The following is a 115,343-nucleotide window of genomic DNA, read 5'->3' on the forward strand; positions in this document are numbered from 1 at the left end:
AAAAATTAACTTAGGGGGAAAATAATGAACTTAGAGCAGTTCGAACAGCATATTAAAAAACTCTTTGATGAAGAGTTATTAGAAGAACTTGATGACGATTACGGTTTTACTAATAAGTCGAATAATTCGATTTCAACAATTGGATATTCTACAAATTTATCTATCGAAACAATTGAAAAAGCTGCGTCGAACAATGTGGATTTGATGGTTACTCATCACGATGCCTGGGATTTTATTTATGGATTAAGAAAGGAATGCCTAAAGAAATTACAAGAGCATAATATTAGTCACTTCTGGATACACGGTCCTTTAGACTTTAGTGAATTTGGCACCTGTACTTCTCTTATGAATGTTGTTGGTATAGATAAGATTATTAAATACTCGGTTTATGATAATGGGGATGTTCCTGGTATAGGAGAATTTAGCGAGCCTATTGATTTTAACTTTCTTGTTCAAAAAATGAGAGATGAGTTAGAGGAGCCAGTTAGAGCTTGGAGGAATAATGTTAAGAAAGTAAAGAAGGTTGGAGTGTTAACAGGTGCAGGGCATTCTTCAAACCATCTAAAAATAGCAGTTGAAGAAGGTTGTGATACCTATATAACAGGAGAAGCAACCTTGTACACTATTCAATATGCTCAATTTGTAGGGATTAATCTTTTAGTTGGCAGTCACACTTTTACAGAGATATTCGGTGTAGAAAGTCTAGCAAATAAACTCCAGAATTTAGATAAAGACATTAAACTTGTTAAGTTAAAGGAAGAGCACTTTGAGTTCAATCATAAATGATTTTTATTTTTTTCCGACTTTGTGAAGTATTGTACTTAAACAAACGGGGGCAATAACAGAAGATCAGCTATTTGATCACGCTATTGCGTTTCTTTCTTCAATTATTGGGCAGGTTAATTGAACAGGGGGACCCTTGTTCTTAGGGTTCTTTTTTAGTTATGAATTATTTGTGACAAGTATTAATATTTACAGGTAATTTCCAATTTTTATAGAAAAGGTATATATTAGAACTCATCAGATGAGGTGTTAATATTAATCAACCAAGCTTCTCTCAAAAAAAGAATTCATATTTATTACTATTTGGATTGGGAATATCAACCTTAGGAGATTTTATTTATCTTGTTGCCATCAATGTTTTAGTATTAAAACTAACGGGCTCTGCTGCCGCAGTAGCTGGATTATGGATTATAGGACCTATCGCTTCGATGTTAACGAAATTTTGGTCTGGGAGTATTATTGACCGTTTGAATATTCGACGAATAATGATTGGTACAGACATCATTCGTGCAATCTTAGTAGCTGTCATTCCTTTCTTCGGCTCTATTTGGCTTATATATGTATGTCTATTCTTTCTATCTGTTTCAAAAGCTTTCTTTGAACCAGCAGCACTTACTTATATTACGAATGTTGTTCCAGAGAAAGGACGAAAACAGTTTAACTCTTTCAGGAGTTTGATTACTTCTAGTGCCTTTTTAATTGGACCTGCTATTTCTGGAGCACTCCTACTTTTCACCTCTGTTAATATGTCAATATGGATTAATGCTTTTTCTTTTATTGTATCGGCTATAATGGTGTATTTACTACCAAATGTGAATACTGAAGTGGATGTAGGAGTACGCAAGATTAGTTTGGAAATATTGAAAAGTGATTGGAAAGAAGTATTTAAATTTAGTCAAAGCAATCTTTTCATAGTAAAAGTGTACTTCTTAGCTCAATTTTTTATGATAGTTGCACTTGGAATGGATGCTCAAGAGGTCGTATTTACTCAAAAGGTATTAAATTTATCTGAGACAGAATATGGACTTCTTATAAGTTTAACAGGGGTGGGTTCTGTTTTTGGAGCAACTATTGTTTCGATGGTGGCTAAAAAGTTATCAATAAGAGTCCTAATATCTTCTGGTTATTTTATGGTTTCAGTGGGCTATCTGGTCTATGCTTTTTCATTTTCATTTTGGTCAGTAGCCATTGGCTTTATGGTTTTAGGCTTTTTCAACTCATTTTCAGGCACTGGATTTATGACTTTTTACCAAAATAATGTACCAGTCAAAATGATGGGAAGGATTTCAAGCATATATGGTATTTTTCAAAGCTTTCTTCAGGTAATCTTCATATTATTGATTGGTTTTACAGGTGATATCATTCCAGTTAGGTACAGTATAATTGCTGCGTCTACTTTAATGCTTGTCATAAGTATTTGGCAAATAAGGTTGGTTCTTATGCCAAGCAAATCTGAGTATTTTGCGGAAGAAACTCAACTCAAAAGCACCTCTTAATACATTCTTTCTTTAACAATTATATCTTCCATTAAAGGGGGCGCTAATTGAAGATCGGTTCCTTTCGGTCGGAGAAATATATTTTAATAACCTTGTATAAATAACCTTCTAATGGGGCACACTTAAACCAAAGTTTACTTGTTTGGCAGCCTCGTAGGAGTTGATGAAATATGAGAATGTCTGAAGCTTGGGAGAAATATCAGTTAGATAAGAAAATCGAAGGGTATTCCCCATTAACATTAAAAGCTTACTGTTTCCAATACAGTCTATTGTTAAGACACTTTGGTGACATCAACATAAAAGACATCACAACGGAAAATCTGAAAAGTTACCTAATTCATTCTGGAGAACACTTAAAGCCAACAAGCCTGGGACATCGGGTTAGATGCATCAGATCTCTATTTAAATGGATCCATGATGAAGGCCACCTACATTACAATCCTGCTTCAAAATTAAAGGAGCCAAAGATAGGAAAAAGAATTCCTAAGTTTCTAACTGATATAGAAATTGAACACCTTAGAGAAGCTTGTCAAAGTTCATTAGAAAATGCGTTGTTTGAATTCTTCTATTCTACAGGTTGTCGAATTGGAGAAGTTGTAAAACTAAACCAAGATGATATCAACTTCACAGCTAACTCCGTGATTGTTCATGGAAAAGGTGACAAAGAGAGGGAAGTGTATTTTAATACTCGCTGTTCTTTATGGCTGAAACGATACCTGGATGAACGAGACGATCTGGATGATTGTCTATTCATCACAGAAAGGAAGCCCCAAAACAGGATGAGCATTGATATGGTGAGGTACATTATAAAAAGGATATCAAAACGAGCAGAATAAAGAAGAGCATTCATCCTCACCAATTAAGACATAGTTATGCCACACATTTAATTAATAACGGTGCTCCACTGGAAGTAATCCAAAGTCTTTTAGGACATGAGAAAAGTGAGACGACAAAGATCTATGCTCAGCTTAGTGGAAAGCTGCGCCAAGACTTTTATTGTAAATACTTTTAACTGAAAAGAGCCTTACGCCAATTGGTGTGAGGCTTTTATTTTGGTCTTAGACTAGTTAACGCAGGAAAGTATTGAGTATATTGTCATAATTTGAAATAATTGGTTTTATAGATAATCACAAATCAAATCCATATAGAATTAAGAAATTCATAGTTAGGAAGTAGCATCTTATTAAAGTAAAGGAATGATGTTTCTTGGCAAACTTAGATATAAAAGCAAGATCACCCTGGTCAGAACTGAAGGATATTAAATCTTTGGAAATTAAACCGTTAGGATCTAAAACCTTAAGAAAAGACCTAACGATCCCTGGAAGTAAAAGCTTTACTAATCGGGCTTAAATTCTTGGTGCAGTGGCAAATGGAACGACCCAATTATCAGGCATTCTAAAAAGTGATGATTCGTATTGGTGCATCAAGGCGTTAAATGAATTAGGTGTGAAGACAGATATGGTAGACGAATCAATATCCATTGAAGGATGTGGAGGGAATTGGAGTGATAATCTCAGCCTGTATATTGGAGCAGCTGGTACAATCGGCCGGTTCCTTCCAGGAGTATTAGCAGCCGATCCATCTTCAGAAAGCAGTTGGAATTTAGAAGCCAGTGAAAGGATGAGTCAGCGTCCGATTAAGCCTCTAATTGAGGCAATCATTACCTTCATGTAAACCGGGAGCTTGTTATCCATTTTGGGTGATTGAATCCCGGCCATAAAGTCGGAAGACATCATGTGCTCTTTTAGACAGAACTGACAGAACGATTTCAAGCTGGAAATACGTCTGCGCATCGTTCGGGGTTTGTTATGCTCCTGAAGCGTCTGTTGCTGGATAAACCGGCGAACGAGGGAGGGATTCAAATCACTCAAAACGGTGGATCGCTTATGATCCTGCAGGAAGCTCAAAAAAAGGGTTAAATCGCTTTCATAGCTGGTTAGGGTATTTTTGGAATAATTTTTCTCAACGTCGAGATACAGCAAAAATTCATCCAAAGCGTGTTGAAATTCCATGGAAAAGACCTCCAAATGATTATTATTTGGACGTACCAACAAATTCTATCCCGAACCAAAGAATTATCAGAACATACCAGATACTTATCAGGATGATCCAGAAAATTATCAGGAATCATTATGGAGAAGTCACTCAGCAAAAACTTCTCAATATCATTTATTATGGGAAGTATCTCATTTACCGAAATTTTTATTTCGTCTCAATGTAAAGCGTATACTAGCCTTTTGAGACCTTTTCGGTCATTCTGAGTTAACTTCCTATAATAAATATTATGTAAACTATAAAAGGAAGCTAAGTTCTACTTCTATACTCATCATTATCAGGCATTAACATCCTTCAGCTTCACACAATCAAAGTAATACACGCTTATTAATATGTTGTCTCTAACAAGTTAATTTGGTTCTAATAAAAAATGGCATAATAAAAGCTCAAAGTACGAAACTCTGAGCTTTTAATCCAACCTATCATTTTACAACGTTATTTTTTTCAACTTGCATCGGTTGCTCCTGGAACTGAAGTCCTCTTTCAATACTATTTATATCACACAATGGAATAAAACTAGTTGTACCTGGAACAAGTAGATCATCAATCTCAACAACACTATATTTCAAGCCTCTGAATCTTCCAATGAAAATCCCTGCTCCAGTCTCTCCGAATAGAGTAATACCAATTGTATCTCCACAACGAAAATGGTCTCTAATCGTCCTCTCCAATCCAATGACACAACAGTTGCACGAATCCACTTGTTGATGGCCACTATGATCATCATGCTTGTACTCATTAGATTTATTGCAAGTACAGTCATTATATTTACTATTCATATTCTACCTCCTTTCTAATCAAAGAATAATCTAGTATATGAAATCATTGCTAGAATGGTTTAGACTATCATTTCAAGCCTATTCTAAAATGTGCTTTCGCCACACCCAAACACCTGCTATTGACTTCTTCTTTATGCTTATCATTTAGTTTAATAGAATATGTCGGTTCAACCGCAAGTTTATACTGGATTATGTCACTTCATTAGATACATTCAAAATGCAGGTCATCTTTTTGATTTTCCCTTTATCAATTGTCTACCTAACTTCTTTCAATAGACATCCACATCTTTTTTCTCACCTTGTTTACCCGCTTAAAACCAATTATTTCAGAATCTATTCATTTACTAATCACATATCTCCAAAAAGAAAAAAACGCCTCGTTATCAAAACGAGACGTTTTTTTTCTTTCTATTTCACTGCACCGAAAACTGGGTTACTTTCGTCAAATTGCTTTAATGTCAATAGTTGTGATACCGTTACAAATTCATATCCTTGATCTTCCAATGCCGAAAGCAGTTCCGGCAATGCTTTGCCAGTGGAGGGATGGATATCATGAAGAAGAACAATGGAATTCGGTACAACTTCATGCTCTACGGTGGTAATCACATCTTGTTCGCTCAAACTTTGCCAATCCAAGGAATCCACTGACCAAAGAATCAGCGGTTCGTTCGCTGCTTGTGCTACTGACTCCACTTTATCATTATAAGCACCGTATGGAGGCCTTATCAGCAAATTCTCCTGACCAGTCGCTTTAGTGATAATCTTCTCTGACTCCTTAATTTGATGTTCGATCTGTTCTTGTCCAAGTTGAGATAAGTCTCGATGATGTAATGTATGATTGGCGATTTCATGGCCATCTTCAGACACTTTTTTCGCAAGATCCGGATAAAAGTCTACTTGGCTACCCAGCATAAAAAAGGTGGCTTTGGCGTAGTGCTCTTTCAATGTCTTGAGTATATCAGGGGTCACCTTAGGGCTAGGTCCGTCATCAAAGGTAAGGGCCACATATTTGCCATTTGGATCTAAAGGTTTAATTTCTCCATTTTCCTTCGTACTATTTGAACTCTGATGCTCCGTCGGTTCTCCCTGTATGTTAACTGAAAGCTGCGATTGCACTTCCTTCATAGGGATTTTCACTTCTATCCCCCCGGCAGCACCTGCTGCAACCTCATATTCATCAAAATACATGCGAAAGTAATTCGTATCAATCGACCATTTCCAATCATTCGGATCTTCTAACGCCTTTTCCAGATACTCTTCAAATACGTAGGGTGAGAGATTTTTATCATTTTTCAACTGGTCTTTAATCTTTCTTCGTAATAGATCAAGATTCTCCTCACCATCTACCATGTCATGAATCGTGAGTAACTTTTGGGAAGATGTATCAATATTGAAGATTTTCTTTTTCTCTCTTCCGTTTGCTCCCCCAGCAAATTGATAGCTTGTAAATTCTACACTATACAGATGTTTTTCCATCTGATGGGTATCGACCGTGATTGTTATATTTGCCCTGTGATCTCTATTCAGGATGGACTTATTCTCATGCATCTGATTCATAAACTGTTCTTTCTCTGAAGAAATCCAGTCTTTAATGGTTTTGTTGATTTGTTTATCTTCTGTAATGAGATAACTAATGGAAGAGGTATAGAGGTCCGTTTCCTTCGTCTTTGTTTCAAGCTCCAGACCTGGATATTTACTCCAATCCTTCCTTAGCACCTTTTCTATTGGTTCCGCATCTTTCGGTTGAGTCATACCGATAATTGTCGCACAAATTAATATTGCCGTTATAATTCCAGTGACTAGCCATGTTATTTTTTTACTCATCACGATAGGTCCTTTCTAAAGATCAAATACTAGCTGTTAATGACCTATTATATCATAATGCATTCTGACAATTACCATAGTAAAAAAACTCATAAACATAATTAAAAATGTTTGAATAGTAATGAAAAGAATCAAAATTTCGTTCATCATAAAATTTCCATCTCTTTTAATAACTAAATGGCATTCTCATCCTCATATTCGTCTTTTTCACCTTATCTGATCTAAACGCATAGTAATTCTGACTTCTGCCCAAACACATTTTGGACAAAGTTGCATAGTATAAAGTAAGTCGGGGATCACCCTTGACAATTTAAAGAAGTTAGGGGGATTTATAATGTGGTTCCCATTTTTCAATCAGTGTGATCAAAACAGAAGAGATGATTTTCCTTGTTGCCGTTTTTGGGACAACTTAATGTTCATCCACTGTTCATGCGATGATGACTATGACGTTTGCGACAAACCAAGAAGAGAATTCGAAGAACAAGAAGTGAAATGTTTTAAAATAAAGGACAAACATGAATGTAAATGTCATAAAAAAGATCACCACCGCGATTGCGGATGTAAAAAGCATGAACACCATTGTGGATGCCATAAAAAGAATCATCACCATAAATGTAATTGTCCTAAATGCAAACGCAATTTCTAAGTAAAAAACCTATACCACTGATAGTTTTATCTGATAAAGAGGTTATATACTCTCTATGAGCACGGGGCTCCCCGTGCTCAATTTTTTTCGTATAATTAAATATATTTTTAAGTTAACACTTTTTAAAATCTTTGTTTTTCTCGATTTTACGGGCATTTTCGCACCAACTTGCTTAATTTCGCCAAAAAGAACAAGTGTTCGATTCGTGGTATCTGTTTTGAAAATCGACTAAATTCATTAAAAGTGAAAAACTTTACTATACATTGTCAACGCTTCGATCTGCTCCAAGTCCGGCTCGTATCCAATACCTGGCGCTTCAGGTACAACTATATATCCATCTTTCATTTCCACCTCAGGTTGAATGATATCCCGCTTCCAGTAATGAGAAGATGGTGCCGTATCGCCAGGCAGGGTGAAATTCCCCAATGACGTGATGGCAATGTTGTGAGCCCTTCCTATCCCAGCTTCAAGCATCCCCCCGCACCACATAGGTATATTGTGCTCCACACATAAATCATGGATTTTCTTTGATTCCGTGAGACCTCCGACACGCCCGATTTTCAAATTAATGATCTTACAGCTTCCGAGTTCAATTGCTTTTCTCGCATCCTCGAAACTGTGAATACTCTCATCTAAACAGATTGGTGTTTTAAGTTGAGACTGCAGCTTTGCATGATCAATGATATCATCATGATCCAAAGGTTGTTCAATCATCAATAAATCGAATTCATCCAGAGCTTTGAGGATTTCGATGTCATTTAGAGAATAAGCGCAGTTTGCATCGGCCATGAGTGGAATTTTAGGGAATTCCTGTCGAATCGATCTGATGATCCCGGTATCCCATCCTGGTTGAATTTTCACCTTGATCCGCTTATAGCCTTCTTTCAAATAATCTTCAATTTGTTTTAACATAAGTGTCTCGGATTGCTGAATGCCTACACTTACTCCTACTTCGATTCTGTCTTTGGTCCCCCCTAGTGCTTTTGCTAACGGGAGGTTGTTTTCCTTTGCATATAGGTCCCAAACCGCACCTTCAATGGCCGCTTTGGCATTATTATTGCCTCTGATTTTCTTAAATTTGCCGGTCACCTCATCAGGATGTTGGACCGCTTCCTCCTTAAGAAGAGGAATCAAGTGGTCGCTCATCATATGCCAGTTGGTTTCCACCGTTTCTTCGTTATAGATCGGCTGGGTGATGGCGACCGACTCCCCCCATCCCGATATCCCTGATGCTGATTTCACTTCAACGAGAATAATCGTTTTATCTGTTTCCGTCCCTACACTCGTCGTAAAAGGGTGCAGTAAATCCATCTTGATCTGTCTAAGAATGATTCGTTTGATTTGCATAATGATGATTACCTTTCTCCATGAGGTATTGGTATTGCCCGTGGTGTTTTTTATCTTTTACAAGGTCTGTCACGATCCAGCCATGATTTAAGTAATGAGAAAAGACGTCTCTTGTTTTTTTTCTCCAATCGAGAGCAAGTGAAAGGTCTGCCCTTTTGATTTCCTGGAAATGACCCGGAACCGAAACGGAAATGTGATGATGTCTGAGGGTTAAATCTACCTTTTCAACAAGCCAACCATGTTCACATTCTTTTAAATCAACAGCAGAATGAAGATTATTCCCTAACACATTATTACTCTTCGATTGACGTACCCACCATTCTACAAGAAATCGATCCGTAGCTATCCCTGCATTCAATTGATCGGACATTTCTCCATAAATATTGGGGATATACGTACGTACAACCGCTCCAAGTTTATGTAAGTTCAGGTTACCGTTCACGGTTTCCAACGGATCATACGTCCAGGTGATGACATCATACCCCATCTCGCCTGCCGTTTTTCTTTGTGCTCTTTTCAGTATTTCTCCAATCCCAAATTTCCTGAAATCGGGATGGATTCCTAAACTATGGGATACAAGATACACCTTCTTTCCATCAAAACCGGGAAAACTATATTGAAAGCCGATAAGCTTCTCCTGATAATAGGCTCCAAGAATGAATCCGCCGTTCTTCACCACAGCTACACTCTGATTAACCGGTACAGAATCTTCAAAACTCCACACAAGTGACTCCAATCTTCTGACAGCCTCTAAATCCTCTACAGAGTGCAGCGTCCGGATCTTCAATGATGTTTGTATGTCATGTTTCACGATCTTTCCTCCTCATTACCAGTTGTGTCGATCCGCTACTAATAACATCTCAATTAATATCTTTGTTCCATAAACCAGAGATTCTTGATTAAATTCCATGGAAGGATGATGCAATCCTGGTGAGAGTCCACATCCAAGCCCGATCATAGTCGAAGATAAACCAGGATTATTGATCGAATAAAAATGAAAGTCTTCTGCTCCAGGAGAAATACATTCTAATACCGCATTTTTTTCTCCAAGAACCGAACGAATTGCTTCACGAGCTAGCTCGATTGCCTGTGGGTCCTTTACAGCAGCTGGCAGATATTCTTCCACCTGATAGGTGATGTCGGTATCCGTCTCCTGTTGTATACCTGAAATCAGCTGTTCTGCTTTTTCCAATAATGCTGTCATGGTGTCATTCGATTCAGCTCTTAAATCGAAGGTGAAATGTGCCTTTTCCGGAATGGAGTTGGATGCTTCACCTCCGTGCAGCTCCGTGATCTTAATGGAATAATGATTGTTGACATTCAACCTGATCCGTTTGACCGCCTGAATCAATAAAGAGGCTGCCTCCAGGGGGTTATTCCCGTGTTCCGGCCTTGCTGCATGTGCAGGTATTCCTTTAATCGTTCCCTTTAGCGCTGCAGTAGAGCTGTGAACGATAACAGGAGCAGCCATTTCATAAGGGACCTCCATTTCAGGTCGAAGATGGATCCCCCCTAGAAACTTGACATCATCTAAAACATTCTCTTCTATCATTTTCAGTGCCCCCGCTGCCTTTTCTTCAGCGGGTTGAAAGATAAAGCGAACCGTATGATTCAGTGTTTTTTCCGCCAATGCAAGAGCTGTATACAAAACCATTGTACTATGGGCATCATGACCACAAGAATGATTTGGTTTAACCACTCCATCCACTTCTTGAAGCAATGCATCCATATCGGCACGAAGAGCAATTACCTCTGACTGCTCACCCTTTAATTCTGCAATAAATCCGTAATGCCCTTCGTATGTTTTAACAGAAAAACCAGCCTCTGAAAGTTTAGTTATTAAATAGCTGGATGTCTTTTCTTCCATCCAGCTCGGTTCAGCCAGCTGATGCAGCTCCTGATAGGTTTTTAGAATCTCATCATGATGTTCATCTACAAATTTCATTGTGTTTCTTCCTCCTATCAAAAAATCATATGTGCAATCACTACGACAATAGGTAGAGTAATGCATGTCCGGATTAGAAAGATCAAAATCAAATCTACGATACTGACAGGCAGCTTCGAACCGAGAAGCAATCCTCCCATTTCAGACATATAGATTAATTGTGTAACAGATACACATGCAATGACAAAACGGGTAAGTTCACTTTCAATTCCACTACCGATGACAGCCGGAAGAAACATATCGGCGAACCCGACGACCATGGTCTGGGCAGCTTCACTTGCTTCAGGAACCTGCATGACAGTAAGGATAGGTTCGAAAGGTTTCCCAAGATAGGTGAAAAAAGGTGTATACTCTGCAATGACCAATGCTACTGTCCCTATCGCCATAACGATCGGTAAGACACCAAGCCACATATCCATTACGTTCTGAACTCCTTCTTTCACGACAGAAACAGGTCCATTATTCTTTTTAGCCTTCGTTACAGCTTGATGAAAGCCCCATTTAACAACGGAGAAATCGGATGGAATCCCTGTTTCGTTCTTTAACTTAGTTCTTTCATAACCCGTATTCGGTTTTCTTGATAATGGTGGTATACGTGGCATGATCAGTGCCGCTACAAGCCCGGCAAAGATAATCGTTGCGTAATAGTGAAGGAAATATTGCTCTAAGTTCAAGTAAGAAATGACCACAATCGTAAACGTAATGGAAACAACCGAAAAAGTAGTGGCTATCACCGCCGCTTCACGCTTGGTGTAGTACCCTTCTTCATATTGCTTGGTCGTCAGAAGAACACCTATCGTGCCGTCTCCCACCCATGATGCCAGGCAGTCGAGTGAAGAACGGCCAGGTAATGTAAAAACTGGTCTCATCACTTTCAGCAATAAGGCACCAAAGAACTCTAATAATCCAAAATTAAGAAGGAGCGGTAGCAGTAAACCAGCCAGAAGAAAAGTAGAAAATAGAATAGGAATCAGATCATAGATTAAGAGCCCACCTGTATTTTCTGAGAAAACCATCCCAGGTCCTAATTGATAAATCGTCATCACAGCAAACAGCGTGCCAAGAACACGTGCAACAAGCCAAAAAGGACGAATGATTAAAAGAGTGCTCAAATAGCGACTATTTGTAATAAAAGCTGGTTTGATCGTTATCGCTATTAGTGACCCTATGACAGAGAGCGCCATAATCAGAACTGTCATTGCAGGGATAACTTCACCTAAATACCCATTAATTTGTCCCGCAAAATAAGCGACGGGAATCGTGATGCCATCTTCTGTTGTAATCGGTACAATAAATAATAGGATTCCAATCAATGATGGAATCAGGAATTTCCATATGTCACTGGTAGTAAATGCTTTCGCTTCTATTTTTTCATTCGTTTGTGATACCCCATTCATACACTCTCCACCCCTCTGTTTTATTCAATAAATAACCCCTGATTTGTATATAATTGCTCTAGCTTCCTTTGCCGAATACTTATGTTGTCTTGATCTCGATGTTGAAGACCTATTAAAATGATTTCAACTAAACTAACGACAGATGCAATTGAATGATGTCCTGAATTCATCCCTTCTTCGGTTGTGAGTGTAAGGTCAGAAATCTGTCCGATGGGTGATAATTGTCTATTGGTGATCGCAATGACATAAGAACCTCGTTTTTTTGCCTCCTTCACAAGCTCAATGGATTCTGTGCGGAACCGGGGAAACGAAAACATAACCACAGTGGAACGTTGATCCAAATCACATATATCTTCAGGGGGAAATCCTGCTGGACTAGAGAGGAATACGTTTGCCCTGTATTGTTTCAACGTATAATGCATCCAATAAGCCGCTCCATAAGAACTCCCAAATCCACCAATATAAACTCGCTCTGATTGTATTAAACGATCAATGGTTTTCCAAATTTCTTTCACGTCTAATTGACTCATTAGCTGCTCCAGGACGGATTTTTCTTTCTCAATGACCTTACTGAATACACTCTCCTCATCACCATCTGTTGAGGATGAAGGAATTGATTCATTTCCATTAACCTTCTTCTTCTCTAACCAATCCCTTCGCACCACTTCCTGCATTTCAGAATATCCTTTAAAGCCTAGGGCATAGCCTAATCGGATCACAGTTGTTTCACTTACACCAACTTTCCTCCCCATCTGAAAAGCCGTGAGTATCGCTGCTTCACCTTGATGTTTAAGAATCAACTCAGCCACTTTTTTTTGTCCGGCAGATAAGGAAGAATAGTTTTCTTTAATGATTCGTGCAATTGATTTTTGAACCATGACTACTCCTTTCTGTACACTGAAGGAAATCCTTCGTTTTTTATAGTATAGTGCATTATATACTTCATATTCAATGAGAAATTTTATAATTCTGATATTTACAAGTGGAAAGAATACAGTCGAAGCGAACTGCTTTCTTTTAAAAAGATTTCACAACCTAAAAATCGCGCCCGATATAAAATATCAGACGCCATTTTATGGAAAACCCTTGAATGATCTCTTGTCTTTTAAACCTAGTTACTTAAGCATTCCCTGAATGACATATACATCGAGTCCGTTTGCATCTTTACCAACAGCACTACTGACTGAAGGCATGGAAAGGAACAATATAAGAGCCAGAACAAAAGTACCAAACCCCTTAATGATTTTATCCCCCAGGCAGCTTTTTTTCTTTGTAAGATCTTTTGGCTAAAAACTTTTTCATTTCAGTACACCATCCTTATGTTGAGAGTTATAGTTACAGATCTTGCTATCCCCAAAACATCTCGTCTCATGACGCGAATTGCGAACATTTTTTCAAAATATTTCTACCCGACGTGTATGTATTTTTGATAAAAATAATACTAGCATTTATGAAATGAAATTTAAGATAAATTCCCCATCACCAATTCTTAAAAAAGGATGTGAACAGAAAAAAAACAAAAAAACATTTGAAAAGTTCAAATGTTTTTTTGTCCGATACTTTCCACATAATATATTTTGATCATTCTTATCCTTGCAAACCGGATTGAAAGACAGTTGGACAATCAGTACGGGTAGGCTGATAAAAGCAATGACTTTTAAATCGGCCTGAATTTGCTTGATTATACCATTTACTTGGACAATTACCCGATGGCTTAAAAAACCACATGCTAAAACTTGCAGGATGTATACGTCGACCGTTTATTACTTTTCTGGCCATGTCGAGTTCGTTACTTCTTGCCCTTTGATAAAAGTATCCTTTTTGCGTGGCTTCGAATCCCCCAGGGCTTTGGTAAACCATTTGTTTAATGCTTCTGATATTCTTAAAATCCAAACAATCACCTAATACCCGATTTACACCTACATTCCCGACCATCATCATCCCTTGATTCCCTTCACCTTCAGCTTCTGCTCTCATTAACCTGGCAAGTAGTTTAACTTCCTCTTCATTATGCTTTATTAACGGCACTATATCACCCTCCCCCATATCCTCATATCAAATATATGGGCAGTCGGACTGTCCTATACTCGGTGCCCGATTGACATCATCAGAAAATGTAAAAAAGGTCCCGCTAAAGGACCTTCGCTTTATCGTGTATTTTCTTTCCGGACATGATTATCTCTAAGTAAAAACTTTTGAATCTTACCACTTGCATTCCGAGGAAGTTCTTCTACGAAAATATATTCACGGGGCCGCTTATAATCCGCCAACAAATCACCATTTTTCAAAAAGAGATCGAGATCTTGCGAAGACAATGAAGGATTTTTGGAAACCACAACGGCAATCACCTGTTCTCCCCATTTTTCATGAGGCTGGCCGAGGACGGCTACATCTACAACATCTTCATGGGCGTGCAGTGCATCTTCGACCTCACGGGGATACACATTTTCTCCACCCGATATCACCATATCATCCACCCGATCAGCAACGTATAGATACCCATCTTCATCCATATAACCCAGATCACTGGAATGGTACCAGCCTTTATATAATGCTCTTTCCGTCGCTTCCTTACGGTTGAAATATTCAAGCATGGTACAGGAACCGCGAACAATGATTTCCCCGACTTCACCAGGCTTGCATAGATTATCCGGTTCGGAAGGCCCGTTTTCATTCGGTTTGACTACCCGTATTTCATGGTTATAGGCGGCCCTTCCTGCCGAGCCTGTCTTGGTTAGCTGCTCATCTTGAAGAAGGAAGGTAACCGCTGGACCCATCTCAGTCTGACCATAGGCTTGTATCAAGTCAATCTTCATTTTCTCATGGAGTGTCCTCACAAGAACCGGGGCCATTGGGGCCGCCCCGTAAAGACCGATCCGTAAAGAAGAAGTATCAAAATCATCTACCCCGTGTTGCAGAAGCATGTTCCACATCGTTGGTGCAGCGAAAAAGGAACTGACCTTTTCCCGTTCAATCACTTCTAATACGGTTTGCGGTTGAAACTGATGAACGATAATATTCTTCGCACCTGCTTGAACACGAGGAAGGAAACAACAATGAAGCTCGGCACAATGAAACATAGGTGCTGTAACAAGTCCGATGTCATTTGGTGTCAAACCCATAACAGACGTACAAATCAAGCTTTGCTCAGCCATATCCCTATGCCTGTGCAGCACACCCTTTGGCCTCCCGGTAGTCCCGCTCGTGTACATAATCGCATATGGGTCCGTTTCTTCTACAGGGATGTTTATTAAGAAATTCGAACATGGATTCACAACATCTTTATACCTATAAGAAAAGGTAGGGGCATCTTCTCCAACATACCAAAAAAGGGTATGTGGAAAGTCTTGTGAAATCTGCTGAATCGGAAGGGTGAGGGCTTCTTCAAATATCAATACCTTTGGTTTGGCATCTTCTAAAATGTAGTGTATTTCTTGGGCCTTCAACCGAAAATTAATTGGGTTGATCACCGCACCGATCTTTCCACACGCAAAGTACAAAGTTGCTAACTCCAGTGTATTAAACAGATAAGTCGAAACCCGATCTCCCTTTTTCACACCTGCCTTTAGCAACGCATTGGCTGCACGATGAACTTCATCCTGCCACTGTGCAAAAGTTAACCGAGTACCTGTTTTCTCTTCTACAATCGCCTCCTTATTCCGAAATTTTTCTACCGTTTGATCAAAAATGGATCCTGTCGTTGCGTACATATTTCTCCCCCTTTAATTTAAGGTATATCCCAATATGGCTACATTCCTTAATCAATTATGTTCGAGACCGTTATCGATATACCCTTCTTTAAAATCTGATAATTCTGAAATGTATTCATAAAGAAAAACGTCACATTCTTAATAGTGAGAAGGTGACGTTTTTCTACTACGATATCTACAATGATTACGATGCTTTCTGCTCATTCAACACAACATTGAGCTTGCGTTTAGAAAACACGTTAAAAAACAGATTCAGTCCAATGGCGGTTATACTTCCAGCAACAATCCCGTTATCCGTCAAGATTCGGATGCTGGATGGCATTTGTGCAAATAATTCCGGAACAGCGGTTACACCTAATCCCATTCCTACTGAACAAGCAATGATCAATAGATTTTCCTGAGATGCAAAATTCACATGGCTAAGCATCTTAATCCCATACGCTACGACCATCCCGAACATGGCCACCATCGCCCCGCCCAATACTGAAGCAGGAATCACTGTCGTTAAAGCACCAATCTTAGGTACCAATCCAAGGATCACGAGAAAAGCTCCTGTTGCATAAATCACACTGTTGCGCTTCACGCCTGAAAGCTGGACCAAGCCTACGTTTTGGGAATATGCGGTATAGGGGAATGCGTTGAACAACCCACCAAAAACTATGGCTAATCCTTCAGCACGATATCCTTTCGATAAATCTTCTTCTGAAACCTTCTTATCGCTAATATCAGCCAGAGCAAAATAAACTCCTGTAGATTCTACTAAACTCACCATTGCTACTAGTATCATAGTTAGGATTGCCGTTATTTCAAACGTCGGCATTCCAAAGTAGAAAGGTTTTGCCATATGAAACCAGGAGGCATCCCCAACCGCACTAAAATCTACTTTGCCTAGTACAAATGCAACGGCTGTACCTGCCATCAATCCCAGTAAAATGGAAACAGAGCGGACAAAACCGGTAAAGAATTTATAAAGGATTAATATAAAGGACAACGTTCCAAAAGCAAGAGACAAATTTTCCAATGAACCGAAATCAGCACTCCCTTGTCCCCCTGCCATATTGTTCATGGCTACTGGTATCAAGGTAATCCCTATGATCGTTACTACAGAGCCAGTCACAACAGGAGGGAAGAAACGAACCAGTTTTCCAAAGTACTTACTGATTACAATAACGAATAAACCTGAAACCAGTATCGAACCGTAGATCGCCGAAATTCCATACTGCCCGCCAATCGCAATCATGGGCCCTACTGCCGTAAACGTACATCCGAGTACGACTGGAAGTCCTATCCCAAAGAAACGATTCTTCCATACTTGCAATAAGGTGGCGATCCCGCACATGAAGATATCAATGGATACCAGATAAGTGAGCTCTTCTCCCGTTAACCCTAATGCTCCTCCTACGATCAGTGGAACGATGACCGCTCCGGCATACATCGCGAGAACGTGCTGAATCCCGAGTGACGCCAGTTTAATAGGCTGATTTTTCATTATACCCGCGCCTCCTCTTGCTTAAATGTCACTTTGCCATTTTCGAGGGATTGGATTTCCGCTAATGATTCAACTCTGTATCCTGTTTCACGAACGAGCTTTCCTCCGTCTTGGAAGGACTTTTCTATGACGATCCCGATGCCGGCAACGTGGGCGCCTGCTTGCTTAACTAAATTGATTAATCCAAGGGCAGCTTGTCCATTTGCTAAAAAGTCGTCCACCAATAGGACACGGTCATTTTCTCCTATGTATTTACTGGAAATCGAGATTGTGTTCTCTTCCTGCTTCGTGTAGGAGTAAACCGTTGATGTAAGAACACCTTCTGAAAGGGTTAATGATTTACGCTTTCGTGCAAATACAAGTGGAACATTCAATTGAAGAGCAGCCATCACGCCAGGAGCAATCCCGGACGACTCAATGGTTAACACCTTCGTAATTCCCTGATCTTTAAAACGGCGTGCAAATTCTTTCCCGATCTCAATCATCAATTCAGGGTCCACTTGATGATTCAGGAATGAATCTACCTTTAATACAGTATCTGAAAGGACGACACCTTCATCTTCAATTTTGTTTTTTAATACATTCATAATCAAAACGCTCCTTTACTGTAATAGAACCTGGAAGTCTACAAAAAAACCCAAAGGCTATTGTCCTCTGGCTAGAGTGAGACAATGACCTTTGGGTTAGGCAAAGACCGTCCATGTTGTCGGACAATCCATTGCTCACTCATAGTCGAATCATTTACGGTAATCCGGTAGAAACTCGCGAGCCATATCCCCGCTATTATATGAGTGAAAACGAATATTGATTTGATATTGGATAGTATAACGGGAACTTGACAGTTTGTAAAGGTTCATTTCTTAACAATATGTACGTAATTTATAAAAATGTTCGTAAAAAGAGTGAACGGGCATAAAGTTTCATCCACTTTACACCCGTTCAGAAAGTTCCTGTAACAGCTTCCTTTTCTCACCATCAGTCAAGTCTGATGCCTTGATTTCTTTTCTCTTAGAGGCAATGAAAGCAAGCCTTTCTATATAGGAATCATCAAATGATTGGAAGAATTGATTGGTAAGCTTTTTAGCTAAGAATGGGCTTGCTCCGCCTGTTGAGGCGGCAATCGTCAAATTACCTTTCTGCCTAAAGGAGACCATCTGCATATTTCCGCCATCACCGTCATCCACCACGCATAAAAGTTGGTTTTCCTCAGAATGGATCTTAACCTGTTCATTCACCCATCGTTCATTCGTGGCTGCGATGACGATAAAAGCATCTCGTAAATCATCTGGTTCCACTTCTCTTTTAACCCATAAAATTCTATTGTCTTCATGTAATGCTTGAATTCCATCTACAGCATCAGGACTTATGACTGTTATCCTTGCTCCCTGTTCTAAAAATACAGAGAGTTTACGATACGCCACTTTCCCTCCGCCTACAATCGTTACTTGTTTTCCATTCACATCAATCATGATTGGCAGCATGTGACTCTCCTTTAACGAAGAGGGTTTCATTCACCCGATCCAGGAATGCTTCTTCCACAAGAGGGTCATACCCTAAATAATTCCCCAGAATGATATGCTCATTTTCGGTTCGGCTGATCTCCCTTTCAATTCCTTTCATAAGTAACCCGGTAAACAGCAAGTAGGGAATGAAAATGACGTTTCCATCTGTATTCTTTACAGATTCCAATGTGTCCGAAAAGCTTGGTGAGGCTGCTGTTAAGTAACAGGTCCTTACATCTGCTAACTTAGTCTTGGCTTGCACAAGTTCAGCAACGGCCCCTAAATCCTTTGTAACATCGGGGTCTGAACTTCCTCTCCCTATCAATACGGCGACGGTCGAAGAGTCAATTGAAGCAGCATCGCGTATTTTCTTTATAACACTTTCTGCCATTTTATCGTGAACCCCAATGGGCTTTCCATACGTTACCGTAATCCAGGGATAGGCTTCTTGACAGTTTTGAATTTCATCTGGAATGTCTTTTTTTGCATGAACCGCAGTCAAAAGGAGAAGGGGAACGACGGAAACGTGTGAAGCTCCTTTTTCCACACATGCTTTAAACCCTTCTTCAATGGAAGGTGATGCAAGTTCAAGAAAGCTTATTTCCTGGATTTCCGCTTCCACTTGATTCTGGCACCTTTTAATAAAATCTATGGCTTCTTCACGGGCTTTCCTAATACGACTTCCATGGCACACGTATAAGATTGCGTGTTTCATTTAAAGTGCCTCGCTCATGATCGATTTCTTTTCAAAGGTTTCTTCAAACCATTGAATCTTCTCACGGAAACGGACCACTTCCCCTACGATGATCATGCTTGGATTCTCAATTTTTTCTTCTTTCACTATATCGTTTATCGTTTCCAGCGTCCCTGTCACGGTTCTTTGCACTTCTGTTGTTCCCCAGTGGACAAGTGCCACAGGAGTATCCTTGCACTTCCCATATTGAATGAGCTTTTCTTTAATGTAAGGGAGATTCCCCACCCCCATATAAATTGCCAGGGTATCGATTCCTTTGGCCAGACTCTCCCATTTTTCATCTTCTTGTTGATTATTTTGTTTATGCCCGGTGACAAAGGCGACACTTGAACTGGATTCCCGGTGTGTAACGGGAATCCCTGCATAGGCAGCCGCTGCTATACCTGAAGTGATACCGGGGACGATTTCAAAGGAAATTCCTTTCTTGGCAAGTGCTTCTGCTTCTTCTCCTCCCCTTCCAAATACGAAGGGGTCACCTCCTTTTAATCTCACCACTACCTTTCCGCTGGCAGCATAACGCACGAGAAAATGATTGATTGTTTCTTGTTTCATCGTATGATAGTTTGGCAGTTTCCCGCAGTATATCAAATCGGCTCCTTTTTTCGCATAGGTGAGAAGCTCTTTATTCACCAGACGGTCATATAATATGACGTCTGCTTTTTGTATTGATTTCAATGCTTTTAATGTGATTAATTCAGGATCTCCAGGACCCGCTCCCACCAGGTAAACTTTCCCCATCCATTATTCCTCCTTAAGATTTGATGATTGTTTCCTGTTCATGCAGAACAAACCCCGCACCATTTCCCCGGATTCTACGTTTCTCGTAAAGAGAGATGTCTACCACATCAGGTTTTTTCAAAAAATACTTCTCCAGTTCTATTTCTACTAGATCAAAGGCCAACTCATCTGATTCAGCCGCAACTACGACAATCGTAACAAAGACTTGAGTAGTGACTTCAAATCGATACAAATTCATCCCCTGTGCCTCCTTAAGCTTCCTGAAGTAATTGATCTAACGATTCTTGAAGGGGAGCGGTACCAACCCGGTTAATATAGTCAAAAAAGGCTTCTCCCGGTTCTTTTGTTTGTTTAAAATGAAGGAGCAATTGCTTGACCACCCCTGTCAGATTGCCGGCCTCCACTTTCCCTTTTAACTTTTCATTCAGTTTTCCACCGTCCTGAAGAGTTCCTCCTACGTATATTTCAAATGCTTCGATCATCTTCTTATCTTTCGTTCTCATTTTAATTCCTTGAAGCCCGATATCTGCGATTTGTCGTTGACCGCATGAATTCGGGCATCCGACCATGTGGATTCTGACAGGGACATCCAATGAAAGTTCCTGATCCAATTGATTGGCGATCTGTCTCATCCGTTCCTTCGTTTCCACTAAAGCTAAATTACAATATTCGATTCCTGTGCATGATACGGAGTATCCGATGAAGGATAGGGGACTTGTTGAAATGCGATCAAAGATTTTCTCAGAAAGCAAAGCATCAACGTGTTCATCTGGTATATTGGGAATGATAAGATTTTGTGAGTTACAGTTTCTCAGTTCTCCATTACCGTATTTCTTAGAAATCTTCGCAAGCTCATATACTTCATCAGAATTTAAGCGCCCAACCGGTACATTCAGCCCCACATAATTGAGTCCCTCCTGTTTCTGTGGATGTACTCCGTAGAAATATCCCGCATTCCAACCTTCCACGGCATCCACTCCCGCAGGTAAAAGCTCAACATACTGTAATAGCGTTTCCTTGAATTTCTCTGGACCCCAATCGGCCATTAGAAATTTCAACCGGGCCATATGTCTTTTTTCCCGATAACCGAAGTCACGAAAAATCGTGGTGACGGCTATCGCAACTTCCTTCACTTGGTGAGGAAGGATAAATACATCCAACTCCTGGGCGAGGAATGGTCTTGCGGCCAATCCTCCACCAACCTTCAGATGGAAGCCGACTTCTTCTTTACCGTCAATCAGCTTTTTCGCTGGAACAAAGGAAACACAATTGATTTCGGCATTCGACGCATTCTTGATATTTGCGGAGATTGCCACTTTATATTTTCGAGGTAAATTTGAAAAATCTTCGTTGTGCTGGAAGAAATCATATACGTCTTTCACAATGCTCCTTGTATCGAAAAGTTCATCAGGGTCGATTCCTGCCAGGGGATTCCCGACGATATTACGTGTGATATCACCACATGCACCGGCAGAAGACAATCCGACCTTCTCCAGACGATTAAAGATGTCGGGAATCTGTTCAATCTTCAACCAGTGAAATTGGATCGCCTGGCGGGTGGTGATGTCATAAACGTCTCTTCCATACTCTTTACAAATGGCAGCAAGTTCCCGTGCCTGTTCATAGGTCAGGATGCCCGACGGGACGTTCACTCTCATCATGAAATAGCCGTCTTCCTTTGGTCTTTGTAAATACAAACCTGCCCATTTAAACTTATCCCACTCTTCTTTCGGAATCGAAGAGAATCCGTTTTCCGCATAGTATGGGATATCTTCAAAGATAGACAACCCGTCTTTTTCCAATTTCCATTGTTCCGTTTTATTCAATTTTTCATTTGACTCCCATGATTTTGAATATGCCATGCTTTTCTCCCCCTATATAAGCTGTTTTTGATTCAATACAGTTAGTAAGTACTCCACGCATTCTTCAATTGAATGTTTTTCTGTATCCAGTACCACTTCCGGTTTTTCAGGTGCTTCATAAGGAGCACTGATTCCTGTGAAATGAGTGATTTCCTCTTTACGTGCTTTTTTGTACAAGCCTTTTGGATCGCGCTTTTCACATTCTTCTAATGAACAATACACATATACTTCGATAAATTCATCCGTCTCCACTAAATTTCGTACGAGAGCACGGTCTTCCCTGTAGGGTGAAATAAAGGCTGTGAGCACAATTTGTCCGCTATCGATGAAAAGTTTGGACACCTCACCGATTCTCCGGATATTCTCCTTACGATCTTCTTCCTTGAATCCCAAATCATGATTTAATCCATGACGGACATTATCTCCGTCCAGAACATAGACTTGTTTTCCTTGTTGGAAAAGGGAGTGAGACAATGCATTGGCGACACTCGATTTCCCTGAAGCGGATAAACCCGTGAACCATAAAATAAAGCTTTGATGTCCATTTTTTTTTCGTCTCTCCTGTTTCGTTACTGCGGTTTCATGCCATACGATGTTTTCTGTTTTTTTATTCAACCCCTTACCCTCCTTAAGTCGTTTGTCCAGCTTCTTGTTTTAGACCCCTAATTAACACTTCGATCACTTCAGGGCGACTGAACGTTGAAGGGGGAACTTCCCCGTTGCGGAGCATCCCTCTCACTTTTGTCCCTGACAAAATAACGTGATCGTTCTTATCATGAGGACATGTTTTCGTAGTCGCCATCCCTTCGCACCTCTCACAGTAAAAACTATGCTCGAAGCGGAGAGGGGTAATCCCTATCTCACTTTCACTGAACTGATCAAATATTTTCTGCGCATCATAGGTACCATAATAATCGCCAACACCTGCATGATCTCTCCCGACGATAAAATGCGTGCATCCATAATTTTTTCGTACCAGTGCATGGAAGATGGCTTCCCTTGGACCCGCGTACCTCATGGCAGCAGGGAAGACTCCTAAAAACACACGATCTTTAGGGTAATAGTTCTGTAACAGAACTTCATAACTCTCCATTCTGATGCCCGCTGAGATATCATCCGCCTTTGTTTCGCCAACCAAGGGATTTAAGAAGAGTGCATCCACGGTCTCCAATGCCGTTTTCTGAATATACTCATGGGCCCTGTGAACAGGATTTCTCGTTTGAAATCCGACAATCGTTTTCCATCCCTTTTCCTTAAACAACTTTCTGGTTTCACTTGGGTCAAATGTATACTCGGTAAAAGGTTTGGAAAGACGTTTAATAAGACTGATTTTCCCACCTACGTACACATCTCCCCGTTGGAATAATTTCTTGACTCCTGGATGATCCGCGTCGGTCGTTCCGTATACGAGAAGGGCTTCTTTCTGTTTATCCGGCTCATAAATATCCTCGACTTCAATGAGTCCATAGGTTTCTCCCTTATAAACAAGACGACTCTTTAAGCCTTTCTTTACGTCTCCTGCTTTTTCTTTTGCAATGGGGAGGGTAATCGGGATGCTCCACACGCTGCCATTTTGCAAACGTAATGTTTCCACAACATGCTGATAATCGACTTCGGTCAAGAATCCATTTATAGGGCTGTAAGCACCTATACCAATGAGTTCCAAATCACTTAACGCGGTTTCGTCTAATGGAATTTCATGGAGGATATCCTCATAGGGTTCCTCTGGTAAATATGATTGAACTAGCGTTCCTCCGTGGGGCTGTAAACTCATCATTTATCCTCCTTAACATATAGTTTTAATCGGAATTAAGATTAAATTCCGCCTCCGTCTTCGTGAACGGATCGTCTTTCTTCATTGATCACCCGCATAAGGGATAATGCTCCCACAGTTGCGATAATGACGCTTATTGGAACCACGATCGAATACATATCGCTATCGATCACGAGCTTTACTAAAAAATATGAAATACTGAGTGAAATCAAAGGGGATACCACCCATATTTTGACGATTTTTTTGACAATTTTCTTTTGCAGCATATGTTTGCCGTTCTTCGCCATCCCGAGGCCAATGATAGAGGACGAAGTAACCTGAGTCAGCGGGATCGGTAATCCATACAGTGAGCTCACCATCACAAGGATCGCTCCTGTAGAGGAAATGACAATTCCTTCGGCTTTTGAATATTGTGTGATTTTTTTTCCGTTTGTTTCCACTACTTTTTTCCCCAGTAAGACAGCTCCGAGGGCAACGAATAAACCACCCAGCCAAATCCCCCGGGAAGGAGACATTAAGCCCGCACCCACTAATGGACCGACGGCGTTGGCCACATTATTCATCCCTGCCGAAAAGGCTTCAAAGAACCCTGCGATGATCAAAAGGTATGCAAGCCACCTTTTTTCAAAATGGAAACCGCGCTTTTCAAGCTTTACTAAACCTATACCGAATACCCACGTAACTCCGAAGGCAATGACTGGGACAATCACCCAGAATGACATGATCGTTAAGAGTGACTTCACATAAAGAACTTGATATGCGACTCCGACTCCTACAACCGCTCCGACCGTTACTTCACTTGTAGACAACGGAATCCCGATCACATTTGCCAGAAACAAGGAGATGGTGGCGGATAACAATATGATGACCACGATTTTGATGGAGAGTACATGTTGAGGGATAATCCCTGAACTTATGGTTTTAACTACTTCTCCTCCACCTAATACCGCCCCGCTCAGGACACCGGCTGCGCAAATCCATAATGCAACCCTGATGTTCTTTATGGCTCCTGCACCATACGCAACACCCATCGATGCTGCCGCTCCACTGGCACCAATGTTCATAGCGAAGAACAAACTTATGATCAGGGCGAATACTTCAATCAAAGAATGTCACCTCTTTTAATGAAGACCGCATTCGGTTTTCCCTTTTCCTTTCCATCTTCCGGAGCGGAGATCATTGATGTCTAAGGCTTTCGTTGTGCAATGAAAGCATCCGATACTTGGATACCCCTGATCATGAAGTGGATTATAGGATAGGTTATGTTTATGGACATACCTCCAAATCTCTTTCCATGTCCAGTGAATCAAAGGGCAAATCTTAACCGATTGGAACTTGTCATCTTTATTGATGAATTCAACCTGACTTCTTGTCGGTGATTGCTCCCTTCTTAAGCCTGAAATCCAGGCATTTCCTTTGGATAAGGTTTCTTTTAAAGGATCGAGCTTTCGAATTTGACAGCATTGGTTCGGATTTCGCTCCCACAACTTATCACCATATGTTTCTTCTTGCTCTTGGATCGTCAATTCAGGCTTTTTCATATGAATGGTGATACCCGGATACTTTTCCTTCACCTTTTCAATCGTTTCGTAGGTTTCTTTGAAATGAACACCTGTATCAAGAAATACTATGGTTGCTTCAGGTTGTACTTTGGTTAGGAGGTCGATTAATACGATCCCTTCTATTCCAAAACTGCATGCATATACGACACTTTCACCATAATGATCATACGTCCACTCAAGTACGTTTACCGCTCCTTTATAGACCGGATCAATTTCAAATTGGACTGATGGTTTTTTCCAAGTTTGATAGGTTAACATGATACACCCCTTTCCCGCTCATCCAAACAAAAAGAGGCGATAACAAGATATAGGGATTTCCTTTATCTGTGTTATGCGCCTCTAGTTTGTCTAGTCAGCTTATTTAATTCGCACTTTCTCGTTTTTCTCCAATTGAATGACTTTACCGTCCTGAACCACAATGGTAATTGACCCGAAACTCATCGTCTTCAACATGGAAGTGATCTTCTCCACCACTACATCATACTGTGCTTCTTGATTATTTTCTTTAGTCACATGATTCCCCCAATTTTCATCTTATCCAGAAAAATCATGAATGAAAAAAACAACTCTCCATTTTGGAAAGTTGTTCAGGTAAGGATACCTTATCTTCCAAAATGACTTCACATTTTGCTGGAATTAGCACCTTACATTACGTAGGTTGCTGGGCTTCGCGGGGCCAGATCCCTCCACCACTCTGGATAAGAGTTATTAATTTTAATATTCTAAATAATATCATATTCTGCCGGGAAGTCAACCCGAGTTTTTCTATCGGATTTAAGTATTTTGACTTATTTTTCTTGGAAATCCTTCATTCTCTTTATTTCTATTCGCTTTATGAAAGCTATAGGACACTATTTTCACAAGAATGATCAAAATAATTGAAATATCAATTTACCGTCAATCACTTTCTTCTGGTCGTGATTGACGGCAAAAACTTTAAAATGCAAATGATTATCCTGTTTTTCTGATACTTCTGCCCTCAATGTAATGACATCGTCCAAAAAGACCATCCCTTTAAAGCGGACGGTGTACTCTTTGATAAATCCTTCTTCATAATGATCACTAAAAAGCTTGGAGACATTGCCCATCGTCCACATGCCATGAGCAATGATTCCTGGAAGACCCAGTTTTTGGGCTTCCTCATCGATCGTATGAATGGGGTTATAGTCCCCCGATGCGCCTGCGTATTTGATTAAGTCGACTCTCGAGACTGGAGATAATTCAACAAGGGGAAGGGTTTCACCTATATTAAGGGATGATAGTTTAGTCATTTTCCCAACCTCTCTCTGACCGCTTCAGTGATAATCACAATCGCCTCGGAGGTGAAAATCCTCTTCCCTCCTGAGTCTTCACCGATGTCTTCGATTACAAGAAAACCAAGTGTTCCACCCGATCCTTTCCGCTCATAATAATCTTTTATCTCCGTATAGCACTGAATACATTCCCCAACCTTCAGTGGTCTTTCATAATGAAAAGATTGTTCCCCATGAATTAACCCGACGTTCGGTAAATGAAAACCCTCAATCGTTCCATAGTCAAGCACTCTGGGAAAAGTGGGGGGAGCAATATTCCCCCTGTATCTAGACCTCTTACCTGCTTCTTCATCCACATATATGGGATGTGGATCACCGATGGCTTCGGCAAACTTACGAACCGCCCCTTTTTCCACACAATTTTCTACGGAAGGTGAGCGTTTACCGATAAAAGCTTGAAACATATCCTTCACCTCTTTCTCCCATTAGGCTTTCGGCCCTCCAGCTACGTAGAGGATTTGTCCATTAACAAATGACGAGCTTTCATCCGCAAAAAACGCCACTGCATTCGCTATATCTTCCGGCTGTCCGCTTCTTCCGACAGGAATTCCTTGAAGACTCGCTTCCACCAGTTGTTCAAAGGGTATCCCGATTCGCTTCGCCGTTTCTCTAGTCATTTCCGTTTCGATGAATCCGGGGGCAACTGCATTGGCCGTTATACCTAGAGGACCAAGCTCTATAGCCAAAGTTTTTGTTAAGCCTTGAAGACCCGCTTTAGCCGTAGCGTAATTTGCCTGTCCACGGTTACCGAGTGCAGAGGTAGACGAAATATTAATCATACGGCCATACCTGTTTTTTACCATATAACCTTGGGCTGCTTTCGCTACGTTAAATGATCCTTTCAAATGCACATCCATGACCGTTTGCCAATCTGTATCGGTCATTTTAAATAGCAGGTTATCTCTTATGACTCCGGCATTGTTGACGACTATATCAACGGAGCCGAAAGTATCATAGACTTCTTTTATGGCCTCTTCTACTTCCTCGGATTCTACTACATTCGCAACTTTTGTATATATTTCATACTCTCTCAATTCCCCATTGACTTCCAAAAGTGCCTCTTCATTTACATCAATGATGGCAACCTTTGCCCCTTCTTCTGCAAAGAGCTTGGCAATCGCTTTACCGATCCCCCGGCTCCCGCCTGTTACTAAAGCTACTTTTCCTCTGAATCTTTCACCCATTTTCATTACCTCCCTATCACTTTAAACAAATTGGCCCACTTTCACATGCCCTTTTAATAGATTCCTTGAAATGATCAGTTTTTGAATTTCATCCGTACCATCATAAATCCTCCACAATCTTGCTTCACGATACCAGCGTTCAATGGGAAGCTCTCTTGTGTAGCCCATCCCTCCGTGAATTTGAAGGACCCGATCCACTACCCGGTTGCCCATGTTCGATCCGTACAGCTTGGCCATCGATGCAACATGGCGATTATCTTCTCCTTGATCCAATGTGAATGCTGCATTTAACACAAGCCACCTGGCTGCTTCAATTTCCACGGCAGAGTCAGCGATCTGCCATTGAATTGCCTGTCGATCCGCAATTGGCTTTCCAAATGTCTCTCTTTCCTTTGAATAATCAATGGCCATTTGGAGTAAACGTTCTGCTGCTCCTACTGCTTGTGCCCCAACAATCCAACGTGCGAACCCGATCCATTCCAAGCCCAGATTGTAACCACCATCGATTTCGCCGAGAATATTTTCTTCAGGTACCCGCACGTCATCAAAAAACAGACTGGCCGGTCCCCATTCCCCCATGGTATGAATGTATTCAGATGTCCACCCCATGCTTCGATCGGCAATAAAACAGGTTACTCCGTCCCGACCCGTTTGCCGATGCTTTTCCTTATCGGTCACCGCCATGACCATGACAAAGTCTGCTTCGTTTCCTCCTGTAATAAAGGTTTTTTCACCATTCAACACCCATTCATTTCCATCCTTCACTGCGGTCATCCGAATGTTCTGAGTATCGGATCCGGCTCCCGGTTCCGTCATGGCAAAACAGGACTTTTTCTCTCCGTTTATCGTGGGGATCAAATAGTTCTTCTTCTGTTCTTCGTTTGCATAGTATAGGATGTTGTCTGCGTAACCACCGAAACTGAAAGGCACAAAGGTTTTGGAGATTTCCATGTAAACAATGGCCATCATCATTTGCCCGAGATCCGCTCCACCGTATTCTTCTGGTGTATTGATCCCCCAGAACCCTGCTTCCTTTGCTTTTAACTGCAGATCTCTTCTTTTTTCCGGGGAAAGACTTGGTTTTCCTTCCCGTTCATTTCTTAACACTTCATTTTCTAAAGGTATCAGTTCTTTCTCAACAAATTTACGGATGGTTTTTTGGATCATCCTTTGTTCATCTGATAACCGTAAGTTCATCCCGTTTCCCCCCTATTAGATGGATTGTATACTAACTACTCAGTATTATGGCTGCAGGATTACCTTTCCTACCGTTTTTCTTGCTTGCATGAGTGTATGGACCTTAGCTGCTTCTTCTAAAGGAAATACATGACCAACCGTTACTTTCAATTCTCCGGACGCGACATAATGAAAGATTTCATGAAGGGTTTTCTGGGTTAGTTCGGCATCTCTCATGAGAGGAGGGAGGAAGAACCCGATAACAGACTGATTCTTTGCCATCAAAGAAGACGGATAAAATCTGCTCTGCTCCCCGCTTGCTACTCCGTATATGACCATTCTCCCGAAATAATCGAGACATTTTAACGTTTTATAGAAAATATCACCGCCAGCCATCTCCAATGCCAAATTTACACCCTTTCCATTTGTTGCTTCTAAGACATCTGCTTCCCAGCCATCTAGAGTGTAGTTGACTAATACGTCTGCCCCCATGTCCCCAGCAAGACGTAATTTTTCTTCAGTACTTGCCGTAGCGATGATCTTACCTGCTCCAAAACGTTTTGCCAGTTGGACGGCAAGCAGCCCAACGCCACCAGCCGCTGCATGAATGAGGACGATTTGTCCCTGCTGCAACCTTCCCAAGGTTTTTAATATATGATAGGCACTTAATCCTTGAACAGGGATGGCGGCCGCTTCTTTGAAATCCAATCCATATGGCAGGTGGATCACCGAACGCTCATCTGCCAGGGCAAATTCTGCATAACCTCCGGAATCCATCATGGCTACAACCCGGTCTCCTCTTTTCACCCTCGTCACGTCTTCCCCCACTTCTGTTACAATTCCTGCCACTTCGGCACCTGGAATGTATGGCAGAGGGGTTTTCACCACATATTGCCCCTCACGACGAGCCGTATCAGCATAGTTGACTGCAGAGGCCTGTACTTCAATTACGACTTCTTTCCCTCGAGGCAATGGAATATCAATCTCCACATTTTCTAAAACATTGGGACCACCGAACTCTTTGAACTGAATCGCTTTCATTTTAACGCCTCCTATTTCCCTGAAAAAGATGGTCTTCTCTTTTCTTTAAACGCTGAAACTCCCTCGGCATGATCTTCAGTTGAAATCATCAAGGTTTGTGTGATTCGTTCTTGTTCGAGTATCTCATCCAATGATATGGTGAATGAACGATCAATCATTTTCTTCATCATTCCATATGCTTTACTTGGCCCCGAGGCTAACTCTACAGCCCAATCAGTTGTTTCCTCATCAAGGTTCTCAGATGGAACAATACGGTTTAGCACACCTAAGTCAAATAGTCTTCCTGCAGTCACAGGTTCTCCTGAAAAGAAGAATTCTTTCGCTAAATGAGGACCGATGATGCGTGGAAGAAAATACGACCCTCCTCCATCGGAAATATGGCCTACTTTAGAGAAGCTTAAAGCAAATTGACTATCTTCTGAAGCGATAATCAAATCGCACGCCAGGGCTAGATTAAATCCGGCACCTGCTGCAAAGCCGTGTACCGAGGCGATGACCGGTTTTTCTATTTCTTTTATCGCTTTAATGCATGTATTTAATATCCCGATATGTTCATAGACTTCTGTTGATGTTGCGCTCCCCATCGTTTTCACGTCGCCGCCAGCAGAAAAGGCCCTCCCGGCACCGCGAATCACTATGGCTCTGATTTCCTGATTATGTTCTGCCTGCTCCAGCGCTTCAACGATTCCCGTAAGCATGTTCTCATCAAAGGAATTCAAGCTATCCGGTCTGTTTAATGTCAATGTCAGTACCCGGTCAGTGGTTTCTAGTAATAAAGAGGATTTCATCGTTTTTGTTCATCTCCTTGTCTTTATTCCTGGCGATCGAATGCAGCTTGATTCCCCAGGGTGATCAACGATTTCGCAAACCGATCAAATTGAGAAAATCGTGAATCTCTCGTTTGCCCCATCTTAAAGCGGTAATAGATTTGTTGCACAATGACTGCGAGCTTAAAATATGCAAAAGATAAATAAAAATGGATATGGTTCACGTCCCTGCCGCTTTTCCTGGCATATTCTTCGATAAATTGCCTTCTGCTGTAAAAACCGTCCATGATCGTTACTGGAGGCTTCCCAAGACCGAATTTTAATAACTCTGGATCATCATTCTGTATCCAATACCCCATAGCGACACCTAAATCTGCAAGAGGATCGCCAACAGTCGCCATCTCCCAGTCAAATAACCCAACCATTGATTTCAGGTCAGAAGAAAACATGGCATTGTTTAATTTAAAATCATAATGAATGATGGTCGATTCAGCATTACCTGGAACATTCTTTATCAACCAGTTTGTCAGCTGATCGACTTCGCCGATCTCACTTGTTTTGGCACGCTCGTAACGTTTGATCCACCCGTATACTTGTCTTTCCATAAAATGTTCGGGCTTGCTGATTTCATAAAGAGTTGTTTTTCGGTGATCAATGGAATGAAGTTCAACCAGTTTAGAAACCATTTCCTCCGATATTTTCCTGCACACACCTGGTGTCACATGGAGATGCGGGGGAAATGATGTATCAAATACTTCACCCTTTTTTCTCTCCATGATAAAAAATGGGCTGCCTACGATCCTTTCATCATCAGAAAATACATATGGCTCCGGTGTAACCCCGAATAATGGTTGAATTTCTGAAAGGATCCTATATTCTCTTTTCATATCGTGGGCCTTCGGTGCGACCGGTCCTAATGGAGGGCGTCTCAGTACACCTTCCCATTCACCCATTTTAAGTAGATACGTAAGATTTGAGTGTCCCGCAGAAAATTGTTTAATTGAGAGCTCTTCATGAAAGAGGTGAGGGAAATGCTCATTCAAAAAGCTTTTTAGATTGGTGGCATTCAGCTCTTCTCCTTCTCGCACCGATACCGTTTCATACCCTGTTTTTTCAGACATCTTACCCCTCCAACATTAAGAATATTCAGTTTTTTCCGAGTGCAGATGAGTGTTTAACTGCGCCTTTAACAACTCAGGGATCATTTTGCTTTGCTGGTCAAGGAAATCAAAATAAACGATAACCGCATTTCCCTTTGCGATCAATTGATGGGTGTTCGCACATAAGATATCATGCTCTAACTGAAAGCTCTTTGATCCAATATTTGATAGATAGGTGGTGATTTTAAGTTCTTGATTAAAATACCCTTGTGATACAAAGTCGCATTTGGTAGAAGCCAGAATAAAACGCCAGTCTTTCACATCCATTTCAAATCCGAGTGATTGAAAGAATTTAATTCTTGCTTCTTCTAAATAAACAAAAATAAGTTGTATTGTTGATATGACCTAATGCATCCGTTTCGCAAAATCTACTCGTTACCGTAATGGTTTCCATTAGTCCCCATCTCCTTATATAAATACTAACCAGTTGGTATGTTGATAGAAAAGGAAACCCTGTAGATGATTTCCCATTTACTCTGTCTCAATCCCTTTTAATACCATATCGACAAAAGTCCTGGCAATTTCCTGATCGGATTTCGCACCATCAGGCTTATACCATTGATAGCTCCAATTCATCATACCGAGAATTCCAAAAGCTACAATCGAAACGTCAAAGTCCTCATGAAAGTCTCCGTTCTTCCTACCTTCTTTCAGGAGAGTTTCAATATTATAGCGATACATATCCCGCTTAGGCTCAATGGCATCCAGACTTTCCTTGCTCAAGTGTCTCATTTCTCTAAAAAACACTTTCGCACTGGCCCCTTGCTCTTTTATGTCCAGAACGGAAAGATGGACAATATCATAAAGTTTTTCCATGTAGCTCTTCCGCTCATCGCCAAGAACTCTTTCCTGTTTAGATAATAAGCCATCAATATAGCGCATGTGAATTTCCTTTAACAGCTCTTCCTTACTGGAAAAATAGTAATAAAATGTCCCTTTCGTTACACCAATGGACTCTACGATGTCCTGGATGGAAGCAACGGTAAATCCTTTTTCATCAAATAAGCGTACAGCGTGTTCTGTAAGTTTTTCTTTCATCTGAAATCCTCTCAATCTGCAAATATCACCTGAATTATATCATATTACCTCACGCTTTCACGCAGAGCTCTTCGTAATATTTTCCCAACACTCGTCTTTGGAAGCTCATCACGAAACTCAATGATTTTTGGAACTTTGAATGATGACATGTTCTCCTCACAGAAATGAACCAATTCTTCTTCAGTTGCCTGTTCTCCTGACTTTAAGACAATCACTGCCTTAACCGTTTCACCTCTATAAGAGTCCGGGACACCTATTACGACAGCTTCCTGTACGCTTGGATGCTCGTAAATGATTTCTTCAACTTCCCGGGGATACACATTGTATCCTGATGCAATAATCAGATCTTTCTTTCGGTCCACAATCGATATATAGCCTTCTTCATCCATTCGGGCGATGTCTCCCGTGTAAAGCCAACCATCTCTAAGGGCGTGAGCAGTCTCTTCAGGTAAATTCCAGTAGCCTCTCATGACTTGAGGGCCTTTAATAATGAGTTCGCCCACATCTCCTAAAGGAACCTCCATAGTGCCGGTTGCTAAATCGACTACCTTATAGTCTGTGGATGGTAATCCAATTCCAACGGTTCCGGGCTTTCTTTCTGCAAAAGCAGGGTTGCAATGAGTCGTTGGTGAAGCCTCTGATAAACCGTATCCCTCTAATATTTTTGCTCCTGTTTTCTTTTCAAATTGATTCAATAACTCTACTGGCATTGGGGCACTTCCGCTATTACAAATCTTTATTGAATCAATGCCGTACTCTTCTGCCTGTGGATGATTGGTGATCGCCACGTACATAGTCGGCACACCTGGAAACAGGGTGGGCTGCTCGTTCTTAATCGTGGTTAATACTTCGGTCAATTCGAACCTGGGGAGTAAGATCATTTCATTTGCCGAATAGACTGCAAAGTTCATACAGGAATTCATCCCAAATACATGAAAGAACGGAATCACACTCAGGCTTCTTTCATTCCCTGTTTCGATGCTGCCTTTAAAGAAGAATTGGCTTTGAATGACATTTGAAAGAATGTTTTTATGAGTGAGCATGACTCCCTTGGATGCCCCGGTAGTTCCACCCGTATATTGAAGGACTGCCACATCTTCTTCAGGATTGATCAACACTTGGGATACTTTACCATCCCCCACCCTTAAAAATTCATCAAAGGAGTAGTCCGAAGCGCTGTTTCCCCCCTGGAGGCTGACTACGATAATCGTCTTGATCTCTGTTTCCTGTTGTATGGATTTGACCATAGGATAAAAACGGTCCAATACGACGATTGTCTCTGCCCCCGAGTCATTTAGCAGATGGATTAATTCCCTTTCAACTGACATCGGATTCACCTGTGTGACAATTCCCCCGAATGTAAGGATTCCATAATAAGAGATCACATATTGCGCACAGTTAGGGAGCATGATCGCCACCCTGTCTCCTTTCTTCAATCCAATATGTTGAAAGGATGAAGCAAGCATGGAGACGGCATCTTGGAGTTCAACATACGTTATCCGTTTTTGATAAAAGCTAATACATGGATGATCCGGGAATGAAGAAACGGTATGTCGAAGCATTTCTGGTATTGAAAAATCAACCGCAGGAATTTCAGTCTCATACGCTTCAGGGTAATGACTGAGCCAAGATTTAGTTGTCATAAAAATCATTCCTTCCATTTCAGATTACTCATATACTAATTCAGCATGTATCTTAAAAGATTAATCCTCCACCATCAACAGATAGTGTGGCACCGGTTATAAAGGACGCCTCATCAGAAGCTAAAAACAGAATCGCTGATGCGACTTCTTCTGGATTTCCAATCCGTCTTAGAGCATTTGATTGAGAGATCGCCGACCATTTCCTCTCATCTTTCTTCCAACCATTGATGATGTTCGTATCAATAACCCCAGGCGCTACTGCATTCACTCGAATATTATCCTTTCCATATTCCAGGGCAGCATTTTGTGTCAGTAGTATGACACCACCTTTTGCCGAATTGTAGGCTGACACGTATTTGCGGCCCTTTAAACCGAGAAGGCTCGATACATTCACAATTACACCATCTTTTTTCATCAATTCAGGTATGGCATACTTCATTCCCAGAAAAATGCTCTTTAAGTTTGTATCCAATACGGCATCCCATTCGTTTTCGTCCAGATCAATACTCCTGACTTCCGACTGTCCGATTCCTGCATTATTGATAAGGATATCGAAACCTCCGAAATGTTCCACCGTAGTATGTACGAGGGATTGAATGCTTTCACTTTCCCGCACGTTCGTCTTGATAAAAAGTGCAATTCCTTTTTTTTCGTGAATGAGTCTGACCGTTTCTTCACCTCTTGCATCATCCAGATCTGCTACGACCACAGCAGAACCTTCTTTCGAGAACCTTAGTGCTGTAGCGCGCCCAATTCCTCCGCCTCCTCCTGTAATTACGGAAACTTTCCCTTGTAATCTCATCATCATCCAACTCTCTTCCTAGCTCTCTACAGGAGAAGCTTTTTCGTGTTTTCTCAATTCCAATTTTGCCAATTGAGCACGGTGTACTTCATCAGGTCCATCAGCAAGTCTCAGAGTACGGGCACTTGCCCATTGAGCTGCCAATATGTAGTCATCCGATACTCCTGCTGCCCCGAACGCTTGAATGGTCCGGTCAATCACACGTAAAGCCATAGAAGGAGCCACCACTTTAATCATGGCGATTTCCTGTTTTGCTGCTTTATTGCCGACTGTATCCATCATGTAGGCTGCTTTCATCGTAAGAAGACGGGCTTGTTCTATTTCAATTCTTGAATTCGCAATCCATTCTCTTACGACCCCTTGACTTGCCAATGCCATTCCAAATGCATCACGATCCTGAACACGCTTACATAATTCTTCAAGTGCCCGCTCTGCTGCACCAATCAATCTCATGCAATGATGAATTCGCCCCGGTCCCAACCTTCCTTGAGCAATAGCGAAACCTTTTCCTTCACCCCAGATCATATTTTCTTGAGGAACTCTTACATCGGTAAAGGTGATTTCACCATGACCATGAGGGGCATGATCGTAACCGAACACGGGAAGCATACGTTCAATTTTCACACCTGGTGTATTCAGGGGGATGATGATCATTGATTGCTGTTCATGACGACTCGCTTCTGGATCCGTTTTTCCCATCAAAATTGAAAAGCTGCACCGAGGGTCGCCTGCGCCTGATGACCACCATTTCTTCGCGTTAATGATGTATTCGTCTCCATCCTGGATGATACTCGCCTTTATATTCGTTGCATCGGAAGACGCGACATCAGGCTCAGTCATAGAGAAACAAGAACGGATATCACCATTTAGAAGTGGGATAAGATAATGTTGTTTTTGAGTGGGTGTCCCATAGCGTTCCAACACTTCCATATTCCCTGTATCAGGAGCATTGCAATTAAACACTTCAGGGCCGATCAGAGATCTCCCCATGATTTCACAAAGAGGGGCGTATTCTACATTATTGAGCCCTGCCCCATATTCGCTTTGAGGAAGAAATAGGTTCCATAATCCCTGTTTCTTCGCTTCAGCTTTTAATTCTTCCATGATTGTAGGAACCCCACTCCAGCGGGTTTCTTGCTGATTGAGCTGATTTTCATAGAGCGATTCATTCGGGTACACGTATTCTTCCATAAAACGGGATATTCTATTTTGATATTCTTGTACTTTTGGAGAATAGGAGAAATCCATTACATCCATCCTTTCTTAACCACAACATGTAATTCTTCTCACTCGGCTACATCGCTGAGGATCCACCGTCCACGACGAGAACTGAACCAGTGACAAAGTCAGATGCACGAGCCGCCAGGAAAAGTGCCGCTCCTTTTAAATCATCTTCGGTACCGAAACGATTTAATGGTGTTCCGTTTAAAATGGCTTCCCCTGCATGAGATAGAATTCCTTTTGACATTTTTGTTGGAAAGAATCCCGGTGCGATTGCATTAACATGAATTCCGCGGGATCCCCATTTCACTGCTAGATCCTTCGTGAAATTGATGACCGCTGCTTTACTGGTGCTATAGCCAATGGCATCCATATAACGTGGGTCTGTACCTTGAAGACCTGCTACGGAAGCAATATTAATGATTTTTCCTCCCTGTTGCTCGATCATTAATTTCCCCACTGCCTGTGACATAATAAAAGTACCGTTTACATTCACATTGATAACTTTATGCCAGGCATCAAGAGGCATTTCTTCTGCAGGTGCCCCCCAGGATGCACCACTGTTATTCACTAAAATATCAATGCGGCCGAACATCTTCTTAGTTTCATCTACAACGTGCTGTACATCTTCAGGATTAGTGACATCACATTTCAATGCCAGTGATTGGACACCTATTTTTTCTAATTCCTTCTTCACGTCTTCACATGCTTCAACGTTTCTCGAGCATACTACAACGTTTGCACCCGCCTCAGCAAACCCTGTCGCGATTTGTTTTCCGAGCCCCCTGCCTCCTCCAGTCACAAGGGCAACTTTACCTGATAAATCAAATAATTCATTCACATGCATGTTCTTGCCTCCTCATCTTTTACAGCATTTCATTCACACACCTTAGATACTAACCGGTCGGTATGTTTAATTCTATAGTAAAGAATATAGTCTGAATTTTCAATCATAACCATTGGAAATACCTAATTTTATTTTCATACAAAAGAAAAACTGACTCATATATGAATGAGCCAGCCCACTTGTTTACGCTTCTGCTTCAATGATTTCTTTGTTATACGTTTCGCTATCCAAATCCCCTGTCACTTTACTTGTTATCACCCCGGATGTCATCGCACCACTCACGTTAACTGCTGTACGCCCCATGTCAATCAAAGGTTCAACAGAAATCAAAAGACCCGCTAACGCTACAGGAAGGTCCATGGCGGATAGGACCAGGATAGCCGCAAATGTAGCACCGCCTCCGACGCCTGCAACACCGAAGGAGCTAATGGCCACCACTACGATGAGCGTAAGAATAAACGAAGGAGTTAATGGATTGATCCCGACTGTCGGCGCAATCATCACTGCAAGCATGGCAGGATACACACCTGCACAACCGTTCTGACCGATGGATAATCCGAATGATCCCGAGAAGTTGGCAACCCCTTCTGAAACCCCCAATTTATTCTTTTGTGTTTGAATGTTAAGCGGAAGTGTTCCGGCGCTGGATCTCGACGTAAAAGCAAATGCTAATACAGGAAATACTTTTTTCATATAAGTGACCGGATTTAAACCAGTAAGAGTAAGCATGATTAAGTGAATGGCAAACATGATAATCAAGGCAACATAGGATGCTCCAACAAATTCTCCAAGCTTCATAATGGCATCAAAATTACTTAATGCAACTGTTTTAGCCATGATGGCCAACACACCGAATGGAGTGAGTCGTAACACCAAATTCACAATTCTCATCACTACAGCATAGACGGAATCAACGATCTTCTTGAAGAATTCAGCAGTCTCTGGCTCTTTGCGCTGTGCCCCCAAGTAAGCGATACCGATGAAAGCAGCGAAAATAACGACCGCGATCGTCGAGGTTGCTCTTTGCCCGGTAAAGTCCAAGAACGGATTCGCAGGTAAAAGCTCGAGAATTTTTTGAGGATAACTCTGACCTTCTAAAGATGTTGCTCTCTCCTCTAATTGAACACCCCTTGCCGTTTCTGCCTCTCCCTGATCGATCTGAATCGCTTCCAAATCAAAAGCCACGGTTGTAGCAATCCCGACAGCTGCAGCAACGGCTGTTGTGCCTACCAGCAATCCAATGATCAGCACAGAGATCTTCCCTAAATTATGAGACCGTTTTAATTTAGTGAAGGCTGATATAATCGACACAAACACTAAAGGCATGACAATCATTTGCAGTAGTTTAATATAGCCTGTTCCAACTAGGTTAAACCATTCAATCGATTGTGTGACATTTTCATCCCCGGCTTCATATACCCACTGTAATCCAAGACCAAATAATATTCCTAGTCCCAGTGCGGTAAACACCCGTTTTGAAAACGAAACATTTTTCTTTTGCATATAAAGTAATACACCAATGAGAACAAGAAACACCAAAATGTTCAACAAAACAAACCAGACATTCATTCTTACCCCTCCCTCTTATCGTTGATGATGATGCATGTAGACCGAGGTCTACTGTATAGTATGATGAGGGAGGAAGAGATATGTTGCTATAGTGGTTTTAATTTTTTTGTGGATCTATTACATCCGTAAAAGCTTTTGGTGGACAACTTGGGCTAAGTTTTTCGTGCGGAAAGGATGTTTTGAAATCGCAGAAATGACTGCTACACCGTCCGCACCTGCTTCCAATACAATAGAAGCATTTCCGGTATGAATGCCTCCAATCCCGACAAGGGGGATATCGATACCATTTGTTCTTAATGATTGGATGATTTTCGGGCCACGAACCTCTCTACAATTGTTCTTTGTATTGGTAGGAAACATTGGGCCAACACCAAGATAGTCTGCCCCGGACTCCAAAGCTACCCTGGCTTCATTCACGTCATGAGAGGAGACACCAAGTATTCTATTTCCTATTTTCCGACGGACTTTTTCGATAGGTTCATCCTCCTGACCGATATGTACTCCATCAGCGTTCAATAATAAAGCCAGCTCTACATCATCATTCACGATAAAAGGAATACCGTGTTTACGACATAAACGCTGCAGCTCATAAGCCAGCTCAACTTTCGCATCACCTTCTAAAGCTTCCATACCTTTTTCACGAAATTGAAACATGGTAACTCCGCCTAAAAGGGCTTCCTCTAATACTTGTGCCGGATGCTTCTCACAATTAGGGCTTCCCATCACAAAATATAACTGCAGACTTTCTCTTAGATTCATGCATTCATACCTGCATGGTACGCCCAATGATTCGTTGGTCCGTGCTCACTCCCAATGCCCAGTGAGTCACTGATTGCGGCAGTGATAAATTGTTTGGCAGTTTGGACAGACTCATTCACCGTAAGTCCTTTTGCTAATTGTGCTGTAATCACTGCAGAGAATGTACACCCTGTTCCGTGAGTATGTGGTGTGAAGACTCTCGGACTGCTAAACTCATAAAATCTTTTTCCATCAAAGAGGAAGTCAGTCGCTTGACTAGATTGAGCATGAGATTGATGTCCACCTTTTATCACCACATGTTTTGCCCCCATTTGGAACAATATTTTAGCTGCTCTTTTAATGTCAGCTTCAGTGAGGATTTCATGCCCGGTTATGGCCTTCGCTTCAGGAATGTTCGGCGTGACCACAAATGCAAGGGGGATCAATTCATTGATCAAAGCGTTAACGGCTTCCCTCTCCAATAAAGCTGCTCCCCCTTTTGCTATCATGACAGGATCCACAACGAGATTCTTCCAGGAATGTAATCGAACAAAGTCGGCAACATGAGAAATAATGTCTTCGTTCACCAGCATGCCCGTTTTGATGGCTTTGGGAGGTAAATCTTCAGCAATCGAGGTTAATTGATCAATGACAGCCTCAGCTGATAATGGATACACACCTTGTACACCTCTAGTATTTTGCGCCGTCACTGCTGTGATAGCAGACATTCCATAGACATTCAGCTCCTGAAACGTCTTGAGATCTGCTTGGATCCCAGCCCCACCGCCACAGTCAGATCCGGCAATCGTCAATGCTTTTTGAATCATGTTGTTCTCCTCCCTTTATCCCAAATAACGATGATAAACCGATTTTGCTTCCCTTATATCTTTTGTTCCGTGAACGAGAGTACGTCCATCACGAAAGAGTACGATTCGATAAGATTCCACCTCGAATGAAATCAAATATGGATTTCTAACAACTTGTTTCCCCTGGAGTTCTAACGATTTTGATCGTTCAATAAGATCGATGCCAGGTTTTGTAACTGGACGGATCTGAACTGAATCCCTCCCACAAAGGACTGCTGTTTTCGTTTGATTTTCGTATTTCAGACTGGGGAATGTACGATGCTCTCCACATGAAGGGCATCCATCCCTTTTCAGCTTGGTCACATCCAGGGAAGTATGCTCGTTTTTCCATAAATCAAACGAGACCACTTTATTACCCAGTGCCTCCATGTCTTCTACCAGTATCTTTAATGCTTCAGTAGCTTGATAGGCCACAACTGTGGAAACGGCAGGGCTGATGATGCCCGCTGTATCACAGGTCATTCCGCCGATTGGAAAAGTGTCGATCAAACATTGAAGACAGGGAGTGATACCGGGAAGAATGGTGAATGATATTCCATAACTCCCAACACAAGCACCATAAATCCAAGGAATGGAATATTTTTGAGAGATATCATTTATGATCATTCTTGTATCAAAGTTATCCGTTGCATCGATGATAAGATCTACGTTCTTGGCAAGTCTCAACATTTCTTCGGGCATGGCATCCAGTACATGCTCTTCAATTTTCACAGTTGAATTAATCGCTTGGAGTCTTTTTTTTGCCGCTACAGCTTTTGGGATGCGGTTTCTTGCATCTTCCTCGTTATATAGCTGCTGACGTTGTAAATTACTCCATTCTACATAATCACGATCCACAATCGTCAACTTCCCGATACCAGCACGCACAAGGGCTTCTGCATTGCCTGTTCCCAGTGCTCCCGCCCCGATCAACAACACATGTTTATTACTTATTAACTTTTGTCCCTCTGTTCCGATGGGGTGAAACAGCGTTTGTCTTGAATATCTATCTTCTATCAAACACTCATCCCCTCCACTGGGCTGCTTGCTGTTGCATAACGTTTCTTCGGAATTCTTCCAGCCTCATATCCGAATCGTCCTCCTTCAATCGCAAGTCTCATGGCATTCGCCATCATAACGGGATCGTTCGCAGAAGAGACGGCTGTATTGAGTAATACAGCATCAGCCCCGAGTTCCATCGCAAGAGCTGCATCTGAAGGAGAACCAATTCCAGCATCCACAATGACCGGTACTTTTGTTTGCTCAATGATGAAACGGAGATTGACTGGATTGATGATTCCCTGTCCTGATCCTATAGGGGAAGCGCCCGGCATGATGGCATGGGCCCCCAACTCTTCCAATCTCCTTGCAAGAACAACATCATCAGACGTATAGGGAAGCACCGTAAAGCCTTCTTTTATTAATTCTTCTGTTGCTTTCAGTGTTTCGACGGGATCGGGAAGAAGCGTTTTATCGCATCCGATTACTTCTACCTTAATCATGTCACAGAGCCCTGAAGCTCTCGCTAATTGTGCATGCCGGACTGCTTCCTGAGCACATTTAGCCCCTGCTGTATTCGGTAATAATGAATAGTTTTCAAGATTCAGTTTTTCTAAGAAATTAGGTTGACCAGGTTCAAAGATATTCATGCGCCTTACCGTGAACGTAAGAATTTCCGCACCAGAAACCTCGACAGCTCTTTTCTGGATATCAAAATCAGGATACTTTCCCGTTCCCAGTAAAAGTCTTGAATGGAATGTGTACTTTCCGATTTTTAACATTTCAACCGCCTCCTACAAATTGGACTAACTCTAAAATATCCCCATGTTTCACTTTGGTGATCTTGTGCTCTTGTTTTTCAAGAATGGTTTGGTTCTGCTCAACGATGATCATTCGGTTTTCCAGGTTAAAATGATGAATCAATTCCAATACTGTTGAAATTGATTCCGGCACCGTGACCACCTGTCCGTTAATTCGTAATTCCACCTTCTCAGCTCCTTACGTATGAATGTAGGGGATGGGATTCCTCCCCCTCTATCAGATCTGCCATTAATACCCCAGTTATTGGCGCCAGGAGTATACCATTACGGTAATGCCCCGTTGCAATAGAAAGTCCCTTCCATTCTTCACTTCTCCCCATAAACGGCACACCTTGTTCTGTTTGAGGACGTATCCCGGCCCAAGCTTTTTCCCACTTGGCATCAACCAATTCTGGAAGGATGGATGTGGCCAAATGCAAAAGGTTCATTAATCCACCTATGGTAATCGTTTCATCGAAGGTATGGGGGTGCTCTGTTGCACCGATTAAAAGACGTCCACCCTCTTTTGGAACAATGTAGCAGCCTTCTGTAAAGATGGTCCTCTCCACTATCTTTCCAGGGACTTTAACGGAAAAGCATTCACCCTTAACTGGAAAACTTTTGAACTTCATTTCCAGCCGATCCAAGAGGAATTGACTCCAAGCACCGCCTGCTACAATCGTTTCATCTGCATAAAAGTCACCTTTAGACGTCCTGACTCCAGTAATCTTGTTTCTCTCTTTCATAAAATCATACACGTCTGTATTTTCACTGATTTCTGCACCCTGCATTTTCGAAGCCGCCCCTAAGGCTTGTGTAAGCTTTGGTGCTGAGACGTTACCATCCTTCGGAATGTATAATCCGCCTGCCACATTTTTTGAAAGATGAGGTTCATAGGAAAATAGAGTGTTGGGGGAAAGCCATCTAATTTGTTCCCCAAGGGATGCTATAGAAGCCGTTTCTACTAACTCCTTTGCTTCCTCCTCCGTTCTCGCCAGCTTAATCATTCCATTTTCCACATATTCAATGTCCATTCCACTGATTTCTTTTAAATCGGTCGCTAAGGAAGGATACATATCACGGCTTGCCTTCGCCAGATGATACAAAGGGCCGTCCCCCTTCAATTCGGTTTGAACGCCGAGCATGCCTGCAGCTGCTTTCGATGATTTTCCTGCCAGCCTATCCTTCTCTATCAATAGAACTTTCTTTCCTCTTTTGGATATTTGATAAGCAATGGAGCAGCCTATCACCCCTCCACCAACAATCAAAGCATCATACTGTTTTATCAAGCTACCTTACCCCCCTGTGTAATTGTTTATAATATGATCGGGCTGCATCTAGTGGATCTTTTGAAAGCAAAATACCTGATAAGACAGCGACTCCTTTTGCTCCGGTTCCCGTAACCTCACATACGCGTTCAGGCGTAATGCCTCCTATGGCAATAGTGGGAAGCGGGACGGATTGAACCACTTTTTCTAAGCTTGCCAAACCTCTGCCAGGCATACCCCGCTTTGAAGAGGTAGAATAGATATTTCCATAGAGCAGGTAATCCGCTCTGCTTATCATTGCCTGTTGTGCTTCTTCAACGGAATGTACAGAAGCACCAATTTGTAAGGAAGGAAAAGCACTCTTCACTAAGCTGATATCAGCACTTTGATGGCCAATCTGCACCCCTCTTACATTCTTCATAAAGGCAATGTCTGCCCTATCATTAACACATAATTTTGTTAAGGGGACTCCTGCTGCTACTAGTCGATCAATGGCCACAGCCATTTCTTTCCCCGTCCACTGCTTTTCGCGAAGATGGAGCATGTCGAGATATGGGTAAACGGACTTCGAGATTTTCACTAATTCTTCCACTGATTGTATTCCTGATGAAATCAAATGTAATTGTTTTCTTGTTTCAATTCCCATAGCGAACATCTCCCGTCGGAAAAATAGGTAGATGGGTAGAAAAATAATAACTGAGCGCAATCATGATGAGAATACTCCCCAAAAAATATCCATCATATTTCGAGAAGGTTACTCTGTAGTAATAGGTTCGTTGCCCACTTCCATTAAAACCTTTTGCTTCCATAGCCACGGCAATTCGGTGCGCTCTTCTGATGCTCTGGGCAAGCAGGGGAATGGAATACGATTTCATTTTATGGAATAAGTGCTTTATTCCTCTCCGTTCTTTAACTCCCCTGACTTTCATGGCGTTCCGTATCGTGAAGAATTCTTCAATCATAATGGGTATTAATCTGAATCCGGCCATAAAGCTATACGCATACTTAGGTTTTAATCTCAGCTGCTGCATGAGGGAGTAGAAAAGCTTCACGGGTCTCGTTGTAAGAGCGAATAATAACCCCAATATAGCGAATACGATGGTACGCAATCCAACATGGATCCCCCGATAAAAGCTCTCTTCGGTAATGTGGATCAATCCCCATTTCATCCAAGTTGTTTCACCTTTCCCAAATAAAATCATTGATGAAGCTGTAGAAATGAAAACAAGGAAAAAGGGTAGGATCATTAAACTGACCGTTCTATATGAATATCCTGAGAACACCCATAACAGGAGAAAAAAGAGTAAGCCCAGATATAACAACCAATTAAGATAATGAATAAAAAGCAGGAATACAAAAAGCCCGATCAAGGTCATTAGCTTGAAGCTGGGATTGATTTGATGGAGCCAGGTTTCTCTATGCTCGATTTCTATATTCATATTGCTTTACTACCTGCAATCTCATTAAGGAAATCCTGGGTAAGACGCCCATTTTCAATCACCCATACTCTGGATGCAAAGTGAGTAATGATCTTTTCATCATGTGTCACCATCAAAATGGTAGATCCTTCTTTTTGATAGTCTTGAAGCATCTCAAGTAACGCAAACGTATTTTGGGAATCCTGGCCAAAGGTTGGTTCGTCCAGTAATAGAATATCTTTATTCCTGACAAGGGACGCTGCTACGCTTAATCTGCGCTTTTGCCCCATGGATAAATGATAGGGATGATGATGTTTGTATGGATCAAGTTTGAAACGCTTCAAGAGTGCATGCACCTTTTTCTCCACTATTCCTTCATCCACTTTATTGAGCCGAAAGGTATACGCAACCTCATCAAACACACTGTTTGTCACAAACTGAAACTCAGGATTTTGAAAAACAAACGTACATTCCTCTGGAACATTCTTTCCTTTTACCTGACTTCCATATAATTCATAAGTCCCGGTCGTTTGGATGAATTTCATGAGACTGTGGAGTAATGTTGATTTCCCGGCTCCGTTCTTTCCGGTGATTGCAATCCATTCACCTTTAAGGCTTACGGCACTTTCAAGGTGGATCTTCACCTCTTTTTGTATATACCCTTTGAAGTTCTCCAGCTTTAAATTCGTCTTTCCAAACGGGGCAACCTTCTGCGGAGGGTGGGAAGAAAGATAATCATTCCACGCTTCCGGATACCATACCCCGACTATTTTCAATGTTTCCTTGAAATTTGATAAAATGTGAGCCTTTGGTCCATCAGCCACTATCCTTCCATTAGCATCGAAAAGAATTATACGGTCAATGATCTCCAGAACGTGACTCAGCTTATGCTCAACGATAAGTAACGTTTTATCTTCACATGTCGTTTTCACTGTTTCCCATACAGATCTAGTACTCTCTTCATCCAACATGGCTGTAGGCTCATCCAGAAATAGCGTGTGGGGATGGAGCGCAAGGGCAGAAGCAATGGCCAGTTTTTGCTTCATCCCCCCTGATAGAGAGGAGATTTTTGTATGGGAATCCGTCAGACTTAAATTCACTTTCTCTAACAGATCGTTAATTATCTCTCGCATTTCGTCTCTTGGAATCTGGTTGTTCTCCAAAACAAAGGCAATTTCCTCATCTACATAGGGCATACAAAATTGAGCGTCCGGATCTTGAAAGACATATCCGAAGGATTCAGGACGCTCAATCGAGTCAGCTTTCATCGGCACATCTATCAAATGGGGTATCACACCGGATAAAACCTGGAGGAGTGTGGATTTTCCACAACCAGAAGGCCCCAGTAGCAATACCTTTTCCCCGTCTTCTATCGAAAGGCTTATGTTTTTAAACATCAGTTTCTCTGAACCGGAAAATGTAAGGCGCAGATTTTCAATATGCATCGTCCTTCCCTCCTTTACTGATTCAGGGCATCATAATCTTTTTGGTCCGCACGTCTGACCAAACTGGTTACCCCCGTTTTCTCCAGAGCCTTAACGAGATAAAAGGCACCTATGCCTGCTATCACGATGGATCCTATCAATCTGGCACCAATAAATAGAGATAAATTCCACAAAACCAGGTCTCCCATGTATCCTTTAAAGTAGTCCATCAGAATTGAGCCAATTGCTGAGCCCACAGCTGCTGTACAAATGATGAGGACATCATAACGCTTATAGCGGGTGATAAGAAAAATCAACTCTGCAAACAAACCTTGGATTAAACCGAACAATAGTACCTCGAGACCCCATTCACTTCCCATGAGAAATTCCCCTGAAGAGGCAGCAATCTCTGCCAGAAGTGCGACGCCAGGTTTCCGAATGATTAAAAAAGCAACGGTTGCCGCCATGAACCACATGCCATAGATCAGTTGATCAGCATGCAATCCAAATGGCTTTAATAGGTTGTAAACCGGTCCCCATAGCTTATATATAATCCCAAAACCTATGGAGATCACGACCGTTACTAAAATGTCCGTCAGCTTTAATTTAGACATGTATTCTACCTTCCTTACCTAGAGATGCCTGAAACGGCCACTTCTCAAGTGTGTATGCCATTTCCCAAAACTGTAATTCATAAATGCTGCTCAAAATGAAATTCTCTTTCATTCTTTCCTTATCTGTTTCTGTCATCGTTTCTGCCAATACATCCAGTCGCTGGATCTGTTCTTCTACTAGCTCCCCAAACCACTCTCCACCATAAGCTGCGATCCACTCCTGATATATGACCTCCTCAGGTGTACATGATTTCAAGCGTTCACCGATCTCATAATACAACCAGTAGCAGGGGAGTATTGCCGCCAGGATATCTGCGAGCCCCCCATATTGTGCGGAACGATACATATGCGAGGTGTAGGCATAGGCAGTAGGAGCAGGTTTGAACTGCCGTTTTTCTTCTTCCGTAATCCCTAAACGATTTGAGAAATTTTCATGAAGGGAAAGCTCTGCTTCATTCGTTCCTACTGCGTGTGTTGCCATTCTGGATGTAGTATGTAAATCTGTTGCTTTGGCTGCACCAAGTGCCTGCACCTTCGAAAAGTGTGAGAGGTAATAGGCATCCTGCAGAATGTAGTACCTGAAGTTTTCAAGGGGGAGGGTTCCATCCCCGATACCTTTAACGAAAGGATGGTGAAAACTCGCTTCCCAAATTTCCTTCACTTCGTTTCTTAAGTACGCTGTAAATGACATAGTATCTTTCTCCTTTTCCAGACGACCCGAAATGGGCAACAAAAAAAGCCACTTTCATTATGCATACCGCATACAGAAAGTGGCTTGAGATCAGTTTGATAGAATTCGATTCTATGTGACCGTCAAACACCACTTCCCTACGCTGGTCTCAACCAGATCAGGTTCAAAGGGTCTTAAAGTCACACTTTAATCTCAGCCTTTTAGAAGGCACCCCTAGTGGATCGTCCTATGAAATTTTGTATTCGATGTTATCGTACCACGATTCTTTTACTTGTCAACACCAAATAGGAATCCTTTCATCATTTTCCATTTGTCCTTTCCATACAAAACCAATCATAGCAAAGGATACCCCTTAATAAATTTTAATGAAATACTTTTTAGAATAAAGCTCTCATAAAGCAAAATTAAGCACTTATAAAAAAATGTATACAAATACAATGGATGGGTTAAATATTTATATACACTACAATAAAAGAAGGGACGGACTTCCATGTTGGAGGTCCGTCCCTTCCCATCATTTAAACCATCCTTTTTCTTTTGATTGAGTGATGGCTTCGATTCGATTTTTCACTTCAAGCTTGTCGAGAATGGTTGAGATGTAGTTTCGGACGGTACCTGTTTTGAGGCTGAGCTCATCGGCTATCTCCTTCGTGTTTTTCCCGTCGGCAACCAGCTCCAACACTTCTTTTTCTCGATCTGTGAGGGGGTTTTCTTCACTGTACACATCGTCCATGAGCTCCGGTGCATATATACGTTTACCGTCCATCACAAGACGGATCGAGTTCGCCAGTTCTTCACTTGGACTATCCTTTAACAAATAACCTTTCACCCCGCCTTTTAATGCACGTTGAAAATAACCGGACCTTGCGAAAGTTGTCAGAATGATCACTTTGCAATCTTCACCCTTTAATTCCTCTGCAGCTTCAAGACCGGTCTTTTTAGGCATTTCAATGTCCATGATACAAATATCCGGCTGCAGCTCGTGGACGAGGGCAATGGCTTCTTCTCCATTGCCCGCCTTTCCGACCACTTCCATATCATCCTCTAAACTAAGTAAAGAGCCTAAGGCACCTAATAGCATTCGCTGGTCTTCTGCAATAACAATTCGAATCATTCCATTCCCTCCCTGTCTGTTTGCTTAATTACTTTCGGCACTCTCATAATCAGAGTGGTCCCATTTTCGGAAAAAACGTCTAAGCTCCCATTTACAAATTCTAACCGCTCTCTCATCCCGATTAAGCCGCTGCCTTTAGACAGTGTGTAATCTCCCTCGATTCCCATACCATCATCCTTCACTATGATGGTCATCTCTTTATCCGACTCTTCAATGATTAGCTCACAGTGCGACGCCTTGCTGTGTTTGACAACATTCGTCACAGCTTCTTTCAGGCACATGCTCAAGATATTTTCCAGAAAGAGTGATGCTTGGGGGATCATGACATCATCTTCCATCACGAAATCAATTTCCGCTGCCTTTAATAGCTGTTTGATCCGGACGATTTCGTCTTTTAGCCGGATCCCCCTCATCTGAGATACCATTGTCCTTACTTCACTCAAAGCCGTTCGTGCCGTTTGCTGAACATCCTTTAATTCGCTTCGGGCCTGCTCTGGATCTTTGTACACCAATTTTCTTGCCAGATCGCTTTTCAGGCCGATAAGAGAAAGCTTTTGACCCAAAGTATCGTGTAAATCACGGGCAATCCTCTGGCGTTCCTCCTGCTTGACCAAGTCTGAAATACGTTTATTTGCATCTTCCAACTGGTCTTCGAGCTGCACCTGTTTATTTCGGTTATAAATATTAAACGGCAACAGAATGACGCTTATCCAAATGATCAGAATAAAAGGAAATTGAGATAAAAATAATTCATCTTGTATAACAAAATTATAATTGATCGATGCCGTCGTTAACACCAAGTGAATGATATATAGGGTTAAAAACGCCACCCGGTTTTTTATATTTCCATTATAGTAAGCAATGTAAAAAGCAAAATAGATAAAATTAAATTGAATGGTCATGGTAATGGATATCGCGATTAAAATCGATGTCCATAAATAAACCGGCCAATCCTTTGAAATAAAAGCAAATCGTAAGGAAATAAAGAACATGATGGTCAAGGAAATCCCTACAACTATTTCTATTGTAGAGGAGGACTGAAAAATAAAATAAAATGGCAAGATGCTGATGATGCTCCATATATAAGGGGAAATTCCGGAACCTTTTTGAATATTGATTAACTTTTTCGGCATTTGCACAATAAAATAACCTCTTTTTCTTTCAGTTTTTTAACTATGTAACCTATAGTATGACATGAATTATACCAATTTTCATATAAATGGTTTAAGAATTGTCCCACCGTATAGACAAGAAAATCGTATAAAATACTCCATTGAAAAATACTAATATTTCCGATTTTGGATCGCTTTTTGCTTCTGCATGATCTCATAGGATTTATGGATGATATCCGTTAACACATCACCTTTGTAAACTCTTCCAATTTTCGTGTTTTGCTGATAGTATTCAACGATTTCATCCAATTTCACTGATGTTTCCTTATCAACCCTTACATTAAGCTGCATTCTTCCTTGATCTGACAAGGTTCGCCCCCCTTTACCTATCTGTCTATTAGCAACTGCTAGCACTTTGTTATCACTAGTATAACAAATGCTATCATTTATATATACCGGCAAATGACCTAAAAAAAGTGGAAAGCCTAGGCGTCAATCCGCTCAGGCTTTCCGTTCAATTCTATTTGTTTTCAATCGAGATTTTTACTGGTACGATATCCATCTTTACATTGAGATATGAGTAATCATCTTGACTTCCATCTTTATAACCCCAAAAGCCTTCCGTTTGATCTCCTTTTTTGAAAGTCAGTTCGAAGCCTTCATCCTGAGAAAAACTATAGCTCTTCACTTCATCCTGTCCAACGTTATCAAGTAGGCTATAGCTTAAATAGTTTGCAAGTGAAGGATGAGGCGTTAATACTCCTGTATGGGGAGCAGCATTATATTCGTAGTATTCATAGTCTTTTGTTGAAACCTTGTGATCACTGATCGTATATTCCTTTGTATTTAAATTTAATTGATCACCCGAGGTAATCCATGATAAATGTACATCTTTATACGTATGAGATGATTGTGATAGATCTGACTGACTCAAATCTACTACAGAAACGCCGCCTCTACCTTTTACCTCAATGGTTTTCGCTTCGTTATCCACTATCATCGCTGTATCTTCATCGATCCCATACGAGAATTCATTTTCTTCTCCATGCTCAGCAGTGGTTGCAATTAACCGTCCCAATCGTGCTTTTTTATCAAAATGCTGATCCACGATACCGTACGGGAAGAATCCTAATCCCTTTTCAAGATATCCAGGTCCGCCTTCTTGTTGAGACATGCCGTCATACGTATCAGTGAAGCCTTTTGATAGCGTGTCATAGCTTCCACCACCTGCGATCATCACATCGCTCATGATGGCAGCTCCTGCACTTGTACCGCCAAGAACGGCTCCATTACGATAGATCTCCCAAATATTTTCAAGAGCTAATGATTGAGTTCCATCTTGGTTTAACAATGTTTCGGTAATATCCGTTTGATCTCCACCTACAAACCAAATGGCATCGTACTCCAGTATACTTTCTGCTATATCCGAATTATTTTTATTATTCATCCAGTTAGACTCATCTTCTTCTGACCCTTTAAAATCATGGTTTGATAGAGGAAGAATGTCGATATTTTCTTGAGGTACACCGAATGATGACAAATCCTCTTTAAATGCATGTGAAGACTTTAAACTGGAACTTGCAGCAGGGATTATCCCGATCTTCCCATTTTCCCCGGCCCGATTGATAAATTCGCTGTACACTTCTTCATTACTACTTCCTAAAGCTCCTCCAACGATTACCAGGCTGCCTTTTGTTTCAGGATCAAAAGAACTTTCAGGTACTTCTAATGAGGAAGAAGTAAAGTCATGTGAAAGCTGATCTTTCTTATGAAAATGAACGGATACAGGTGAAACATTCATTTCCACATGCAATAGGGAGTATGAATCCTTTTGACCATCCTGATAACCCCAATATCCGTTTGTTTCATCTGTCTGCTTAAACTCCAGCTCAAAGCCATTTCCTTCACTATCGTAAATATAACTATTAATCTTACTTACCGCCTCATTGTCCACCAGGGAATACGACAGGTAATGTGGCAATGTTCCATAGGATGAGAGAACACCCGTAGCTGGAAGAGGCTTAAAGTTATAATATTCATAGTCTTTTGTTTCAACCTTATTTTCGCTTATGTTAAATTCTTTCGTTTTCACATTGAACACATCACCAGGAGAAATATAACTAAGATCAATGTTCTTTATTTCTTTTCCTGTTAAAGTAGATTGAGATGCATCCACTACCGTAATGTTACTTCTTCCTAATACTGAAATCGTCTGTTCTTCATTGTTGACCACCATCGCTGTATCTTCATCAATTCCATAGGCAAAATGGTTTTTATTCGTTTCATAACGGATGGCTGTAGCCGCCAGTCTACCCAGACGTGATCTTTCATTAAAATGTTGATCTACAATTCCCCATTGAAAGAATCCAAGCCCTTTTTCAATATAGACAGGTGCATATTCTTCATCCGGATTCGATACATCATCAGTTATAAACTCTTGACGAAGCCCTCCTAAACTATCACCGCCTGTAATCATCACATCACTCATGATGGCTGCTCCGGCGCTTGTCCCACCAAGAACGGCTCCTTTGCGGTAAACCTTCCAAATTTCATCTAAAGCTTTCGTGTTTTTCCCATTGCTCTTCACTAATGTGTCTGTGATTTTAAGCTGATCTCCACCGACAAACCAAATACCTGTCAGCTTCTTAATTTTTTTGGTCATTTCTTTCTTTTGAGCGTTATCTTTCCATTCGCTTTCATCTTCTTCTGTCCCTGAAAAATCATGAGCAGATAGTGGAAGAATTTCAATAGCTGATTCTGCTACCCCATAGGAAATCAAATCTTCTTTAAATTGATTGGATGACTTCAGAGAACCTGAAGCAGATGGAATGATACCTATTTTCGCTTTCTTTTTACCACCTGATAGTTTAATAAATTCTTCGTAAACAGTCGAGTTGCTGCTACCTAAAGCTCCTCCTACTATCAATAGACTCCCTTTGATGCTATTTTCGTTTTTCTTGGCAAATGAACTGGAAGTTGCCAAACTGCTTATAACTGCAAATACAGTTATAACAATGAAAAGTTTCTTCGCTTTACCCCAATAACCATTCATTAACATTTCTCCCTTCTATTAATCTACATTCAATTCATTATTATGCAATTTCCATGCCAACTCTGAAGTCTCTGAATTATCAGTCATTTAAGAAGGAAAGGGTTAAAATTGGATGTTTATGGTGAGGTTATTAATGAACCAATAAAAAAAACCTCCACATTCGTTTGGTTCGAATGTAGAGGGTGCAGCTTATATCGATTATCCGATATTTTCCTCGCAATATGAAAGAAGGAGACTTTCTTCATCTTCTTCTAATTCAAAGTCAAGATACGACTCAGTGTTTCTTTCTACAATGGTCGACTGTACGATCCTGGAACCGTTCTCGTCTCGAACAAAAATGACTTTTATGTAAATACCCTGTTCTCTGTAAAGCTCATCATCCTCAGGTACTTCAATATTAAGAATAACTTCATATCGATCTCCATTTAGTATACCGGTAGGATCTTTCAGTTCCTCGGCACTATGACTGGTAATGTTCATTTATCTAACTTCCTTTCAATGTGAAACAAGTTTCTTTCATCTTCCTATTATACACCTAAACCGGTAGATTTTAAAAACGTATTCCTCTAATCAGCCTAATAAGTAAATGAATGGGCTTGATCCACAAACTTCGTTATAATAGAAGCAGATACGAAGTTTAAGGAGAGAATGCAATGAATTCTAAAGAGATGCAAGAAAAAATCATTGAAAATTATCAAAAGGACGAGCATATGATGATTCTTGTGTTTGCCCAATGGTGTGTGAATCACGACCTTGACCCTGCAACCCTTTATCAGAAAGCCTATCCCCATCAAGGGGAAAATCCCGCATTAATGCAAGGAATCGACTTAACGGTCCCTAAAGAGGAATCTGAAGAAATTCCCGACACGACTTTACTGGGTGTCCTCTCCCTATTTGGAAATGACGACTTGGCTCATGTCGTCACAGAAGAAATCAGCAAGCGCCCTGGTAACAAGGGATAATAGTAAGAGGGACGGACCTTCACAAGGTCCGTCCCTCTATTTTTATTCACATATTACTTTAAGCTTCATCCACCGTTTGAAGGAGATGAAAAAGGAATTCATATATGAGTTCGTAGGAAGCAAGCATCGTCAGTCCCTCATTAAAATCAGGTAGATCGTTTAAAGTAATATTTAAATCCCATAAACCATCCTCACCATTAAACAATAAGTCATAAGATGATTCGCCTTTAAGAGTATTTTCCAAGTAATGTTCAATTTGGCTGCGATATTTTTTTTGAAGCTTCAAACCCAGCATCGCATCATACGTTCCAAACACGTCGTCCACTTCTATTGAAACAGCCTCCACCCCAATCACATCAAACCATTCCAATTCCAGGAAGACGAACTCGTTTTTATGTTTTTTTAAGTAGGTGATCGGCTGATCGAGAAATACGAGTGATTCTTGAGCGATTAGTTCTTCGGTTTCCTTCTCGCAACGCTCGATATATGCTTCTTTAAATCGCGAACCGGATTCCCGTACAGTTATCTTGTCAGCATCCAATAATCCATGCTTTTCTGCATATTCTTTTTCCTCCGGAAATAGAGCAACGCTACCATTCGATTCTTCGATATACTGCAACAATCTCTTTCTTAACATCCTTTACCCTCCGTAAATATAATTTCTCTACTTCTTTTATGCACTACTCTAACTCTAAGTATACAGGACAGTGATCACTCCCGAGTATTTCAGTGTGGATCTCTGCGGTCTTTACAGCAGGTGTTAAACGCTTTGACACAATAAAGTAGTCAATTCTCCACCCAATATTCCGTTCACGGACATTACTCATATAGGACCACCAACTAAAGGCATCATCCTTTGTTGGATGGATATACCGAAAGCTATCGACAAACCCTTCCTGCAGGAGCATCGTCATTTTCCCGCGCTCTTCATTTGTAAAACCTGAATTCCCCCGATTTGATTTGTCATTTTTCAAATCTATTTCGGTATGTGCGACATTCAGGTCCCCACATAGAACAACAGGTTTATGTTGGTCCAATTCAAGAAGATACTTCCGTAAAGTATCCTCCCACTCCAGACGTTCAACGATTCTTGACAGATCCCTTTTTGAATTAGGGGTATATACATTCACCAAATAAAAAGAATCAAACTCACATGTAATAATCCTACCCTCTGGCTCTATATGGTCATCATTGAAACCATATGAGACAGCCAGCGGCTTCTTTTTAGTGAAAACGGCCGTTCCTGAATATCCCTTTCGCATCGCATAATTCCAATATTGATGGTATCCCTCTAATTCTAATGAGATTTGTCCTTCTTGAAGCTTGGTTTCTTGAAGGCAAAAAATATCTGCGTCCACATGCTGAAAATAATCTAAAAATCCTTTTTTCACACACGCTCTAATTCCATTTACATTCCATGACACTAATTTCATATTAATCTATTTAACTCCTTTACTCATAGCATTACCCTTTATTATCCTACCATAAAATCACCCGAAGACATTCATTATACTGATATAACATAAGGAATCACCAATTGCTATTCTGATATAATTTAAGCTCCCCGTTGATATTTTTCCACAATAAAAACCATGCCTGCGCATGGTTTTTATGTTTATTTTTTTCGATTATAAGACTGAGAGGAAGATTTTTTTCTTGTTTTTCTCCCTTTAAAGTCAGTCTTCATATCTGCTGCTGTCCCCTCGGAAGATTTTTGTTGTAGAGAGCTAGAGGACTTTCTGCTCGTCATTTGTTTATCTTTTAAATCGTCCTTTTCCTTTGTCAAGGATTCCCGATCCTTGCTTTTCCTACTTCCTTGTCGTTTATCTCCCTTTTTCTTAGAGGGTGTTTTTGACTTTAGAGAAATGGTATTCCCAAGGTTTTGCTTTTGAATTCGACTATTCAGCTCTGCTTCAATTCCGTCCAGGAGGCTTCTTTCTTCAGAAGAATAAAGGGTATAAGCTAAGCCTGTTTCACCTGCTCTCCCGGTTCTTCCAATTCGGTGAATATAGGTCTCGGCATTCTCGGGCATGTCATAATTCAATACGTGAGTGACTCCCTCAATATCCAATCCCCTGGAAGCCACGTCAGTCGCAACTAACATTGGTACGTCACCGGTTCTAAATTGTTCCATAACAATTTCACGCTTCTCTTGTGGGATATCCCCATGAAGTTCAGCCACTTTAAATCCTTTTGACTTCAGCACTTGATATAATTTCGTCACCCGTCGTTTCGTTCGGCAAAAAACGATGGATTTACTTGGTTGAAAGGCCTCTATTAATTGAATGACTGTGTCTTGCTTGGCCCGATCCACTGTAAAAATGGCAAATTGATTAATGGAAGTGGATCTTTCTGATTCCGCCACCTCGATATATTGGGGAGTTTTCATATATTTGCGAGCCAATTTTTTGATTTCAGCAGATATCGTCGCAGAAAATAACATCGTTTGACGATGAGCTGGCGTTTTCCTTAAAATTTCTTCGACTTTATTAAGAAAACCTATTTGCAGAAGTTGATCTGCTTCATCAATGACCAAAAACATAAGATGAGATAGGTCGAGAGTCCCTCTTTTCAGATGATCCAATAGCCGTCCTGGAGTTCCAACCACAATATTCACATTCTGTTCCAGTTCCTTGATTTCCTCCTCATGGCTTTTACCACCATAAACGGAGAGAACGCTAAACCCTTTGTTTTTCGTTGTGAGCTTTCTTATTTCGCTTGTCACCTGGATAGCCAGTTCACGTGTCGGGGTAATAATCAAACTCTGAATATGATGTGTATTGGATTTACTTTTCTCCAGAATGGGTAAAACGTAAGCAAAGGTTTTTCCCGTCCCGGTTTGAGCCTTGGCCATGACATCTTTTCCCTCCAAAAGGGTCGGTATCACATTTTCTTGTATGGGTGTCGGTTTACTTATACCGGTAGTAGATAAGTTTTTCTGAAGACCTTTTGATAGTCCCAGTGATTCAAACGAGTTCAACGATCATTCCTACTTTCTTAAAACGAGATTTGACTTGTCTACTAATAGTGAACGTTTCGTGGTGAAAAAGCAAGAACAAAAAGGATTCCGAATTGGAATCCTTTTTGTTAATCATATACTGATCTATTCATTTTAACTAAAACGTTAATGTTACGTCTGCGTCTTTTGCGAATTCAAGGAATGTGACAGCTCCACCCACTTCTATTCCATCCACAAATGCTTCTTTATCTAAGCCCATTACATCCATAGTCATTTGGCACCCAATAAAAGATACCCCCATCTCCTTTGCCATTTCCACTAACTCAGGAATGCCCGGTACCTTCGCTTTTGTAAATCCTTCTTGGAAGTGTTCTTTTCCTTCTGGCATCAGAAGCTGTTTGTGACCTTCTTTATGGATGAGATTCAACCCTTCAAATGTAAAGAATATGGCTACTTCTTGATCTGTGGCTGCCGCCGCAGTTGCTATATTGAATACTTTATATGCATCAAATAATCCACCGTTACTTGCGATAATCGCTACTTTTTTACTCATTTTTATTCCTCCAGTTAATTTATATTTCGTTTATTGGAACATGATTCATACATTATACCTAAAGTGGTATTAACAATGTCAAAAAGGTGGTTATTCTGTCGGGCCTTCCCACGACATCATCCCACCGGTCATATTAATGACATTAAACTCCTGACTCTCAAGAAATTGAGCTGCTTGTCCACTTCTTCCACCTGAACGGCACACCATAATATATTCTTTTGTCCTATCTAACTCATCCATACGACTTTCAATAGAACCTAATGGAATATGTTTAGCGGAAGGTATCATTCCTGAAGCTACTTCATCATCTTCACGAACATCTATCACATTTAGTGATTCTTTTTCATCAATTAATAATTCTTCAACTTGTTTAGCAGTTAATTGTTTCATTGAGTATTCCTCCTAGTTCTTTGTGTTATTGGAACAACTTTATGTACATATAATATACCTATACGGGTATATTGTCAACCAATTAAAAACGCGATCACCTAATGATCATCGCGTTCTTGTATGCACTCCATATACTACTTCTTTATAAACTCTGTTATTTCCTGAAAGATTTCTTCTCTAATCGTATTCACTTTTGAAAAGTCCATGGCTCTTATATAGATGGACTCAAGTTGTTCACGGAGACATTTAGCTTCTTTAAGATATGAGATTGCTTCTTTCATTTTATCCTTATAGGCTTTTGTCGTTCGTTCTATGTCGGCTGCATATTTTTCATCGGTCCCTTGGGTGATGCATCTTTCATACATATCGATGATTTCATCAGATTCCCGATCCGGGAAATATTCATGTGGTGCTGTGCTGTCGAAAATTGCGATTCCTTTTTCTCGTATGATTAACATATCAAGACTATTGGGGTCAAATCCACAATGATAAACCTCTACATCATAGCCTTTTTCTTCTCCGGCAGAAGCAATTTTCTTTAACATCGTTGATTTTCCAGATCCTGCACGCCCTTTGATAAAGTATCGCTTCTCTACATCCTCTGTTAGATTCTGAATGTAGTCAACTGCTCCATCAGGAGTCGCGGCGCCTAAGAACCGATGTTTGACTGTAGAGGATTTAGAAAGGTTCTTATCTTCAAAGAAGAGTGAAATTAACTCATTTGTCAATTCATTCGCTTTTGTGAAGTTCATGTTGGAAATGTAGATTTCTTCAATGTCATCATGGGCACGCAGGGATTCAGCAAAGGTATCGTATGCTTTCTGAAAGAATGAGGCAATTTTATCATTTAAGCCAAGGATTTCCTCTTTATGCGGCAAGAGTTTCTTTGAGTCCCATGCCACTCCTAAATTCACATATTCTTCAATAACACCAGGAGCTTTCGGTTCTATGATATGAGGAGCCGTCCCATCCACAATGCCGACCCCAAATTCAGGAAGGAGAACGCCATCGATTGAGTGATTATCGGAAGCGCAATGTAAATAATCAACCTCTAACCCTTTACCCTCAAATCGTTCACCAACCGACTTCATCAATGAGGATTTACCTGTCCCGGGACCACCCTTCAGGATATAAACCCGCTCTAATCCATCTAACACCGAATCATATAGGCTGTAAAAACCTTTAGCCGTATTTCCCCCAGCATAATAATGACGAACCTTACCTGTCATGAAATCACCCTTTCACATCATTTATTTAAACATATGATGTGAGATCTAAATAGGTGAATACCCAACTAAAGCGGAAACGGCTTGAACATAAAAAAACATTTCCACGAATGGAAATGCTTTCAATGTATCGCCGTGAATCAATCGTCTCCGTTTAGAAAATCACCGATTCCACCAAGTAAACTTCCCTCACCAGTCGAACGACCTCCACCCTGGGGAGCACTTGCATAAATTCTTTCTGCTAAACGACTGAATGGAAGTGATTGAATCCAGACGGTTCCAGGTCCACGGACCGTGGCAAAAAACAATCCTTCTCCGCCAAGGAAGGCAGATTTGATTTTTCCAACATATTCAATATTGTAGTCCACATCTTTCGTCATGGCCACTAAACAACCCGTATCTACTCGTAACAACTCGCCAGGTTGAAGTTCTTTTCTATAAATCGTCCCTCCGGCATGAAGAAAGGCTAACCCGTCGCCCTCAAGCTTCTGCATAATAAATCCTTCACCACCGAAGAAGCCAGTTCCTAATTTCTTTTGAAAATCGATTCCAACGGATACTCCCTTCGCTGCACATAGAAAGGCATCCTTTTGACAAACAACTTTCCCTCCTAATTCACTGAGATCAACCGGGATGATTTTTCCTGGATAAGGAGCAGCGAATGATACATGCTTCTTACCCATCCCCTCATTGGTAAATACGGTCATGAACAAGCTTTCACCCGTTAATACACGTTTTCCTGCACCAACAAGCTTACCCAAAAACCCTCCGGTCCCACTACCCTTGGATCCATCTCCAAAGATTGTTTCCATCCCGATACCGTCTTCCATCATCATCATTCCACCAGCTTCGGCTACGGCACTTTCTCCTGGATCCAATTCTATTTCAACGAACTGCATATCATCTCCATGCAATTTGTATTCAATTTCATGTGAATTCATTTCTTGTTCCTCCTTCTAATATCAAGCATATTTACCTATTCTTCAAGACAGATACATTTCCCTTCTCTCATTCTATTTTCGCAATAATGAGATTTCATATAAAAAAACACACTCCCACACGAATCTGCTCGTGACGGAGTGTGTTTCCACCATGATTATGGTTTAGGAATGTTCTTACCGTAAAAAATTTCATCCATTTCCATTTTCACTTTATCCGTAATTTCATCCATTTCACTTTCATCCAGCTTTTCTTTTGTATAGCCGAATAAATAGTTATTTAAATCAAAATCTTTCAACTTACATTTTGTATGGAAGATATTCTGAGGATACACATTTACATCAATCATGTCATACTCATCTTTGATTTCATCTGGAATGTAATTCTGAATCGAATTAATATCATGATCGATAAATAATTTTCGTCCATTGATATCACGTGTAAATCCTCTCACCCGATAATCCATCGTCATGATGTCTGTGTCGAATGAGTGAATAAGATAATTCAACGCCTTTAGAGGAGAGATCTCCCCGCAAGTAGAGACATCGATATCTGCCCGGAAAGTAGAAATCCCTTCGTGAGGATGATACTCAGGATATGTATGAACCGTAATATGGCTCTTATCAAGATGCATCGTAACCGTGGATGGTAGTGGTCCCGGAGATTCATCAAAATGTTCTGTGGGTACTTCAACAATCGGTCCTTCAGACACCAGGATTGTCACACTCGCACCCTGTGGGACATAATCCTGCTTAGAAACGTTCAAGACGTGTGCGCCAATAATATCCGATACATGTGTCAGGATCTTCGTTAACCGATCAGCATTATATTGTTCATCGATATATTCAATATACGCTTCACGCTCTTCACGGGTCTTGGTGTAGCAAATATCGTACATATTAAAACTTAATGACTTCGTTAAGTTATTAAATTCATGTAGTTGAATTCGTTCTTCATGAGATAATTTCATCGTGAATTTCCCCTTATATGTAAGTTTGTCGTGCCTGCCTATGCTTTTATCTTACCCAGAGCCAACCATACTAAAACAGGTTCTTTTGATTGAAGGTGGTTAAGAATGGGTACTGAACATAGTGAATAAGCATTTCCCTTTTTACTTATTTATTAATTTGGATACAATGGAAGATAGAATGGAGTGTTAGAGATTGAGACGATTGTTTTTACTTATTATGATAGTTGCTTTTGCCTATATATCAAAACCCGCGTGGGAAGACAAAGTGGAAGCAACAGAATTCGATTCTGTGCTCACAAAAATTGAAGAAATAAAGAACAGTCCAAAAGTGAAAGACACCTTCAATCAACTATACAACGAAGTAAACCTGCTGCTCATTAAATTGGACGAGTCGTTTAGAGATCTCGAAAATCCCTCTAATATAAAGGAAGAGAACCCTGTAGAAAAACCTACTTTAACAGTACCAAGTGATCAAACCTTCTCTATCTATAATATTGAAATGGGAGATTCAAAAGAGAACCTTGAGCAAGAGCTGGGAGAAGCAAAGAGACAATCCACTAATGAATACGGAGTTTCCTGGTATGCCTATCACGAAAACTACCGTAATTTCTTAATGGTTTCTTATGATGAAAACAACCAGGTTAATGGGCTTTACACCAATCAAGACCTCCTTTCCTCCTCATCGGGAATTGAAATGGGGGTATCCAAAGAGGTGGTTCAGAATGAACTCGGTGAACCACTCTCAAACATCCGAAAAGGATTGACTCTATATCAACTCCAAAACAATGGAGAACAGGAAGTCTATCAAGTGGATGGAAGCTACGTAACTGTGTTCTATGACAAGCATGAAAACGACACCGTCACGGCCATACAAATAATCGATGAAAGCCTGGAAGCAAATAAGAAGAATTTCTATTCAGAAGCGAGTTCCGAGTTGAAGGAAGGATTTGAATTCCAGCTTTTTGACCTCACAAACGCTACCCGTGTGGAAAAAGGATTAAATGCACTCTCTTGGGACGATCAAGTCAGGGACACAGCAAGAAAACATAGTCTGGACATGGTGGAACAGAACTATTTCAGTCATACCAATCTCGAAGGCGAATCCCCATTCGATCGCATGGAAGAAGATCAGGTGGCCTTTCGTACCGCAGGAGAAAACTTAGCCTATGGACAATTAAGTTCCATCTTCGCCCATGAGGGATTGATGAACTCAAAAGGGCACAGGGAAAACATCCTTCAACCCCATTATGAACATTTAGGTGTCGGAGTCGCATTCAACGGAAAAGCACAGCCGTATTTCACAGAGAACTTCTTTAGTAATTAACATCGATCTTCCTAACCACTAAAAAAGCAAGTGAGTTACGCTCACTTGCTTTTTTTGCTGAACGTGGTCTTTGGATTATGATTTGGATGGAGGAACATCGCATCCATTTTCGTCACAAGCCATACCATCGGTTCCCAGTGGCTGAAGCGAATCCGTTTGATTCTCTTCTTCCCATACTTTTTGGATTGAGCTTAAAAATACGTCACTTGGCTGTGCACCTGAAATAGCATATTTCCGGTTGATCACAAAGAATGGGACACCTTGAACACCTATTTGTCTTGCTTCCTCTTCATCGGCTCTTACATCTTGGGTGAATTCATCACTTTCTAGTACAGCTTGTGATTCTTCTGCATCCAATCCGGCTTGTTCCGCTAATCTCACCAGCGTTTCCTTGTCACCGATATGCTTTGAAAGTGTAAAGTGAGCGTGTAACAGTATTTCAGTAAGCTCTGTTTCTTTTCCTTTCGTTTTTGCATAGTTTGTCAGGCGATGTGCATCGAATGTATTCGTGGAAATACTGGTATCAAAGCGAAAGTCCAGTCCTACCGTTGCTGCTTGTTTCGTCATGCTGTCAGTCATGTTTTTTGCTTGTTCAAGAGAAGTACCATACTTTTTCGAAAGAATTTCCTGAATGCTCATGTCTGTATCCACAGGTGCATCGGGATCTAACTCAAAGCTCTTGAAAGCAATCTCAACTTGATCTCTTTCAGGGAATTGTTGGAGAGCTTCCTCTAAATGACGTTTCCCTATATAACAAAATGGACATACATAATCTGACCAAACTTCAATTTTCATCCTATACACCTCAATTTACATTTTCAATTCGTATCTGATCGTACCATAATTCGCATGTTTCCACTTTGAATTTGCTCATGGCTTACGAATATGGAGGCTTTCTTCTCGTTCTTCTTTTCACCCTGGCTGCATGACACCGATCACAAATTGGAAACCCGAAGTTTGGAGGTAATTTCTTTCCGCATTGTTTACACGTCTGACTCATACTGGTGACCTCTGTCCTGAGACTTTCGTGTACTCCATCGGCGATTTCACTTCTAACCCGCTCCCAGTAATAGGCCTCCGTTTGTCTTCCCAATCGATATAAGAATAATAGATGCAGACCGACAGCCTTGTAGGATACTTCTTTTTGTTCCAGGTTTTTGTTATTTATAGGTGGTTCGGGTAATTCTTCTCCGTGTACAATGGCGTTCATGCACTCTAGCCACTGCTCGGTTAACTGAGCCTCTTTTTTCGAAAAAGGGAGATGTAAAAATCCGTACAGATCATTCAATGTAAGCTTCGCCTCGATATCGGTTCCACGAATGAGTTCATATAACTCCCTTTCTTCAAATAGGGAGGCTTTTTCCGTGCCATAAGGACTTTTGAATTTCTCCCAAAAGTAGAAAAACGTATCAAGGTCATGGTAGTAGCGTTGAAAACGTTCAAACACAGCGCTTGTCGGTGCGATGGCAAATGTTTCGAGAGATCGATCGGGCTGATCTAACAGATGTTTCATTACTTTAATATCCTTTGTAAAAGCTACTTTCCCTTCATTGTACAGTCCTTTTCTGCCGGCACGACCGGCAATCTGCTTTACTTCCTGGGATGTCAGCCTTCTCCTTCTGGTTCCGTCAAATTTATCGGTTTCCAGGAATACGATTCTTCGTATCGGTAAATTCAAGCCCATTCCGATTGCATCGGTTGACACAATCATGTTTGTCTTCCCTTTAATGAATTGCATCATTTGTTTCTTTCTTGTTTCAGGAGGCATGCTCCCGTAAATCATGCTGACCTTATGTCCATTATTTTGCAACCTTGATGCCGTATCCAATACCTTCTTGCGGGAAAAGCAGACGAGAGCATCTCCTTTTTTGGCATGCCGCAATTGGAATTCTTTCGATTCGACCTGCAAAGGAATTTCTCTTTTGTAATCATGGACTTCAATGTTTCCTTCACCCACTAATTCCATTAGCAGCTCCCGGACATTTTCACTTCCGATGATATGTACCTCTTTTGCTTTTGCTTTCGTAATCGCACGGTACCAGGAAAAACCCCTGTCTTGATCGGCCAGCATCTGAGCCTCATCGATTACAATCACTTCATATTCGTCCTTTTCACGGAACATCTCTACGGTAGACGATACGTGCTTTGCCAAAGGGACTTCTTTTTCCTCTTCTCCTGTTTTCAGATTACAGGGTACTCCATCTGTGTTCAATGTATCAAATACCTCCAGGGCGAGGAGGCGGAGTGGAGCTAAATACATGCCGCTTTTCGCTTCTTTCATCCGGCTTATGGCATGATGGGTTTTCCCTGTATTCGTTTCACCGATATGGAGGGTATACTTGATATCACCCCGGAATGAAGGACTATACTCCCTTCCAAAAATATCTTCCATCATTCGCTGTTCTTCTTCCTGCATCCTTTTCAACTCTGCTAACTCAGCAGCCTTTCTCTTCTCCCGCTCTGTTAAATCTCTTTCATAAATGGAAAGGTGAATATCCTCATCAAAAGGAACTTCTACAACCTGATATAAGTCCACAACATACTCCTCTTGAATCATTGTGAAAAAGGTTGACTTCAACGTAAGGAGAAAATGGTGACTAAGCCTGCTCAATCGTTCTTCCGATAAGGGCTGACCGAATACATCATCGTATTCAGACAATAATTCTCCAGGCATATGACTCATGAGTGAGCGGTATACAATTTGCTCTGAATAATAAAAGATGAAACGTTCGTACGGATAGAAATAGGTTTCATATTCCCATACATGCCCATCCCAGTTTTCACTCTTCTTGTGAATGGAGCCTGTAAATTCCTTAAGGAAATCAGATACCGTCGTAAAAGAATCACTAGTGAAGTTTCCTTCCTCTTCCAGTTTCTCTTCCAGCATATATGGTTCAGTATGGCGATACTTTGTTTTTGATGCCAGATCTTCTACAAATTTTTTAGCAAATAAATGTCGTAACTCCACATACCAATACAGTTCAAGCTCATCCATTTGCTTGTTTATGAAGGAGAGGATTTCTTTTTGAATATCTTTTTGAAGTGCTGCTTGCTTTTTTTCTTCGTGTTTTTTTAAATAGTTTTCTCTAACATTTTGATGGCGCTCTTTCCAATCGTTTGCTGAAGGTGGATATTCCATTAACCAGTTTAGAATATGAAATGGCTGAAAATCTCTTATCTCATTGCGAAATAACTTGTTAATCAGTTTCTTATCTGTCCCTTCGATATCATAACCTTTATTTCTTAAGAAGGCTTTTTTATGGCTTCGTAGAACATCGTTGGTTACCTTGTTAAGCCAGATATTCGTCCAGATATTGTGAAAGAAAGCACTTCTTTCTGTAACATAATCCTGAAATGAAGGACAATTCTCATGTTTCTCTAAGTAAAGTGTGATATCATCTTCTATCTTTCGTTTTGTTTCTTCTACGGCTTCTTCACGAAGTATTTGAAGGTTTTGCATGATTTGACCCCTTTATATGTTTTACACGTTATCCCTATATGTACTTTATAGTGTATGTATTTCTTCTATATCTAACAAATCTCTTGCTTACAAATAGTTCATTATAGCATAGAAGCTGCCCCTGAATGATGATAAATTAAAACAGAACTACGCGGGGCCCCATAGTTCAGGGCATGCATGTCATTGCTTGCCTTTCTCAATCGCTTCACCAACCGCTTCCGTTAGTTCCTTGGTGAGCTCGTGCACCATTTTATCAAATGTAGATTCAAGGATTTTAGCCAGTGAACTTGTGGATTCAATTGTGAGACACCCCGTCATAGCCGTGATGGAAGAGTTTACTTCATTAGCCTTAAAAAAACCTTCACCTGTAAACTTTTGATTGATCCCCCTTAATATGAACATGACTTCGGATGGTTCCTTCCATTCTGTAACCAGTACCTTCACATGCACCTTTTTGCTCAACACTCCAAAACGCAGGGTGAATTTCCAAGTCGATTGAACATCTGAAACAATGGTATGCTCTTTGTACCCAGGAACAAGAGGAGCCCAGGCATTCATATCACGAATGAATTCCCATACATGTAAGCGTGATGCATGAACGTTAACATGATGAATTCCTATTCCCATGAGAGTACCCCCTTCCTTATTAAATGGGATGTCCGTGAATAGTATGTAGGGTAAGAGGCTATTATGACTGGTGGAAGTGAGTAAAAAAAGAAGCTTCACAAGGAAGCCTCCTATTTCATGTTATTTACGATATCGAGAACTTCATGGAGTTCTTTGATTTCATAATCAGGGATAATATTTTGAGGTTTTTGCTGACGTCGATTAATCCAAACCGTTGTGATACCGAGATTTGAAGCCCCACGAATGTCTGTATTTAAATTATCTCCTACCATGATCACTTCGTCCTTTTGAAGCTTAAGCCTCTCTAAAGCATGAAGAAACATTGCTGAATCCGGTTTCCCTTTACCGATATCTCCTGAGATGATAATTTCTTCAAAATAAGGCACGAGTTCAGGTGTCTTATCAAGTTTTGTATTCTGTAAATGAGGTGAGCCATTCGTTAATAACAACAGTTGAAAATTTCCCTTCACTTCATTTAACACACGAAAGGTATCTTCATACACGTAAGGTTTCTCTCTTCTTTCTTTGCGAAATCGCTCGGATAATTCTGCCCCAAGCTCTGCATCCGTAATGCCTAAAGATTGTAACCCAGACGTCCAGGCCTTTTTGCGGTAAGTTGGGACGATTTCTTTCATCTTATGAAAGCCTTCATCATGTTCATCCAAGAAGTCTCCCCAAAGTCCTTCAAATGGGTTAATACCAATATTCTGTGTAAATTCATATGTATCATAGGTTGAATACAACTTTGTCGCAGCTTCTCTGACACTAAGCTCTAAATCTTGGGGATCCACCCCCACTTTCGTCTGTGCATAACGGCAAGTTGCTTTAAACGCTTCTTCAATACTTTTGGAGTCCCATAATAATGTGTCATCTAAATCAAACATGATGGCTTTAATCATCTTTTTCTCTCCTTTTTTTTCGTTTACGTTAATCTTATATTTTAGATTACTAGCTATACGGGAATTAGTAAACCAAGAAGAAAAAAATTATCATTACGTTATTATCAACGTTTTTAGGGAATACAACTAAAAACAACGTTTATTGAGGTGAACTTTACATGTGGATTGTATATGCAAGTATTGCATTAATTGTGGTTGCTATAGTCATGTTGGGAGTCGCACTTATGAAAACAGTGAAGACGACCCGACCCGTTATTAATGAAATGAATCAAACGGTGGCAAACATTCAAACCAGAATGGACAAAATTTCTTCCGAAACGAACCAGCTACAAGAAACACAAGGAGAGATTCAGGGAGATATCGAATACAAAAAGATGACCATCACCAACACCGTTCAAGAAGTCAAACGCACACCAGAAGTATTGAAAGGATTTTTAGCCAGCTTGAAGAAATAACAAAAGTTCACCTTACTCTTTAGTGAGGTGATCTTTTTTATATGTTATATCAGTTTACATAATATAATTAAAGTTCACCTCCCCCATCGCTTCCATCCCCTGCTTTAAACATGATACAATCGACTGGACTAGTAATGAGGAGGAGATGGTATGAAAAAATGGGCATTTGTTTCGGACTTTGATGGTACGATCTCTAAAAAGGATTTTTATCATCTTGTACTGGAGAAGTACTTTGAAGAGGGGCAAGTTTTATACAAACAATGGAAGTCTGGAGAAATGAAGGACATCGATTTTTTGCGTCAGGTTTTCACGTCCATACATCAAGAAGAAAGTCAGATCATTGAAGATATACATTCTCTGGAGATTGATGAACACGTTCCTTCCTTCATCCGTAAAGTGCAGGCACAAGGAGGGGACTTCTATATATTAAGCGCAGGTACGGATTACTATATTCAACATATTCTTGGGCAGTACGGAATTACTGGCGTTGAGGTATACTCAAATGAAGGATACTATGAAGAGAAGAATGTACATATGAATATTGATCCTGAACATCCACATTACTCCGAACGATATGGAATCGACAAATCAAAAGTTCTTACTGATCTCAAAAAAGAGTATGAGACCATTTATTTTGCAGGTGATAGTGAACCAGATAGTCATCCTGCCAAAGTGGCAGATATCACTTTTGCCATGAAAGCATTACAGGATATCCTGAATGAAAACAATACTCCTCATATTGAAGTGAATGATTTCATTGACATTGAGCAACATCTAATACGTCATGGAGTGCTGCGCTAAATCTTTTTGCTTATCTTGCCTTTGCGTGATACAATTATTTTGCCTCTCCCGAACATTCGCTTGTTGCGGGACACTTAACCATGTACGGACGGGAGGGGCCTCGCAATAAAAACCTTCAGACCGAATTCCCTTTAGGAATTCGGTCTTTTTTATTGACTGATTATTTTCATAGATATGAAAAAAGCCAGCCCCCGATTGGGAACTGGCTTGAGATACTAATGTAAGGAGCCACATTTGCCGTAATTTGATATAAGAAAGTTTTAAACCACCACTCCTCAAAGTGGGTGTTTGCAGAAGGTTTCCTGTCGTCCTCAAATCGTGGAGGCTTGACATTCCAACTTCGATGTAAAACTCCCTATTACAGTTTAAAGGTTAAAACTTCGTTATGATTACGTACAACGCAGCCTGTATTAGTATAATACATCATCATGAATGGCATTTCAACTATTGTTTTTCTTTACCATCAATAGATCTTCGTTCACAAAAGAACGGGACCAAGGTCCGTCCCTCTTTCATTACGCGTCGTATACTTCCATTTTCTCCATAACGTCGCCGTTTTTCATTGATTTAGCGATGTCGATTCCTGATGTCACTTTTCCGAAGACGGTATGAACGCCGTTTAGGTGAGGCTGTGGCTCATGAACGATGAAGAACTGACTTCCTCCAGTATCTTTACCAGCGTGGGCCATGGATAATGAACCTTCTTCATGTTTATGTGGATTTCCTTCTGTTTCACATTTGATTGTATAACCAGGACCACCCATACCATTACCATCAGGGCATCCGCCTTGGCTTACGAAACCAGGGATGACACGGTGGAAGCTTAAACCGTTGTAGAAACCTTCGTTTGCTAATTTTTCGAAATTTGCCACTGTTCCAGGTGCTTCATTTGGATATAGGTCAAATTCGATTTTTTCACCTGTTTGAAATTGTATGTATCCTTTTTTTGCCATTATAAACATCTCCTTTTTATATTAAGTCAATCAATATAATATCATTGAACAATTACTATGTCACTTTATAGGTCACTTTTCATTAGGAAACATTTCAATGAAGTACCACTTCAATAATTTTCACCGTATGTGCTTGTTGTTTTCATTTTCCCCTGAATCTTCGGGTACAGGTTGTCATGAAACACTATCTTGTTCGAATAAGCTTTTATAGAAGTCATATTTCATTTTAGGGAGTGAAACGTATGGTCGAAAATTTATTGAGTGGGATCTCCATCGATCCTCAAGTTACTTTGCTCGTTCCAATGCTATGGGTTTTAGGGTATGCATTGAAGAGGACTCCTCACATTCCGGATTGGTTGATTATCTGGATCTTGCTGCTGGTAGGAGTAGCTGCCAGTGGCTGGACATTGGGCTTTGATTTTAATGGAATTGCCAATGGATTCATCGCAACAGGTGCAGCCATTACCACCCATCAATCTGTTAAACAGACGTTTTTCTCACGGGTGAATGATCGAAATAAAAGAGAAAAAAAGAAATAGGGACGAAAAAGGACTGGTCCACGTGAAACTAAAATCACAGTTTCTCTTGGCACCAGTCCTTTTTATTTGTGAATTTAGTTTGCTAACACTTCAATGAATTCTCTCATATAGTCTGGTAAATCGGGTGGTCTGCGGCTTGAAACAATATGACCATCTGTGACGACGGGTTCATTTACCCAGGTTGCCCCTGCATTTTCCATGTCATCTTTTATTCCTGGTGTGCTGGTGACTTTTACACCTTGAAGAATTTTGGCTGAAATCAAAACCCAACCTGCATGACAGATTTGACCGATCGGCTTCTTACTCTTGTCCATGGTTTGAACCATAGAAATCACATCTTCATAGCGGCGTAACTTATCAGGTGACCATCCACCCGGTACGAGGATTGCATCATAGTCTTCCGGATTGATATCTTTAAACGCGTATTCTGAGACAATCGGAACCCCGTATTTCCCGATGTATTCTTGATTTGCATTTTCGCCGACAATATGTACAATTGCTCCTTCTTCACGCAAACGTAATACAGGATACCACAGTTCAAGATCTTCAAAATCTGCACTTACTAATTGAATGACTTTTTTACCCGTTAGTTTCAACAGGACCCCTCCTCACTTTTCTTCACTATCATTGTCTAAGTTATGTGTAGATATTGCAAACAATAGATCTTAATTATACGGACTATACTTCTTAATTGCTTGAATGATCGTTTTCGTTTGGAAATAGGATACAAGGAAGGCAACTACGGTCATGATAGAACCAAACGTGTATATAAGTGTCGAAAATTGCTTAAACGTATTTTTTTTCAAAAGAATCACCATACCTTCAAATTAGTAACAACACCCTCCTATCATTCCCAATTAATAGTGAAGTATGATATGCAGGCAGCAGTCGCTGTTATGTCTCCAATAATTTTATAAGAGCTTGAGTGCCGCTGTTTTCTTCACCATTCTTAGCCAATTCTTCATATAATGAGAGGGCCAGCTCTAACCCCGGTGTCTTGATTCCCATCTCCCTGGATGATTCCAGGGCAATCTTAAGATCTTTGATAAAGTGCTTTACATAAAAACCTGGAGCATAATCCTCATCAATCATTCGTGGAACCAGATTACTAAGGGACCAGCTGCCTGCCGCTCCCGAGGTGATACTCTTAAGCACTTTATCTGGATTCAGGCCTGATTTCTTCGCATAAAGAAGTGCTTCACTTACTCCCATCATGTTAGAAGCAATCGTGATTTGGTTACACATCTTCGTGTGCTGTCCCGCTCCTGCCTTACCTTGATACACAACATTTGAACCCAGAAGGTCTAATAGGGGCTTTGCCGTTTCGAATGATTCCTCGTCTCCTCCTACCATGATTGAAAGCCTTGCTTCTTTGGCTCCGATATCTCCACCTGAAACAGGGGCATCCAATGTCGATATTCCTTTATCCTTGCCTACTTCAAAGATTCTCTCTGCTAATTTTGGAGATGAAGTGGTCATATCAATGGCAAGTGAGTCACGTTTTAAATGATCAAGAATTCCATTTTCACCGAGGTATATTTCTTCTACATCTGTTGGATATCCTACGATCGTAATCACTGCATCGGAAATTTCAGCCACTTTCTTTGGTGTGTCTGCCCATTTTGCACCTCTATGTATAAGATTTGATGCTTTCTCTTTCGTACGATTGTATACGACCACCTGGTAACCGGCCTCGAGCAGATGACCTGCCATGCTTTGTCCCATGACACCTGTTCCAATAAATCCAATGACTCTTTGTTTGGTAATATCCTTCATTGATTTCTTCCTCCCTTTGCTTTACATCTATTATGTATATTTTTAACTAGAACTCAATAATTGTCCACTCCTGTAATTATTTGAATCTATCCCTAATGTTTAAATTCATGTATGCCGGGAAAATAAAGAACATACTATACAAACTATATTTTCCCTGAAGGAGGAAGAATAAAATGAGAGTAAATAAAACCTTACTTGTTGGTGCGACGGTTACGGCTGGTTCATTAGGATGGATCTTATCATCGAAGGAGAAGCGCAATCAGCTGCACAATGTAAAAGAAGGATTGGTAACTAAATTCAAAAAGAGAAGAAAAGAAGATTTACCTGTTGAAAAAGGCGGAAATCCAGACCCAGGAAATATTGAAGACAATTCCATGGTGAGTGAAGGAGCCATGACTTCGGTTCAATATTACAATGAAAAAAAACAAGATTAATAAAGCTGAACGAGTGGGTTAAACCCACTCGTTCAGCTTTTTCAATTCAGGATAAAAAAATATACGGTTACAAATATAAGGACAATAGTTGCTACAATCGCCATCATCTTGATGAAGGCATCTGCAGATACAAATGTTTGTGTGTTTATATGTCTTCTCGTCCGGTAGTAGTTAACGGTCGATCCAATAATGATAACTAACCCGATAATGATTGATACAGCACTGATGGAGACGGCGATTCGATCTTGGACGGCATCTCCTTGAAGCGAGTTATAATGCAAGCTTGTTGTGAGGAAACCAATCCCGATAATTGCAATCGCTGTACGAATCCAAGCCAGGAATGTTCGTTCGTTTGCTAGGTGCTGCTGAATATATTTTGATTCATTTGTTCCGTTCATGCATATCCACTTCCCTGGTTCTTCCATATACATGCAATCATCCTCATTGAGGATGATTGCATGATGTAACTATGCTCTTTTCAAACCGCTATTTTATTTACCGCACCGCACATCGGTTTGGACCTGTTTCCATTTCCCGTTGTTCCTCTTCTTCCGGATGCATTTTACCCATGTTGGTTTCACGAATTTTTTCATAGCTATTTGGTTGAGGAGGAAGATTTTCCGTAACTGTTTTTCGGAATTCCTGTTCATCTTCTATGTTTAATCCATGATTTTCTCTATATAGAGCTTTTAGAGGATGAGACACCGATCCATCTTCATTCATCTCATCGATTGTCATAAAGTGGGCAGGTAAGACAATCAATTCATCCGCAAGATCTTTATACCTCTTATACAAAGTTTTCCTTAAGTCTCCTACCCAGTCTTCTGCTTTACCAGCTAAATCAGGTCTGCCTATCGAATCAATAAACAGAATATCTCCTGTTAACAAGTAGTGATCTGCCACAATAAAGGAGGTGCTCCCAATCGTATGTCCAGGAGAGTATACAGCTTTAATGGTCGTATCACCCACATTAATGACCGTGTCATCATTTAATTCTTTATATTCGTATTGAACGTCCTCTGCATCTTTAGGAGGCAAATAATAAGGAGAATTGTATTCATTACTTAAAGACCGCCCGCCTGAAATATGATCTGCATGCAGATGCGAATCAAGTACTGCTTTCACCGATACTTCATGGTCTTGAATAAATTTCTTATAAGGTTTCAAAATCCGGCTGGTGTCAACGAAAGCTACTTCTCCATTTGAAACGATAGCATAAGATAGACAACCTTTCCCGATACGGACAAATTGGTAGAGTGAACCGCCTGAAACATCCCCAATTTTTACTGGCTCTAGATATTCACTCCAAGCCTGCATGCCTCCATTTACGGAATAAATGTTATCCATTCCTGCTTCTACCAGCATTTCTGCCGTTTTAGTGGAAGAATTTCCTTTTGCACATATCACGTAAATGGCTTCATCACGTGGTAAAGTGGATTGAACAGATCCAAGATCGTCCTTGAGTTCGGAAAAAGGCTTATTTATTATTTTTACGTTCTTCCCTTCTACCCTCCAATCATCGAAGGCATCCTTTGGACGAACGTCCAGAATAAACATGCTGTCTCCATTGAGTATCTTTTTCGTTAGTTCCTTTGCCGTCAATTCTTTTACACTTGTCATATGATGAATTCCTCCCTCTTACTATTTTCATCCCATCGTATATAAATTATCCTATTTTCCACTCTTTAAACCTACAGGGGTATTTAATGTGATTATTTTTCCAATAATGAAAATCGAAGAAAGAATGACTTAATCTACTTTACCTTCCCATGCGAGCATTCCGCCGACCATATTTGTTACATGGAACCCTTGATAGTCGAGAAACTTTACAGCTTGACTGCTTCTGCCGCCGGATTGACAAACCACGATGTACTCTTTCTTCTTGTCTAATTCATTCATTCGAAATTCCAGAAGACCCAATGGAAGGTGGATACTTGTTGGAATTCTCCCACTTCTTACCTCAGCTGTTTCGCGAACATCAATAATATTTAATGTTTCTCCAGCTGTTAATCGTTCATTTACCCTACTTGCTGAAATTATTTTCATTAATATTCCCTCTCCTTCAAAGGTTATAGCCACTCTATTAATTGGACCAGGAATTCATTCCACCCTTAACATTAGTAACCGTTGTGAACCCTTGCTTTTTAAGTACTTTACAGGCACTGGCACTTCTCATTCCACTTTGACAAATCACAATGATTTCTTTATCCTTCGATAATTTGTGAACGTGTTGTTGTAAAGACTGTAATGGCACATTCTTAAAGTGTCTGATGTGATTGTGTCTGAATTCTCCCGGCGTACGAACATCAATGAATTGCTTGTCAGTGTTACCAAACAACGATTTTAATTCATTCGTTGAAATTTGTTTGATATTTTTCCCTGGTTTCTTCATCATCACATAAAGATAAATGAGTATCGCTAGAACAATCACTCCAATAAATTCCAAAACATCACCTCATCTGTTTGCATTAATCTGATTCCCAAAGCATTTACTTTATAGCTTTATAATATACCCTACTAGGTATATAGTCAAGTGTTGTGTATATCCATAGAAAAACCGACTCTGTCCTTAGAGTCGGTTTGATATATTATAGGTAATAATAGTAGCGTTTATGTGGACCCTTAAATGGGCTATTTACAATCTGTCCTCCAAGAAACCCTAATCCAAGACCAATTAAACCTGCACCGATTGGATTAATACCATACCCGTAGCCTCCTGCCGGACCAAATGGTGGTGGACCGTAACCGGGCTGTGGAAATCCTGGCGGCGGAAAACCTTGGGGTCCCGCTGTACTACCATAAGGTCCTTGATTATAATAACCTGGTCCTCCACCGAATCCCCCTCCTGGACCCTGGTTACCTTCCCATGGTACATAGCCTTGATACACGCCAGGAGGATTGCCGCCATATCCAGTTCCAAGGTTTGGAAATCCGGATCCGGAATTAAATAGGCTCATCAAATTCTTTCTGTATATGGTTCTCCTCTCATACATCTTCGTCACTCCTCTTTATTAGCCTATTAAGAAATGGAAAAAAGGGAAGGGCAAATGTCCCTGTTTGGGAAAAGTAGTGAGCCATGAACGGATTTCCGCTTCCGAGCCCTGTCGTAATTCATGCTAAAATGGATAAAGCTACTACGGTAAATGTTTCTTATATCATAAAAAATTCACTAATTTCGTCTATAATAAAACTTATGCCATTGCATGTGAAGTATGGATAGGAGTGGTTTACGTTGAAAAAATGGAATGTCCTGATTGTGGATGATGAGCCGGAAATGAGGCAGCTGATCAAACTGTATTTAAATAGAGATCAATATTTCTGCTTAGATGCAGAGAATGGACTCGCTGCCCTTGATCAGCTGAAGAAAACACATGTGGATATCATGGTTGTGGATATCATGATGCCATTCATGGATGGTTATCAATTACTAAAAGAGGTTCGGGAAACAAGCCAGGTTCCCTTCATCTTCCTTTCGGCAAAGGGAGATGATTTAGACAAGGTGAAAGGACTTAGGCTTGGAAGTGACGACTATATGGTTAAACCATTTAATGCTGAGGAACTTGTTGCACGAATCGAAACGATCCTGAGAAGATCCTACGGAACTCAATCGTCCCAACATTCAATGATCGAACGATATGGACCGGTGTCATTTAATTTGGCATCAAGGACGATTTCAGTTGGTGAACTTTCACCTCGCTTAACCTTAAAAGAATATGAACTATTCTTGTTCCTGGCCCGTAATCAAGGAAGAGTGTATAAGCGAGATCAGCTTCTCGATCAAGTATGGGGAAGTGATTATGAAGGAAGCGATCGTACAGTGGATACCCATATTAAAACATTAAGGCTGAAATTGAAGAACCATGGACCTTTGATCGAAACTGTGTGGGGCCTTGGCTATAAGTTCGAGGGGTCCGTTTGAAAAATTCCAATCTGACTCTCAATAAAAAAGTCTCTCTTCTATTATTAAGCAGCTTATTTTTAACCATTGTCTTTTCATTTCTATTTATTCATTTTCTATATAAGGATCTATATATTGGGACCGTTAAGGAGTCACTGCTTTATCAAGGACAGAGAACAGCTGATCACTATCACTATGGTGACGTAAGCGGGAGTGTAAGGGATAAAATCCTTTGGTATAATGTGATCTCCCCTTACGAAGTGTCTGTTGTGGAGAAACTTGAAGACTTAACCAAAAGCTTCCCATATCATATTGACCAAAATCCTCTCATCAATAACGATGACAAAAGAGAATTGGCTAAAGGTAACCCGGTAATGAAAGAAGGATATGTAGCAGAATTTAACCGGAATGTGATTGGAGCTATCTTTCCTCTTATGAACGAAGAAAGATTAATGGGGTATTTACTCATATACATCCCCTTGGCTGAAATGACGGAAGTGTTTAGTAAAGGGATCCCTATATTGGTGCTCACAGGTGTCATGTTTTATTTTGTATTGTTCTTGATCATTCAATCTTCTTTAGCATCATTATTTAAACCTGTTAGGGAAATGCAACAATTTTCGAATAAAGTGGCTAAAGGTGATTTTTCAGACAGGCTCAATGTCAACTCCAGAGATGAAATGGCAGAACTTGCCCTGACGTTTAATAGTATGGTCGATTCTCTTCAACATCAAGAGGAACGGAAGCGTCAGTTTCTTTCGAATGTTGCCCATGAATTAAGGACTCCCCTTACCTATATCGGTGGATATGCAAAGGCACTGACCGACAAGGTTCAAACGAACCCTGAAGAAATGGAAGAAAGCCTGCGCCTAATTCAAAAAGAATCGATTCGGATGCAGAAATTAATTACAGAGCTACTTGAATTGAATAAATTGGAGGATAGCTCTTTTTCTTTAGATATTGAACCGATTGTACTCTCTCAGTTAATTATGGATTCATTAACACTTGTCCTCCCTCATGCAAAAAACAAAAAAATGGATGTCCAACATGATTTAAATGAAGAATCCATTATTCATGGGGATCCCAACCGGGTCATGCAGGTATTCTATAATATTTTGGATAATGCCTTGAAATATTCTCCTGAAGAGAGTCGCATACTCATTCAATCGTACGAAGAAGGTGGAATGGCTGTTGTAAAAATAAGGGATACCGGTATTGGCATTCCTGCAGGTTCCTTATCCCGTATCGGAGAAAGATTTTACCGCTCCGATTTGTCGAGAACAAGAAATACAGGAGGATACGGCCTTGGTTTATCCATCGCCAAAGAAATCATGAATAAACACGATGGTTCTTTGTCTATAGATAGTGAAGAAAGCAAGGGAACAACGGTCCAACTAAGGTTTCCTTTACTTGAAATAAAAGACTGAGTCAAATGCAGACTCAGTCTTTTTGCTATTTTAAATACAAAATAGTCCATTACCCAAATAGATTTTTAATAGATTTAAAGAAATCAGCGATGGCATTTAATAAGCCAGTAAAGAAGTCAGACACTTTTTGCCCGAACCCTTCATCTTTGACAATTTCCTTAATCGTGGTTTGGATGTCATTCGTCAGGTCATCTAATTGTTGTTGAACATTATCAAAGTTAATATCCAGTGACCTCATTTTTTCAAACAAATCGATTAATAACTGGCGATCCTCCGGGCTTAGCTCGATGTTCAGAGTTTGAAGCTTCTCTTCAACGATTTGTTCAACTTCTTCTTTGGTGGCGGGATCCTGTTCGGCTATTTCCTTCTTTATTTCGGTTAACAGGTTGCTGACTTCTTCCTTATCAATCCCAGCTTCTTTGGCAAGTTCTGTTGCAACGGTTAATTCCTCGTTGGCAACCTCCATACGAACCGTATCAAGCTTCTCCCCACTAACATCATACGCTTTATAAATTCCGACTAATGCAGAATGACCACTTACCTTCACAGGAGAGGCCACATCTACTACTGCGTTCTCAACGCCTGCAGTTAATAAAGCATTTGAATACATAGAATTCGTCACTTCCGTAATATTTTCCGGTGTCACAATATTTACCTTCAGACCCTCGCCTTTCTCTTTGCGAGTAATCATGGCGGAGGAAAACATACGGGCATTACGGTTTTCACCTTCAATATACTTCACAAGGTCTTCGCCCGTTGCCGTAAACTCTTCCACTTCGGTTCCGTCTTCCATTCCTAATTGATCTTGAACCTCTTTCTTTTGTTCGCCCGTAAGGGTTTCCCCATATACAATGATAGGCAGTCCAAATTTTTCATTGATGCTTTTTTTATCATTATCTGCAGCAAATGCTGGCTGGGTGATGCCCACCATTAGTGATAATAGTAAGGCAATGGTAATCAATTTCTTCATTAATCATTCTCCCTTTTTCATGATGGATAGGTAATAGAGCTATTCCACTCTTCCATTGTACTAGTCTCATTAAGTATGTTCATCCATCTAGAGTCTTATTTCTTTCTGTTGATTAGACGATCAATACCAGAGGAAAGTTACAATGACTTTTTTGTGCACTACTATAACAGGTACGAAGCTACAACACAAAAAAGCTTAGTTCTGTTCACTAGAAATCCTCTATATGGTAGAAGATACCAGGTGAATCAGAACTAAGCTTTAAATGGTTTAAAGTATATCGAGCCAGATTTTAATCGCTGTAGCCAGGATTAAAACGGCTAGTATCATTTGAAGAACCTTTGTATTCATTTTCTTTCCTGCCATAGCGCCCAGTGGAGATGCAATTAAACTAGCTACGACCATAATCATAGCTGGTAGATATTCCACTTGACCTGTCGATATCTTTCCGATTGTTGATCCGATTGAAGAAATCAACGTGATGGCAAGGGATGAAGCGATCGTCATTCTTGTAGGAATCTTAAGGACCACCAGCATAATCGGAACTAGTAGGAAAGCTCCAGCTGCTCCAACGATACCTGCTCCAACCCCGACGATCAAGGCAAGTATCGCCGCTAACCACTTGTTAAATGTAACGTCCTCGAGTTTTATATCGTCAATGCCTTTTTTGGGAATGAACATCATGATAGCGGCAATTAATGCAAGAATTCCATACACAATATTAATTCCAGCCTCACTCATGAATTTCGAACCATACCCGCCAATGAAGCTACCAATTAAAATACTTACACCCATGTAAGTGATGAGGGTTTTATTAAGATAGCCCCCTTTACGGTAAGCCCAAACCCCACCAAGTGTGGCAAAGAATACCTGAACTGCGCTAATACCTGAAACTTCGTGAGCAGTGAATGTTGCTACTCCAAGCAATGGCGGAATATAAAGGAGCATGGGATATTTAATGATACTACCGCCGATCCCTACCATTCCTGATATATACGAGCCGACAAATCCGATTAGAAAGATAGTCATGATAAATGCCAAATCCATCGTGTTGTTCCTCCTCTTCTAATAAAACGGGAACCTCTCTCACAGGTTCCCATTTTGATTATTTCTTTAGATTAGTACGCTTGATTATCGAACCGCACATCGGTTTGGTCCAATTTCCATCTCACGCTGTTTCTCTTCATCTGGAGTTACTTTACCCATGTTCGTTTCACGAATTTCCTGATACGCGTTTGGTTGAGGTGGAAGGTTTTCAGATACCAGCTTTCTGAATTCTTCTTCACTCTCGATATTTAAACCGTGGTTTTTTGCAAATAATGTTCCCAGCTTTTCACCTACGGAGCCATCTTCATTTAATTCATCAATAATCATAAAGTGAGCCGGTAAAACGGTTAGCTCCATAGAAAGGTCTTTATACCTTTTGTAAAGACTTTCTCTAAGGTCAGCTACCCAATCTTCCGCTTTCCCCGCAAGATCCGGACGTCCGATACTGTCCACAAATAGAATGTCGCCAGATAATAAATACTTTTCATCAATCACAAATGAAGTTGAACCGATTGTATGCCCCGGTGAGTAAAGAGCTGTAATATCAATCGTTGTATTTCCAATCACGACTTTATTCCCGTCTTCAAGTGCAGCATATTCAAAGGTAACTTCTTCAGCGTCTTTAGGAGGTAACCAATAGGTAGCATTTGTTGCTTCTGCAATGTTACGTCCTCCAGAAATATGATCGGCATGCAAGTGAGTATCAAATACATTTGTAATCGTTGCGCCTTTTTCTTTTGCAAAATCGATAAAGATATCAGTCATACGAGTAGCATCGACGATCGCTGCTTCACCATTTGACACGACCATATAGGATAGACAACCTTTTCCTAAACGTACAAATTGATAAAGCTCTCCGCCTTTTGTTAATTCACCCACTTTAACAGGCTCCAAATGTTCGCTCCAAGCTTTCATTCCGCCTTCAAGGTAAGAAACATCCATCCCTTCATCTGAAAGCATTTCCGCTACCATAATAGAAGAACCTTCTTTCGCACATACAACAAGAATTTCTTTATCCTTAGGAAGTTGATCCATTATTTCTTCTACACCATCTAACAGTTCGAAGTATGGGATGTTCAGGTATTCAAATTTTTCACCTTCAATTTTCCAATCTTCAAAGGCATCTGCATTACGAACATCTAAAATGAATAAACCTTCTCTGTTCATGACTTTTTGAGCTATTTCTTTTGAATTCATTGGTTTGACTGACATAATTTAACCTCCCAGTAATAGTGTTTATACTTTACTTCACGTTCGATTCAACGTCTCCAGTCCAATCGCTCATACCTGGAACAACATTGATGACATTAGTAAAACCTTTTTCAGCTAATAATTGCGCCGCCATGTCGCTTCTGTTTCCGGTACGGCAAACCACATAAATGTCCTTGTCTTTATTCAATTCGTCTGCACGTGTTTCAAGCTCTCCAAATGGCATCGAGATCGAGCCTGGAATATGTTTGAATGCATATTCGGCTTTTTCACGGACATCCAGAACAACGACATTTTCATCGCCCAATTTTCCGGCCAATGTATCATTATCCGTTACTGATTCATGTTTACGCTCTACAGCCTCTTCACCACTTGATTTGCGGACAAAGTGCTTCAGAACATCTCCTTCTTCAATGGTTCCGAGATAATCATGGCCAGAACTTTTTGCCCAAGCTTGAAGATCCGCCTTAGAACCCTTGTCTGTTGCTTGGATCTCAATCACTTGTCCTGCTTCCAGGTTATTCATGGCCTTTTTTGTTTTTACAATCGGCATTGGACAAGCTAATCCTTTTGCATCTAATACGAAATTTGTTTCAATCGTGTTCATTTATATAACCTCCAATTACCTCATAGGGTATATTTTATTTCAAAAAAATTAGATGAATAAGTTCACGTTACCATTTTCAGCATCCGCTAAATACGCAGCTACTCCTGCATACTCGATTTCTTCTAATAATTCATCTTTGTGTAAACCTAATAAATCCATTGTCATGGTACACGCAACCAGATTGATTTCTTGTTCCCTTGCCATGTCAATTAAATCAGGTAAAGGCATAGCATTATGCTTCTTCATAACACCTTTGATCATTTTAGGACCCATCCCCATGAAATTCATGTTGGATAATCCCAGCTTATCTGCGCCGCGAGGCATCATACCCCCAAACATTTTCTCCATAAATCCTTTTTTCACAGGTACCATTTCTTCTTTTCTTAAAGCATTCAATCCCCAGAATGTATGGAAAATGGTTACGTCATGATCATACGCTGCCGCACCGTTCGCAATGATATATGCCGCCATCGCTTTATCATAATCTCCACTAAAGAGAATAATATTGGTTGTTTTTCTTTCTGACATTGTATCTCCTCCTAATTACTGTAAGGGGTATTTATCCCCTTAAAAAAATTTATCCTTTTTTAATCCAGAATGTAAATACATCATTTTCTTCATTTGAATCGAGCAATTCATGTCCTGTAGATTTAGCCCAGGCTGTTAAGTCACTTTTAGCACCTTTATCCGTTGTTTGAATCTCTAAAATTTGACCAGCTTCAATTTCTTTTATTGCCTTTCGAGTTTTTACAATCGGCATCGGGCAGGCTAATCCTTTAGCATCTAGTACTTTATCTGCGTTCATTTATAATTCCTCCTAAGAATGATTGTTTTTTCAAAATACCCATAAGGGTATATTATATGATATAAAAAAAGATGTCAACTTTTTTTTATCGACTCTTCACTAATAAATTCACTGCTTCTTTTACAAGGTCTTCTGTATTTTCACCCGTCTCTTGTGAATCCCTTACACACTCTACAAGATTCATACTGACAATTAAGCCTACGGAACGGTCCAGAGCTGTTTTTGCTGCGGAAAGTTGAGTGATAACGTCTTTACAATCTTCCCCTTGCTCCATCATTCTTACGATTCCACGGAGCTGCCCTTCAACACGTTTAATTCGATTCTTAACTTGTGAATTGTATTCCATAAAGACACCTCCTGTTGGCTTGTTGTTTCCTGCTACAATCACAATAATATACCCCTTTGGGTATAAAGTCAAGAGAATATCACCATTTTCTTTGAAAAGCTCTTTTCGTGAGAATGGGTGAGTATCCTCGCCGTTTCATTAGGTTTCCTCCACTGCTTATGCTCTTGTTTAACAAATGTGAATGATTCTTTTGAATGTGTCATATTGCGAAAATATGGACCGTTCCTTTTCGCTCCAGGCACAACATTCCCCGGGGAGGAGTTAAGTGCCTTCCGCTACAATCCACTCTGTGCTAATACATCCTAACTGCCAATAACTATAGATACACAAATACAAATAAGCTCCTAATGAAAATTGTTGAACATTCATTTCAAAAACAAATAATCTACAAAAGGGTAAAAGAAAATTTGGTTAATAAATCAGTGGATCATTATACTATCTTTCAAATGTATCAAACAATGCCCCCGGTAAATAACTTCTTGTAAACAGTGCAGCAGTTTGTATAGTTTTTTGAAAATAGCTAAAAAAATGAGTACAATTTCCTTCATTGTACTCATTCTTTCATTATATAAGATAGAAGCCCATTTGCCTTTTCGCCATATATTTCAATTGATTCTGTATGAAGGCAACGGGCTCTTCCAGATAAATCGGGACAATCTGATCCCATTCAGGAACGTATTGCTTGATGTTGAACTCCAAGGCATAGCATGTATTTGCTGTTAGAGGCAGATCCCCTTTAATGGGGATGTCCCTTTGTTGATCATATAATCCCATTAAGGCCCCCGCTTCATGACAGTGATATCCGATGGGGTGAGAATAAAGCATCGCCTCTATCTCCTCACCCCTTGCCTTGTTCATTGTCCGTTGGAATACTTCATTACCTGTTCTTCCCACCTTCATTTCTTCTGTAAGGAGATCTTCAAATCTTAGAGCTGTTTGTAATGCGGATTGAAGTCCTTCAGGAGCTTCTTCCTCACCTGGATAGAGAACGTATGCGAGTTGCTGGGTGTCTGTCGCTAAACCGAGATAACGAATACCAAAATCCAAATGTACAATATCTCCACATCGAATGATTTCCCCTTCTAATCGTTCCATCGCTGCCCCTTTTCTTTGTAAATCCACCGTAGGGTAAAAGGACGTTTCCATTCCTAGATCCAATACGCATTGTCTTGTCCAATCGACTACATCTTCAGTCGTTGTGATACCAGGATGGATCACCGCTCCGGATAAAGCTTCTGCCGCTATTTTCCTCGCAAGTTCCGCTATTGAAGGGTAGGCTGTGAGTTCCTTCGAAGACCTTATCGACAGCCAATCAACAATGATGTGTTGGGCAGACACAAATTTATGTGAGTACTCATCGAGAAGTATGCTCAAATGTTGGTAAAACGAATGACTTAAACCATCACTTGCAGCAAACGTTGGTGAATAGTTCAAGGCAATGGTATCAGGGCAATGAAATTCTACAAGTCGTTTAAGGCACTCCCATTGATCACAGTCTTCAGGCTTCCAGGCCCGTTCATAAAATGGCTCAAAGTTCGGATTAGGGTGCAGTACCCACCTTTTCAATTGTTGATCTCCGTCAAGATAAAACACTAGAATCGTCAATCTCCCGGAACCATCTATTGATGCCGGGTAGAGACTTTTCAAAACAGGATCTTCATTATACTCTCTACCCGCAATAATCCACATATCAAGATTATGCTTTTTCATTAATGAAGGTAGAAGGGTATTAAGTCGATGAAACAGCCATCGGTTCTGTGTTTCTTCTCTTTTCTTCAACGGAAGAATTCCCGGTAAATGTTTCATATCTCCACTCATTGGTATCACTCCCTCATTTCATTGATTTCATTACATTTTCGACAAAAGATGATTTTTCCCTCCTGAAAAATAAAAATGACCATTGGATAAAATACCCCCAATGGTCAGCAAGTTCATATGTATACTCTTATATTAGATGGTTCTTTCACGACTAATTACTTCTCTCTTTAGATAGTCTACAAACTCTTCGAGATGACGCGGTGAACAGATATCTTCTTCTAATAGAGGAATTCGATACAACTTCTGGTTTGTGAATTTCTCCCTCATCAGCTTTAGGTATAACTTTTCCTGGTCCCTCCTTTTTTTCAGGAACTCTCCATCTGCCTGATTCGGGAGGATCTTATTTATGATCAGTCCCCCAATATTCAATCCGTGCTTTGACATCAATTCAATGGCTTTTTCCGTTTCCAGTATCGGGAGCCTTTCAGGAACGAGGACAAAGATAAATCCTGTTCTTTTTTGATCCAGTAGGATCCCTCTTACTCTTGAAAACTTTTCACGACGTTTTTGCAGGACATCATAAATGGGGTCCTCTACCGGCTCTCCATCATTTAATAGCTGTGAATAGTTCTTGTTTGTTTTCTTCCGCCTTTCAAGCATCCCGTCCATCCAGACTCCCATGAGTTCAGGAAGAGATAAAAGTCGGATCGTGTGGCCTGTAGGTGCTGTGTCAAAAATGATCTTATCGAACTCATTTCCTTCCTCGAGAATGATGGAAACCATCCGGTCAAATAATGCTGCTTCTTCTGCCCCTGGTGCCGAAGCAGCCATATCGATTTGACGGTGAACCTCATTCACCATCTTTGATTTAACCATCCCCTTTAAATTTCGTTTCACTCCGTTAATGTAATCCTTTGTTTCAATCTCAGGATTAATTTCTATCCCCCATAGATTTTTGAGTAGTGGAGTTTTCTCCCCCTTGATTTCTTGGTGAAAAATATCACCCAGGTTATGCGCGGGGTCTGTTGAGATGATTAGCGTCTTTTCTCCCATATTCGCAAACATTACGGCTAAAGCAGAAGCAGATGTGGATTTTCCAACACCTCCCTTACCTCCTACAAAAAGAATTGACTGTTGTTGTAATTCATTCATGTATATATCCCCCTCCCCATACTTCAACAACATCTGATTCCATCTAAGGGGGAGTGCTCCATTCCCATTCTTAAATGCCAATCGTGAAATTTCTCTATTATATATGGATAAAGTTCCAATGTGTAATAAAAAACGGGATTCGGCAGGCCAAGCATATCCGAATAGAGCAATAATAAGAATAAATCATCCTCATCTCTCAATTCCCTGGCGATTTCCGTTTTGTGAGGGAGGCGAATCATTTCATCGTATAGCTGAATGATTCTTTTGAACTTTTCCTTCATAGACGAATCCATTCGTGTTTCCCTCCTTATAGTTGTTTCTGTAATGTGGCATGATAATTCTGATATTCTTGTTCCTCCTTCAAAAACAAGTAGAAAAAGGGGACTAAGAGCCCGGTTCCCCTTTTTCTATCTCCCGACTAAGCAGAGAACTGTGAAGGATCATCTCCCTTTTTGGATAGGGAAGATGCCGCAGTTATTAAAATCCATAAGGTGAAAATAAGAATGATACTTCCAAAGATAAAGAGAAGCATATTCCCTTCTGATTCACCGGCACCTGACCATTCGAACACGACTTGGTTAATCATCGCCCATAAGGTCATGAACATAAGGAATACCATTGGGATTAAGGTAGCGATATAATTCCTGCCTTGACGCTTAAGCCAGATGGTAATCAGAAGTAAACTGATTCCCGCAAGCAATTGATTCGATGTACCAAATAGCGGCCATAGAAGGTATCCACCCGACCCGAATCCTTTAGGTCCTTGAGGTAATAAAGTTAAGGCCGCACTTGAAACAACAGCAATCGTCGTTGCAACATGAGCATTTGTTAAAGGATTTACGTTGTACTCTTCTCCCAACTCGGCAATGATATATCGCATCAGTCGTACAGAAGAGTCCAATGTTGTTGCAGCGAAGCTCACAATGATCACTGAAACAATCGTAGCTGCGATATCAGCAGGAATTCCTACACCTGTTGCAAGTTGTCCGGCTCCTTGGATGAAGACACCCAGCCCTGCTCCACTTGCTGCAGCAAAACCGCTGTATGTCGCTTGGAATTCTTCCACATTCGGAAAAAATGTAATACATGCAATGATCGCGATCAATGCTAGCGCTCCTTCACCAACAGCACCTAAATATCCTACAAAGCGTGCATCCGTTTCTTTATCCAACTGTTTGGACGATGTGCCCGATGAAACCAACCCGTGGAATCCGGAAATGGCACCGCACGCAATCGTGATAAATAGTAACGGGAACCAGGATACATCTGCTGCTCCGTTTGTCATTGGTGCGGTAATTTCAGGATTTGTAAATAGAAGACCAAGATAAAGCAATCCTAAACCAACAATTAGTTGATGGGAGTTGATATAATCACGTGGCTGTAATAGCTTCCAAACAGGGAGAGTTGAAGCTATGTACACATAAATCATCAGAATGACGATCCACACCAGGAAAGCCATGCTTGTTGAACTCAAACCAAACAATGATGTGGCTTCTTGTCCTCCAAAATAACGAACTAAATCAATTTGCAAAAATTCAACCCGACTGGCAATGACAGCTGATGCATACATCACTGCCAGTGCAACGATTGAAGGCATTAACATGCTGCCATTCCGTTTGTAAACTGAATATCCAATCCATATCGCTAGCGGTATCTGAATGAAAACTGATACGACACTTGCAGGGAATGTAATAAAAAGATTTGCGATAACCCATGCAAATACTGCATTAACCATTAATACAAGAATTAATATAATAAACAGAAATAGTACTTTTGCTCTTTTTCCAATTAACTTATTGGCTAACGAACCGACGGATTGTCCCTTATTTCGAACTGAAAGAACCAAAGTTCCAAAATCATGCACCCCGGCTGCAAATACTGTCCCTAAAATGACCCATAGAAATGCGGGAAGCCATCCCCAGTAAACGGCGATTGCCGGTCCTACAATCGGAGCCGCACCCGCTACTGAAGTAAAATGGTGACCCCACAGAACAAACTTATTCGTCGGAACGAAATCGACACCATCTTTGTATTGGTGTGCCGGTGTGACATAATTCGGATCCAGACGGTACACCCTCTCAGCAATAAGCTTAGAATAATATTTATACCCAAACAAAAAGACAAGCCCTCCTATTACCGCTAACCATATACCACTCATCAAATTCCTCCTCCATTTTTTTATATGTATACATTTAAATATCTGAATTTTTAGAATGTATACGCTTACTACATTTTACATTGGGTTTTTATGGTTTTCAATGAGAATATTTACTCTTATTGGTCTTATAAGTCAAATAAAAAGACAGATTCTATAATAGAATCTGCCCTATAGTTAAACGACGTATATACTATCCTCATCTGTCGGATCTACAGCTTGGGGTATGTCTACTGTCGTTCTTAGAATGGTTTTGTTAGCATCCGTTGTTTTGGGATGATCAGTTGATGTAGGAAATGTGAAAGAGATTCTCTTCTCTTCACCCGCACTGATTGTACCGATCTTATCAAGGATAATCGTGTCTAAATCTTTTTCATGATAGGAAAAATCACTATCTTTCTTATCCTCCTCATATTTTTCAAGAAGTAATAAACGAATTTCATTAATAGGCTGATCGGCCATACCACCGATCAAAACGACTTCACCTTCAATTGAATCTCCAGGGGAAATTTTAGTTTTGTGCACAATTGTATCTACTTTAACATGTCCTATCCCAATACTTGACAAAAACTGTTTAAACATATTTCAGCCACCTTTCCAATACCTAATTGTCTTTACCCTAACATGTACCCCTCTTATGCATCTATTCCTACATATTCTGCGAGTTTTCCGCAAAGAATATGAGAGAAACATTGGAAAGGAGTGAATAAAATGAAAAAAATGGTTGTATCTATCTTAGCAGTATTCTTGATTAGCCTGAGTGTCGGTCCATTTGCAGCAGCAGAAGGTGAAATACAAACACCTAAGGTAAACCTTACTGAAGAACAAAAAACGGAGCTTGCAAAGTTGCATGAACAAATGTATTCAACCAAAAAAGAACTAGTTAAGAAATATGTAGAATATGGTGTCTTCTCAAAAGAACAGGGAGACAGCGTACTTAAAATGATGGAAGCGAAGTATCAAAAACTGAAAGAAAATGACTACATGATGAGATGGCACCCCCATCCACATCATGGAAAAAACTAGACCGGAAAGAATAAGCGGAAGGGCTATTTTGCCCTTCCCTGCTTGATCAGAAAATCCCCTCCAGTTATTAAGAGAGGCTCCTTAAAATTCCAGACACTTTGTTTATATCTTCCATTGAAACATCATAATGAGTGGTAAAACGTACAAGAGTAGGTCCAAAGGTCACTGCCAGTATCCCCTTTTCTTTTAACTCATCAATAAATTGCTCTGATGTGATCCCCCTTCCCTTTATATCTGCAACGACAATATTCGTATCAACCTGATTGATTACTTCAATACCCTTACAGGCTTGAAGGGTTTCCTTTAGTACTATCGCTTTCTCATGATCCTCCACTAATCGTTCTCTCATAGTCTTTAATGCCACCAAACCAGGAGCTGCAATCATTCCTACCTGTCTTAAGCCACCCCCTAACCGTTTTCTCCACTTTCGGGCACGATCAATAAATCTACGGTCACCTGCGATGATAGACCCTATAGGGGCACCCAACCCTTTGGATAAGCATATTTGCACAGTATCACAATGATCAGTGAACTCCCGGATATTTCTTCCACTGGCATATACTGCATTAAAAAGCCGTGCTCCATCGATGTGCACGGGAATTGAATGTTTTTTCCCAAGTGTATAGATCGCTTTCATATTCTCTGGAGATACAATTGCTCCACCTGCGCGATTATGTGTATTTTCCAAACAAATGAGCCCTGTTTCTGGAAAATGCTGATCTTCAGTACGTATAGCCGCTTCTACTTCTATCGGATCCATCTCACCATTTATCCCATGGATCGTACGTGTTTGAACACCTGCCAATGCGGCAACCGCTCCTGATTCATAATAGAAAATATGGGAATTCGCTTCTAATAGAATTTCATTCCCTGGACGTGTGTGTGTTAAAACAGCAATTTGGTTACCTTGAGTACCACTTGTTACAAATAAGGCCGCTTCTTTACCAAGTAAGGTGGCCGCTTCTCTCTCAAGCTTTATGACTGTAGGATCTTCTCCATACACATCATCCCCTACTTCAGCCTCGAACGCAGCCCTCCGCATTTCTTCCGTTGGTTTTGTTACTGTATCACTTCTTAAATCAATCAAAATGAAATACCTCCTCTTAAAACTTTCACTAGTGTCATTATATCAAAGGAAGGCGTTTAATGAATCAACCTTCAGATGAATAAAAGACCATACAAAATACCCAGAAAAAAATATAATTATAGGAATATTCTAAACATTTCCCCTTTTTATATGTTACTATTTTAATAATCAATTACCTAAAATAGAAGAGCCATTAAAGCCAGTTAGAGGAGAAGGATCATATGACAATCGGTTCTAAAATCCGCTTTCACAGACTAAAACGAAATTTAACACAAGAAGATTTATCAAAAGGGATTATTTCCGTATCATACCTTTCCAAACTGGAAAACAATCAAGTTACTCCGTCAAATGACATCATTAATTTACTCTGTGGCCGATTAGGTGTAAATAGTCTGCTTGATACGACTGCCCATTTGAACAAACTACTTCAGAATTGGAACCATGCCCTACTGTGGAATAAAACAGAGGAAGCTAAGTCGATCAATGTGGACGTTAAGAAGGACCTGGAACAGACGGATGATCTCATTCCACATTTATTCTATAAAATCCTTTGCTTCCGTGTTCAATTAATTCAAGGGAACCTTCAGAATGCGTTGGAACACATGAAACAAATCCAATCGAATTATAAAGAACTGACCGATACGCTGAAATTCTATTATCACAAATACAAAGGGAACTATTATTATTTGATTGAAGAGTACGATAAAGCCAAAGGAGAGCTGAAAGAAGCTGAAACCTGCTATGTAGTTGGAAATGTGATAAATGAAGAAGAAAGAGCAGATTTATATTATTTATTCAGCCTGGTCTTGACCCGTTTAAGCATGTACCGATTAGCAATCTTTTACGGGGAGAAGTCACTCTCCATTTTCCAGGGCGTCTACTACCAGAAAAGATGCGCCGAGGTGCATTTGATTCTAGGAATTTGCTATCGGCGTATACGTTATAGCGAAGAAGCGATAAAGCATTATGATTGGGCCAATTTCATTTCACAATCCATAGACTATACGTCGTTAAATTCAAAGGTAGAGCAAAACTTAGGATATTTAAAATCATTTATGAACAAGAGCGATGAAGCCATTCAGCATTATTTGCGAAGTATTGAATTGAAAGGGTCAGACGAAGAAGGAAAGCTCTACTCTATTCTCTCTTTGGTTAAGGAATATTATAAAAAGAACCAATTTTCCGAAGTGCGTTTCTGGTTACCTAAAGGATTACATCTTTGCTCTAAAGAAAAGTTCCCAGATAAATTCTATCAATTATCTTATTATCAGTTTGCTTTAAATGATTTCCCACAAGGTTTTGAAGCTTTTATGAAGGAGTATGCACTGCCCTTCTTTAAAAAGAGTGGATCCCATCTATTGTATGCTGAGTATTCTAAATTCCTTGGACAATATTACCAGGGGGTTAGAAAATATAAATATGCAGCATTTCATCTAAATGAAGCCAATCTCATTTATGAAGAAATGTTAACTTTTTAGGAGGTGAAATGATGAAAAAGGTGAAAAAATTATTACTAATCACCAGCCTTACGGCTATGGCACTCTCTGGTGTTGTGGTAATCAACTCCCCGGAAGAAGAATTCCCACCATTCTCAAGTAAATTATAAAAACATAACCATCAGGACTGGCCCTTTTTAGGACCAGTCCTTTTCAATCGTTCGGCTCATCTGTCGATCTACCATATGTGAACTCGTACAAATCACGATAAAAGAAGGTTCACTTCCTTTACGTATACTTAATCAATTGATTTGAAAATATAATTATTCAATGAAATTTTCTGAATAAAGAGATATAGTTAGTATTGAATACATATCAAGGGGGATTTTAGATGAATACTGCATTTGAATGTAAATTAGAAAGATACGCAGATTTAATCGTTCAGGTAGGACTAAACCTGCAAAAGGATCAAGAACTTCTGATTTCTGCACCTATTACAGCGTATAAATTTGTTCGACTTGTTACTAAGAAGGCCTATGAAGCGGGTGTTTTAAATGTACTAACGGACTTCTACGATGAAGAGTTAAAGAAAATCCGCTTAGACAATTCTTCTGAGGAAGGCCTGAAAGCGTTTCCTGATTGGAAGGCAAAAGGGTTTATTGAAATGGCGGAAAGCAATGTAGCGCTATTAAATTTAGCGGCACCAAACCCTTCCCTATTAAGAGATGCGGATCCAAAAAGGGTTGCCATATTGAACAGAGCTTCCGCTGAAGCAATGAAAGATTTTTCTGCTTATATCGGCGGTGGCAAAATAAGCTGGCTAATAGCGGCATTCCCTACAATCGAATGGGCTCAAACTGTTTTCCCTGAACTTTCTCAGGACGAAGCAATCGATAAACTATGGGAAAACATCTTTTACACAACCCGGACGGATCAGGATGACACGGTCGCACTTTGGGAATCTCATATTAGTAATCTGAATAAGAACGCTGACCGTTTAAATCAAAGCAAATACAAAAAGCTTCATTATAAAGGACCTGGAACAGATCTTTCCATTGAATTCCACCCACAAACGAAATGGATCAGTGCCCAGTTCACAAATGATCAAGGAATTCCCTTTGTTCCGAACCTCCCAACGGAAGAAGTGTTTACAATCCCAATCAAACAAGGTGTAAATGGGACTGTATCAAGTACGAAACCACTTAACTATAGCGGTACGTTGATCAGGAACTTCTCCCTCACATTTAAAGACGGTAAAGTGGTAGAATTCACAGCTGAGGAAGGATATGAAACCCTGAAAAATCTGCTGGAAACAGATGAAGGGGCCTCCTATTTAGGAGAAGTGGCATTGGTTCCTCACAACTCACCCATCTCTAATACAAACATTATCTTCTACAACACACTTTTTGATGAAAATGCTTCATGTCATATAGCGCTGGGAAGAGCTTTATCAGTGTGTGTGGAGGAAGGGAAAAATATGACGGCGGAACAACTACGGAAAGTAGGTTTTAACGAGAGTATGATTCATGTAGATTTCATGATAGGATCGGCTCATTTAGATATTGACGGCGAAAAGGAAGACGGGTCGATTGAACCTATCTTCAAAGCCGGTGATTGGGTTTAAAATTTGATTTTGAAGGAAGAATAATGGTGCAAGGCTTAAATAATTTATTTAAGCCTTTTTTTGTTGAGGTTTATCTTAACAATACTTTTGGAGAAAAGAGTTTTTAATATAAACCACTATAACATTATTGGTAAAAGTTACATGTAATATGACAAACAAATTTCTTTTTTAACATATTCAATACTTCACGAATACTTTACAATAGAAGTATACCTTTTTTAAAGGAGCGATTTTCTTGTCGATCAATCACAAACATTCGTTTTTATGGAGTGGCATCATTCTCTCTTTCTTCACTTTATATATAATATTTCGCACTACAAATGTACAATCCAGTGAAAAACCCTTAACCGTTGAAGAAAAATACCCCACTGTCTTTGTACACGGGTATAAAGGTACATACAATTCTTTCAGAACGATGCTGGAACGTTTTGAAAACCAGCATGGCTGGGGTCAAAAAACGTTGGAGATTTATGTGTCTGAGAATGGCAGTGTAGTGTATAAAGGATCTCTTCCCACAAATCCCACTTCACCTCCACTCGTTCAAGTCATTTTTGAAGATAATCGGGCATCATTGGAGAAACAGGCGATTTGGTTAGAAAATGCCATGAAGCTCTTACATCATCAGTTTGACGTTTCAAATGTAAATATTGTAGGACACTCCATGGGCGGCCTTGCGTCAACAAAATATATTCTAAATACCAGGGATAGCTCGTTTGTCCCTAATACCCATAAATTCATTACGATTGCTACCCCTTTCCTTGGTGTTACGAAGGAATCCTATGATGAAATCAATACAGGTGCAGCTGTTATAGACTTAAAACCTGAATCACGTGCATTGAAAGAAATGTTTTTGAATCGCCATTTAATCCCTTCCAATATAAATGTATTGTCCATAGCGGGATCGGGTGATGATGTGGTGAATGTTCAAAGTGCTATAGGCAGTCAATCACTATTTGAAAAAAACCAATATCAATCCAGGATCGTGTATGATCCTTCCATTTCCCATAGCGGCCTGCATGAAACGATAAAAGTAGACCGGCTTGTAGGAGATCACTTATGGGGTAAATGATCAGCTTCCCTATTCAGACCGTTTTATATCTGAATAGGGGAGTTTTTTATTGTGCAGTTGCGTAAAATTCCTTTACGTTCTATACTACACAAGACTAAACCTCAAGGTTAGGATGAGTAGAATGACAAAAGAAAGAATCATTAAAGCAAACCCAAAATACATACATCATTTCCAAAAAGGATTCCCCCTTCTTAATAAAGAAAATGTGACGTCATCGATTGAGAATATTCAAGAAGGAGAAATTCTTAAACTTGTAGACAATAACAATGGCTTTATCGCCAAAGGCTACTCTGGAATACAGAACAAAGGAATCGGATGGCTGCTGAGTTGGAAGGAACAAGAAGCAATTGATAAAGACTTTATCTTAAAAAAGCTTCAAGCTGCCATCAATCAACGTCTTCACTTCTATTATAGTGAAGATACGACAGCGTTTCGAGTGTTTAATGGTGAAGGCGACGGATTTGGAGGCATCACCATTGACTACTTTGATGGATACTACCTCGTTCAATGGTATTCAAAAGGAGCCTATGCCTTTAAGGAAGAAGTGATGCAAGGATTAAGAGAATTAACGGATTACAAAGGCATTTATCAGAAAAAGCGATTTGCACAGAAAGGAAAATATGTGGAAGAAGATGATTTCGTTGAGGGAACCCGCCCTTCATTCCCCCTTCTCGTCAAGGAAAATGGCGTTCAATTTGCCATCTATTTAAATGACGGCGCAATGGTAGGGGTTTTTCTTGACCAACGTGAAGTGCGTAAACGAATTCGTGACTCGTACTCTGAAGGCAAACGTGTATTGAATACGTTCTCTTACACAGGAGCATTTTCTGTTTTCGCTGCACTCGGTGGTGCCCTGGAAACAACCAGCGTTGATCTAGCTAATCGCAGTTTAAGTAAGACGATTGAACAATTCAGCATTAACGGGATCGATTACGAAGCACAAAACATCATTGTGGAAGATGTCTTTAAATACTTTAAATATGCCGTAAAAAAAGAACTCTCCTTTGATCTTGTGATTCTCGACCCGCCAAGCTTTGCCCGCTCAAAGAAACATACATTCAGTGCAGCTAAGGATTATAAAGATTTGTTAAAAGAAGCGATTGCCATCACTGAAAAAAAGGGTACCATTGTGGCATCCACTAATTGCAGCACCTTCAATATGAAGAAATTCAAAAGCTTTATTGAAACAGCCTTTAAAGAAACCAATGGAAAATATAAAATACTCGAAGAATACACACTGCCCGAAGACTTTAAAACCCTCAGTCAATACAAACAAAGTGATTACCTTAAAGTCGCCTTTATTCAAAAACTATAATGGATAGGGACTGGGACAAAACTAAAAAACCATGATATAAAGACGAAAATAAGTAGTGTTGGTTCTTAATACCGCTAATGATTTCCGTGCAAGACTACGCTTTCCGCGGGTAGCTCGTGAGCCTCCTCGGCAAGCCTGCGGGGTCTCACAAAAGCTACTCTTCCCGCAGGAGTCTTCGTCTTGCACTCCAATCAACCGCTTGAGAGAGCTAGAATCTAAATGTACATTGAACAATTAAAAAACCAAACTAAATTGCCTCTTGAATGCAATTTAGTTTAGTTTAACTTATACAAAACACTTTTGTCCCAGCCTCCTCCTATATGTATATATTAGTTTGGAAATAAACGCTCATCAAATCTAGAATAGGAGCTTTTTTGTTTGTCTACCTTTTTAGGCAGTAAAATGAAGTAGCACAGAGTGGATTGGAGCGGAAGGCACTTTACTCCTGCGGGAAATAGAGGAAAGGTCGAGACCCCACAGGGCAAAGCCCGAGGAGGCTCGACTTCCTCCCCGCGGAAAGAAAGAGGCTGGAGCGGAAAGGAACGGTCACTGCCTCTGTTTTCACACTTTCATTCAAACGATTAATATACTCTTTGGAATCTGTGTTAAGGTTTATTCTTTCCATAGATGACAGAATAATCTGTCATTATTTCCTCGGAAACCGCATAAAGCGACATATAGTAAGGGTTTATTGGAGAAAAAGATCGAATAAGGAGGTTTACTGATGAAAAAAGCTGTTTTTCTTGATCGTGATGGAGTAATCAATGAGGTGAAAACAGAGAGAGTGACATTTGTGAATCGACCCGAACAATTTTATTTCCTGGAGGGAGTCCGTGAAGCTATCAAATTATTGACTGATTCCGATTTCCTGATTTTCGTCGTTACCAACCAGGGTGGAGTTGGGTTAGGATATCTTTCTCATGAACAACTTCAATCCATTCACGATCATATGTTAAAGGAAATTGAAAAGGCCGGGGGTTTCATTCAAGAGGTTTCCTCTTGTACTCACAAGCCGCATGAGGGTTGTGAATGCAGGAAGCCTGAAGCAGGAATGCTTTTGGACCTGGCAAAAAAGTATGATATAGATATTGCTCGATCGTATATGGTTGGTGATCGCGAGGTAGATATTGAAGCTGGCAGCAAAGCGGGTTGCACTACTATCTTACTTGCAGACGGTCCCTCCCACCTATATAACGCTGATCACAAGTTTACTAACTTAATGGAAGCTGCTGAATTTATCGTCACTCAAAAGTAAGTCTTAAAGGTGTCCCAAAAACGGGACACCTTTTTTTCATCCCTTTTGGTCATTAATCGATATCGTGGAGATTTAACAAATTCGACCATTCAGTATATCCATTCAAACTTCCGTCAGGACGTCCGGAAGATCCCGTTTTATCGTTTTCAAAATAGGGAATTCTATGGTAAAGTACTATGGGACTAATGAGAACGGGAGGTATTTGATGAACCAACAGGAATTATTACAAATTATACGAGATCACTATCCCTTTGATGTTCTAACCACTGAACAGTTAGATTACATTATTTCCGGTTCTAAATACACCACCTTCAAGAAGGGTGAATTCCTTTTTCATGAAGATGAAACGGTAGAAGAACTTGATATATACTTCCTTGTCTCGGGACTTGCGAAAAATGTTCTCCATCGCTCAAGCGGCAAACAGTATTCACTCCGATTCTACTATCCAGGAGACTTAATCGGGATTATGATTATGCTTACAAGCGGTGAAATGACCTTTTCCGTACAGGCAATAGAGGATTGTACCGTGTTCCGCATTCAAAAGGATCGACTATTGGAGATTATGACCAAGAACAATGACTTTTCAAAAATCATCTTCGAAAGCATCGGAAATCGTATGAAAACATTGTACGATGAAATAAAAGTGAAATCTGCCACTGAATCCGACGACGAAAATATCAATCTGTTTCGTACTAAAGTGCATACGTTAATGGATCGCCCCACCTTCATTGACGAAAATGCCACTGTTCTTGAAGCAGCCAGAAAGATGAAAGAAGAAGACACCTATGGTCTAGTGGTAGTAGATCAAGAGAAAAAAATGCATGGCATTCTTACCCAACGGGAAATCCTGTCTTATATTACAAACCCAATAATCAGTGAATCAGTTAAAGACTGGATGAAGAAAAAACCGTTTTGGATTCGTGATGAATCCTTTGCATATGAAGCCCTTTCTTATTTCAAGCATGAAGAAGTGGATTTTGTACCCATCATTCGCAACGATGAAGTTGTGGGAGTTCTGACCAGTACTTCGTTTCTCAATATACAGGATTCCAATTATTTGGATCTTTCGTATAAAATCCAAAAAGCCGTTTCCAACGACGAACTGGTAGAGCTGGCAACGGTGAAAAGTAATACTTTTCAACAGTTCATCCAAGATCTGCTCCTTCAAGATAGTTTTGGCTACGATATTTGCGAAGTGATCTCAAACTATAATGATCGCCTGCATCGAAAAATCATTCAATTAACCGAAAAAGAAATGCGTAATGAAGGATTTGGATCTGCGCCTATCAATTATTGTTTTATCGTAATGGGCAGTCAAGGCAGAAGTGAACAAGGCTTTCATACGGATCAGGATAATGGAATCATTCTCGATGATTATAACCACTTGTCCGATCTTAACAAGGTTGATTTGTATTTCCAGGCATTCACGGAAAAACTCAATTTAAAGCTTGCTGCATGCGGTTTTCCTGAATGTACTGGCGGAATCATGGCGAAGGAACAGAAATGGAAACGATCCTATACTGATTGGAAAAAGGCAATTGATGAATGGCTATACGAAATAGATGCACAGGAAGTTCAAAACATTACGATGTTCTATGATTTCCGCCCCATTTATGGTGATTACTCCATCGCAGAAGAAATTCGAAATTATTTAGCGGAAAAATCGAAACGGTCTCTCAATATGCAACAACTATTAAGAAAAGATGCCCTTCGTTTCAAACTTCCTGTAGGCCCTTTGGGACGAGTGAACCTGAAGCCGAGGAATCATTTGTTTAACATCAAAAAGTCCGGACTTTTGCAAATCGTCAATATGATTCGCATCCATTCTGTGAAATACGGAATAAAAGAAGTTAATACGATAAAGAGGGTTCAAGCATTGAAGAAGATGCAGGCTTTCCATCCAAGGGATGCTGAGAATGTAAAAACAGCTATGCATATTCTTCTCACTCTCCGTACAAAGCAAAACCTTCTTGAACTTATAGAAGGAAAACCATTAAGTAATGATATTGATGTGCGTACTCTTTCAAAAGAGGATCGACAGAAATTAAAAGAATCCATCCAGATTGCTAATCGACTTCAACAAGTGATGGAAATTAGTTTTAATAGGAACCGGGTGGTTTAATGAATGATATTGGAATTAATGTGGGCTACCGCATTCTGAAATATTATTTATGGCAGCAATTTTTCTTTCGCTATCAAGTGAAACGGGAAAAAGAAAAGCTATCCTACCATAAATTATCTCGTGCCCTAAAAGAGTTTGAAGAAGAAAAACCCACGCTTCAACAAAAACATTTGTTCGAATGTGATTTTACCATATTTGACCTGGAGACAACGGGCTTTTTTCCGGAGGTCGGGGATGAAATCATCTCGATCGGAGCGGTTAAGGTTAAGGAAGGTAAAGTTCAACGGAAAGACACGTTCTATCAGGTCATCAATCCCCTTCAAACGGTGTCGAGGGATACGAAGCGATTTACAGGTCTGAGACGAAAAGACTTTCTGAATGGTGTTACGTTACCTATCGGATTGGAGCGATTTATTGAGTTCAGTAAAGGAACGATCCTTGTCGCTCACCCAGCCAGTTTCGACATAAATTTTCTCCAAAAAAGGATCTATAAGTGGCAGCTCCCTTCATTTGATCCTGAATATGTCGACTCCTTTTCCCTTGCCAATGGGTTATTGGAACGGGACGATTCCTACCTGGACGCCCTTGTAAAACGGTTTGACATCGATTACCGGACACGACATCATGCGCTGAATGACGCGATCATGACCGCCGAAATCTTTGAAGAGCTATTAAAAATCTGTTATCAGCAAGAGGTTCACACGATACGGGGATTGAATGAGTTTATACTGGAGGAGACAAGCTCCGGGTTCTGATATGAACTCCTCCCTCCTGATAGCTGATAAATGAAAAAAAACGCTTGAGAAAATTTCCTCAAGCGTTTTTTAATGTTTATTATCGGATTTGTCCGGTTCCATGCATCATATACTTAACGGTTGTTAAAGCTGGTAGCCCCATTGGTCCTCTAGCATGAAGTTTCTGTGTAGAGATTCCAATTTCAGCACCAAATCCTAACGCTCCTCCATCAGTGAAACGAGTGGAAGCATTATGATAGAGAGCGGCAGCATCCACGAGCATCATGAATTTCTTCGCTGTTTCTGTATTTTCTGTGACAATGGCTTCTGAATGCTTTGTACCATATTGTTCGATGTGATCGATTGCTTCATCCAAAGAAGGGACAATCTTCACGGCAATATCCAGACTTAGATATTCATTTGCCCAATCTTCTTCTCCTGCAAGCTTCGCATCTTCAATCGCTTCGACTACTTTTTCATCTCCGTGAATGGATACATTGTGTTTTTTAAGCTTTTCTACAAATGCACTCTTATTTTCTTTAAACCAGTCTTCATGCAGGATCACGGTTTCAGCTGCATTACATACCGCTGGACGGTCTGTTTTTGCATTGATGATGATGTTTAATGCTTTTTCCACTTGAGCTTCTTTGTCAATATAGATATGACAGTTTCCTACGCCGGTCTCCAGGACAGGTACAGTTGCATTATTAACGACAGCATTGATTAATGCACCTCCACCGCGGGGAATCAACACATCGATATGCTCTTTCATCGTGAATAGCTCACTTGTAGCTTCTCGATCGGTTGTATTGATGAATTGTACGGCATCTCTAGGAATATCCGTTTTCTCGAGTGCTTCATGCATGACGTCCACAATTGCTTTGTTCGAGGTAATGGCATTTGAACCACCTTTTAGGACAATGGCATTACCGGATTTTAGTGCTAATCCAGTTGCATCAACCGTTACATTAGGACGGGCTTCATAAATCATTCCAATGACACCAAGTGGGACCGTTACTTTTTGAACTTGCAGTTGATTTTCAAGAGTCCAATCGGATACTACTTTACCAGTGGGATCTTCCAGGTCAGCAACTTGACGGAGACCACTTGCGAAATCTTCAACACGTTTTTTAGAAAGTGATAAACGATCCATAAATGCAGCTTCGAAGCCCTTTTCTTTCCCTCTTTCAAGGTCTTTTTCGTTTTGGTTTAATATAGCTTCGTAATTCGCTTCTAAATGATCGGCAAGGATATGAAGGGCTTTATTTTTTTGGTCGGTAGTCAGCATACTTAGTGTTTTAGAAGCTTTCTTTGCAAGCATCGCTTGTTTTTTTACATTCGTTTTTTCTATAGTTAAAGTCATCAAATACCTCCTGATTTTTTTTGAAAAGAATTCGACCGGATTGTGCAGGGGAAGAAAGAGACTAACTCCTTCTTTTATACTCCTACTGGAATGGGTAAATCCACATGACATACTAGTTGGTCAATTTCGACTGCGATTTGATCCGCTTTGATGTCTGTTGGATTTTTCAGTTGACCTGAACGGAAATTGACCATTCCCAAACCAATTTCTTCATTTCGATTATCAAGGATTCGTACGACTGCACCCTTATTAAATCGGCCTTTTACAGTATAAATATCATCAATTGTTAAGCTTTCTTTTTGTTCCAGAATACGGTCTTTCGCATCTGAATCGATGGTGATTTCACCTTCGGGACCTGAGTTGAACGCAATCCATTGCTTTTTGGAATCAAGGTTTACGGAATCTTCTGCCGTTTCAAAGTACGTCCCTTTCGCTGTATGTTGGACAGCATCGTAAATAACATCTGAGTTTCCGGATTTACCTAGAAACGCAGGAATTCCAGAAGCCATCGTGATCTTAAATGCATCGATTTTCGATCTCATTCCGCCAGTTCCTACAGAACTTCCAGGCTCTCCTGCCATGTCTTCGATATCTTCAGTAATTTCCGTTACGCTTTCTAACAGTTCAGCATCTGGATTTTTACGTGGATCAGAATCATACAGGCCATCAATATCAGATAGAATGATGAGTTGATCCGCATCCACTAATGCCGCAACTTTGGCAGACAGGGTATCATTGTCTCCGAATTTCAGTCGATCAACCGTTACTGTATCATTTTCATTGACAATTGGGATGATCCCTCTTTCAAGCAGGACATTGATTGTATTTCTTGCATTGTTATATCGGTCTTCATCAGAAAAATCACTACGAGTGATCAGAATTTGAGAAGCCACGTATCCGTTGGAAATTAACAGATCGGAATACGCTTCAATCAATAGTCCTTGACCAATAGCTGCTGCTGCCTGCTTCTCCGGAAGAGAGCTTGGACGTGTTAAACATCCTAATTTACGATAACCGGCAGCGACGGCACCTGATGAAACAAGCAATACTTCATGGCCATCATCTTTTAAACGGACGACTTCATCAACGAGACGTTCCAATTTTCTACGACTCATTTCTCCATGCAGGCTTGTTAATGAACTACTTCCAATCTTGATTACGATACGTTTCTTCTGATTATTTTGGGACATTCAATCACTCCTAGTAAAAAGGTCCGTCCCTCGCCCCTCTTTATGTGTGTGGGGACGGACTTGTATTTCTTGTATGGTTGGTATTAGTTATTTGGGGTGCTTACGATTCGATGTTTGGTTAGCTGGTTACTAATTGTTTGGACTGTAAGGATGAGCTTATTTCTTTCGATCGTTTTTCTGCTCCCTTGACAGCTTCTGAGATAGCCTTACCTCCGCCGAACTCTGCTAATGCATCAAGTCCTGCAGCTGTAGTACCATTTGGGGATGTTACATTCTCTCTTAGTTGAGTTGGTGATTCTTCACGCTCAAGCATCATTTTGGCTGCACCGAAAATGGTCTGAGCTCCGATTTTACGTGCTAATTCGGGATCTAACCCGGCTTCGGCACCTGTCTTTTCAATGTGTTCCATTAAATAGTAAAAGTATGCTGGGCCGCTTCCGGCAATACCAGTGAAAATGTCCATCTGACTTTCTTCAATCACGAATACTTCACCAATGCTTGATAATAACTCTTTTGCATTTTCCATATCTTCTCTTGAAGTAAAGCGACCTGCACTAATGGCTGTAGCAGATTCTTTCAACATACTTGATGTATTTGGCATGACCCGGATAACAGGCTGACCTGCAGGTAGTTGCTCTTCCATATGAGAGGTAGTGATTCCTGCAAGCACCGACATAATCACTGTATCGTTTCTTACTAATTGATTAATGGAATCTAATGCTTTATCAATATCCTTTGGCTTCATCGCGAGAATAAGAATATCTATCTCATTAAAGGGTAGATCATCTTTTGTTAAAGCCGTTATATCATATTTCGCTTTCATTTCCTGAAGTCTTCCTTGATTGCTTCGATTTGAAACAATAATTTGTTCTGATGGGATCTTTCCGCTTTGTACAGTACCTGAAATCATTGCTTCCGCCATGTTTCCTGCACCTAGAAAAGCAATCGTTTTATGTTTTAACAATCATATCCACTCCTGTTCCTATATTAATTGTCGGGTTTTTAATCGTACATTCATTTTTTTAAGTTTAATTATAATTATGAAAGAATTTAATGTTGTTAAATTTCCTGGTTAATGTGTCTAAAAACCTTTGTTGTCGTGTGTTTGTTCACAACGTTTATAATCGTAACATGCTGGTATATGATATCAAGGGCATTAAAGGAAGTAGTTAGGAATTAGCCGTAATACGAAGTGGAAGCGTTATCATTACCATTTATGTTAATCAGATTCCTTCTAAAGGCTATATATTGGCTCAGAGAGCGTATAATCAGAATTTTTGCTTTTGCTTTACTGCTTGAATGAGAGTCGGCTTTTCCAACACAAACTGTTAGAGCAGTTCTTAGCCCTAATTCATTCCTACTTCCCAATCCACAAAAAAGCCCGTTAAGCATTTTTCACCTTAACGGGCTTTATACATTCATTCAGTTGTAGCTTCGTCTGAGTTCTTACCATTAAGAAAGTCTTTCAGAGCTTGTATATTTTCTTCAAAATTAATATCCAGTACAGACCCTACACCGCTATAGCTACCAAAACCATACGATCCTTCAACTGGGATGGTAAGCTTATCCATATCGCGGCTGTTACTCAACAGGATATCTTTAGCGATAGAAATTTGATCAAGCTTACTCATATTTGTCTGGATATAGGGTTGAATGGATCCCGCCATTTTAGGAAGCTTTGTTACTCCACCTATTGAGAGGACCTCATCTTTAAGAGCGTTTATGACTTTTTGTTGTCTTTCAACCCTGCCAAAGTCCCCCTCTGCATCAGCACGGAACCTTGCATACCCCAATAATTCTTTCCCATTTAAGTTTTGAACACCAGGCTGAAGGGAAACGCCAATGTTTTCCGACATCGCCTTTTCCACATCCATTTCAATGCCCTCCGGTGCCAGTACATCAACGGATTGTTCAAATCCTTTGAAGTCGACGACCATGAAATATTGAATATCAATATCAAAGTTGTGTTTGATAGTCTTTCTAAGCAACTCTGGTCCACCTAAATAAAAAGCTGTATTCAGCTTGTAGTTTTGGTATCCCGGTATTTCTACATATATATCCCTCATAAAGGAAACAAGTTTGGTTTCATTTGTTTTAGGGTCTATCTGTGCGAGCATCATTGTGTCGGTTCTGGATTTCTCCTCGCCTCTGCTGTCGACTCCCAATAGCAATACGTTAACCTTACCGTTTTTATCTTTCACGCCATTAAATTTATAATCTTCTTGAAGCTTATCGTCTCCAGCCATTTTGTATCCACTATAAAATTGAAACGCTGCATAACCGAGTAAACTAATTATAAGTAAAAATAATACCAATATCACTTTTCTTCCGCGTTTTTTCTTTTTAGACTTGCGATCTAATCGTGAATCCATCTCTACACCTACTTTTATGTGATTCATGAATTACTGATGATAGTATGAAATAGTACTCTATTCTAGAGAAATTGACAATCGAAGAATCTTGGATAAACTAACACATTTCTCCATACCATTCGAAAGTTTATTTTATCACAAATATCCATAAAAGTATTTATTTGTTCCTATCACTGCAAATGAAGTGAATGGAAGTAACCGTTCGTAAGTTCTATTACTTCTGGTTCCTCCACTTTGTTGTAAGATATGATGAATGAAGTAGAAGGCCCGCTGGATTTGTCCAAGTCTTGGGATGTGAAGACATCCTCTCTTCTTAAAGGCTTTCCTAATAAGAGAGAAAGTTCATGAAAAACACCTTTAGAGCCGACTGGCATTATATCGATGATAGAAGGGTGTTGAACACAGTTCATAAATAGACCCAGTGGTGCAATGGAAGCATGTTGCTTCATCACTTCCATTCCTACCAGGGGGGTTCCGATAAGCGCATAAGCAAGGTTTGTACAGGAGGGATAGGTTCTCTTCTTGTTTCTTATGCCAATACACGTAACTCCAAGGCCCGATTGATTAAGACCGATATTCGATTCAGTACTCCCCGTAATGGGAGTACCTTCCTGTTTCATTTCACTTAAACCTTTCTTCACACCATTGCAATACTGATCCCATACAGCATCACTTGTAAAGTTCAGTAATTGAATAGCTTTGAGCCTTGCTCCCACGGCCAAACATTCCATCGCTGCTACACGGAAACAGTAATAACCCACTGTCTCCGGATCCGCCTGAACCACATCTCCTTCTTTATTTCCAATCCCTCCGCTGCAATCAGAAGCCAAGATCAACTCTTCTTCATCTGAAATTGAAATGGATATAATATCCCGAAGCTTGATCATGCGATTTCCCCCTTTTTCACTCTTGAACGAAGAGGAGGATACAAGAAGTGGGCAATCGTTAAATTAATGAAACTGGCTATGAGTAAGGAAGGAAGAATGGCATAGTAAAATGAAGAACTAAGGATAAATATAAATGGAATTCCCGCGAGTAGACCGTTTCCTATAAAAAAAAGGATGGCTGCAAGTACCCGTTTCCCATTCGAGAACACATATCCAAATAACCATACAAAGAAGGCCATTTCAGCAGCGATAAGCACATGAAATGGGCCAAGCGGGAAGCCGGCGTACAGGCTCGAAAGCAAGTGACCTCCGCCTGCAACGATTGCCCCCCATCTCCCATTGTAAAGGGAAGCAATCAATAATGCAGGCATACTATCCAATGCCACCGTACCTATTACGGCAGGTATCTTCACCATTCCACCAATCGCAGAAAAAGCCATAAATAATGAAAGTAGCAAAAGAGTCTTAAGATTACTCTTCATTTTTTTTCTGAACTTTACTGGTTGAAAATACGTTTGCGCTTCGGATATATTCGACATCATTTACATTACAACGATAATTGATCACACGGGCCAATGCGAAAAAGTAATCGGATAATCGATTGATATACTGCAATGTCACCACTGGAAAGTCCTCGTCCGTTTTGGAAAGTGCAACCATGATTCTCTCTGCTCTTCTTGTAACCGTTCTGGCTATGTGAATACTTGATGATGCTTTCACGCCCCCTGGTAAAATGAACTTCTCAAGTGGAGGCGCTTCCTTCGTAAACAGATCGATCTTCTCCTCCAACGCATGGACGGATTCGGGCTGAAGCTTGATTTTTCTATGCTTAGAAACGTTGGATAGGTCCCCTCCACAATCAAATAGTTCATGCTGAATCGTCTCAAGATCCTGTAGTACATCCTGAAAACCCTCGACATCCAGTTCTGAAATGGCTTGCCCAACAAAAGAATTCACTTCATCCAATGTTCCATATGCTTCCACACGAATATCATCTTTATCTACTCTTCCACCGATTAAACTCGTTTGACCTTTATCACCAGTTCTTGTGTAAAGCTGCATGTTTACCCTCTCCTTTATCCTTTTAATGATGTAGCAAGGCCGTACCAAACCAGCCAAACTTCCTGAGACATTTCCGCCAGATCTTGATAAACCCAACCTGTCAAATCCCGCCACTCCCTGGACAGCTTATCCATTGGGACAATTCCTTTCCCGATTTCTGAACCTATCCAGATCACTCTGCGATCAGGGTCTTCTTCTTCCCACTGCTTTAAGGATTGTATCAAAATGGTAAAAGACTTTCTTATTTCGGAATCATTATTTAAAATGGTTGATCGAATTCCATACTCAAGCCCCTCAATTACAATGACAGAGTTTGAAAAGTTGATCTCATCCAATTGAATCCTTTTTCCATTAAATAATGGAATCCAGGTTGTATCCGTTTCTTTAAGATTAAAATGGATTTTCACCCATCTGCTTTTCCCATTAAAGGAACCTCCCGTAACGAAGTACATGTTTGATTCCTCCAATCATTTTCTGTCTTCCATACCAATTCATACCCTTCCCCATGGTTGACCTCCCATTCCCAAAACGCTCTGTGAACATTTCTGGGAGATAACGACGTTAATAGATGTCGAATGACTCCACCATGAGTAATAACGGCGTACCGCTTCCCGTTGTGCTCTTCTATCTGTTTTATGATTTGTGCCCAGGCTAGCTCGACTCGTTTTCCAAATTGACTCATCCCTTCCCCATTAGGTGGAGAAATGGATGGGTCCAATATCCATTCTTGATATATATCGTCTTCCTTTAAGCTCTCATAGGTTAAACCCTCCCAGCTTCCAAAGTGTAGCTCTCTTAAAAGGGATGAAGAGATCAATGGAGCATGAGGAAACAGAAAATGAGCGGTTTCTAAACAGCGGTTAAGATCACTCGAAAAGCATCGTTCATACTCTTCAAAAAGAGTATTTCGCCTTTTAAGTAATTCGATTCCTTTTCGAGATAAACTGGAATTGGTCCAGCCGAGGTATTTCCCCTGCTCATTTTCATCTGTTAAACCATGGCGGATACATGCAATAACCATATAGTCATCCATAAACACAACTCCACTCCCTCTACACTGGCGCCGATTGTATCGCCGGACATACCGCCAAACCATTTGATGGATCTAGAATAAACCAACCAGAATACAGCTAGCGTCACCATGGTGAATAAAGCATAAAAATAAAACCAATTTAAAAAGAAGCTGCCGACTCCACCCAGCAATAAACCAGAAACAATCCATATAAGATCATAACCCGTCATATTCTTACTGAAACCATATCCCATTCCGGACTTCTGGGCTGCAGGGATAAGAATTAGACTCGCCCCCATCATCATTCGACTTAAAAAGGGAATGGACACAAGGATCATAACAATAAAAATAGTGGAATGGGTTTGAAGGATGGTTTCATAAATAAAGAAAAACTTTGAAGAAAGCAATACCACCAGTGACAAAACGCCAAAGGCACCTACCCTCGGGTCTTTCATGATGTCTAATCGCTTCTCCTTATCTCTATAGGAAAAAAAGGCATCGCTAGCATCCATATAGCCATCTAAATGGATACCACCCGTTAATACGATTGGCATTACCCAAATAAAGAATGCTATTCCTAAAGGGCTTATGTGGGTAAGAGAATTCAGAAAAACATATCCTCCTAAAAGAAACACACCTACAAATAAACCTAGCAGTGGAAATGTCCGGACCATCCACTTCATTTCCCTTTTCCCTATGGAAAATTCTTTACGGATCGGCAGAATAGTAAAAAGCTGAAGGTTAAGGAGAAAGCTCTTAATTAGGATCATGTGTAAACCGTCCTTCCTCATTCGGACCCCTCTTTTTCACAACCGGGATTCCCGCCGTCATTTCAATCGCCACACATGCTTTTTTCACCATTCTTATATGCAATGCACCAAGCCGTTTCTGGAAAGTAAGGATATCGGTTGAATCAATTGGAAGGTCAGAAACCAATTCATTACTAACCAGGAGCAGTACATCAACTTTATTTAGCAACTGTATGATAGACTGATAGATTTTCTCTTCTATATTCTGACCTTTCTCCTCTCTATTACCATACATCTCATTTGTTAAAAGAGTCGTGAGGCAATCTAACAGAACAACGGAGTGTTGAGGAATGTGGTTGATGATCCTTTCAATCGAATTGGGACACTCAATCGTGGTCCATTCCACCTTAGAAGATTGCCGGTCCTGCCGGTGTTTCGAGATTCTTTGCTCCATCTCCCTGTCCGTGTTCACTCCACAAGCAAGATAGACCAATGGAACGTTTGACTTTTTCTTCTCTATTGCCCATTTTTCAGCAAAAGAGCTTTTGCCGCTTCTAACCCCTCCGGTTATAAAATATAGGATTCCCAAGTCGATTCCCCCTCTCCTCAATCACCCTGCCATTAAATTAGTTCTACTCTGTTTGATCCAAATAGCGTTGAATGGCTTTTTTCGTTACCTCATACACACCTCGCCCAATCAACTTCCCTATCGGTGTAATCGGCCCGGCAAACGGTTCCAGCTTACCTTGTTGACTGGAGGAAATCAGAATACTGTCCGTCGGTGTCCCGGTTGCCAGCTGACCTGTTCTTCTGTCCCTCACATTCATGTCGTGAAGGGCCCTCACTTTCGCTTCTGTTGAGGTTACAAGGGCTTCTATATATGCTTCATCTGACAGATTCCCATTTATGAACACCCACGTATTAATCGTACCTGGCCTTAAATCAATATCATATTGATAACTTGTTGAGACATCAATCGCATTTCCGACACCAGCTGTCACCACAACGAATATTGAATGCCCCTGAACATCGAAGCGATCGCATACCATATTATTTAAAGGAAGAGCCGTCATCATACCTACAGAAAATGAGGGATCCAGGTCTTTATGAACAAGAAATTCTTTCATATCCTCTTGATAATCTGAGCAGTCATAATCTGCAGGTACTCTACGGTTGATAAAGTGCCTGTACCATCCGATTCCTGCACCAACGATTCCTGAGGACATACATTTTAATGGGTAAGGGGCAGAGAAATGTATGTATTCTTCCCTCACGTTCAGGAAGCTTTCATCTAACACAAAGTCCTCGGTCGCACTCTCCTCAGGAACAATGACCATTTGAGGTTTTGCCACTAAAGGATGAGCTTGTTTCTGAACCTTCGTACGATACACCTCTTCGATATGCTTCTCTTTCAGAACCTCTTCCGGGTGGTGAAGAAGTTTCGTTTTTCCTTTGTCTAAGAGAAGTAAGCGATCACAGTATAAACTTGCTAAATTCAAGTCATGGAAGATCGAGATAACTGTTAATTTTTCGTGAACCGTTTGATTCTTAATTAAATCCAACAATGATTTCTGATACGAAAGATCAAGGTGATTAGTAGGTTCATCAAGCAACAGGACTTGCGGTTCCTGAGCGAGAGCCTGGGCAAGAAATACCCTCTGGCGTTCTCCCCCGGACAACTCATGGAGGTAGCGGTGCTGAAAGGACGTAATGCCCGTTTGATCCATTACCTTCTCTACTATTTCTGTATCCCGTTCAGTCGTTCCTTTTAAAAAGCCTTTTTGGTGAGCATATCTCCCAAGCATAACCGTCTCCCTCACTTCATACGAAAAGGATTCCGTCGATATCTGAGGAAGTACCGCTATCTGTTTGGCTAAATCCCTTGAAGTAAAATGATGCAGTTCTTTTCCTATTAATCTGATGCTTCCATCCATTAATGGAAGCAGACCCGTCATGGCTTTTAACAAGGTCGTCTTTCCACTTCCGTTCGGTCCAAGAATCCCAAAGAATTCTCCTTTATCTATATGAAAATTCATATCTTCCACGATTATTTTCTCGTTATATCCTACTGTGACACCTTTTAGATCTATCATGATGAAAGCCCTCTTTTCTTCAGTAGAATATAAGCAAACATCGGGGCACCGATAAGAGCTGTTATCACTCCAATCGGAAGCTCGGTTGGTGCAATGATTGTTCTTGAGATGAGGTCGGCCAACACGAGAAAGCCCCCGCCTACAACGATGGACAAAGGAAGTAAGTGTCTATGGTCATGCCCTACCATCCTCCTTAGAAAATGAGGGATTACAAGCCCTACAAATCCAATTGTACCTGAAACGGCAACAGCCGCCCCCGTCAGTATACTTCCTGCAATTAAGATGAGGAGTTTTCTCTTTTGTACGGATATCCCGATATGATGGGCTTGTTCTTCACCAAAGCTCATGCCATTCAGTTCCTTGCCATTGAGAAACAAAACGATCACTCCAATTAAGAAAAAGGGCAATATAATCGTAATGTAATCCCACCCTCTCATGGATACACTTCCAAGAAGCCAACCTATGATCTGCCTTAATTCTTCTCCCGTCAGGGCAATCATTAAGGATATAAGAGAACCTAAAAAAGAGCTGAAAATGATTCCGGTTAATATGATGGTTTCTACCTTCATGGTTCTTTCAACCTTCTGTGCAAACCATAATACGAGGAACACGGTTATAATCGAACAAAGGATACTGAGAAAGGGAAGCGTAAACTTCCCAATGAACGGAATGCTCCAGTTAAAGAACAATGTAATAACAGCGCCGACCGATGCTCCTGAAGACACACCCAATGTATATGGATCAGAAAGCGGGTTGCGCAATAGTCCTTGAAAGGAAGCTCCTGCAATTGCTAAGGAACTTCCAACCAATAATGCCAATAATACTCTGGGCAATCTTATGGCATACACTATATTTGCAAACATTGGATCAGTTTCTTCCGGTAAAGGGTATCCAAACCATTTAGCTCCAACGATGAACAGAATATCCTTTGGCGGGACAGAGACGGTTCCAATCGATATACCGGCGAGAATGGCGAATAGTAAAAACGATACAGCCAACCCGTATGTTATCCATATTTTATTCTGCAAATAACTCCGGATAGATCGACTTTGCAATTTCCTCTACTCCTTCAACTAATCTCGGACCAGTACGTGTGACCAGATCTGAATGAACGTCATGGACATCTTCATTTTTCACAGCGGTTACATCTTTCCAACCTTCTCGGCCCATCACTTGTTCTTTAGGATTTTCACTATAAAAACCATAGGTTGTAATGATGACGTCAGGATTTGAAGCGATGACCGCTTCTTGATTTACTTGGACCCATCCCTTCTGATCACTCATCACATTTTCGGCATTTACCAGTGAGAGCATTTGATCAATAAAAGTATTTTTTCCTGTCGAATATATGTCAGGGGAAGGTGAAACCTCTACATACACTTTTTTCTTTTCAGATACACCACTGACTTTTTCCTTAATGGATTCAAGATCCGCTTTCATCTCAGAAATGACGGACTCAGATTCATCTTTCTTGCCGACCAATGTGCCGATGTTTTCCATCGTGGTGTACACTTCCTCAAAGCTATTGGCATCACGTACGATATAGACCTTTACCCCTGCACCTCGAAGCTGTTCTAACCCTTCTTCTGCCGACACAGCAGTGGACTCATGAGCAAGAACCAAATCCGGATTCAGACTGATAATCTTCTCAACGTTAAATTCCATTCCACCTATTTTTTCTTTCTCCGCCGCTTCTTTTGGATAATTATCAAAATCTGAAACCCCTACGATTTCCTTATTCAACCCTAACTCGAATAAGATTTCTGTGTTGCTCGGAATCAATGAAACAATATGCTTAGGTTGCTCATCCATCGTGACTTTATTATTCAGGGCGTCGTTTACTGACAAAGGAAAAGCAGATTGTCCCTGGCCCACTTCACCGCTATCTTTATTCTTTTCTACATTTTCATTGTCAGTACCGCAAGCTGAAAGGAGTCCTAGAGATACTATTAGAGCAAGAATAATTTTGAATGTGTGTTTCATACGTTTTCCTCCTGTGAATGAACTTATTTCCAGACAAAAAAACATCTCCAGTGGGACTAGAGATGTTGTGTAAGATGCATAAAAAGGCTTTAAACCGTTAAACATGCACATTACACCCTTCTATCCGCGTAGATTTGGTGCGAAAGACATTAGGCAGGTCTCCTGGCTCATGGTCAATGTTTGCTGCACCTTCCCATACCTATTGGTACAGTGGTATTCATACAGCTCACTTCCATTTACAGTGGCGGGACCGCGTTGGAATTACACCAACTTCCCTATTATGAAGCTAAAAAGTTTGCTACCGAAACTTCCGCTTCACCTAATCTCATATCGTATGTAATTTTTCCGTTCAACAGAATTATACACAAGATTCTAAGGTTAGTGAATGAAATTTGATAAACTTTGCTGAAAATAGCAGGAATACTTCTTTTCGAAGCTTTTCCCGTTGCAACCTTTCGAGCTAATAGATTGTCCCCCCCATTCTTTCGTGATAAAATCTTTTTCAAGCAATCGCTTTACTGCTTTAGAGGAGCACATATGGTACAGGAGGTTCAGCAATGAAAGAAAAAAAAGAAATCGCTACTTTTGCAGGTGGTTGTTTTTGGTGCATGGTAAAGCCATTTGATGAATTACCGGGAATAATTGATGTCGTGTCAGGTTACTCAGGGGGCCACCTTGAAAACCCAACATATCAAGATATAAAAGCAGGAAATAGTGGACATTACGAAGCTGTGCAAATCACATTTAATCCTGATGTATTCCCTTATGAAAGATTATTAGAGCTATACTGGCCACAGATTGATCCAACAGATGATGGCGGACAATTCCATGACCGAGGGGATCAATACCGGACAGCTATTTTCTATCATAATGAACACCAAAAACAATTAGCTGAAAACACAAAGAACGAAATAGCAGACAGTGGACGATTCAAGAAGCCTATCGTCACAAACATCCTTCCTGCTTCCACTTTCTATCCGGCAGAAGAATACCATCAAAAATTTTACAAGAAAAATCCAGATGAATATAAACAAGACCGGGCAAAATCAGGTCGCGATCAATTTATAGATAATCATTGGAAGAACTAAATAGTGGGATGAAAAAAACTCCTTTCGCCAAACTAATGGCAGGAAGGAGTTTTTTGTATGAAGAAAAACGAGAAAAACACAGAAGATAAAGAGCAGGTTATCGGGTTTGAAGGCCCAGGGAAAGTCGTCAATTTCTTTGACCCCTATCCTGATGAAGATGAAGAGAATGTAAATAACTCGGATACGGTAGATAATCATTCTTCAGAAAAGCAGTAAAAACATAAAAGGTGAAGATTATATAAATGTAACCTTCACCTTTTCATATTAACCAATGAATCGATTCACCTTCACTTGCTCATTAAGGATGAGTTCCGCTGTCAGTTGTCCTGAAAGTGAGACCATCGGCACACCTCCACCTGGATGGGTTGAACCTCCCACAAAGTACATATTAGAAAGCACTCTGCTCTTATTCGGAATCTTGAAGCCTCCATTAAGCTTTCGGTCTGTGACAGTCCCATAGATTGAACCACCATTCGCCCCATAAAGGGTCTGAAGGTCGTTAGGAGTGAAGGTATATTCGTATTCAATATGATCCCTTAAATTGGTTACGCCCATTTTCTCCAGCTTATCCAGCACTTTGAGTCGATATGATTCTTTGTATTGAGTCCAATCCTCACCCTCTTTTAAAGGTGGCACATGTGTCAACACAAACAGGTTTTCTTTTCCTTCAGGAGCCTGTGTGGGATCCGATTTCGACGAGATACCAATATAAATCGTCGGATCATCAGCCAGCTTATTCTCATCGAAGATTTGCCTGAATTCTTTTTTAGGATCCTTACTGAAAAAGAAGTTATGGTGAGCAAGATGATCATATTTACGGTCTACCCCAAGCAGCAGAACCAATCCTGAAACCGTAGGGGCATACTTGCTTAGTTCCTCTACTTCCTTAGGAGATTCATGATAATCAGCCAAAAGGGATTTGTAGCAAGGGATGGCCTCTAAATTCGATACAACGATGTCCGCCGTCAGCTCTTCCCCTATTTTCGTACGTATTCCTTCAGCACGGCTGCCTGTGGTGAGAATATCTTCAACTTCACAATTTAAGCGGATCTCTACATCGAGTTCCTCCAACACCTTGGCCATTGCCTCTGCAATTTTATACATTCCGCCTTTTACGTAATGGACTCCGAGCCCCAGCTGAACATATGTAAGCTGTGACATGATGGCTGGTGCATGGTAAGGTGACGAACCGACGTACATGATCAGGAAATTAAACAGCTGCTGCAAATGCTTGTCTTTAATGAATTTACGATTTGCAGCATCCATGGATTTTATCGGATCCATTTGCAGTAATTCTTTGACCGGGTGCATGGTGCGTAGGTCCTGCAAGCCATTGATGCTCTTTTTATAGAAGCTTTTCATTGTGAGCTCATACATTTTTCCACAGTAGCCTAAATAGTTAAAGAAATTATTCGCATCCTCCGTGGATGTCTTTTTCATTTCTTCTAACATCGTTGGAAGGTCCGAAGATACATCCAGGACCTTTCCGTCTTCAAAAAATGTCCTCCAGCCCGGTTCCACTCTGATAATATCCACATAATCATTCAGATCACGGCTTGCATGAGCAAAGACTTTTTCCAGAACCCACGGCATCGTAAGAATCGATGGTCCTGTATCGAAAGAAAAGCCTTTCCCTTCTCTTTTGTTTAATTTCCCGCCAAGTCTTTCCCCTTTTTCGATAATTGTAACGTCATATCCTTCTGAGGCAAGACGGATGGCTGTTGACATACCACCCAGGC

General features: G+C 40.5%; 121 protein-coding genes, 1 other RNA gene, 2 pseudogenes and 4 riboswitches (1 of these 128 running past the window's edge). Of the genes and pseudogenes, 22 read left to right on the plus strand and 102 right to left on the minus strand.

The window, feature by feature from the left end; all coding sequences use genetic code 11:
- Window positions 1-24: 24 nt before the first annotated feature.
- From ACOSV2_RS05550 to ACOSV2_RS05565, 4 genes and pseudogenes are all read left to right on the plus strand, one after another.
- Window positions 25-786, plus strand: coding sequence for a Nif3-like dinuclear metal center hexameric protein (locus tag ACOSV2_RS05550; RefSeq protein ID WP_428974255.1), 762 nt, complete (start codon window positions 25-27; stop codon window positions 784-786).
- A 305-nt stretch (window positions 787-1,091) separates the two neighbouring features.
- Window positions 1,092-2,279 carry an MFS transporter gene (locus tag ACOSV2_RS05555; RefSeq protein ID WP_428974291.1) on the plus strand — a complete coding sequence of 396 codons (1,188 nt, stop codon included), beginning with the start codon at window positions 1,092-1,094 and terminating at the stop codon, window positions 2,277-2,279.
- 170 nt (window positions 2,280-2,449) lie between these two features.
- Window positions 2,450-3,291: pseudogene (locus tag ACOSV2_RS05560) on the plus strand (tyrosine-type recombinase/integrase).
- Window positions 3,292-3,641: 350 nt separating this feature from the next.
- Window positions 3,642-3,953 carry a hypothetical protein gene (locus tag ACOSV2_RS05565; protein ID WP_428974292.1) on the plus strand — a complete coding sequence of 104 codons (312 nt, stop codon included), beginning with the start codon at window positions 3,642-3,644 and terminating at the stop codon, window positions 3,951-3,953.
- On the opposite strand, the gene ACOSV2_RS05570 is transcribed toward ACOSV2_RS05565, so the two are convergent.
- The 52 genes and pseudogenes from ACOSV2_RS05570 to ACOSV2_RS05825 form a co-directional block, all read right to left on the minus strand.
- On the minus strand, window positions 3,905-4,291 hold the full coding sequence (locus tag ACOSV2_RS05570; protein WP_428974293.1) for a site-specific integrase: 387 nt from the start codon (window positions 4,289-4,291) through the stop codon (window positions 3,905-3,907). The genes ACOSV2_RS05565 and ACOSV2_RS05570 overlap by 49 nt on opposite strands.
- Before the next feature lie 465 nt (window positions 4,292-4,756).
- Window positions 4,757-5,113, minus strand: coding sequence for a hypothetical protein (locus tag ACOSV2_RS05575; protein WP_428974294.1), 357 nt, complete (start codon window positions 5,111-5,113; stop codon window positions 4,757-4,759).
- A 408-nt stretch (window positions 5,114-5,521) separates the two neighbouring features.
- Window positions 5,522-6,937 (minus strand): polysaccharide deacetylase family protein, encoded by a 1,416-nt coding sequence (locus ACOSV2_RS05580; protein WP_428974295.1) that lies wholly within the window; start codon window positions 6,935-6,937, stop codon window positions 5,522-5,524.
- An 883-nt stretch (window positions 6,938-7,820) separates the two neighbouring features.
- A complete protein-coding gene (menC, locus tag ACOSV2_RS05585; protein ID WP_428974296.1) occupies window positions 7,821-8,930 on the minus strand; it encodes an o-succinylbenzoate synthase in 1,110 nt (369 codons plus the stop codon).
- Window positions 8,905-9,741, minus strand: a complete 837-nt coding sequence (locus ACOSV2_RS05590; protein ID WP_428974297.1) for a GNAT family N-acetyltransferase — start codon at window positions 9,739-9,741, stop codon at window positions 8,905-8,907. Before ACOSV2_RS05590 ends, menC begins: the two co-directional genes overlap by 26 nt.
- A gap of 15 nt (window positions 9,742-9,756) precedes the next feature.
- Window positions 9,757-10,875 (minus strand): amidohydrolase, encoded by a 1,119-nt coding sequence (locus ACOSV2_RS05595; protein ID WP_428974298.1) that lies wholly within the window; start codon window positions 10,873-10,875, stop codon window positions 9,757-9,759.
- Between the two features lie 17 nt (window positions 10,876-10,892).
- A complete protein-coding gene (locus ACOSV2_RS05600) occupies window positions 10,893-12,272 on the minus strand; it encodes a YjiH family protein (protein WP_428974299.1) in 1,380 nt (459 codons plus the stop codon).
- Between the two features lie 20 nt (window positions 12,273-12,292).
- Window positions 12,293-13,150 (minus strand): MurR/RpiR family transcriptional regulator, encoded by an 858-nt coding sequence (locus tag ACOSV2_RS05605; RefSeq protein ID WP_428974300.1) that lies wholly within the window; start codon window positions 13,148-13,150, stop codon window positions 12,293-12,295.
- A gap of 709 nt (window positions 13,151-13,859) precedes the next feature.
- Window positions 13,860-14,249, minus strand: coding sequence for a cell wall hydrolase (locus ACOSV2_RS05610; RefSeq protein WP_428975068.1), 390 nt, complete (start codon window positions 14,247-14,249; stop codon window positions 13,860-13,862).
- A 170-nt stretch (window positions 14,250-14,419) separates the two neighbouring features.
- Window positions 14,420-15,982, minus strand: a complete 1,563-nt coding sequence (locus ACOSV2_RS05615) for a fatty acid--CoA ligase (RefSeq protein ID WP_428974301.1) — start codon at window positions 15,980-15,982, stop codon at window positions 14,420-14,422.
- Between the two features lie 184 nt (window positions 15,983-16,166).
- Window positions 16,167-17,471 (minus strand): nucleobase:cation symporter-2 family protein, encoded by a 1,305-nt coding sequence (locus ACOSV2_RS05620; RefSeq protein WP_428974302.1) that lies wholly within the window; start codon window positions 17,469-17,471, stop codon window positions 16,167-16,169.
- Window positions 17,471-18,058: a xanthine phosphoribosyltransferase gene (locus ACOSV2_RS05625; RefSeq protein WP_428974303.1), complete on the minus strand. Its 588-nt coding sequence runs from the start codon at window positions 18,056-18,058 to the stop codon at window positions 17,471-17,473. Before ACOSV2_RS05625 ends, ACOSV2_RS05620 begins: the two co-directional genes overlap by 1 nt.
- A gap of 122 nt (window positions 18,059-18,180) precedes the next feature.
- Window positions 18,181-18,282: riboswitch (purine riboswitch) on the minus strand.
- A 118-nt stretch (window positions 18,283-18,400) separates the two neighbouring features.
- Window positions 18,401-18,952, minus strand: a complete 552-nt coding sequence (locus ACOSV2_RS05630; protein ID WP_299737185.1) for a precorrin-2 dehydrogenase/sirohydrochlorin ferrochelatase family protein — start codon at window positions 18,950-18,952, stop codon at window positions 18,401-18,403.
- Window positions 18,933-19,688: a sirohydrochlorin chelatase gene (locus ACOSV2_RS05635; RefSeq protein WP_428974304.1), complete on the minus strand. Its 756-nt coding sequence runs from the start codon at window positions 19,686-19,688 to the stop codon at window positions 18,933-18,935. The genes ACOSV2_RS05630 and ACOSV2_RS05635 overlap by 20 nt, the downstream gene beginning before the upstream one ends.
- Window positions 19,689-20,465, minus strand: a complete 777-nt coding sequence (gene cobA / locus ACOSV2_RS05640; protein ID WP_428974305.1) for a uroporphyrinogen-III C-methyltransferase — start codon at window positions 20,463-20,465, stop codon at window positions 19,689-19,691. It lies immediately after the preceding gene.
- Window positions 20,466-20,478: 13 nt separating this feature from the next.
- Window positions 20,479-20,703: a DUF3906 family protein gene (locus ACOSV2_RS05645; protein WP_428974306.1), complete on the minus strand. Its 225-nt coding sequence runs from the start codon at window positions 20,701-20,703 to the stop codon at window positions 20,479-20,481.
- A 13-nt stretch (window positions 20,704-20,716) separates the two neighbouring features.
- Window positions 20,717-22,327: a nitrite/sulfite reductase gene (locus ACOSV2_RS05650; RefSeq protein WP_397551316.1), complete on the minus strand. Its 1,611-nt coding sequence runs from the start codon at window positions 22,325-22,327 to the stop codon at window positions 20,717-20,719.
- 12 nt (window positions 22,328-22,339) lie between these two features.
- On the minus strand, window positions 22,340-22,942 hold the full coding sequence (gene cysC / locus ACOSV2_RS05655; protein ID WP_428974307.1) for an adenylyl-sulfate kinase: 603 nt from the start codon (window positions 22,940-22,942) through the stop codon (window positions 22,340-22,342).
- Window positions 22,943-22,955: 13 nt separating this feature from the next.
- On the minus strand, window positions 22,956-24,101 hold the full coding sequence (gene sat / locus ACOSV2_RS05660; protein WP_428974308.1) for a sulfate adenylyltransferase: 1,146 nt from the start codon (window positions 24,099-24,101) through the stop codon (window positions 22,956-22,958).
- A 41-nt stretch (window positions 24,102-24,142) separates the two neighbouring features.
- Window positions 24,143-25,204 carry an inorganic phosphate transporter gene (locus ACOSV2_RS05665; protein ID WP_282138037.1) on the minus strand — a complete coding sequence of 354 codons (1,062 nt, stop codon included), beginning with the start codon at window positions 25,202-25,204 and terminating at the stop codon, window positions 24,143-24,145.
- An 18-nt stretch (window positions 25,205-25,222) separates the two neighbouring features.
- Window positions 25,223-25,921 carry a phosphoadenylyl-sulfate reductase gene (locus tag ACOSV2_RS05670; protein WP_428974309.1) on the minus strand — a complete coding sequence of 233 codons (699 nt, stop codon included), beginning with the start codon at window positions 25,919-25,921 and terminating at the stop codon, window positions 25,223-25,225.
- A 99-nt stretch (window positions 25,922-26,020) separates the two neighbouring features.
- Window positions 26,021-26,176: a YezD family protein gene (locus ACOSV2_RS05675; RefSeq protein WP_262372569.1), complete on the minus strand. Its 156-nt coding sequence runs from the start codon at window positions 26,174-26,176 to the stop codon at window positions 26,021-26,023.
- Between the two features lie 86 nt (window positions 26,177-26,262).
- Window positions 26,263-26,368: riboswitch (SAM riboswitch) on the minus strand.
- A 164-nt stretch (window positions 26,369-26,532) separates the two neighbouring features.
- The gene (locus tag ACOSV2_RS05680; RefSeq protein WP_428974310.1) at window positions 26,533-26,934 is read right to left on the minus strand and encodes a MaoC/PaaZ C-terminal domain-containing protein; all 402 of its coding nucleotides are present in this window, start codon (window positions 26,932-26,934) and stop codon (window positions 26,533-26,535) included.
- On the minus strand, window positions 26,931-27,380 hold the full coding sequence (locus tag ACOSV2_RS05685) for a MaoC family dehydratase N-terminal domain-containing protein (RefSeq protein WP_428974311.1): 450 nt from the start codon (window positions 27,378-27,380) through the stop codon (window positions 26,931-26,933). The genes ACOSV2_RS05680 and ACOSV2_RS05685 overlap by 4 nt, the downstream gene beginning before the upstream one ends.
- A gap of 21 nt (window positions 27,381-27,401) precedes the next feature.
- Window positions 27,402-28,160, minus strand: coding sequence for a 3-oxoacyl-ACP reductase FabG (fabG, locus tag ACOSV2_RS05690; protein ID WP_428974312.1), 759 nt, complete (start codon window positions 28,158-28,160; stop codon window positions 27,402-27,404).
- Between the two features lie 21 nt (window positions 28,161-28,181).
- Window positions 28,182-29,357 carry an acyl-CoA dehydrogenase family protein gene (locus ACOSV2_RS05695; RefSeq protein WP_428974313.1) on the minus strand — a complete coding sequence of 392 codons (1,176 nt, stop codon included), beginning with the start codon at window positions 29,355-29,357 and terminating at the stop codon, window positions 28,182-28,184.
- 45 nt (window positions 29,358-29,402) lie between these two features.
- Complete coding sequence (locus ACOSV2_RS05700) at window positions 29,403-30,377, minus strand: quinone oxidoreductase family protein (protein WP_428974314.1); 975 nt, start codon at window positions 30,375-30,377, stop codon at window positions 29,403-29,405.
- 11 nt (window positions 30,378-30,388) lie between these two features.
- On the minus strand, window positions 30,389-31,165 hold the full coding sequence (locus tag ACOSV2_RS05705; protein WP_428974315.1) for an enoyl-CoA hydratase/isomerase family protein: 777 nt from the start codon (window positions 31,163-31,165) through the stop codon (window positions 30,389-30,391).
- Between the two features lie 23 nt (window positions 31,166-31,188).
- On the minus strand, window positions 31,189-32,265 hold the full coding sequence (locus ACOSV2_RS05710) for a phosphotransferase family protein (protein ID WP_428974316.1): 1,077 nt from the start codon (window positions 32,263-32,265) through the stop codon (window positions 31,189-31,191).
- 15 nt (window positions 32,266-32,280) lie between these two features.
- Window positions 32,281-32,698, minus strand: a pseudogene (locus tag ACOSV2_RS05715) (acyl-CoA thioesterase).
- 77 nt (window positions 32,699-32,775) lie between these two features.
- The gene (locus tag ACOSV2_RS05720; protein WP_428974317.1) at window positions 32,776-33,342 is read right to left on the minus strand and encodes a TetR/AcrR family transcriptional regulator; all 567 of its coding nucleotides are present in this window, start codon (window positions 33,340-33,342) and stop codon (window positions 32,776-32,778) included.
- 44 nt (window positions 33,343-33,386) lie between these two features.
- On the minus strand, window positions 33,387-34,985 hold the full coding sequence (locus tag ACOSV2_RS05725) for a long-chain-fatty-acid--CoA ligase (protein WP_428974318.1): 1,599 nt from the start codon (window positions 34,983-34,985) through the stop codon (window positions 33,387-33,389).
- A gap of 52 nt (window positions 34,986-35,037) precedes the next feature.
- Window positions 35,038-35,787 carry an SDR family NAD(P)-dependent oxidoreductase gene (locus tag ACOSV2_RS05730; RefSeq protein WP_428975069.1) on the minus strand — a complete coding sequence of 250 codons (750 nt, stop codon included), beginning with the start codon at window positions 35,785-35,787 and terminating at the stop codon, window positions 35,038-35,040.
- A gap of 18 nt (window positions 35,788-35,805) precedes the next feature.
- The gene (locus ACOSV2_RS05735) at window positions 35,806-37,035 is read right to left on the minus strand and encodes an acyl-CoA dehydrogenase family protein (protein ID WP_428974319.1); all 1,230 of its coding nucleotides are present in this window, start codon (window positions 37,033-37,035) and stop codon (window positions 35,806-35,808) included.
- A 46-nt stretch (window positions 37,036-37,081) separates the two neighbouring features.
- A complete protein-coding gene (locus ACOSV2_RS05740) occupies window positions 37,082-37,855 on the minus strand; it encodes an SDR family oxidoreductase (RefSeq protein ID WP_428974320.1) in 774 nt (257 codons plus the stop codon).
- A 183-nt stretch (window positions 37,856-38,038) separates the two neighbouring features.
- On the minus strand, window positions 38,039-39,424 hold the full coding sequence (locus ACOSV2_RS05745; protein WP_428974321.1) for an L-cystine transporter: 1,386 nt from the start codon (window positions 39,422-39,424) through the stop codon (window positions 38,039-38,041).
- Between the two features lie 117 nt (window positions 39,425-39,541).
- Window positions 39,542-40,183 (minus strand): thiamine phosphate synthase, encoded by a 642-nt coding sequence (thiE, locus tag ACOSV2_RS05750; RefSeq protein ID WP_428974322.1) that lies wholly within the window; start codon window positions 40,181-40,183, stop codon window positions 39,542-39,544.
- Window positions 40,180-40,989, minus strand: a complete 810-nt coding sequence (gene thiD, locus ACOSV2_RS05755; protein ID WP_428974323.1) for a bifunctional hydroxymethylpyrimidine kinase/phosphomethylpyrimidine kinase — start codon at window positions 40,987-40,989, stop codon at window positions 40,180-40,182. The genes thiE and thiD overlap by 4 nt, the downstream gene beginning before the upstream one ends.
- 15 nt (window positions 40,990-41,004) lie before the next feature.
- Window positions 41,005-42,024: a thiazole biosynthesis adenylyltransferase ThiF gene (locus ACOSV2_RS05760; RefSeq protein WP_428975070.1), complete on the minus strand. Its 1,020-nt coding sequence runs from the start codon at window positions 42,022-42,024 to the stop codon at window positions 41,005-41,007.
- On the minus strand, window positions 42,024-42,788 hold the full coding sequence (locus ACOSV2_RS05765; RefSeq protein WP_428974324.1) for a thiazole synthase: 765 nt from the start codon (window positions 42,786-42,788) through the stop codon (window positions 42,024-42,026). Before ACOSV2_RS05765 ends, ACOSV2_RS05760 begins: the two co-directional genes overlap by 1 nt.
- A 1-nt stretch (window position 42,789) precedes the next feature.
- Entirely contained in the window at window positions 42,790-42,993 is a 204-nt protein-coding gene (gene thiS / locus ACOSV2_RS05770) for a sulfur carrier protein ThiS (protein ID WP_428974325.1), read from the minus strand.
- Between the two features lie 4 nt (window positions 42,994-42,997).
- Complete coding sequence (gene thiO, locus ACOSV2_RS05775; protein WP_428974326.1) at window positions 42,998-44,095, minus strand: glycine oxidase ThiO; 1,098 nt, start codon at window positions 44,093-44,095, stop codon at window positions 42,998-43,000.
- 1 nt (window position 44,096) lies between these two features.
- Window positions 44,097-44,720, minus strand: a complete 624-nt coding sequence (locus ACOSV2_RS05780) for a thiamine phosphate synthase (protein WP_428974327.1) — start codon at window positions 44,718-44,720, stop codon at window positions 44,097-44,099.
- The gene (locus ACOSV2_RS05785; protein ID WP_428974328.1) at window positions 44,710-45,513 is read right to left on the minus strand and encodes an energy-coupling factor transporter transmembrane component T family protein; all 804 of its coding nucleotides are present in this window, start codon (window positions 45,511-45,513) and stop codon (window positions 44,710-44,712) included. The genes ACOSV2_RS05780 and ACOSV2_RS05785 overlap by 11 nt, the downstream gene beginning before the upstream one ends.
- Complete coding sequence (locus tag ACOSV2_RS05790) at window positions 45,510-46,937, minus strand: ABC transporter ATP-binding protein (protein WP_428974329.1); 1,428 nt, start codon at window positions 46,935-46,937, stop codon at window positions 45,510-45,512. The genes ACOSV2_RS05785 and ACOSV2_RS05790 overlap by 4 nt, the downstream gene beginning before the upstream one ends.
- A gap of 14 nt (window positions 46,938-46,951) precedes the next feature.
- A complete protein-coding gene (locus ACOSV2_RS05795; protein WP_428974330.1) occupies window positions 46,952-47,530 on the minus strand; it encodes an ECF transporter S component in 579 nt (192 codons plus the stop codon).
- Window positions 47,523-48,221, minus strand: coding sequence for a thiaminase II (gene tenA / locus ACOSV2_RS05800; RefSeq protein WP_148993955.1), 699 nt, complete (start codon window positions 48,219-48,221; stop codon window positions 47,523-47,525). Before tenA ends, ACOSV2_RS05795 begins: the two co-directional genes overlap by 8 nt.
- 117 nt (window positions 48,222-48,338) lie before the next feature.
- Window positions 48,339-48,446, minus strand: a riboswitch (TPP riboswitch).
- Window positions 48,447-48,735: 289 nt separating this feature from the next.
- Window positions 48,736-49,335 carry a response regulator gene (locus tag ACOSV2_RS05805; protein WP_428974331.1) on the minus strand — a complete coding sequence of 200 codons (600 nt, stop codon included), beginning with the start codon at window positions 49,333-49,335 and terminating at the stop codon, window positions 48,736-48,738.
- A complete protein-coding gene (locus ACOSV2_RS05810; protein ID WP_428975071.1) occupies window positions 49,332-50,468 on the minus strand; it encodes a sensor histidine kinase in 1,137 nt (378 codons plus the stop codon). Before ACOSV2_RS05810 ends, ACOSV2_RS05805 begins: the two co-directional genes overlap by 4 nt.
- Window positions 50,469-50,618: 150 nt before the next feature.
- Window positions 50,619-50,816, minus strand: coding sequence for a hypothetical protein (locus tag ACOSV2_RS05815; RefSeq protein ID WP_428974332.1), 198 nt, complete (start codon window positions 50,814-50,816; stop codon window positions 50,619-50,621).
- A 151-nt stretch (window positions 50,817-50,967) separates the two neighbouring features.
- Window positions 50,968-53,499, minus strand: a complete 2,532-nt coding sequence (locus ACOSV2_RS05820) for a cyanophycinase (protein ID WP_428974333.1) — start codon at window positions 53,497-53,499, stop codon at window positions 50,968-50,970.
- A gap of 198 nt (window positions 53,500-53,697) precedes the next feature.
- A complete protein-coding gene (locus ACOSV2_RS05825) occupies window positions 53,698-53,979 on the minus strand; it encodes a DUF6509 family protein (protein WP_428974334.1) in 282 nt (93 codons plus the stop codon).
- 173 nt (window positions 53,980-54,152) lie between these two features.
- Here ACOSV2_RS05825 and ACOSV2_RS05830 point away from each other — a divergent pair, with 173 nt between their 5' ends.
- Window positions 54,153-54,461, plus strand: a complete 309-nt coding sequence (locus tag ACOSV2_RS05830) for a hypothetical protein (protein WP_397551288.1) — start codon at window positions 54,153-54,155, stop codon at window positions 54,459-54,461.
- A 58-nt stretch (window positions 54,462-54,519) separates the two neighbouring features.
- On the opposite strand, the gene ACOSV2_RS05835 is transcribed toward ACOSV2_RS05830, so the two are convergent.
- The 8 genes from ACOSV2_RS05835 to speD form a co-directional block, all read right to left on the minus strand.
- Window positions 54,520-55,098 (minus strand): branched-chain amino acid aminotransferase, encoded by a 579-nt coding sequence (locus ACOSV2_RS05835; protein ID WP_428974335.1) that lies wholly within the window; start codon window positions 55,096-55,098, stop codon window positions 54,520-54,522.
- 43 nt (window positions 55,099-55,141) lie between these two features.
- The gene (locus tag ACOSV2_RS05840; RefSeq protein ID WP_428974336.1) at window positions 55,142-55,894 is read right to left on the minus strand and encodes an exodeoxyribonuclease III; all 753 of its coding nucleotides are present in this window, start codon (window positions 55,892-55,894) and stop codon (window positions 55,142-55,144) included.
- 182 nt (window positions 55,895-56,076) lie between these two features.
- Window positions 56,077-57,441 carry a DEAD/DEAH box helicase gene (locus tag ACOSV2_RS05845; protein ID WP_428974337.1) on the minus strand — a complete coding sequence of 455 codons (1,365 nt, stop codon included), beginning with the start codon at window positions 57,439-57,441 and terminating at the stop codon, window positions 56,077-56,079.
- Between the two features lie 136 nt (window positions 57,442-57,577).
- Window positions 57,578-57,973 (minus strand): DsrE/DsrF/DrsH-like family protein, encoded by a 396-nt coding sequence (locus ACOSV2_RS05850; protein WP_428974338.1) that lies wholly within the window; start codon window positions 57,971-57,973, stop codon window positions 57,578-57,580.
- Window positions 57,974-58,063: 90 nt separating this feature from the next.
- Window positions 58,064-58,363 (minus strand): rhodanese-like domain-containing protein, encoded by a 300-nt coding sequence (locus tag ACOSV2_RS05855; RefSeq protein WP_428974339.1) that lies wholly within the window; start codon window positions 58,361-58,363, stop codon window positions 58,064-58,066.
- A gap of 134 nt (window positions 58,364-58,497) precedes the next feature.
- A complete protein-coding gene (locus ACOSV2_RS05860; RefSeq protein ID WP_428974340.1) occupies window positions 58,498-59,592 on the minus strand; it encodes a PRK06851 family protein in 1,095 nt (364 codons plus the stop codon).
- Between the two features lie 137 nt (window positions 59,593-59,729).
- Window positions 59,730-60,530, minus strand: a complete 801-nt coding sequence (locus ACOSV2_RS05865) for a TIGR00266 family protein (RefSeq protein ID WP_397551281.1) — start codon at window positions 60,528-60,530, stop codon at window positions 59,730-59,732.
- A 155-nt stretch (window positions 60,531-60,685) separates the two neighbouring features.
- Window positions 60,686-61,498 carry an adenosylmethionine decarboxylase gene (speD, locus tag ACOSV2_RS05870; protein WP_428974341.1) on the minus strand — a complete coding sequence of 271 codons (813 nt, stop codon included), beginning with the start codon at window positions 61,496-61,498 and terminating at the stop codon, window positions 60,686-60,688.
- A 193-nt stretch (window positions 61,499-61,691) separates the two neighbouring features.
- Between speD and ACOSV2_RS05875 the strand changes: the two genes are divergently transcribed.
- A complete protein-coding gene (locus ACOSV2_RS05875) occupies window positions 61,692-62,822 on the plus strand; it encodes a CAP domain-containing protein (protein WP_428974342.1) in 1,131 nt (376 codons plus the stop codon).
- A gap of 75 nt (window positions 62,823-62,897) precedes the next feature.
- Here ACOSV2_RS05875 and ACOSV2_RS05880 read toward each other — a convergent pair whose 3' ends face one another.
- From ACOSV2_RS05880 to ACOSV2_RS05895, 4 genes are all read right to left on the minus strand, one after another.
- Window positions 62,898-63,617: a DsbA family oxidoreductase gene (locus ACOSV2_RS05880; RefSeq protein WP_428974343.1), complete on the minus strand. Its 720-nt coding sequence runs from the start codon at window positions 63,615-63,617 to the stop codon at window positions 62,898-62,900.
- Between the two features lie 82 nt (window positions 63,618-63,699).
- Entirely contained in the window at window positions 63,700-66,282 is a 2,583-nt protein-coding gene (locus tag ACOSV2_RS05885) for a helicase-related protein (protein ID WP_428974344.1), read from the minus strand.
- Between the two features lie 180 nt (window positions 66,283-66,462).
- Window positions 66,463-66,909, minus strand: a complete 447-nt coding sequence (locus tag ACOSV2_RS05890; RefSeq protein WP_428974345.1) for a CoxG family protein — start codon at window positions 66,907-66,909, stop codon at window positions 66,463-66,465.
- Window positions 66,910-67,019: 110 nt separating this feature from the next.
- Window positions 67,020-67,808, minus strand: a complete 789-nt coding sequence (locus ACOSV2_RS05895; RefSeq protein ID WP_428974346.1) for an HAD family hydrolase — start codon at window positions 67,806-67,808, stop codon at window positions 67,020-67,022.
- 158 nt (window positions 67,809-67,966) lie between these two features.
- On the opposite strand from ACOSV2_RS05895, the gene ACOSV2_RS05900 reads away from it, so the two are divergent.
- On the plus strand, window positions 67,967-68,263 hold the full coding sequence (locus tag ACOSV2_RS05900) for a DUF948 domain-containing protein (protein WP_428974347.1): 297 nt from the start codon (window positions 67,967-67,969) through the stop codon (window positions 68,261-68,263).
- A gap of 150 nt (window positions 68,264-68,413) precedes the next feature.
- Window positions 68,414-69,064 carry an MtnX-like HAD-IB family phosphatase gene (locus ACOSV2_RS05905; RefSeq protein WP_428974348.1) on the plus strand — a complete coding sequence of 217 codons (651 nt, stop codon included), beginning with the start codon at window positions 68,414-68,416 and terminating at the stop codon, window positions 69,062-69,064.
- A 221-nt stretch (window positions 69,065-69,285) separates the two neighbouring features.
- On the opposite strand, the gene ssrS is transcribed toward ACOSV2_RS05905, so the two are convergent.
- Both ssrS and ACOSV2_RS05915 read right to left on the minus strand, forming a co-directional pair.
- A non-coding RNA gene (ssrS, locus tag ACOSV2_RS05910) (6S RNA) lies at window positions 69,286-69,474 on the minus strand.
- 105 nt (window positions 69,475-69,579) lie between these two features.
- Window positions 69,580-70,017, minus strand: coding sequence for a peptidylprolyl isomerase (locus ACOSV2_RS05915; protein WP_428974349.1), 438 nt, complete (start codon window positions 70,015-70,017; stop codon window positions 69,580-69,582).
- A 242-nt stretch (window positions 70,018-70,259) separates the two neighbouring features.
- On the opposite strand from ACOSV2_RS05915, the gene ACOSV2_RS05920 reads away from it, so the two are divergent.
- The gene (locus ACOSV2_RS05920) at window positions 70,260-70,556 is read left to right on the plus strand and encodes a phage holin family protein (RefSeq protein WP_113967928.1); all 297 of its coding nucleotides are present in this window, start codon (window positions 70,260-70,262) and stop codon (window positions 70,554-70,556) included.
- A 74-nt stretch (window positions 70,557-70,630) separates the two neighbouring features.
- On the opposite strand, the gene ACOSV2_RS05925 is transcribed toward ACOSV2_RS05920, so the two are convergent.
- From ACOSV2_RS05925 to ACOSV2_RS05935, 3 genes are all read right to left on the minus strand, one after another.
- A complete protein-coding gene (locus ACOSV2_RS05925; protein ID WP_428974350.1) occupies window positions 70,631-71,152 on the minus strand; it encodes a type 1 glutamine amidotransferase domain-containing protein in 522 nt (173 codons plus the stop codon).
- Between the two features lie 69 nt (window positions 71,153-71,221).
- Window positions 71,222-71,362 carry a hypothetical protein gene (locus ACOSV2_RS05930; RefSeq protein ID WP_428974351.1) on the minus strand — a complete coding sequence of 47 codons (141 nt, stop codon included), beginning with the start codon at window positions 71,360-71,362 and terminating at the stop codon, window positions 71,222-71,224.
- Between the two features lie 88 nt (window positions 71,363-71,450).
- Entirely contained in the window at window positions 71,451-72,332 is an 882-nt protein-coding gene (locus ACOSV2_RS05935) for an NAD(P)-dependent oxidoreductase (RefSeq protein ID WP_428974352.1), read from the minus strand.
- 173 nt (window positions 72,333-72,505) lie between these two features.
- Here ACOSV2_RS05935 and ACOSV2_RS05940 point away from each other — a divergent pair, with 173 nt between their 5' ends.
- A complete protein-coding gene (locus tag ACOSV2_RS05940) occupies window positions 72,506-72,766 on the plus strand; it encodes a hypothetical protein (protein WP_113967931.1) in 261 nt (86 codons plus the stop codon).
- A 41-nt stretch (window positions 72,767-72,807) separates the two neighbouring features.
- Here ACOSV2_RS05940 and ACOSV2_RS05945 read toward each other — a convergent pair whose 3' ends face one another.
- From ACOSV2_RS05945 to ACOSV2_RS05965, 5 genes are all read right to left on the minus strand, one after another.
- On the minus strand, window positions 72,808-73,197 hold the full coding sequence (locus ACOSV2_RS05945; protein WP_397551267.1) for a YidH family protein: 390 nt from the start codon (window positions 73,195-73,197) through the stop codon (window positions 72,808-72,810).
- Between the two features lie 64 nt (window positions 73,198-73,261).
- Window positions 73,262-74,386 (minus strand): MBL fold metallo-hydrolase, encoded by a 1,125-nt coding sequence (locus tag ACOSV2_RS05950; RefSeq protein WP_428974353.1) that lies wholly within the window; start codon window positions 74,384-74,386, stop codon window positions 73,262-73,264.
- A 129-nt stretch (window positions 74,387-74,515) separates the two neighbouring features.
- Window positions 74,516-74,812 (minus strand): rhodanese-like domain-containing protein, encoded by a 297-nt coding sequence (locus ACOSV2_RS05955; protein WP_428974354.1) that lies wholly within the window; start codon window positions 74,810-74,812, stop codon window positions 74,516-74,518.
- A gap of 37 nt (window positions 74,813-74,849) precedes the next feature.
- Window positions 74,850-75,212, minus strand: coding sequence for a rhodanese-like domain-containing protein (locus tag ACOSV2_RS05960; protein WP_428974355.1), 363 nt, complete (start codon window positions 75,210-75,212; stop codon window positions 74,850-74,852).
- A gap of 142 nt (window positions 75,213-75,354) precedes the next feature.
- On the minus strand, window positions 75,355-75,759 hold the full coding sequence (locus ACOSV2_RS05965; protein WP_324743982.1) for a hypothetical protein: 405 nt from the start codon (window positions 75,757-75,759) through the stop codon (window positions 75,355-75,357).
- Window positions 75,760-75,998: 239 nt separating this feature from the next.
- On the opposite strand from ACOSV2_RS05965, the gene ACOSV2_RS05970 reads away from it, so the two are divergent.
- Both ACOSV2_RS05970 and ACOSV2_RS05975 read left to right on the plus strand, forming a co-directional pair.
- Complete coding sequence (locus tag ACOSV2_RS05970; protein ID WP_324743983.1) at window positions 75,999-76,685, plus strand: response regulator transcription factor; 687 nt, start codon at window positions 75,999-76,001, stop codon at window positions 76,683-76,685.
- Window positions 76,682-78,091 (plus strand): sensor histidine kinase, encoded by a 1,410-nt coding sequence (locus ACOSV2_RS05975; RefSeq protein ID WP_428974356.1) that lies wholly within the window; start codon window positions 76,682-76,684, stop codon window positions 78,089-78,091. Before ACOSV2_RS05970 ends, ACOSV2_RS05975 begins: the two co-directional genes overlap by 4 nt.
- Window positions 78,092-78,140: 49 nt before the next feature.
- On the opposite strand, the gene ACOSV2_RS05980 is transcribed toward ACOSV2_RS05975, so the two are convergent.
- From ACOSV2_RS05980 to ACOSV2_RS06035, 12 genes are all read right to left on the minus strand, one after another.
- A complete protein-coding gene (locus ACOSV2_RS05980) occupies window positions 78,141-79,061 on the minus strand; it encodes a DUF1002 domain-containing protein (RefSeq protein ID WP_428974357.1) in 921 nt (306 codons plus the stop codon).
- A gap of 267 nt (window positions 79,062-79,328) precedes the next feature.
- Complete coding sequence (locus ACOSV2_RS05985; protein WP_113967937.1) at window positions 79,329-80,105, minus strand: sulfite exporter TauE/SafE family protein; 777 nt, start codon at window positions 80,103-80,105, stop codon at window positions 79,329-79,331.
- Window positions 80,106-80,189: 84 nt separating this feature from the next.
- Window positions 80,190-81,317, minus strand: a complete 1,128-nt coding sequence (locus ACOSV2_RS05990) for an MBL fold metallo-hydrolase (protein ID WP_428974358.1) — start codon at window positions 81,315-81,317, stop codon at window positions 80,190-80,192.
- A 31-nt stretch (window positions 81,318-81,348) separates the two neighbouring features.
- Window positions 81,349-81,921, minus strand: coding sequence for a sulfurtransferase TusA family protein (locus ACOSV2_RS05995; protein ID WP_428974359.1), 573 nt, complete (start codon window positions 81,919-81,921; stop codon window positions 81,349-81,351).
- A 48-nt stretch (window positions 81,922-81,969) separates the two neighbouring features.
- Window positions 81,970-82,449 carry a DsrE/DsrF/DrsH-like family protein gene (locus ACOSV2_RS06000; protein WP_113967940.1) on the minus strand — a complete coding sequence of 160 codons (480 nt, stop codon included), beginning with the start codon at window positions 82,447-82,449 and terminating at the stop codon, window positions 81,970-81,972.
- A gap of 49 nt (window positions 82,450-82,498) precedes the next feature.
- Window positions 82,499-82,726, minus strand: a complete 228-nt coding sequence (locus ACOSV2_RS06005; RefSeq protein ID WP_428974360.1) for a sulfurtransferase TusA family protein — start codon at window positions 82,724-82,726, stop codon at window positions 82,499-82,501.
- 85 nt (window positions 82,727-82,811) lie between these two features.
- The gene (locus ACOSV2_RS06010) at window positions 82,812-83,072 is read right to left on the minus strand and encodes a metal-sensitive transcriptional regulator (protein ID WP_428974361.1); all 261 of its coding nucleotides are present in this window, start codon (window positions 83,070-83,072) and stop codon (window positions 82,812-82,814) included.
- A 564-nt stretch (window positions 83,073-83,636) separates the two neighbouring features.
- Window positions 83,637-84,890 (minus strand): M24 family metallopeptidase, encoded by a 1,254-nt coding sequence (locus ACOSV2_RS06015; protein WP_428974362.1) that lies wholly within the window; start codon window positions 84,888-84,890, stop codon window positions 83,637-83,639.
- Window positions 84,891-85,022: 132 nt separating this feature from the next.
- Complete coding sequence (locus tag ACOSV2_RS06020; RefSeq protein WP_428974363.1) at window positions 85,023-85,982, minus strand: ArsA family ATPase; 960 nt, start codon at window positions 85,980-85,982, stop codon at window positions 85,023-85,025.
- 23 nt (window positions 85,983-86,005) lie between these two features.
- The gene (locus ACOSV2_RS06025) at window positions 86,006-86,263 is read right to left on the minus strand and encodes a cory-CC-star protein (protein ID WP_149156094.1); all 258 of its coding nucleotides are present in this window, start codon (window positions 86,261-86,263) and stop codon (window positions 86,006-86,008) included.
- A 137-nt stretch (window positions 86,264-86,400) separates the two neighbouring features.
- Window positions 86,401-88,140 carry a carbon starvation CstA family protein gene (locus ACOSV2_RS06030; RefSeq protein ID WP_428974364.1) on the minus strand — a complete coding sequence of 580 codons (1,740 nt, stop codon included), beginning with the start codon at window positions 88,138-88,140 and terminating at the stop codon, window positions 86,401-86,403.
- A gap of 174 nt (window positions 88,141-88,314) precedes the next feature.
- Window positions 88,315-88,719 carry a sporulation protein gene (locus ACOSV2_RS06035; protein WP_428974365.1) on the minus strand — a complete coding sequence of 135 codons (405 nt, stop codon included), beginning with the start codon at window positions 88,717-88,719 and terminating at the stop codon, window positions 88,315-88,317.
- 129 nt (window positions 88,720-88,848) lie between these two features.
- Here ACOSV2_RS06035 and ACOSV2_RS06040 point away from each other — a divergent pair, with 129 nt between their 5' ends.
- Window positions 88,849-89,163, plus strand: a complete 315-nt coding sequence (locus tag ACOSV2_RS06040; protein ID WP_428974366.1) for a YckD family protein — start codon at window positions 88,849-88,851, stop codon at window positions 89,161-89,163.
- 67 nt (window positions 89,164-89,230) lie between these two features.
- On the opposite strand, the gene ltaE is transcribed toward ACOSV2_RS06040, so the two are convergent.
- Window positions 89,231-90,250 (minus strand): low-specificity L-threonine aldolase, encoded by a 1,020-nt coding sequence (gene ltaE, locus ACOSV2_RS06045; RefSeq protein ID WP_428974367.1) that lies wholly within the window; start codon window positions 90,248-90,250, stop codon window positions 89,231-89,233.
- A 221-nt stretch (window positions 90,251-90,471) separates the two neighbouring features.
- Here ltaE and ACOSV2_RS06050 point away from each other — a divergent pair, with 221 nt between their 5' ends.
- From ACOSV2_RS06050 to ACOSV2_RS06080, 7 genes are all read left to right on the plus strand, one after another.
- Window positions 90,472-91,728 (plus strand): helix-turn-helix domain-containing protein, encoded by a 1,257-nt coding sequence (locus ACOSV2_RS06050; protein ID WP_428974368.1) that lies wholly within the window; start codon window positions 90,472-90,474, stop codon window positions 91,726-91,728.
- Window positions 91,729-92,077: 349 nt separating this feature from the next.
- Window positions 92,078-93,310, plus strand: coding sequence for an aminopeptidase (locus ACOSV2_RS06055; protein ID WP_428974369.1), 1,233 nt, complete (start codon window positions 92,078-92,080; stop codon window positions 93,308-93,310).
- A 235-nt stretch (window positions 93,311-93,545) separates the two neighbouring features.
- Window positions 93,546-94,379, plus strand: coding sequence for an alpha/beta hydrolase (locus tag ACOSV2_RS06060; protein WP_428974370.1), 834 nt, complete (start codon window positions 93,546-93,548; stop codon window positions 94,377-94,379).
- A 121-nt stretch (window positions 94,380-94,500) separates the two neighbouring features.
- The gene (locus ACOSV2_RS06065) at window positions 94,501-95,694 is read left to right on the plus strand and encodes a class I SAM-dependent rRNA methyltransferase (protein WP_428974371.1); all 1,194 of its coding nucleotides are present in this window, start codon (window positions 94,501-94,503) and stop codon (window positions 95,692-95,694) included.
- Between the two features lie 724 nt (window positions 95,695-96,418).
- Window positions 96,419-96,949, plus strand: coding sequence for a D-glycero-alpha-D-manno-heptose-1,7-bisphosphate 7-phosphatase (locus ACOSV2_RS06070; protein WP_428974372.1), 531 nt, complete (start codon window positions 96,419-96,421; stop codon window positions 96,947-96,949).
- Window positions 96,950-97,154: 205 nt separating this feature from the next.
- Complete coding sequence (locus ACOSV2_RS06075) at window positions 97,155-99,071, plus strand: DUF294 nucleotidyltransferase-like domain-containing protein (protein ID WP_428974373.1); 1,917 nt, start codon at window positions 97,155-97,157, stop codon at window positions 99,069-99,071.
- Window positions 99,071-99,826, plus strand: a complete 756-nt coding sequence (locus ACOSV2_RS06080) for a 3'-5' exonuclease (protein ID WP_428974374.1) — start codon at window positions 99,071-99,073, stop codon at window positions 99,824-99,826. Before ACOSV2_RS06075 ends, ACOSV2_RS06080 begins: the two co-directional genes overlap by 1 nt.
- Before the next feature lie 79 nt (window positions 99,827-99,905).
- Here ACOSV2_RS06080 and ACOSV2_RS06085 read toward each other — a convergent pair whose 3' ends face one another.
- The 14 genes from ACOSV2_RS06085 to ACOSV2_RS06150 all read right to left on the minus strand — a co-directional run bounded on the left by ACOSV2_RS06085 (window position 99,906) and on the right by ACOSV2_RS06150 (window position 112,516).
- A complete protein-coding gene (locus ACOSV2_RS06085; RefSeq protein ID WP_428974375.1) occupies window positions 99,906-101,168 on the minus strand; it encodes a glutamate-5-semialdehyde dehydrogenase in 1,263 nt (420 codons plus the stop codon).
- Between the two features lie 74 nt (window positions 101,169-101,242).
- Window positions 101,243-102,358, minus strand: coding sequence for a glutamate 5-kinase (gene proB / locus ACOSV2_RS06090; RefSeq protein ID WP_148994000.1), 1,116 nt, complete (start codon window positions 102,356-102,358; stop codon window positions 101,243-101,245).
- 118 nt (window positions 102,359-102,476) lie between these two features.
- Window positions 102,477-103,322 (minus strand): pyrroline-5-carboxylate reductase, encoded by an 846-nt coding sequence (gene proC / locus ACOSV2_RS06095; RefSeq protein ID WP_428974376.1) that lies wholly within the window; start codon window positions 103,320-103,322, stop codon window positions 102,477-102,479.
- 454 nt (window positions 103,323-103,776) lie between these two features.
- Complete coding sequence (locus tag ACOSV2_RS06100; RefSeq protein ID WP_428974377.1) at window positions 103,777-104,730, minus strand: LCP family protein; 954 nt, start codon at window positions 104,728-104,730, stop codon at window positions 103,777-103,779.
- Between the two features lie 170 nt (window positions 104,731-104,900).
- Complete coding sequence (locus tag ACOSV2_RS06105) at window positions 104,901-105,617, minus strand: ATP-binding protein (protein WP_428974378.1); 717 nt, start codon at window positions 105,615-105,617, stop codon at window positions 104,901-104,903.
- Entirely contained in the window at window positions 105,614-106,099 is a 486-nt protein-coding gene (locus ACOSV2_RS06110) for an ECF transporter S component (protein WP_428974379.1), read from the minus strand. Before ACOSV2_RS06110 ends, ACOSV2_RS06105 begins: the two co-directional genes overlap by 4 nt.
- Entirely contained in the window at window positions 106,089-106,679 is a 591-nt protein-coding gene (locus tag ACOSV2_RS06115; RefSeq protein WP_428974380.1) for a cob(I)yrinic acid a,c-diamide adenosyltransferase, read from the minus strand. The genes ACOSV2_RS06110 and ACOSV2_RS06115 overlap by 11 nt, the downstream gene beginning before the upstream one ends.
- A gap of 14 nt (window positions 106,680-106,693) precedes the next feature.
- Complete coding sequence (locus ACOSV2_RS06120; protein WP_428974381.1) at window positions 106,694-107,131, minus strand: bifunctional adenosylcobinamide kinase/adenosylcobinamide-phosphate guanylyltransferase; 438 nt, start codon at window positions 107,129-107,131, stop codon at window positions 106,694-106,696.
- Window positions 107,083-107,712 (minus strand): histidine phosphatase family protein, encoded by a 630-nt coding sequence (locus ACOSV2_RS06125; protein ID WP_428974382.1) that lies wholly within the window; start codon window positions 107,710-107,712, stop codon window positions 107,083-107,085. The genes ACOSV2_RS06120 and ACOSV2_RS06125 overlap by 49 nt, the downstream gene beginning before the upstream one ends.
- Window positions 107,670-108,461, minus strand: coding sequence for an adenosylcobinamide-GDP ribazoletransferase (locus ACOSV2_RS06130; RefSeq protein WP_428974383.1), 792 nt, complete (start codon window positions 108,459-108,461; stop codon window positions 107,670-107,672). The genes ACOSV2_RS06125 and ACOSV2_RS06130 overlap by 43 nt, the downstream gene beginning before the upstream one ends.
- Window positions 108,448-109,029 (minus strand): bifunctional adenosylcobinamide kinase/adenosylcobinamide-phosphate guanylyltransferase, encoded by a 582-nt coding sequence (locus ACOSV2_RS06135; RefSeq protein WP_428974384.1) that lies wholly within the window; start codon window positions 109,027-109,029, stop codon window positions 108,448-108,450. Before ACOSV2_RS06135 ends, ACOSV2_RS06130 begins: the two co-directional genes overlap by 14 nt.
- Before the next feature lie 43 nt (window positions 109,030-109,072).
- The gene (locus ACOSV2_RS06140; protein WP_428974385.1) at window positions 109,073-110,533 is read right to left on the minus strand and encodes an adenosylcobinamide amidohydrolase; all 1,461 of its coding nucleotides are present in this window, start codon (window positions 110,531-110,533) and stop codon (window positions 109,073-109,075) included.
- On the minus strand, window positions 110,530-111,588 hold the full coding sequence (locus ACOSV2_RS06145; protein ID WP_428974386.1) for a FecCD family ABC transporter permease: 1,059 nt from the start codon (window positions 111,586-111,588) through the stop codon (window positions 110,530-110,532). The genes ACOSV2_RS06140 and ACOSV2_RS06145 overlap by 4 nt, the downstream gene beginning before the upstream one ends.
- On the minus strand, window positions 111,551-112,516 hold the full coding sequence (locus ACOSV2_RS06150) for an ABC transporter substrate-binding protein (RefSeq protein ID WP_428974387.1): 966 nt from the start codon (window positions 112,514-112,516) through the stop codon (window positions 111,551-111,553). The genes ACOSV2_RS06145 and ACOSV2_RS06150 overlap by 38 nt, the downstream gene beginning before the upstream one ends.
- 135 nt (window positions 112,517-112,651) lie before the next feature.
- Window positions 112,652-112,850: riboswitch (cobalamin riboswitch) on the minus strand.
- Between the two features lie 223 nt (window positions 112,851-113,073).
- On the opposite strand from ACOSV2_RS06150, the gene msrA reads away from it, so the two are divergent.
- Complete coding sequence (msrA, locus tag ACOSV2_RS06155) at window positions 113,074-113,604, plus strand: peptide-methionine (S)-S-oxide reductase MsrA (RefSeq protein WP_428974388.1); 531 nt, start codon at window positions 113,074-113,076, stop codon at window positions 113,602-113,604.
- Window positions 113,605-113,661: 57 nt separating this feature from the next.
- Window positions 113,662-113,820, plus strand: coding sequence for a hypothetical protein (locus ACOSV2_RS06160; RefSeq protein ID WP_187443352.1), 159 nt, complete (start codon window positions 113,662-113,664; stop codon window positions 113,818-113,820).
- A 48-nt stretch (window positions 113,821-113,868) separates the two neighbouring features.
- Here the strand turns inward: ACOSV2_RS06160 and ACOSV2_RS06165 are convergent, their stop codons facing one another.
- Window positions 113,869-115,343: the 3' portion of a phytoene desaturase family protein gene (locus tag ACOSV2_RS06165; RefSeq protein WP_428974389.1), read on the minus strand. Its footprint extends 31 nt past the window's final position; the window shows 1,475 of its 1,506 coding nt (coding positions 32-1,506); its start codon lies off the right edge, out of view — the gene reads right to left on this strand; its stop codon occupies window positions 113,869-113,871.

This window comes from Rossellomorea sp. DUT-2, assembly GCF_052665285.1.

Bases quoted from the DNA above. Each gene is read 5' to 3' on its own strand.
- ACOSV2_RS05550 (WP_428974255.1), top strand. From the start codon at position 25: ATGAACTTAGAGCAGTTCGAACAGCATATTAAAAAACTCTTTGATGAA.
- ACOSV2_RS05570 (WP_428974293.1), bottom strand. From the start codon at position 4,291: ATGGAATTTCAACACGCTTTGGATGAATTTTTGCTGTATCTCGACGTT.
- ACOSV2_RS05575 (WP_428974294.1), bottom strand. From the start codon at position 5,113: ATGAATAGTAAATATAATGACTGTACTTGCAATAAATCTAATGAGTAC.
- ACOSV2_RS05580 (WP_428974295.1), bottom strand. From the start codon at position 6,937: ATGAGTAAAAAAATAACATGGCTAGTCACTGGAATTATAACGGCAATA.
- menC (WP_428974296.1), bottom strand. From the start codon at position 8,930: ATGCAAATCAAACGAATCATTCTTAGACAGATCAAGATGGATTTACTG.
- ACOSV2_RS05595 (WP_428974298.1), bottom strand. From the start codon at position 10,875: ATGAAATTTGTAGATGAACATCATGATGAGATTCTAAAAACCTATCAG.
- ACOSV2_RS05600 (WP_428974299.1), bottom strand. From the start codon at position 12,272: ATGAATGGGGTATCACAAACGAATGAAAAAATAGAAGCGAAAGCATTT.
- ACOSV2_RS05605 (WP_428974300.1), bottom strand. From the start codon at position 13,150: ATGGTTCAAAAATCAATTGCACGAATCATTAAAGAAAACTATTCTTCC.
- ACOSV2_RS05610 (WP_428975068.1), bottom strand. From the start codon at position 14,249: ATGAGAGCAGAAGCTGAAGGTGAAGGGAATCAAGGGATGATGATGGTC.
- ACOSV2_RS05615 (WP_428974301.1), bottom strand. From the start codon at position 15,982: ATGTACGCAACGACAGGATCCATTTTTGATCAAACGGTAGAAAAATTT.
- ACOSV2_RS05620 (WP_428974302.1), bottom strand. From the start codon at position 17,471: ATGAAAAATCAGCCTATTAAACTGGCGTCACTCGGGATTCAGCACGTT.
- ACOSV2_RS05625 (WP_428974303.1), bottom strand. From the start codon at position 18,058: ATGAATGTATTAAAAAACAAAATTGAAGATGAAGGTGTCGTCCTTTCA.
- ACOSV2_RS05630 (WP_299737185.1), bottom strand. From the start codon at position 18,952: ATGCTGCCAATCATGATTGATGTGAATGGAAAACAAGTAACGATTGTA.
- ACOSV2_RS05635 (WP_428974304.1), bottom strand. From the start codon at position 19,688: ATGAAACACGCAATCTTATACGTGTGCCATGGAAGTCGTATTAGGAAA.
- cobA (WP_428974305.1), bottom strand. From the start codon at position 20,465: ATGGGGAAAGTTTACCTGGTGGGAGCGGGTCCTGGAGATCCTGAATTA.
- ACOSV2_RS05645 (WP_428974306.1), bottom strand. From the start codon at position 20,703: ATGAATTTGTATCGATTTGAAGTCACTACTCAAGTCTTTGTTACGATT.
- ACOSV2_RS05650 (WP_397551316.1), bottom strand. From the start codon at position 22,327: ATGGCATATTCAAAATCATGGGAGTCAAATGAAAAATTGAATAAAACG.
- sat (WP_428974308.1), bottom strand. From the start codon at position 24,101: ATGAGTTTACAGCCCCACGGAGGAACGCTAGTTCAATCATATTTACCA.
- ACOSV2_RS05670 (WP_428974309.1), bottom strand. From the start codon at position 25,921: ATGTTAACCTATCAAACTTGGAAAAAACCATCAGTCCAATTTGAAATT.
- ACOSV2_RS05680 (WP_428974310.1), bottom strand. From the start codon at position 26,934: ATGACTAAACTATCATCCCTTAATATAGGTGAAACCCTTCCCCTTGTT.
- ACOSV2_RS05685 (WP_428974311.1), bottom strand. From the start codon at position 27,380: ATGTTTCAAGCTTTTATCGGTAAACGCTCACCTTCCGTAGAAAATTGT.
- fabG (WP_428974312.1), bottom strand. From the start codon at position 28,160: ATGGGTGAAAGATTCAGAGGAAAAGTAGCTTTAGTAACAGGCGGGAGC.
- ACOSV2_RS05695 (WP_428974313.1), bottom strand. From the start codon at position 29,357: ATGAACTTACGGTTATCAGATGAACAAAGGATGATCCAAAAAACCATC.
- ACOSV2_RS05700 (WP_428974314.1), bottom strand. From the start codon at position 30,377: ATGAAAGCGATTCAGTTCAAAGAGTTCGGTGGTCCCAATGTTTTAGAA.
- ACOSV2_RS05705 (WP_428974315.1), bottom strand. From the start codon at position 31,165: ATGAAATCCTCTTTATTACTAGAAACCACTGACCGGGTACTGACATTG.
- ACOSV2_RS05710 (WP_428974316.1), bottom strand. From the start codon at position 32,265: ATGTCTGAAAAAACAGGGTATGAAACGGTATCGGTGCGAGAAGGAGAA.
- ACOSV2_RS05720 (WP_428974317.1), bottom strand. From the start codon at position 33,342: ATGAAAGAAAAACTTACAGAACACGCTGTACGCTTATTTGATGAAAAA.
- ACOSV2_RS05725 (WP_428974318.1), bottom strand. From the start codon at position 34,985: ATGACAACTAAATCTTGGCTCAGTCATTACCCTGAAGCGTATGAGACT.
- ACOSV2_RS05730 (WP_428975069.1), bottom strand. From the start codon at position 35,787: ATGAGATTACAAGGGAAAGTTTCCGTAATTACAGGAGGAGGCGGAGGA.
- ACOSV2_RS05735 (WP_428974319.1), bottom strand. From the start codon at position 37,035: ATGGATTTCTCCTATTCTCCAAAAGTACAAGAATATCAAAATAGAATA.
- ACOSV2_RS05740 (WP_428974320.1), bottom strand. From the start codon at position 37,855: ATGCATGTGAATGAATTATTTGATTTATCAGGTAAAGTTGCCCTTGTG.
- ACOSV2_RS05745 (WP_428974321.1), bottom strand. From the start codon at position 39,424: ATGAATGTCTGGTTTGTTTTGTTGAACATTTTGGTGTTTCTTGTTCTC.
- thiE (WP_428974322.1), bottom strand. From the start codon at position 40,183: ATGAATCTAAGAGAAAGTCTGCAGTTATATTTTGTGATGGGAAGCCCT.
- thiD (WP_428974323.1), bottom strand. From the start codon at position 40,989: ATGATTCAAAAAGCATTGACGATTGCCGGATCTGACTGTGGCGGTGGG.
- ACOSV2_RS05765 (WP_428974324.1), bottom strand. From the start codon at position 42,788: ATGTTAAAAATCGGAAAGTACACATTCCATTCAAGACTTTTACTGGGA.
- ACOSV2_RS05780 (WP_428974327.1), bottom strand. From the start codon at position 44,720: ATGGGAATTGAAACAAGAAAACAATTACATTTGATTTCATCAGGAATA.
- ACOSV2_RS05785 (WP_428974328.1), bottom strand. From the start codon at position 45,513: ATGAATATAGAAATCGAGCATAGAGAAACCTGGCTCCATCAAATCAAT.
- ACOSV2_RS05790 (WP_428974329.1), bottom strand. From the start codon at position 46,937: ATGCATATTGAAAATCTGCGCCTTACATTTTCCGGTTCAGAGAAACTG.
- ACOSV2_RS05795 (WP_428974330.1), bottom strand. From the start codon at position 47,530: ATGTCTAAATTAAAGCTGACGGACATTTTAGTAACGGTCGTGATCTCC.
- tenA (WP_148993955.1), bottom strand. From the start codon at position 48,221: ATGTCATTTACAGCGTACTTAAGAAACGAAGTGAAGGAAATTTGGGAA.
- ACOSV2_RS05805 (WP_428974331.1), bottom strand. From the start codon at position 49,335: ATGATTCGAATTGTTATTGCAGAAGACCAGCGAATGCTATTAGGTGCC.
- ACOSV2_RS05810 (WP_428975071.1), bottom strand. From the start codon at position 50,468: ATGCCGAAAAAGTTAATCAATATTCAAAAAGGTTCCGGAATTTCCCCT.
- ACOSV2_RS05820 (WP_428974333.1), bottom strand. From the start codon at position 53,499: ATGAATGGTTATTGGGGTAAAGCGAAGAAACTTTTCATTGTTATAACT.
- ACOSV2_RS05825 (WP_428974334.1), bottom strand. From the start codon at position 53,979: ATGAACATTACCAGTCATAGTGCCGAGGAACTGAAAGATCCTACCGGT.
- ACOSV2_RS05830 (WP_397551288.1), top strand. From the start codon at position 54,153: ATGAATTCTAAAGAGATGCAAGAAAAAATCATTGAAAATTATCAAAAG.
- ACOSV2_RS05835 (WP_428974335.1), bottom strand. From the start codon at position 55,098: ATGTTAAGAAAGAGATTGTTGCAGTATATCGAAGAATCGAATGGTAGC.
- ACOSV2_RS05840 (WP_428974336.1), bottom strand. From the start codon at position 55,894: ATGAAATTAGTGTCATGGAATGTAAATGGAATTAGAGCGTGTGTGAAA.
- ACOSV2_RS05850 (WP_428974338.1), bottom strand. From the start codon at position 57,973: ATGAGTAAAAAAGTAGCGATTATCGCAAGTAACGGTGGATTATTTGAT.
- ACOSV2_RS05855 (WP_428974339.1), bottom strand. From the start codon at position 58,363: ATGAAACAATTAACTGCTAAACAAGTTGAAGAATTATTAATTGATGAA.
- ACOSV2_RS05860 (WP_428974340.1), bottom strand. From the start codon at position 59,592: ATGACAGGTAAGGTTCGTCATTATTATGCTGGGGGAAATACGGCTAAA.
- ACOSV2_RS05865 (WP_397551281.1), bottom strand. From the start codon at position 60,530: ATGAATTCACATGAAATTGAATACAAATTGCATGGAGATGATATGCAG.
- speD (WP_428974341.1), bottom strand. From the start codon at position 61,498: ATGAAATTATCTCATGAAGAACGAATTCAACTACATGAATTTAATAAC.
- ACOSV2_RS05880 (WP_428974343.1), bottom strand. From the start codon at position 63,617: ATGAAAATTGAAGTTTGGTCAGATTATGTATGTCCATTTTGTTATATA.
- ACOSV2_RS05885 (WP_428974344.1), bottom strand. From the start codon at position 66,282: ATGCAAAACCTTCAAATACTTCGTGAAGAAGCCGTAGAAGAAACAAAA.
- ACOSV2_RS05890 (WP_428974345.1), bottom strand. From the start codon at position 66,909: ATGGGAATAGGAATTCATCATGTTAACGTTCATGCATCACGCTTACAT.
- ACOSV2_RS05895 (WP_428974346.1), bottom strand. From the start codon at position 67,808: ATGATTAAAGCCATCATGTTTGATTTAGATGACACATTATTATGGGAC.
- ACOSV2_RS05900 (WP_428974347.1), top strand. From the start codon at position 67,967: ATGTGGATTGTATATGCAAGTATTGCATTAATTGTGGTTGCTATAGTC.
- ACOSV2_RS05905 (WP_428974348.1), top strand. From the start codon at position 68,414: ATGAAAAAATGGGCATTTGTTTCGGACTTTGATGGTACGATCTCTAAA.
- ACOSV2_RS05915 (WP_428974349.1), bottom strand. From the start codon at position 70,017: ATGGCAAAAAAAGGATACATACAATTTCAAACAGGTGAAAAAATCGAA.
- ACOSV2_RS05920 (WP_113967928.1), top strand. From the start codon at position 70,260: ATGGTCGAAAATTTATTGAGTGGGATCTCCATCGATCCTCAAGTTACT.
- ACOSV2_RS05935 (WP_428974352.1), bottom strand. From the start codon at position 72,332: ATGAAGGATATTACCAAACAAAGAGTCATTGGATTTATTGGAACAGGT.
- ACOSV2_RS05940 (WP_113967931.1), top strand. From the start codon at position 72,506: ATGAGAGTAAATAAAACCTTACTTGTTGGTGCGACGGTTACGGCTGGT.
- ACOSV2_RS05945 (WP_397551267.1), bottom strand. From the start codon at position 73,197: ATGTATATGGAAGAACCAGGGAAGTGGATATGCATGAACGGAACAAAT.
- ACOSV2_RS05950 (WP_428974353.1), bottom strand. From the start codon at position 74,386: ATGACAAGTGTAAAAGAATTGACGGCAAAGGAACTAACGAAAAAGATA.
- ACOSV2_RS05955 (WP_428974354.1), bottom strand. From the start codon at position 74,812: ATGAAAATAATTTCAGCAAGTAGGGTAAATGAACGATTAACAGCTGGA.
- ACOSV2_RS05965 (WP_324743982.1), bottom strand. From the start codon at position 75,759: ATGTATGAGAGGAGAACCATATACAGAAAGAATTTGATGAGCCTATTT.
- ACOSV2_RS05980 (WP_428974357.1), bottom strand. From the start codon at position 79,061: ATGAAGAAATTGATTACCATTGCCTTACTATTATCACTAATGGTGGGC.
- ACOSV2_RS05985 (WP_113967937.1), bottom strand. From the start codon at position 80,105: ATGGATTTGGCATTTATCATGACTATCTTTCTAATCGGATTTGTCGGC.
- ACOSV2_RS05990 (WP_428974358.1), bottom strand. From the start codon at position 81,317: ATGTCAGTCAAACCAATGAATTCAAAAGAAATAGCTCAAAAAGTCATG.
- ACOSV2_RS05995 (WP_428974359.1), bottom strand. From the start codon at position 81,921: ATGAACACGATTGAAACAAATTTCGTATTAGATGCAAAAGGATTAGCT.
- ACOSV2_RS06000 (WP_113967940.1), bottom strand. From the start codon at position 82,449: ATGTCAGAAAGAAAAACAACCAATATTATTCTCTTTAGTGGAGATTAT.
- ACOSV2_RS06005 (WP_428974360.1), bottom strand. From the start codon at position 82,726: ATGAACGCAGATAAAGTACTAGATGCTAAAGGATTAGCCTGCCCGATG.
- ACOSV2_RS06010 (WP_428974361.1), bottom strand. From the start codon at position 83,072: ATGGAATACAATTCACAAGTTAAGAATCGAATTAAACGTGTTGAAGGG.
- ACOSV2_RS06015 (WP_428974362.1), bottom strand. From the start codon at position 84,890: ATGAGTGGAGATATGAAACATTTACCGGGAATTCTTCCGTTGAAGAAA.
- ACOSV2_RS06020 (WP_428974363.1), bottom strand. From the start codon at position 85,982: ATGAATGAATTACAACAACAGTCAATTCTTTTTGTAGGAGGTAAGGGA.
- ACOSV2_RS06025 (WP_149156094.1), bottom strand. From the start codon at position 86,263: ATGAAGGAAAAGTTCAAAAGAATCATTCAGCTATACGATGAAATGATT.
- ACOSV2_RS06030 (WP_428974364.1), bottom strand. From the start codon at position 88,140: ATGAGTGGTATATGGTTAGCGGTAATAGGAGGGCTTGTCTTTTTGTTT.
- ACOSV2_RS06035 (WP_428974365.1), bottom strand. From the start codon at position 88,719: ATGTTTAAACAGTTTTTGTCAAGTATTGGGATAGGACATGTTAAAGTA.
- ACOSV2_RS06040 (WP_428974366.1), top strand. From the start codon at position 88,849: ATGAAAAAAATGGTTGTATCTATCTTAGCAGTATTCTTGATTAGCCTG.
- ACOSV2_RS06050 (WP_428974368.1), top strand. From the start codon at position 90,472: ATGACAATCGGTTCTAAAATCCGCTTTCACAGACTAAAACGAAATTTA.
- ACOSV2_RS06055 (WP_428974369.1), top strand. From the start codon at position 92,078: ATGAATACTGCATTTGAATGTAAATTAGAAAGATACGCAGATTTAATC.
- ACOSV2_RS06065 (WP_428974371.1), top strand. From the start codon at position 94,501: ATGACAAAAGAAAGAATCATTAAAGCAAACCCAAAATACATACATCAT.
- ACOSV2_RS06070 (WP_428974372.1), top strand. From the start codon at position 96,419: ATGAAAAAAGCTGTTTTTCTTGATCGTGATGGAGTAATCAATGAGGTG.
- ACOSV2_RS06075 (WP_428974373.1), top strand. From the start codon at position 97,155: ATGAACCAACAGGAATTATTACAAATTATACGAGATCACTATCCCTTT.
- ACOSV2_RS06080 (WP_428974374.1), top strand. From the start codon at position 99,071: ATGAATGATATTGGAATTAATGTGGGCTACCGCATTCTGAAATATTAT.
- ACOSV2_RS06085 (WP_428974375.1), bottom strand. From the start codon at position 101,168: ATGACTTTAACTATAGAAAAAACGAATGTAAAAAAACAAGCGATGCTT.
- proB (WP_148994000.1), bottom strand. From the start codon at position 102,358: ATGTCCCAAAATAATCAGAAGAAACGTATCGTAATCAAGATTGGAAGT.
- ACOSV2_RS06100 (WP_428974377.1), bottom strand. From the start codon at position 104,730: ATGGATTCACGATTAGATCGCAAGTCTAAAAAGAAAAAACGCGGAAGA.
- ACOSV2_RS06105 (WP_428974378.1), bottom strand. From the start codon at position 105,617: ATGATCAAGCTTCGGGATATTATATCCATTTCAATTTCAGATGAAGAA.
- ACOSV2_RS06110 (WP_428974379.1), bottom strand. From the start codon at position 106,099: ATGAAGAGTAATCTTAAGACTCTTTTGCTACTTTCATTATTTATGGCT.
- ACOSV2_RS06115 (WP_428974380.1), bottom strand. From the start codon at position 106,679: ATGCAGCTTTACACAAGAACTGGTGATAAAGGTCAAACGAGTTTAATC.
- ACOSV2_RS06120 (WP_428974381.1), bottom strand. From the start codon at position 107,131: ATGTACTTCGTTACGGGAGGTTCCTTTAATGGGAAAAGCAGATGGGTG.
- ACOSV2_RS06125 (WP_428974382.1), bottom strand. From the start codon at position 107,712: ATGGATGACTATATGGTTATTGCATGTATCCGCCATGGTTTAACAGAT.
- ACOSV2_RS06130 (WP_428974383.1), bottom strand. From the start codon at position 108,461: ATGATCCTAATTAAGAGCTTTCTCCTTAACCTTCAGCTTTTTACTATT.
- ACOSV2_RS06140 (WP_428974385.1), bottom strand. From the start codon at position 110,533: ATGATAGATCTAAAAGGTGTCACAGTAGGATATAACGAGAAAATAATC.
- ACOSV2_RS06150 (WP_428974387.1), bottom strand. From the start codon at position 112,516: ATGAAACACACATTCAAAATTATTCTTGCTCTAATAGTATCTCTAGGA.
- msrA (WP_428974388.1), top strand. From the start codon at position 113,074: ATGAAAGAAAAAAAAGAAATCGCTACTTTTGCAGGTGGTTGTTTTTGG.
- ACOSV2_RS06160 (WP_187443352.1), top strand. From the start codon at position 113,662: ATGAAGAAAAACGAGAAAAACACAGAAGATAAAGAGCAGGTTATCGGG.